Genomic DNA, 115,343 nt, shown 5'->3' with positions numbered 1-115,343 from the left:
GGTCTACATACCATCAATTAAACGATTCAGAGTATACGTATTCCAATGGTAAAAAAATACAAAATGCAACAAAGAGCTACAAAGGTGACGTTTCACTACGTGAAGCTTTGAAAAAGTCATTAAACATTCCAGCTTTAAAGACAGCACAAACAGTTGGTCTTAATAAGTCAAAAGAATTCGCTGAAGGTTTAGGCATGACCTTTAAAGAAGGAAAAGTCTACGAATCAACAGCAATCGGTAGTAACGAGGGGTCTCCATTGGAAGTAGCAGGTGCATATGCAACCTTCGGTAATAGTGGTAACTATAATAAACCACACTTCGTAAAAGAAGTAACCTTCCCGGACGGGAAAAAGAAAAGCTTTAAACCTAAGGAACAACGCGCAATGCAAGACTATACAGCTTACATGGTTACTGACGTTCTTCGTGACGTAGTAAAACCTGGTTCTGGTGGTACAGGTCCAACAGCATACGTTTCAGGTGTTGACGTAGCAGGTAAAACAGGAACACAAAACTTTGATGCATCAGTTCTTCAAAAATATGATATCCCAGCTGATGCAAACAGAGATAGCTGGTTTGCTGGATATACACCACAATACACAATGGCTGTTTGGACTGGTTACGAAAAAGATGGTCCAAAAAATTATGTTAGTGATCGCTCCACTAGAATTGCACAGCAAATGTTCCAAATAATGATGAGCAAATTCGCTACAGATAAATCACGCTTTGAACGTCCTTCTTCTGTACAAGAAATAAACGGAGAGTTATACGTTAAAGGTGCGAAAAAAGATGCAATTAAACAAATTAAAGTAGATGCCCCTAGTGGTCTGAATGTCACTTTTGATGGCGCTAGCACAGTTACACTAAACTGGTCTGGACCAGCAGAAGTTGACGCATATGCAGCCAGCTATAAAGCAACTGACGGTTCAAGTGGTAGCCTATCAATAAGTGGTACGACAGCTACTCTTGGTGGTATTAAACCAGGTGTTACTTACAGCTTCTCTGTAGTAGCGAAAAAAGGTACTGGAACAAGCCCAGCAATTGGTGCATCCTTCACTGTGCCTGGCGGAACTCCAGATGCGAAAAAAGCTGATGAAGAGGCTAAGAAAAAGGCCGATGAAGAAGCTAAGAAAAAAGCTGATGAGGAAGCCCAGAAAAAAGCTAATGAAGATAAAGTAAAACAAGACGAAGCTAAGAAAAAAGCTGATGAAGAGGCTAAGAAACAACAAGAACAGCAGCAACAAGAACAACAACGTAAACAGCAAGAAGAAGCTCAAAAGAAAGCTGATGAGGAAGCTAGAAGAAAAGCTGAAGACGAAGCTAAGAAAAAAGCTGAAGACGAAGCTAAGAAGAAAGCTGAAGAAGAGGCCAAGAAAAAAGCTGAAGACGAAGCTAAGAAACAACAAGAACAGCAACACCAAAATACCGGAGGAGATACACCTCAGGCAGACGGTGCTGTTGTTACAACAGAGTCCTAATAAACAAAAAAAGAAGTCCGTTTCTCTTAACGAGAAGCAGACTTCTTTTTTGTTATCATTTTCTTTACAAACAGCTTTTCTATTTCGATATATAACTGCGCTAATTGAATATAAGAATGATAATTACTCGGTTTCTTTATAATGAATGAATACCTTTCCATAAAATTAACAGGTTGCACTTTTAATTTATTCGTATTTATTTGCATTTCATTCAAACTATGAACAGGTTGCTCATTTAACCAATAGACAACCGATAACAAGTGAGCTGCAAAAAGAATCATTGGCCCCTCAGCCTCTTGCTTATCTCTATTTCGAAACAGTATAGCAATGTCTTCATGCTTATTTTTCCATACATTCAACACTGCTGGAATACTGTTTTCAATTTCCTTCCATGGCTCATACTGTCTTTCAATATCAAATATAAAGTAAGTATTTTGTATTATTTCTTCAAAAGACTCGTCTGTATGATACTCAATTGAATTTACGCTTTCTTTAAAAAATGGTAAGCAATGAAATTCTTTCGGTATTTCTATAACTCGCTCCATCCTTTATTTCACCTTCATTCGCTTCTTTCCTTCACGACATACTTCTAACAGCCTGCACTCCTCACATTGCGGTCGTTGTGCTTTACAGTGATAACGTCCAAAGAAAATCATACGATGATGCGTAACCCCCCACTCATCCATCGGTACTTTCTTCATTAACGTTTTTTCTACTTCTAACACAGAGTCTTTCCATCTACAAATCGCTAATCGTTTACTCACTCGCTCCACATGTGTATCAACAGCAATTGCCGGAATCCCAAACGCTACGGAAACTACAACATTCGCTGTTTTCCTTCCTACACCTGGTAATTTCGTAAGTTCATCTCGATCGCTCGGTACCTCCCCATTATAGTCATCTAATAACATTCGGCATAATTTTTGAATGTTTTTTGCTTTATTTCTATACAATCCGATAGAGCGTATATCTTGTTGTAATTCTTCTAGAGAAACACTTAAATAATCTTCTGGTGTTTTATATTTTTGAAATAAATTTCTTGTCACTTTATTTACAAGTACATCTGTACATTGTGCAGATAACGCCACCGCGATTACAAGTTCAAATGGATTGTCATGAACCAATTCACAATGTGCTTCTGGATACATATCCGCCATTGTGTCTAAACAATAACGGATTTGCGTTTTGTTAAGCATATTTCCCCTCCTATATTACTGCTCCAACCAATTATAAAAAGGCACTTTTCCAGTAAATTTCGTCTCTTGTTTTGTCATTTGTTGTGCTCTTTGTTGATTCGCTCTAAATTTTTGACCTTGATTTTGAGCCTGATCTACCGTTTTAATTCCATTCTTTTTCCACTCAAATAAAATACGATCAATATATCGGAAATTTAGTTTTCCACTCATTACAGCTTCTCTAAGAGCCGCTTGAATTAAATTTGGATGATGTTGATCTTGGTCCTCCCACATTCCTAACGTTTCACATTCGAACGGCGAAAGTGGTCTTCCAAATTCTTTTTCGAATACTGTATATAAATTTACTTGCAGCTGTTTTTTTTCTTTTTGCTCTTCCTCTATTGATTCATCCATTAAGAAATGTAATATTTTTTCCCATAACGGTTGTAAAGAATAACTTTCGCACATCATCGCTTCTGATCTTTGTCCACCTTCTAGTGATAAAAAACCTTTTTGAATCAACGCCTGAATTATTTCCATACATTTCATTTCTGTTATCGTCATCCGTTCAGAAATCTCTGAAGGAGTCGGAAACGAATTACCTGATTCTAAAAATGTATGTATATGAAGTACAACCATAAATTCCGTCTCATTTAAACCTAATTTTTTATAATGCATCATAAGCAATTTTGGAATTGCAATGCTTCCCTGCTCAAACCACTGTAACATCATTTTCTTTTTCATCACCAAACACCTCGCTCTCTAGTATAACACACCTTTAGCTATTTCTTTTTGCCACAATTCGTCAAAAAAACCTCCCCATTAATAGGGAGGTTTTGTATATTACATAAATGAAATATACAATTAAGCTTGCACTTTACTTTTCATAAATGTATGGATGCGTTCCAATGCTTTCTCTACTTGTTCAAGAGATGTCGCATATGATAAACGAACATTATTTGGAGCACCAAATCCTGTACCTGGTACAAGAGCCACTTTTTCCTCTTCTAATAGAGCTTTTGCCCAATCATCAACTGTTGCATATCCTGATAAAGCTACAGCTTCTTTTACGTTAGGGAATAAGTAAAATGCACCTTGCGGTTTAATACAAGTAAAGCCAGGGATTTGAATTAATTTATCATAAATGATGTTTAATCTCTCTTCAAAGGCTTGACGCATTGTTTCCACAGGTTCTTGTGAGCCTGCATATGCCGCAATTGCGCCGTATTGAGCGATTGAAGTAGGGTTTGACGTACTATGACTCGCTAAGTTCGTCATCGCTTTAATAAGCTGCTTATTTCCTGCAGCATATCCAATACGCCATCCTGTCATAGAATGAGATTTAGATACACCATTAATAATAAGTGTTTGTTCTTTTAATGCATTAGAAAGCTGGGCAATTGAAATATATTCTACGCCACCATAAATTAATTTTTCATAAATTTCATCAGAAACGATTAAAATATCATGTTCTAAACATACTTCTCCAAGCTGTTGTAATTCTTCTTTGCTATAAATCATTCCTGTTGGATTGCTCGGTGAATTAATAATAACTGCTTTCGTTTTCTCTGTAATTGCCTCACGCAGCTGCTTTGCTGTAATTTTGTACTCATTGTCTTCTAAACCTTCTACATAAACCGGCTTACCGCCAGCAAGCTTTACTTGCTCTGGATAGCTTACCCAGTAAGGAGTTGGGATGATAACTTCATCTCCCTCATCAAGTAATACTTGGAATAATGTATATAATGCATGCTTTGCGCCATTACATACAATAATTTCAGATGGATCATACGCAATACCTTGATCGCGAGTAAATTTCTTCACAATTTCTTGTTTTAACGATTGTAATCCACCTGTTGGTGTATACTTCGTATGCCCTTCTAACATCGCTTTATGTGCAGCATCCATAATATGCTCTGGTGTATTAAAGTCAGGTTCCCCTGCCCCTAATCCAATTACATCATGACCCTCTGCTTTTAATGCTTGTGCCTTTGCTGTAATCTCTAAAGTTGAAGACGGTGTTAAAGCAGCTACTCGCTTTGCTAATTTCATTTGTAGTTCCCCCTACATCTATTTTTCAATGCTATATCGTCTTAAAAATTTTCCATCTTTAAATTCAAGATAGTAATAACTATAACGATTGTCATCATCAATATATGTAACTTCCCATAGTGGTACATCATTTTCAAAGCCTAATTTCACTTTCATAATCTCTTTCGGCTTACTTTTTGATTCCTTACTTTCATTGCCGACTTGTTCTACTGTTCTTTGTATAGCCTCTTTTTCAGAAATACCTTCGCTCTTTTTCCTTACTACAGTATCCCCTTTTTTCTCAGGCACCCAAACGATAAGTTGTTCTCCCTTTTCATCTGTACCTTGCACGACTATATATGCAGATTTTCCGTTGTAATAATCAACAGATTTCACCTTTGTAAGCTTTGCTTTTTCTTTAGCAATTTCTACAAATTTCGACTCTTTTGGAATTTTCTTTCCCATCGCTTTATTATAAACATACGCCCCATATATTCCGCTAGCAACGATAACAATAATGATTGCAAAGATCCACTTTTTCATTGTATCGCTACGTTCTGTAAATCGTAAATACAGCTGTTTCTTTATCTTTTTCGTCTAATGCTAGTCCGAACATGAGGTCCTGCTCTTTTAACGTACGATTCAAACTATCAACAATTTTATACAAATCAGACGAATATTTAATACGCGTCGTTGATAGTACTTCGATTTTCTTCTCCATGAAAAAACTCCTCCGTTACACAAAAATTTCTAATTATAGAAGAACGCAATGCGGTTACAATAAGAGTACATTCTTTACAACCCCTGCTTCATCACCCATCTATTATAGCAGGACATGTACAGCAAAAAAAGGTTTCAAGTCGAAAACCAACACATTTTGTATACAAGAAGTAAGAAAAATAAAATTCCTCCTACCCACATTTTTTACGCCTGAAGTTTATAAGTACTTCAGGCGTATTTTTCTTCCATTTTTATTCATTTAATGGTTCTTCTAATTGTACTAATAATTCTTCTAATGGCCCTTCATAAAGAGGTACGTTAGGGATCGATTGTAGAAATCGTTTTCCATAGGAAGAACTCGTCAAACGACGATCTAACACTACTACCGTTCCTGTATCTGTATTCGTTCGAATTAAGCGGCCGAATCCTTGTTTGAAACGTAATATTGCTTGTGGCAACGCTAATTTAGCGAATACATCCTCACCTTGATTTTTTAGCCACTCACCTTTCGCTTCCATCATAGGTTGATGAGGAGGCGTAAATGGTAGACGGACAATAACAAGACAACTTAAGGCATCTCCTGGAATATCTATCCCTTCCCAGAAACTACTCGTCCCTAATAAAATTGATTTGTCGAACTCTTGAAACTTTCGAATTAAGCGGCTTCGACTTCTATTATTCACACTTTGTGTGAGTAATAAATAACCCTCTAATTCATCATTATTTTTTAAATTCGCATACGCTTCTTTTAACATTTCATACGAAGTGAATAAAACAAGCATTCTGCCTTTTGTGGCTTTCGCTATCTTTGCAATATGTTCCGATACAGATTCAATATATCGCTCATTACTTACTTGCTTAATAAAAGGTACATCCGTTGAAACCATTAATTTCATTTGTTCATCATAACGAAATGGCGACGGAACCTTTAAAGTATTTGGAGCGAAATCATGTAAACCAAGTTCCTCTTTTATATAATCAAACGTATCGTTAACTGTTAGTGTTGCGGATGTAAAAATAACACTCTTTTTTTCTGTTAAAAATTTATCAGCAAATCTTTCACCAATATGAACAGGCTGTGCATATAGAACTGTTGAATGAATCGTCCCTTTCGTTTCAGTCTCCATCCAAGTTACATACGAATTCTTTTCTAATACGAGTAACTGTAATGATTCTGCCATCTTTCTCAGCAACTCAATTAAATGCATAAATTCACCTGTTACAACATGCATCTCCCATTCTAACTTACTTTGCAATATATCCACTTGCTTCTCAAGAGCAGTTACTACCCTTCTTAATTCATATATAAAACGATTTGTTAATTCGACGATACTATCCCACAACTTACCTTTTTCTAGTTCTGCGTTATACCTATAGATGAGCGGCATATTATTTGTTCCTTGTTCTTGCTTTGTTTGTTTAAATATAAAATTACGTAACATTTGGAAGAGTTCATCCGCATCAAACTTAAGTTCCTTCAAACTATAACTTATCATACGGAAAGTTGAACGAGATGCTTGCTCTGATTTTTTCATCATTTTATATACTTTGGAGAGTACATCTTCTGTTTCTAGCGTCCCAAGACGAGATATAACCAATTGAAAATACATACAAGAGAACTGTTCACCCAATGTTCTACTCGCAGCTTCTTCAATATGGTGAGCTTCATCAAAAATAATATGTTCGCATGAAGCAAACAGCGGTTCTTCACTTGAAAAATCTTGAAATAATAACGCATGATTTGTAATAACGATATCTGCAAATAAAGCTTTATTCTTCGCTCGCTGGTAAAAACAACGACTAAACCAATTACTTTGCATACCGCCTGGACTATACGCATCACTACAAATACGATTCCAAAGTAACTTTCCGCCCTCAGGAATATTTAATTCGTCTCGATCACCCGTTTCAGTTTGCAATAGCCAAACTAAAATCTTGGCTTTCGTAAGTGCCATATCATAATTTTTTTCTTCCTCTTGTAAAGCATACTCAAATTTGTGTAAGCAAAGATAATGCTTTCTTCCTTTTAGAAGAGCTGCATCAAATGAAAATGGCATTATTTTTTGTAATAACGGAATTTCTTTTTCTAATATTTGTTGTTGGAGTTGTACCGTTTGTGTACTTATAATGACAGGTTCTTCTTTTCTCTTTGCAAAATAAAGACTAGGAAGCAAATACGCAAGAGTCTTTCCTGTTCCTGTACCGGCTTCAATTAGTGAAAAACGAGAATCTCTTAACGCCGTATATATCTCTTTCATCATCAGTTGTTGACTTTCTCTTCTTTCAAACTTTGGCATATGTGATTCCAATTTATCCATCGTTTTATTCAAGAAAGCATCAAACTTTGATGAACACGTTTCTCCAAGGTTTAAGGAATAGTTCCGCTTTTTCAGCGCAATATTTCGATGTATTTCATACTCCGCTATATCTTCTTTACCATGCATTACTTTCTTTAAAATATTTTCAGAAAGCACATCAGCTATATCACTTTGAAACACGTCGCTTAATTCATAAAGCGATTGCAACGTGACAAGTGGTAACTTTTCAATTTCATTTAAAAATTGTAAAAATAATTCCGCTGTTGCAAGAGCATCACTATCCGCACGATGTGGTTGATCATGTTCTAGTTCGTGCTTCTTAGCTAAATCACGTAATTTATAACTATCAGCTGTCGGTAAAAGAATTTGAGCCAATTCAACCGTGTCGATTTTAGGACAATGTATTTCTGTATATCCAGCCTGCCTTAATTCTTCATTTAAAAAATTCCAATCAAAGTGAACATTATGCGCAACGAAAGCCGCACCTTGTAATAGCTCAACAATCATCGGGGCTACATCTTGAAATAACGGGGCTTGTTTTACAAGACTTTCATCAATCCCTGTTAATTCTGTAATAAATGGTGGGATCTCTCTCTTTGGGTTAACAAAAGACGAAAAAATCTCCAATATCTCTCCATCTTCTACTACAACAGCTGCAATTTGGGTAATTTTATCCTTCCCATCTTTCCAGGAGTTCCCTGTCGTCTCTAAATCAACAACGACATAACGCTTACTCATATATGTAACACCTCAATTTCTTACCGTTCAAACAACAATAATTTATATAATGTTACTATACCACGTTTTATCTCATCTTAATGAAAAGATGCACAAAAAAGCTATCTCCGCAATGGAGATAGCTTTTCTACTTATAATATCGTACCCGCTTTTTCAGCACCTAACATTTCAATAATTTGATTATTGTCGTCTAGTACTGCAATTTTTGGTTCTTGTTTATGAACCTCTTCTTCCGTAACTAGCCCATAACAAATAATAATTACTTTGTCCCCTGGTTGTACAAGCCTTGCCGCAGCACCGTTTAAACAAACAACACCACTACCGCGTTCCCCTTTAATAACGTATGTCTCTAAGCGAGCACCATTATTATTATTTACAATTTGGACTTTTTCATTTTCTACAATATTTACTGCATCCATTAAATCTTCATCAATTGTAATACTACCTACATAATTTAAATTTGCCTCCGTTACAGTTGCACGATGTAACTTTGCTCTCATCATTGCGCGAAACATAGATGCTCCCCCTTATTTAACCGTTAATGTTATATTGTCAATTAATCTTACATTTTCAAATTTAACTGCAATAGCTAAAATGATTCGTCCTTCGACTTTCTCTACCATTGTTAATGACGGATATGCATATAAATCCGCATAATCTACAGTGCCTTTCGTATGCGTCTCAATATACTCTTTCACAAGATTTGTAATGATTTCCGGATTACGTTCACCTGCCTCAATTCTTTCTTTCGCTATACATAGACTGCGGTATAAATGAAGAGCCTCTTCACGTTCATCTTGTGATAGGTACACGTTACGAGAACTTTTCGCTAATCCATCTTCTTCCCTTACAATATCAACTGGTACGATTGTAACTGGAATATTGAAATCAGTTACAAATCCTTCAATTACTGCAACTTGTTGAGCATCTTTCATACCGAAATAAGCACGCGTTGGCAGCGTAATATTAAATAGTTTCATTAGTACAGTTGCAACACCAGCAAAATGACCAGGTCTTTGTTTACCGCATAATACGTCCGTGCGTTTCACAACTTCTACTGTTGTTGTTTGTTCTGATGGATACATTTCTTCTACACTCGGATAAAATAAATAATCTACACCGTTTTCTTTTGCTACATTTTCATCTCTATCAATATCACGAGGATATCGATCTAAATCTTCATTTGGGCCAAATTGCAGCGGGTTTACAAATACACTTAAAACTACAATTTCATTTTCTTCTCTTGCCTTACGTAATAAGGTAGCATGCCCTTCATGTAAATAACCCATCGTTGGAACAAAACCAATACTTTTTCCACTTGCATGCAGTTCGTTTGTAATTTGCTGCATCTCTTGCACTGTAGTTACGATTTTCATTATTGTTTTCCCCCGTATAACGCTAAGCGGTCTTCTTCTTTCATTGTGAACGAATGTTTTTCTTCAGGAAATTGCCTTGTCTTTACTTCAGTAACGTATTGTGAAATCCCGCGCACAATCTCCTCTTGAACAGAAGTATATTGCTTCACAAATTTTGGAACACGATTTACGCCATATGAGATAAGATCATGATAAACAAGCACTTGCCCATCTACTTTTTGTCCTGCACCAATCCCGATTGTTGGTATTGTTAGTTGTTCTGAAATAAGTTCTGCTAACTGCATTGGTACACATTCTAACACAAGCGCTATTGCACCAGCTTCTTCACATTTCTTTGCATCTTCTATTAATTTTTTTGCACTCTCCGCATCTTTTCCTTGCACTTTATATCCACCCAACACTCCTACAGATTGAGGTGTTAAACCTAAATGCGCTACAACAGGAATTCCTGCGTTCGTCAAATATTGAATCGTTGATATAACTTCTCCAGCACCTTCTACCTTCAATGCGTGCGCCCCGCTCTCTTGAACGATGCGGCGTGCATTCATCATCGTTTCTTGTAATGATACGTGATACGACATAAATGGCATATCAGTTACAATAAACGTCTCTTTCGCTCCGCGGCGTACAGCTTTCGTATGATGAATCATATCCTCTACTGTTACAGGTACTGTTGAATCGTATCCGAGTACAACCATTCCAAGAGAATCTCCAACTAAAATCATATCAACTTCAGCTTCTTCTGCTAATTTAGCAGATGGATAATCATACGCCGTTAGCATTGTAATCGGCTCACCTTGCTCTTTCATCTTCAAAAAATCTGTTTTTGTTTTCAAAAACTACTCCTCCTTTATGCAGGAGAGAGGAGATGGCCGAAATCATATAAAAAACCCCTCTGGCCATAAAAGGGCAGAAGGGTTGTGTGTTAGTCGGCATTATTCATCCCTCTGTCCCAGTCCGTTATTGGATCAAGGCAGAATCCAAGTTATTATTTTTCATATTACTTCGAATCATGGTGCAGTTCACTCTGATACTGCCCACATTCGAACTAATTATAGCAAACTACAAAAAGGAATTACTACATTTTTTTGAAAAAATAATTTTTTATTCTTATTACGGTATATGAAATTTAACAAGAGAGTATATATGCTATAAAGTGAAAATTTAATCAGCCCGACAAATAGCGGGATAAAGTTTTTATAGATAATTCAATCTTGAAAAGATACATGTTTTTTCAACGCATGTTAAAAAAATCTAAGTTAATTTCTTCTATAATCAATTGAACTGTATAGTATAACTCTTAAACTAATGATGCAGGTTAATTGAGGAAAAGTACTTAACAAAGGAGAATTGCAGATGTCTATGAACAGGTGGTTATTTCGATTCAGCAGTTTGCTTGTAATGATTGTATGGTGGATGTCTTTAGGATCCTTTCATGTATTTGCCTCAGTTAATGTCGTAACACAACCCACCGATTTAACGAACGTGATTGAGGTTGAACTAAATGATGATTACTTTAATCCAAATGTCATCACGATTCCGCTTGAAGGATCTACAACATTACTATTGAAAAATAAAGGTAAAAACGAGCACACCTTTACAGTGAAAAAACTAGGCATTGACGTCGTAGTCGAGTCAGGAAAAGAAAAGAATATTACCGTGAAACCTAAAAATACTGGTACATATGAATTAATATGTCGATACCATCTTCTTAAAGGAATGGAAGGCAAAGTAATCGTCAAATAACATGCCAGGCCAACTAGACGGAAGATATTTTGAAGTGAACTTTAAATATGAAAAGAATTTATTATCATGTTACAAATTCAACTCAAAAATATTGAAATAAAAAGAAGTTCCAAAAGAGGAACTTCTTTTACTTAATTTCGATATCTGCAGAATGAATATGATGTACTTTCCCCTCATGATCCTCCAGAAGTAATACACCATCCTCTGTGATTCCTTTCGCTAACCCCGTAATCGTCTCTCTCATCGTTCGAGCAGTAATTTCTTTCCCGATGCTCACAGCGTAACTTTCCCAAAGAATTTTAATGACAGAGAAACCATTTTGTAAATACTCTTCATATAATTTTTCTAGTTGTAAATAGATTTGTTGCATAAGTTCTGCACGAACAATCGGCTTACCTGATTCAATCGCTAATGAAGTAGCAATGTGCTGAATTTCTTCATCAAAATGTTCTTGCTTTTGATTCGCATTAATACCGATGCCCATAATGACAGCATTAATTTTATCAGGATCCGCTTGCATTTCTGTTAATATACCTACAGCCTTTTTACCTTGAATTAAAATATCATTTGGCCATTTTATTCCCACGCCTACACCTGTACATTTTTCAATTGCCTGTGCAACACTAACAGCCGCTAACAAAGTAAGTTGCGGTGCATGATGAACTGGAATCGATGGGCGTAAAATAATACTCATCCAAATTCCTGTTCCTTTTGGTGAATGCCATTTTCTGCTTAAACGACCTCTTCCCGCTGTTTGTTCTTCTGCTACAACGATAGTTCCTTCTTCTGCACCTTCATAAGCAAGTTTTGCTGCAATGTGCTGCGTTGATTCAACAGTTTCTTCAAAATACACTGTTCTACCAATTCGCTTCGTTTGTAGCCCTAACTGAATTTCATTAGCAGTCACTTTGTCTGGCTTACTTGCAATTCGGTAACCTAATCGGCGCACAGCTTCAAGTTCATATCCCTCACTCCGGAGATCTTCCATATGTTTCCACACAGCAGTTCTTGAACAACCAAGTTTATCACTAATCGTTTGGCCGGATACAAACTCGCCATCCGCTTCAGAAAAAACTTGTAATAACTGCTTTCTTATAGTAGATTGCATCCTTGCAGCCACTCCCTTATACGCTCTTTCTCATTAACTACGTTTCCTTTTACAATTGCTTCCTCGATTTTCTGAAGCATGTCAGCAACCCACGGACCAGGCTTTTTGTTTGCCCAGTTTAATAAATCATTACCAGTCACATTCATTTCTTGACGACCCTGGATTGGCAATGCATGAAACATTGATTGTACTCGTTTAACAGATGTAGGATTATAGCTTTCAATCATCGCTTCATATACTCTCTCTGCCATTTCAGCGATATAAATTCCCGTTTTATAAAGAAGGACTGTATCCCAATCCTTCTCCTTTCTAGTACGGATTGCCAATAAAACTGCAACAATATCTTTTATTTTTTTATTCGAAAACTTCCATTGACGTAAAAAGACAGATGGATGTTCTTCTCCGATACAATATAAGAAAAATGCCCACGCCTCAATATCCGTTTCGAAAGAATCCCATTTATACTGCGTAGCTTTTAACAGTCTCTCTTCTGACATTTGTAAATATGGCAAATGAGAAAATAGCTTCGTCTCTACTAATTCTTTGAGACCTTTCACACAATATGTACCAGTTAACAATTTCTCAAACTCTACTGTAATGCGCTCAATTGCTATATGTTCTAGCAAATGTCCATACGTTTCAATCGCTTGCTTCGTTTTCGTTTCTAATGAAAAACCTAACGCGCTTACAAACCGAATACCACGCATCATTCGCAGGGCATCTTCTTGAAAACGATCCGCAGCATTTCCAACTGTCACAATTTCTCTCTGTTGAATGGCTTCCTGTCCAGCAAATAAATCAACCATTTCGCCTTCTTCTGTCATAGCAATTGCATTCATCGTGAAATCACGACGTTTTAAATCCTCTTCTAATGAACGAACAAATTGAACACTACTAGGTCTTCGAAAATCTTCATATTCGCTTTCTGTTCGAAAAGTAGTTACCTCATAAGGCTCACCATTTTCTAAAACAATTACAGTTCCATGCTCAAGACCAACAGGAACATTTCTTGGGAATATAGCCATCACTTCTTCTGGTAAAGCAGATGTCGCAATATCAATATCTCCAATCGGCCTATCGATAATAAGATCTCGTACGCTCCCACCAACAAAGTAAGCCTCATGTCCTTGTTGTTTTAATGTCTCAATAATAGAACTAGCTTTTTTAAATCTTTCCATTTTTGTCATCCCTTAGTACGTCATAGTAAATCGTTTCATATTGTGAAACAATTTTTTCTGAGCGAAATTGCTCATAAACACTTTCTCTTGCTCGTTCTCCCATATTACGGTGAAGTTCCTCGTCCTTTAATAGCTGAGTAGCTTGATTTGCCACTCCTGTTGTATCGCCAACTTCACATAAATATCCTGTTTCCCCGTGTTGAATAACCTCTGGAATACCTCCAACCCGTGTTCCGATACAAGGTACACCACACGCCATTGCTTCTAATAAAACAAGACCAAAACTTTCCTTCTCTGATAGAAGCAACATTAAATCACTCATCGCAAGTAGTTCTGCAACATTATCTTGCTTCCCTAGGAATAAAACACGATCTTCAATATGTAAATTCTTCACTATCTGTAAAATCGTACAGAATTCTGGTCCGTCTCCAACAAGAAGCAACTTCGCATCTACTTCTTTAACAATTTTAGCAAATGCCTCAACAACATCCTGCACACGTTTCACTTTACGGAAATTCGAAATATGAATAAGTACTTTTTCACTCTCACTTATACCGTATTCTTTCTTTAATTGAGACATATTACGTTTGAAATATACACGTTCGTCTATAAAGTTATATACCGTTTGAATTTCTTTACTTGGTTTTACAAGCTCATGCGTTTCGTTAATTAATGAATGCGAGACAGCAGTAACAACATCCGATTGCTCAATACCAAAACGAATTAAATTATTTAACGAAGGGTCGGAACCTAACACAGTAATATCTGTTCCATGCAAGGTTGTAACAATTTTAATACGCTCTCCGATCATTTGTTTTGCTAAATATGCACAAATTGCATGTGGTATTGCGTAATGCACATGTAAAATGTCTAAGTTTTCTCTTTGTGCAACCTCTGCCATTTTACTTGCTAACGCTAAATCGTATGGTGGATATTGAAATACAGAGTACTGGCTTACCGTCACTTCATGAAAATATATGTTTGGATATACTTTATTTAACCGGAATGGTAAACCCGATGTAATAAAGTGAATTTCATGCCCGCGTTCCGCCAATTGCTTTCCTAATTCTGTTCCAACAACTCCAGAACCACCTACAGAAGGATAACATGTAATACCTATTTTTAATTTCATTTACATCCCCCTAATAAATCAGCATGTAATAAAACCGGTTTCTTACTCATAAATCCCTCGGCATACAAGACTCCAACTTCTTTTCCAAACATCTTCTCACGAGCAATCACAGTTTCAACGTATCCTTCTGTTAACGGTGTCTTAACACCATCACTTCCTGTTGAAAATTGACTTTCATATGCTTCTAATGCTTCCACCTTTATAGAGAGGTACTCACTTATATCTATACAAAAATTCGGTTTATGAAAACCATTAATCATATAATTATAAAAAGACTCCACACGATGTGGTGAAAGTTCCGGCATATATTTACGGATTCCTGCTGAAAAAATAGCCTCTTCCACAAGCTTTGCACAATTTGCATGATCTGGATGACGATCTTCATAGTATGGCGCAAAAACTAGTTTTGGTTTATATGTACGGATCACCTTGACAATTTCACGTATATACTCTTCTTTCATATACAAACCACGGTCTGGCATCGCTAAATTCAGCCTCGTTTTTACTCCCATTATACGAGCTGCGACCTCTGCTTCTTCTTTTCTCAACTCTATCGTTCCATTGGAAGAAAGATCAGCTTCTGTTAAATCACAAATACCTACTTCATACCCTTGCTTTGTATATTTAGCGATGGTACCAGCCATGCCGATTTCAACATCATCGGCATGAGCACCAAACGCTAATATATGTAATCCACTCATAATTGTTCCCCTCATTTTCTTAACTTACGATAATCTAAATCTCCTCGCTCTAATGCGTGCATCAACATTTCAGCACTTGCCATATTCGTTGCAAGTGGAATCGCATATACATCACATAAACGAAGCAATGCATTCACATCCGGTTCATGCGGCTGTGCTGTTAATGGATCGCGGAAGAAAATCACCATATCTAAATCGTTTTTTGCAATCATTGCACCAATTTCTTGATCTCCACCAAGAGGGCCAGATTGATATCTTGTTACAACTAATCCAGTCGCTTCCATAATACGAAGCCCTGTCGTTCCTGTTGCAAATAATTCATGTTGCTCAAAAATTGGTTTATATGCGTATGCAAACGAAACCATATCATTTTTCTTTTTGTCATGTGCGATTAAGGCAATTTTCATCCGTTGTCTCCCCTTTAGTCGATAATATTTTCTAAACCGTACACAAGATGATCAAGGTTCATTACTGTCTCAATTGATAGTTTTACACCTGACATAAATGATGCACGATTGAATGAATCATGACGAACTGTTAACATTTGTCCATCTCCACCAAACATTACTTCTTGGTGTGCAATAAGCCCTGGCAAACGTACACTATGAATGTGAATACCGTCTACATTTGCACCACGTGCACCTGCTAGTTGCTCTACTTCATTTGGATGACCTTGCTGCTTTGATTCACGATTTTGACGAATTAATTCTACCGTTTTTACAGCTGTACCAGATGGTGCGTCTAATTTTTGATCATGATGTAATTCAATTACCTCAACATCTTGGAAATATTTCGCTGCCATTTGTGAGAATTTCATCATAAGAACTGCACCAATTGCAAAGTTTGGAGCAATAATTGTTCCTACTGCTTTTTCTTTTGCATTCTCTGTTAAACGTGCCAATTCTTCTTCTGTAAATCCAGTTGTACCAATAACAGAACGAAGTCCACGCTCAACTGCAAGTGTAACGTGTTGTTTCCCAACTTCTGGTGTTGTTAAATCTAACAACACATCTGCTTCTACTTCATCTAAACAAGTATGTAAATCAGCGTAAATCGGTGCATGTAATGCTGGCATGCCAGGTAAATCAGAAATCTTCTCACCACCATGCTTATAATCCACTGCTGCTACTAAATTAAAATGTTCCGTTCTTTCCATAAGAAGGACTGCTTCATGTCCCATACGTCCTCTTGGTCCGGCGATAATTACTTTAATTTCTTTCATTATTCTTTCTCTCCCTCATCAATACGTGTCCAGCGATCTTTATCACGTGTATTAAATTTATTCATTACAATGTTATGTGCTGTCTCTAAATCAATATTTAAACTATTTGCCATACAAATCATAACAAATAATACATCTCCAAGCTCTTCTTCAATACTTCTTTCTTTTTCAGTTGTTTTCTTCGGTTTCTCACCATAATAATGATTTACCTCTCTCGCAAGCTCTCCCATTTCTTCCGTTAAACGAGCCATCATTGCAAGCGGACTGAAATAACCTTCTTTAAACTGACCAATATATGCATCTACTTCTTTCTGCATATCTTTCATCGTTTTTGCTTCCATACTATTCACCTCTAATCCTTCCTCTTTCATGTTAGCCAATTCATCGCGATTTGACAAATATTATTCCCCGCCAAACACCTATTTGCGACCCTTTTTTGGATAGACTATAATAAAGTGAAACTTTCTTTTGCGCTTTTTGCAAAAGATTAGCCCATACTAATCGAGTTCTTACTATTTTCACTAGCAACTAGAAATTACTTATTATTATGTTTTACCGTTTCAGCGGAGCAATGTAATCATTACATAATTAGGGGGATTTCTATATGACATCAAAATTGAAGATGCGAAATATTATTTTTATTTTAATCGGTTCCGCTATATTTTCTTTCGGTATTGTCAATATCAATATTGAAAACCACCTTGCAGAGGGTGGGTTTACTGGTATTACACTATTATTGTATTTTTTATTTAAGTTTGATCCTTCCTACTCAAACTTAATTTTAAATATCCCTATATTTTTTATTGGTTGGAGGTTACTTGGCAGAACGACATTTTTATATACATTAATCGGCACCTTTAGCGTATCTTTATTTCTATGGATTTTCCAGCGTTACGAAGTGCTCAACTTACATTTAAACTTGCAAAATGATATGACACTCGCAGCTTTATTCGCCGGGGCATTTATCGGTATCGGCCTTGGAATAATATTTAAATATGGCGGGACTACTGGCGGTGTAGATATTATCGCACGACTAGCTCACAAATATGTTGGCTGGAGTATGGGAAAAACGATGTTTATGTTTGATGCTGTCGTTATCGTAGTCTCTATTCTTACCTATTTATCATACCGCGAGGGCATGTATACGCTAGTTGCTGTTTTTATCGGTGCTAAAGTCATTGATTTTATGCAAGAAGGGGCTTATGCTGCAAAAGGAGCGACTATTATCTCAGAGAAAAACGATGAAATTGCTGCCAAAATTTTATCTGAAATGGAGCGCGGAGCAACCTTTTTAAAAGCCGTTGGATCGTATACAAAAGTGGAACGTAACGTATTGTATTGCGTTGTTGCTAAAAATGAAATCGTGAAATTAAAAAATATTATTACGTCTGTAGATCCTCATGCTTTTGTCGCTGTAAGTGATGTACATGATGTAGTTGGTGAAGGATTTACGTTAGATGAAAATAAAAACCCTTTACATAATTAAATGTAACTAGAAAAGCACCTTAGCTTTTCTAGTTTTTTATTACAAGTCTTTTAAGCTTCTCCAAATCCTCATAAATAAGCTCCAATAAACTCCGATTATAAAAAATAGAAGCTGGATGAAAAGTTGGAAAAACATGATATTCATTCTCTGACCATATAAACTCTGCACTTTGCATATCCTTTAATTTTTGAATGGGCTGTTTTAATAATTGCCCATGTACATCTGTGATTTTTTTATTTTTTCCTGTTAAACGTTGAAGACCGATATTTCCAAGCGTGACGATAAGCTTCGGATTTATTTTCTCTAATTCATAATCTAATAAAGGCGCATGGGCAACTATTTCTCCTTGATTTGGCGTTCTATTATACTTTTTTTGTATGATTTCACCATTTCGTTCTTTTTTCTCTCGCCATTTATAAGGTCTACTCCGAACAGCGCTCGTAATATATACTTCTTCCCTTGTAACGTGAATACGCTCTAAAAAAACCATTAATTGTTTTCCCGCCCTCCCGCTAAACGGAATCCCATTATGAATTTCTGTTTCACCAGGCGCTTCTCCTAACAACATAAATTTGGGATTTTCAGGGCCTTGTCCACTTAAAAAACCTTCTAGTTGATAAGGAGCACTACGCTCTTTCACTTGTTTTACTAAATGGTCTGGATATTTCATTTCCCCCCACCGCCTTTCCACATTACTTCTATTATTTCTATTTGCAATACATTATATAATTCAAGCCACACAACAAAAAAAGACTATCAAAATTGATAGTCTTTAGTCGTCGCTACGCTGCATACCAGTATACATTAATACGAGACGTAATAATTCAAATACCGCTACAGCTGCAGCTGCTACATATGTTAATGCTGCCGCATTTAATACTTTACGAGCTTGGCCATATTCATCTGTTGATACAATACCTAACGCTTCAATTTGTTGCATCGCACGCTTTGACGCATCAAACTCAACTGGTAATGTAACGAGCTGGAACACAACACCTGCTGCCATTAGAATGATACCTAATAACAACAAACCAGACATTTGTGCAAATATACCGATTAGGACGAAAACCCAAGACATATTCGAACCAAAGTTTGCAACTGGCACTAACGAATGACGAACACGCATAAATTTGTAATCTTTTGCATCTTGAATTGCGTGTCCTACTTCATGTGCTGCAACTGCCGTACCAGCAACTGAATGTCCATAATAGTTATCTGTTGATAATCGAACCGTCTTAGCGGTTGGATCATAATGGTCTGATAAATGACCTGGTGTTTCTTCTACAGCTACGTTGTATAATCCATTTTCATCTAAAATTTTTCGAGCCACTTCCGCTCCTGTCATACCTGATGTTGAATAAACTTGTGAATACTTGCTATAGGCACTACGTACTCTTGACTGTGCATACAACGGTATGATCATTATGATCGCGAAGTAAATTAAATAAAACATCATGAACCTCCATTGAAGTTTTAATTATAGTACTTCTCATTCTATTTTCTTCTGCCACTATTGTCAATAAATAAGCCTTACAATCCATATCTTTACTTATTACATTATCTATTTTTAGAATGTACATTACTTTTTCTTCTCTCTCTCTCTCCTTTATACTTTCTCCATCCAACATAAGTTAATGTGAATAAAATAAGTCCCCCAGTAATTGTCATAAACCAAATGAGAGAGGGTGCAATTTCATCCTTTTTTACTGTGTGAAATATCTTTTGCAAATCCCCTTTAATAATCCCTAATTGCATTTGGCCGCCTTTCGTTTTTAACATAACGTTACGAAATTCATCCAAATAAGATAAATGAGCATTTACACGCTGTACCTCGTTTTCTGGCAAAGCAATCATTAAGCTTGGATAAATAATATTGAATTCATTTAAAAATGTATTTAACGTTTGTTGAAACTGCCCAACATCTTCTTTTTCCATCGCTTTTTCCATTTGAGAAAAGGCATCCATTACTTTTCTTTCTCTTTCCATCCAAAGCGGTTGATATTTCGATACTTGCGCATCAACAGCAAGTTGTAATGCCAGCACATTATCCATTTTAACTTGCTTACCTAAACCTTCTTCAAAGAGCGATTGTTGCGCCTTGTCGTAAGCTAAAGAAATAACTCTAACTTGATCTGGTGTTACTTCCTGCTTCTTTTCATTCCCCTTGATTAAAAATTGCTCTGAGAAAAGTTGTAATACTTGTACTGCTTTTTCATCTTCATTACGCTTCACTAACTGTAACGAGTCATCTAACAACCCTGTTAGCTCATTCCACTCTTCAGCATATATACGTAATGGAAACATTATAATTAGAAATGCTATCAATCCAATTAATGTTCTCTTCATCCCGGTCCCCCCTATAACTACTAGTACAAAATATGTTAATTGGGACAAGAATAGAACAGAACTGAACCGAAAAATATATTATCGTTTTACAAAGAAAAAATTCTCTTTAAGCAGAGAATTTTTTCTTTGACATCCTTTTCTTTTTTACGAAATATCTATATAAACTATAACAAAGTATACTACCACCTAAAATGAATAATAAAATAGCACACGCAGCATGCATAAAGAACTCCTCTGGTAGCATTAATATAACTGGATCCGTTTCAATATCAAACATCCAATAATCATTACTGAATAAAAGCTTATGGAATAATACAAAGCTCTTTTCAAAATTAATAGCGATCGGTAACATAAGCGCTATCGGAAAAATGATTGTTAAAATCGATCCGTGCAGTAAAAACTTTTCATTTTTCTTTTTTAATAAATAAATTCCGCCTATCACTGCAATCATAATTGTCGCATACATCACATATTGAATCTTTACTAAAATATTTTTAACATCTACAAAATGAATACGGCCATTTGTAGACATATCTAATGTTGGCAAATGTAATGCTCCGTCATAAAACGGGGATAAATATGTAATAAGCACATCGTAATTTCTTTTAATTTCATCCTTCGTCATATCCGCTAAATCAGGAATATTTAAAAAATCAATTTCAAAATAATACAGCCATTTTCCATACACAACTGCCGTTGTTGCAAGTGCAAAAATAGAAAATGCTATGCTATATGAAACAATTAAAGTAATCAATCGATCCAATATTTTTGTACCACTCTTATTTTTCTCCATGTTCTCCCCCTAAATGTTCTAACCATCATAAAGAAAATTGTTTCCTGTGCTCACGTAAGCAACAATAATATGTAATACATAGTACAGCAACGCTTAACCAAAACGTAAAATAACCAATTTCCTCTACAAACAAATGCATAATTCCATATCGCGGCATTTGCCAAAATAAATAATCAATTGCATCGTTATGCAACGTCCACACACCCGCTACTATAAAATGCCATTTTTTTATACGGTAAAATGGAGCATATAAAACACCTTGCACCGCCATCGCAAAGTGCGAAAGCATTAACATGTAGCCCATAAGGCCAATAGGACCTTTTACGTAAATCATAATCGCATTTACAACAACAGCCCAAATACCATATTTTATTAAAGTAACAATCGCTAGCGCTTCTATTAATCCCCAGTTTCTCTTTGTCAAAAAAGCAATTAAAACAAAGACAAAAAAGAGACTCGCCATAGGACTATCTGGTACAAACGGCCAAAATATAGGTGACGTTTCTTTCAATTGATTTCCGTACCATATAAACCCGTAAATTGTACCTAATATGTTAACAACCAATAAAAATAATAATACCGAGCGTTGTCTTAACATTGCATACAAGTACACCAATCTGTATGTCCAACACCTTTCAAGCAAAGTAATTCATTCACTAAATCCTACTCTATTATAACAAACTTCATCCAACTAAATAGAAAAGCTGACTACAAATTTTGTAGTCAGCTTTTTATTATTTTTTATTATACTTTGCAACGAATTCCGAAAGCTTCTTCAGTTCCTCATCTGTACCTTTAAATACACCTTTAGGCATGGAACCTTTTCCATCTTTCGCAATTTTAGCAATTTCTTCTGGCTTTAAAGTTAAGTTTTGCAGTGCTGGTGCTGCCGCCCCGCCCTGTAAGTTGTCACCATGACATGTTAAACAAGTATTTTTTTGCATTAATTTATAGCCATCATCATTTTTATCAACTGGCGCTGTTTTTACAATTGCTCCTTGTTTCTTTGCAGCTTCCCAGTCGTGGTGTGCTACAGATTCCCAAGTTAAAAAGATAATCGATGCAATTGCTAAAAGCATAAATCCAGTTGCTACAGGACGCTTCAATGGACGTCTTTCTGGACCTCGATCAAGAAATGGAGCTAACAGTAATGCACCAAACGCAATCCCTGGCATAATAAACGCTCCAATTACAGTAAATGAACCGGAAGCATAAGAATACTTTAATAACTGATACAAGAATAAGAAATACCAATCTGGAAGTGGTATATATCCAGCATCTGTTGGATCCGCCATTCTCTCAAGTGGCGACGGATGCGCCACTGTTAAACATAAATAACCGATTAAAAAAACTGCACCAACCATCCATTCTTTTAACAAGAAGTTCGGCCAAAATGCTTCTGTTTTCCCTGGGTATTCAGAATAGTCTTTTGGAATATTTGGTTTCCGAGCTACTGGTACCCGAGAATCTCCTACAAACTTCATCCCTTTGCCGCGATGCATAATCTCCCTCCTTTAGTTCTTTCCCCTTTAATTTAGCAATCTCTTATAGTGGACCGGAAATACCTTGTTTGCGAATCATGATGAAGTGGAAGGCCATTAAACCTAGAAGTGCTGCTGGTAAGAAGAAGACGTGAATAGCAAAGAAGCGAGTTAATGTTTGAGCGCCAACAATTTCGGAATGACCAGCGAGTAATGTTTTAATATAAGGACCAATGAGCGGTGTTTGCTCTGCAATTTGAATCCCTACTTTTGTAGCAAATAAAGCTTTCATATCCCACGGTAATAAATATCCGGTAAAACCAAGACCTAACATAACAAAGAAAATAAGAACACCAACAATCCAATTTAACTCACGGGGCTTTTTATACGCACCTTGGAAGAAAACTCTGAGTGTATGTAAAAACATCATTACAATTACGAGACTAGCACCCCAGTGGTGCATACCACGAACAATTTGCCCATAAGCAACTTCATTTTGTAAATAGTAAACGGATTCCCAAGCATTTTTAATATCAGGCACATAATACATCGTCAAAAACATTCCAGATAAAATTTGAATTACAGTAACGAAAAAGGTAAGTCCTCCAAAGCAATAGACGAATGCAGAAAAGTGATGTGCCGGGTTTACATGTTCAGGTACTTCATGATCAGCGATATCACGCCATATTGGTGTAATATCTAATCTTTCATCTACCCAATCATAAATTTTATTTAACATCTACTTTGCACCCCCTCTTGGCTTTGCTTTTCCTAGATACAGCGTTCCATCTTTCACTTTAGACTCGTACACATCAAGCGGAGCAAGGGGTGGCGTACCCTTAATGTTCATCCCATCTTTTGTATAACGCCCCCCGTGACATGGGCAAAAGAATTGATTCGGATGTGCTTTGTCCGAATTCCAGTTAACTGTACATCCTAAATGTTTACATACTGGAGAGAACGCAACAATGTCTCCGCTTTCATCTTTATGAACCCAAGCCGATTTTGGTTCTTCAGACTTGTACCAACCATCAACCTGCTTCACTTTAAAATCGAAACGCTTCGGCTCTGTTGTAATATCCTTTACTTGCGCAACAGCAACCATATCTGTTCCGGCTTCTTTTCTTAACACCGGATCAAGCGCAAATCGCGTCATCGGCATTAAAATACCGGCAGCCATAAAGCCTCCTACCCCTGTGAGTGTGTAATTTAAAAATTGTCTTCTTGACACGCGATGTTCTTTCTCGCTCACGAAAATTTCCCCCCTCTATCAGAAATTGTCCCCTCGTGATAAATTATATAAAAAATAAAAACTAGGACACTATCATGATATAATACGCTCATGCACAGGTCAATATCATACTACTCATAATAATAAGAACTTTCTGTTTATTGCGAGTTTCCCCACTTCTCTTCCAACATCACCATTATATTTTTTATATGTGCATGAATAACTTCTCTCTTTGCTTGATCACTAAATTGTTCTAATGCTAATGAAGGAAACCAAAATAAATCTCCCTGTAACTCTTGTATATCCTCTTTCCATGAAAAATCACTTGTAACATAAGCAATATGCTTAAAACCTTCTCTTCGTAAATGATTTGTCCATTCTTGCAAACGACCTTTTTCATTCTTTTGACTTTCTACTAAATACGTAAAAGCAGGCAGTAAAAGCACTCTTCCTTTATACTCTCTTTCCAATTCCATACTCAACAATTCGATAAATTCACCTTGTTCTACAACCATTTTTATTTCTTTCGCTGCCGAAATTGATAAAAGCGGTATTACTCCTGTATCAACATACTCTCTTGCTTGCTCAAACTGTTCCACATCTTTTACAATCCATTTCAAATTTCTTCCCCCCTTCATTTACAAATGACAGAACTTTCACTTTATATATATTAAACCATACTAAAAGAGGTAAAAAAAGAAAAACTACCCAATATAGGTAGTTTTTCTTGATAAAAGTCTGAAATTTGTAAAAATATTAATCCAAATACATTCTATAAAGTTTTTAACTCTGCCGTTAATCTATGAAACGCTTCCTTATCTTGCTTATCTAACGCTTCATCAATTTGTTTCAAAAGGCGTTCTCTTCTAAACGAAAATACACTTTCTTCCAAAAACCTTTCTGCAAGTAAACGATCTTTTTCATTTACTTCAATATGCTTTGGTAGATATGGGTTTTCTTCTAATACAGCTACATAATTCGCATTTTGAAACGATGATTTAAAGTTGAGTTGAATATAAATATCCTCATCTCGATTTAAACGAATATCATGAAACGATTTTTCAGCATCTGTTGTCATAACATTTTGTTTAAAAAAGTGAAACGGTGTGTCTTTCACACAATTCGCTGACATCACTAAGCCACGCGGACAATATTTTGCATGCTCTACGAAGTGGACTTTATGCATCAATTGGTCGTGACTCATTAAATAATTCAGAATCCATACACATTCACGCTGTTTCAGTTGGTAATTATTCAAAAACCATTTTACAAAATCCTTCTTCTCGTTTACAGAAACAGGGGTATTCATAGCAATTAAGTCCCTCCTCTGTCTTTCTCTTTTCTTTTTAGATTCAAGAAGCGGCATTCAGTTTCCTTCCAACTTATGAAAAATCCTCTAAATTATATAACAACTCTTCAATATGAATTTGTGTCGGGTCTAGTTGTAATAACTGGGTAAATACTTCTTTCGCCTCTTTTCGCTTTCCTTCTTCCAATAAGAAATAACCGTATTCTTCTAAGAAGTCTGGATGATTCTTAAAAGAAGTATATGCACTTTCATAGTGTTTTAATGCATCCGAATACATTTCTAATTGTTTTTTTGCATACGCAAGGTCCCAAAGTAGTTGTGTATCTGGTTCTCCACTATCAATAGCACGCTCTACAATTGCAATTAAATCTTCGTACTTTTCTTGTTCTTTTAAGATATACGCATATTTTAATGTTGCGCCTAAATGCCCTGGATCTAACTCAAGTGCTTTTTGAAGAACTTCCTCTGCTTCTACTATTTTTCCTAATTTCGCCGCAATGTTCGCTAACTCTACATAAAACGGAACTGAAAGCTCATCTACTTTAATTCCTTCATGAAGCGTTTCATAGCTTTCTTGAAGCATTCCTTCTTTTTCATAGCTTTTCGCTAAATACATGTACAGTGATGCGTACTCAGGGTCTAATTCTTTTAGTTCTTGCCAAGCACCGATTGCTCTCTGATATTCTTCACCTTGGTATAATGTGAAGGCATATCCAAATAATGAGTGAATATCTTTTTGTTCCTCTAGGCCTGCTTCATAATAAGAAATCGCCTCTTCCCAGTTTCCAATCGCACTTAACGTTTCTGCAAGACGAAGTGCGATTACAACACCACCCATTACTTTATGTTCCGCTAATAGCGATTCATAATAAGTAATTGCCTTTTGTTCTTCACCTTTACTACTATATAATTCTGCTAACCCAAACGTAATAACAGGTTCATCAGGCATCATTTCTTTCGCCTTTAATAGTTTTTGCTCTGCTACATCATCAAAACCTTGCATTTGGAATAAATCTGCAACAAGTAATAAAGATTGAACATATAAATCGTCATTTTCTGGAATATCATGAAGTACTTCAATCGCTTCATCTTCTTTATCTAGATCAATATATAATTCTGCTAAAAATACAGTGAATTCACTTTCTTCCGGATACAGTAAACGTAAGTCTTCAGTAATCGCTAATGCCTCATCTGTAAATCCAAGTGTATGATAGTAACGAGCGATATCATACTTCTCTTCATCATTTGCAATTTTTAATTGTTCTTTTAATAATTGTAATCCTTTTTCCGCTTCACCATTTTCAATATATGAAACAACTTGTTCAAACTTTTGCATAAACGTCTCCTTTAATTCTAAAAAATATTCTCTTCTGTTCATTTACCCCGCTATTAACGGGCAGTAAGACCCCCACCTCAAAATTCAGCTAAGGCAAAGAAGTTAGTTTGGGGATCAACTGCCCGTAAAAGCCCGATTGGTTCAACTAATAATCAGCGGGGGATAAACATCCCCCCACTGATTAAAGTTTCACTTTATCATAAGCAACTCACTGTTAGAACGCAACCTTTAGAATGAGCATGCTTCTTCTTATACTTCTTCTTACAGAGTAGGTAATTGTTCAAAAGGTTCGGATATGACACCGATACCTTATCATCATCTTCTATTGTACCGCTTTCTTTTATGACCGTGCAAATAACTTCTCTCACTAATTATCAAGCCATACGAACCGTGATTTACAGAACAACTTAATTACCAGTCTTCAACCTTTATTTTTAATACGATAAAAAAGGCTCCTATAATAGGAGCCTTCACAATCTCTTAAGAATATGTTTCTTCTTTCTGTACTTGCTCATTTACAAGCTCTTTCAGCAACTCTATAATTTCATCATTTTCTTCTTTCAAACCGACAGTAATACGAATACCATCATCGATACCAAATGCAGCACCAGAACGAACGATATATCCTTTTTTCATTAATCGTTCGAAAGCTTCATTACCCGGTATACCAAGTTTTAAGAAAATGAAATTTGTTTGAGATGGATAATAGAATACGTTATATTCTTTACAAAATGCATAATACTGATTTAGACCTTCAGCATTCTTTTTCACACAATCTTGTAAAAAGGCTTGATCTTCTAATGCAGCGAGTGCTACAGATTGCGCTACAGTTGATGTATTGAATGGTAACCTTGCTACTTCTAGCTGTCCGATTAACTTCGCATCCCCAATCGCATATCCAATACGAAAAGCAGCTAAACCATATGCTTTTGAAAACGTGCGTAAAACCATAAGATTTTCATACTTTTCAAGAAGTGGTAATGTTTGCGGATAGTCTTCTGCTTCCGCGTATTCATAATATGCTTCGTCCATAATAACGAGAGCCGACTTAGGAACCGATTCTAAAAATGAAAGTAATTTTTGTTTCTCAACATATGTACCTGTCGGATTATTCGGATTACAAATCCATACAATTTTCGTTTTATCATCTACTTGCTCTAGCATTGCATCTAAATCGTGAATACCATCTTTAAGTGATACTTCACGAACTTCTGCTCCTTCAATAACAGCATGGTGATGATATTGTGAAAACGTAGGATTCGCCATTACAACGTTTGTTCCTTCATGTAGTAACGCTCGGCTAATCATTTGAATGACTTCATCTAATCCACTACCAAATAGTAGTTGTTCTGCTTTTACACCTAAATGTTCCGCTACTTTTGTCCGAAGTTCAAAGGCATATCCATCTGGATAAAGGGCATATTGGCTCGCTAAAGAAGTTAATGCTTCTGTCACACGCGCTGAGCAACCGAATGGATTTTCGTTCGATGCTAATTTCACAATTTTCGATAATCCATATTCCCTTTTTACTTCTTCAATGTTTTTCCCAGGTACATATGCTCTCAAAGTTAACAATTGCTCTTTCACTCTCATTTTTCTTCCCCCAGTCATTTCATTCAATTTGATTACAATACAGTTATAGCCCCTTACTGTAATCTTTTATCATAACCGTCACTATTACGAGAATACCTCTAAATGAGCACTTCACAACACTTCGCTATCATTTTAAACCATATCTTTTTGAAATGCCTCTAACGCAATATGAACAGTCTCATCTGAAATAGATACGACATTCACTACCCCATATTCCTGCATAAGCACCATATGAATTGCTCCTGCATTTGCTTTCTTATCTTGTTTCATCAATTGAACGAGGCGCTCTACATTCAAATCTCTTGGCATTTTTGGATAGCCGTATTTCAAGAACCACTGCTTCATATCTTCATAAGCAAGATTAACCTTGTACACTTGCTCACTTAAAAATATGGCGAATAACATTCCAACCGCTACGCCGTCACCGTGAGTAATATTTCCATACCCTAGCTCTTTTTCAAGAGCATGTCCTAACGTATGTCCAAAGTTCAAATGGGCACGTACACCCTTCTCTGTTTCATCTTGTGATACAACATTTGCCTTTACAGGAATCGCCTTCGTTAATATATGGATTAACTTCTCATCACGAAGATCCGCTAATGTTTGCACTTCTTCTTTTAACCAATGATATAGCTCCACATCACCAATAAGAGCATGCTTTATCACCTCTGCATAACCTGAACGCCACTCTTTTTTAGGAAGAGACTGTAAAAACGGTGTATGATATACAACTGCTTCTGGCTGATGGAATGCACCAATCATATTTTTACCTAACGGATGATTAATCGCTACTTTCCCACCTACTGCGCTATCGTGCGCTAATAAAGTCGTCGGAACCTGCACAAAGCGAATACCACGCATAAACGATGCAGCAACAAAACCAGCTAAATCTCCAATCATTCCGCCTCCCAGTGCAAGAATTAAAGAATTTCTATCTAATTTATTTTCAAGAGCTGACGTATGAGCCGCATAGAAATTTTCGAAAGACTTCTCTTTTTCGCCACTTGGTACAACAAACGAAAACACGTCCTGCTCCACTTGTAATGCATCGATAACTGTCTGTAAATGTAGTGATGCAACAGCTTCATCTGAAATGATCATTACGTTAGATACAGCTGGCTGCATATTTTGAACGATCATTGTTAAGTGTGACAACGCTTCTTTACCAACATGTACATCATATTCTTTTGATTTCGTTTGAATATGTATGTTTCCCATTAAAATCCCCTCGCATATTCATTATGTTTCTCAATATTTTCACGAATCAGTTCCATACGATCTAATCCGAATTGTTCTATTAAAGCTGTTGCTAATTCCCAAGCCACAACCGCTTCTGCAACGACACTAGCTGCTGGTACTGCACAACTATCTGAACGTTCAATGCTCGCTGTAAAAGGCTCTTTCGTATCAATATCTACACTTTGAAGAGGTTTATAAAGTGTAGGTATCGGTTTCATCACACCGCGCACAACAATTGGCATTCCAGTCGTCATACCACCTTCCAATCCACCTGCATTATTTGTTCTTTTTGTATATCCATGCTCCTCATTCCATAGAATTTCATCATGAACTTCACTTCCCGGTCTATGCGCTGCTTCAAAACCAATTCCAATCTCGACACCTTTAAAAGCATTAATACTCATAATTGCAGCTGCTAATTTCGCATCCAGTTTTCGATCATAATGCACGTAGCTACCTACTCCAATTGGCATTCCTTCCACAATTACTTCAACGATTCCACCAATTGAATCACCATTTGCTTTCGCATCATCAATCGCTTTCATCATTTGGTTACCAGCTTCGTCATCTAAGCAACGTACAGGAGATGCTTCTGTAATACTCTTTAATTCTTCAATTGAACTATACGTAACCTCCTTAGCTTGTACACCGCCAATTTCAATTACATGGCCCGCCACTTTAATACCAAGTTCTGCTAACACCTTTTTAGCAACCGCACCAGCAGCAACACGCACCGTCGTTTCGCGCGCTGACGAACGTTCCAGTACATTCCTCATATCTCTATGACCATATTTAATTGCACCATTTAAATCAGCATGCCCAGGCCTTGGTTTTGTCACTTTCCTTTTCATCTCTTTTTCTTCTTGTTTCGTTAAAGGTTCTGCACCCATAACTTTTATCCAATGGGCAAAATCACGATTTTCAACAACGAGTGCAATAGGGGAACCTAATGTTTCTCCATGTCTAACACCACTTAAAATTTGCACTTGATCCGTTTCAATTTGCATGCGTCTACCACGCCCATACCCCTTTTGCCTTCTAGCTAACTCTTCGTTTATATCATCCGCTACTAAAGACAATCCTGCTGGAACACCCTCTATAATTGTTGTAAGTTGCGGACCATGAGATTCACCAGCTGTAATATATCGCATACGTTATTCCTCTTTTCGTATATGTATTTATCTCACTATATTAACTTTTATCATTCTAAAAATATTAAAGAAATTATATCATATATCGACCATTTTCTTATTCTATATTTCCGATAGGCCTAATTTAAATATCAATATATCATAACAGCTCAAACTTCGTAACTAATTGAAAATAAAAAAAGTGCAAGAAGAATACCCCTATTCTTCTTGCACTTTTTACTATTATCACAGTGATTAAAGCGTTTACAAATTATTTCAAAATAATTAGTAAATCCATTCATTCATTAATTTTGAGTAGTCAACTAATTCTTCTTCTTTAAAGAAAATAGCAATCTCGCGCTCTGCGCTTTCTAAAGAATCAGAACCATGGATAATGTTTTTCGCAACAGTTACACCGAAATCTCCACGAATTGTTCCAGGAGCTGCTTCATGTGGTCTTGTTTTCCCCATCATGTTACGCGCTGTATCTACTACACCTTCACCTTGCCATACCATTGCGAACACAGGTCCAGATGTAATAAAGTCTACTAACTCACCAAAGAAAGGTTTTTCCTTATGCTCAGCGTAGTGTTGTCCAGCAATTTCCGGAGTGACTTGCATTAATTTTGCACCAACTAATTGAAAGCCTTTTTTCTCAAAACGAGCTACAATTTCCCCAATGAAGGCACGTTGTACACCGTCTGGTTTTACCATTAGAAATGTTTTTTCCATAAAAAATCTCTCCACTTCTGAATTATGTATGTAATTGTATATCCCCACACACATATTATCACCCTTATCACAATTGTGCAATAGTTTTGAAATAGAGAGATTATTTTATTTTTTAGAATAAACATTAAAATTTTCGTTTTCCAATATACTTTGCAACATTTTGTAATGCGTACTTTGCTTGTCCACGTGGGAGTGGTTTTATTATTTCTAAAGCTTTATGTAAATAACGTTCACTAAACGCAAATGCTTGATCAATTGCTGTACTATTTTTTACAGCATCAATAATTTCTTGCATTTCACTTGCTGTTGAATTTTCATGTACAGATGTGATTTTCTGACGAAGTACGGGATCTTCCATCGCATATAAAGCAGGAAGTGTAATATTCCCTTGTAGTAAATCTCCACCAGCAGGTTTTCCAAGTTTCTCTTCTGTAGAAACGAAGTCTAAAATGTCATCAATAATTTGATAAGACATTCCTACAAAATACCCATACCAAAATAGACGATTTACCGTATCACGATTAGCACCAGCAGCAATCGCTCCCAATTGACAACTCGCGGCAATTAATAATGCTGTTTTTCGCTTTATTCTTCTTAAATACGTTCTTAAATTTTGGTCATAATTGTATTTATCTTTAATTTGTTCAATTTCACCTTTACAGACTTCTAAAATAGTATGCGATAACGCTTGATGTGCCTCTGGAATTTCGATATTTGTTATACATTCAAGAGACTTAGCGAACAGATAGTCCCCTGTATACATCGCAATACGATCTCCCCATTTTGCATTCACAGTCGCACTGCCGCGTCGTAAAAATGCAGCATCAATAACATCATCGTGAACAAGAGAAGCCATATGAATAAGTTCTAACGCAACAGCAACATGCTTAATTGCATCTAACTTATAATCTCCAAATTTCCCTGCAAGCAACACAAATACAGGACGAATTCGCTTCCCACCAGCTTCAATAAGCTGTAATGCTGCCTCTTCTACTAATGGCTGTTCAGAAGCGACTGTCTTTTTTAATTCTTTTTCTATCACATTAATATCCGATCGTAAAAAAGAGTACATAAGTTGTAACTTCATATTGTTCACCTTAACCTAAAACTTCTTTTTTCTATTTTGATTCTGGTTTAATACCTAAATGCATCGCTGCTACCCCAAAAGTAAATGGTTTTACTTGCACACGTTCAAGTCCAGCTTGCTCAAACATTTGAGCCAGTTCTTTCATCCCTGGGAACGTACTAGCAGATTCTTGAAGCCATGAATATTCTTTATAACTTTTCGCAAACATCTTTCCAAATAACGGCATGATATATTTAAAGTATAAAATATACCCTTGTCGAAAACCAATCATTGTTGGTTGAGATGTTTCTAAACAGATTACTTTTCCACCTGGTTTTACTACACGTGTCATTTCTTTTAATACGTGCATATAATCCGGTACGTTACGTAAACCAAACCCAATCGTCACATAATCAAACGTATTATCTTCAAATGGAAGTTCCATTGCATTCCCATGTAGAAGTTCTACTTGTTTTAATTGTAACGCCTCTACCTTTTGCTTACCGACAGATAACATATTTTCACTGAAGTCTAAGCCAACAACCTTTCCTTGTTCACCTACCGCTCCAGCTAGCGCAATTGTCCAATCTGCGGTTCCACAGCATACATCAAGCGCTTGACTACCTGGTTGTACATCCATAATTCGCATCGTTTCTTTACGCCACGCTTTATGTCTTTGAAAACTAATTACAGAATTCATCACATCGTATTTATCAGAAATCTTTTCAAATACGTCATGTACTCTTTCTTCTTTTGATTGTTGCATGCTCGTACCTTCTTCCAATGTAAAATTGCTTATGTCTTCTATTTATCCCTTAACACAGAATTTATTTCATTAATGTCTATGTGATTTTCTAAAAATTGTTTTTCTTTCTTTCTCAATTCCATCATCCAACTATTAATCACTACTTCTGCTTTATCCCCTAAAGCATCTTGCATCGCTTGAAAAACAGGTGAATGTTGTTTATCAGCATACAATTGAATTTCTTTTTGAAGACGATTTCCACCTAATACGTATGTGATAAATGGCTTCCAATGTGATAAATGAAAATGATCACATGTTTTTTGAAGGAGCGCAGACTCAATCGTTACTACGCTTTTCATTATGTCATCCGTCGTTTCATGCGCTTTTTGGTATAACATAATTTTGTGTTCATTTATCTCTTTAATTCCTTCAGCAAGTGCACGAATTAAAACAATATCACGATTCATAGACAATAAATAATAATATAGTCCACTATAGTAATCGCCTGCAAGTACTGTTAATTGACGACATTTATGCGATTCAATCGCTTCCTCGCCTGCTTTATTTGATACCTTTTCATGCGTATCAAGCGCAATTTGCACAAGCATAATCGTTACTACGTAATGCTCAATTTGTTCTATATGTAAGTTTGCACTCTTTAAAGCACCATATAACAATGCTATCTTTTCTTCATCAATAAATGGTTCTTCAATATAGTTTATAAAATAAGGATGGCGTAATTTCTCCATCAATTTCTCTTTTATACCCGCATACCCTCCGTAGATGTCACACACAAAAAATCACCCTTGTTTTCTAATTCATAAAACTTATTATAACACATACACTCTATTTTCTATAACCAAAACTTGGCTACACCTACCATTCATGTAAGCAATTTTTCTAATCTCACTCTGTCTAGCTAAAACTATATCATTTATTTACTAAAAAAAAAAAGAAAAGCAGTTTCCCGCTTTTCTTTACTTCGTTTTAATAAACGATAAAATTTCACTGCGCGCTGCAGCATCATTTTCAAGCACACCACGCACTGCTGTCGTTACTGTTTTCGCACCTGGTTTTTTCACACCACGCATCGTCATACACATATGTTCTGCTTCTACTACTACCATTACACCATGAGGCTCTAATACTTCCATAATAGAGTTCGCTACTGTTGATGTAATACGTTCTTGCAGTTGTGGACGACGTGCAATTGTATCTACAGTACGAGCTAATTTACTTAACCCTGTCACCTTTCCACCTTGCGGAATATATGCAACGTGAGCAACTCCATAGAATGGAACTAAATGATGCTCACACATCGAATAAAATGGTATATCTTTTACTAGTACAAGCTCTTCGTGATCTTCTCCGAATACTTTATGCAAATGCTCTTTCGGATCTTCATGCATACCTGAGAACACTTCTGCGTACATTTTTGCAACACGTTTTGGTGTATCAAGTACTCCCTCACGATTTGGATCATCCCCAATCGCCTCTAAAATAAGGCGTACTGCATGTTCAATTTGTTCTAAATTAACTTTTGCCATCCGCTAGCCCTCCCGAAAACCTAAAAGTGATACGAACACATTCTAGCATATTTATGTTTTTAAAAGCAAAAAGAAGAGTTCCCAAAAAGGAAACTCTTCTTCCCTGTTAATATGTAAGGATTATTTAACCGCATCTTTTAACGCTTTACCAGGTTTGAATGCAGGTACTTTACTTGCAGCGATTTCAATCTCCTCACCTGTTTGTGGGTTACGACCTTTACGAGCCGCACGCTCACGAACTTCGAAGTTACCGAATCCGATCAGTTGTACTTTATCACCTTGTTTTAAAGCTTCTAAGATAGAATCAAAAACAGCGTCTACTGCTTTTGTTGCGTCCTTTTTAGAAAGGGAACTTGCTTCTGCAACAGCATTGATTAAATCTGTCTTGTTCATGCCATTCACCTCCTCCCAAAGATAAGACTGTATAATGATCATAAAATGAGTCTTACTTTCATTTGTAGGCAATTTTTACAAATTCTATACTACAAAGATGTAGATAAATCATTATCAACGCCTATATTATACGATTCTCCTTTATAATTCAATATTTTTAAGGAAATTGTTACTGTGAAAATGTGAAAATCTGATGAAACTTGACAATTTACAACAATGTATTAGATAATGACTGTTTATTTTTCTATTTTATAATCAAAAAAAAACAAAAAATCCCTCTACAATGAGAGGGATTTTTCTTATAGTATAATCGCAATTAATCCGCCAGATCCTTCATTAATAATTCTTTCTAGCGTTTCTTTTAATTTATATCTAGCGTTTTCTGGCATTAAGGATAATTTCGCTTGAATTCCTTCTCGAACAATTGAGCTAAGCGAACGTCCAAATATATCAGAATTCCAAATTGATAACGGGTCATCTTCAAAATCTTGCATTAAATAACGAACTAATTCTTCACTTTGCTTTTCAGTACCAATGATCGGTTCAAACGTTGACTCTACATCTACTTTAATCATATGAATGGATGGCGCTACCGCTTTTAACTTCACACCAAACCTTGAACCGTGACGAATAATTTCTGGCTCATCTAAGCTCATATCTGCTAGCGCAGGCGCTGCTACACCATATCCTGTTTGTTTAACCATACGCAGTGCGTCTGCGACTTGGTCGTATTCTGTTTTCGCATGAGATAAATCGAGCATAAGCTTCAATAAATGATCTTTCCCCCGAATTTCTACCCCTACTACTTCTTTTAAAATCTGATCATATAATTCATCTGGCGCATATAAATCAATCTCCGCCACACCTTGCCCCATATCAATGCCAGCTAAGCTCGCTCGATCAATAAATTCATATTGACTAAACTGCCAAACAACCCGATCCACATCACGAAGACGTTTTATATCCTTCACAGTTTCTTGAACTGCTTCTTGATAACTTTGACGCAACCAATGCCCTTCATTTAGCACCATTACCCAGCTCGGAAGGTTCACATTTACTTCTAATACAGGGAATTCAAATAGCGCTTCACGAAGTACATTATATACATCTGTTTCTCTTAAACTCTCCACACTCATTGCAATAACCGGGATATCATATTCTTCTGATAAACTTTGGCGTAATTGCTCTGTATCTGGATGATACGGCTGTACCGTATTAATTATCATAATGAAAGGTTTTCCTACTTCTTTCAATTCATTTACAACGCGTTCTTCTGCCTCTATATAATCTCTTCTTGGAATTTCACCAATTGTTCCATCTGTTGTAATTACAACACCAATTGTTGAATGTTCTTGAATTACTTTACGCGTGCCGATTTCTGCAGCTTCATGGAATGGAATAGGTTCTTCATACCAAGGGGTATTAATCATGCGCGGGCCATTCTCATCTTCATAGCCCTTCGCTCCTGGAACCGTATATCCAACACAATCTACTAATCGAATATTCACTTCAAGTCCTTCATCTACTTCGATAGAAACCGCTTGGTTTGGAACAAACTTCGGTTCCGTCGTCATAATTGTACGACCAGCAGCACTTTGAGGCAATTCATCCTGCGCTCTTTGACGGTCAGACTCATTCTCAATATTTGGAATAACTACAAGTTCCATAAATTTTTTAATGAATGTTGATTTCCCTGTTCGAACAGCTCCTACAACTCCAAAATAAATATCACCGCCTGTTCGTTCTGCAATATCTTTAAAAATATCTACCTTTTCCAAGTGATTCCCTCCCTCAAAATTTTTGGGAATAATTCCGCGTTTATAGTCAACTAATACCTTCTCTAACGTTGCCTATAATATCTGATATAATATAATGGTATTCTAGAAGTTCGGACAATATATCATATAATTTTGTCCAATTTCATATGACTATTAAAAAATATCTTTTGTTTGCATCGTAAGTTGTATAACATAAAAAACCTTTCTTCTAGAACTTATTCACTAAAAGAAAGGTTCATGACTTATGATTTTAAAAAAATTGGTTCTCCGTCCTTTACTGTGTACGGTAAAGAATAAGCTGGTACAAACGGGGAACCTTTCGAAAGTATATTTCGAATATCTTCTCCCTCCGTAAACTGCCCTTCATTTTTTTTCAAAGCGTCATATAAGTCGATTCTATAATCAACAAAAACTTCTCCTTTTTCATTAATTACAAAAGGAAGTCCTTTACCAGAATATGGACTTGTCACTTGTGGCACATCTTTATATCCTAGTTTTTTAAAATCCAATTCATATACACCATCTGAAATTACTTTTTTAAAAGGTGGATATTGATGTTCATCACGATACATCCTAAGCTTTAAAGATAGTTCCTGAATTTGTTCAGCCATCCTAACATCAATTAACTTTACTGTTGGATTTGTTTCAACGTCTATTAATACGTATTGATATACTCCTCCACTTTCATATGCATTCCCTGGTGCTTCTTGTATGTAACGCGGGGCAATCTGTTGAAAGTCGATTGGATACTTTTGATAAATAGGTGTACTCATATCCCTCGTCTTAATTGGCAATATCCCATCATTTTGCTCCTTAAATGTCACAACAGCTTTTTGAACAACCTGTAGCTGATCTTCATAAGGAACCGCATTTTGCTTCATATTTTCTTTCGGATACAGACACCCCGTTAAAAGGCTCATACAACAAAATATTAAAATAATATGGACTTTTTTCACTAGCATCACCTTTTCATACTAATATAACTTGCTCCGTATGTAGTATTTTCGAGACCATTCCATTTACTGCTGTACAGGTCCACTAAATACAACAAGAAAAATAACAATTCCTGACACAACCATAAGGGTGTACGCTACTAACGCTGTAATCCCTTTCAAAAATTTATTCTGTATTTTATGTCTACTTAATAAAATAAAACTTACTGCAAAAAACATAAATCCAATTGCCCCTAAAGCCAACCACATTTTCATAAGCCCTTCTGACATATACACACCCCTTTTTATTAATCTATTTTTATACTATTTTAACAAATTAAAATCTTTAAACAAATACAAAAAGAACATTTTACTACAAATTACGAATATGTAACTTTAATCAATAGGTTTTTCAGCATTTTCCACTAATCTAGATAAAAATAAAACCGAAGCGATTGTATCTCTCGCTTCGGTTGACCAAATATGCCCAAAAACAGCTCTATTCCCATTCTTTCATGGCTATCATATGCAATCTACAAACTCTTTGTTTCTCATAATTTATTTTTTAAACATTTTGCTTAACGAGCCAAAATCTGCTGGCATATTATTATTAATAATCGCTTTTACAATTTGATCCTCTTGCTCTTTCGGCACTTCACGTCCCGCCATAAGAGCCACTTGATGAATTAATTGACGAAGTACAGTTTCATCACGTAAATTCGCATTTTGCACGGATGACGCTAATTTAAAAATATCCTCTTTATTTACTTTCGCTTCCTTCTCAATATTATTAAAAATGTTATTATCCATTCTTTTCACCCTCTCCTCAAGTTACTCTTCATCCTATGCAAAAATAAAAAAATGGTGAAAAGACCCATAAAATAAAAAAGCGACAGAAGTACAAATGTACTTCTGTCGCTTTTCTTTACAGTAAGTCAGGTATAGCTTCCACTTCATGTTTTCGAACACGTCCCATCAATGAGCCTACCGCATCTTTTACGTTATTCCCATTGAACAGCACGTCATATAAAGCAGCTGTAATCGGCATTTCAACTTCCATTTTCTCTGCCAATTCATGAGCAGCTTTCGTTGTTCTTACACCTTCTACAACCATACCCATGCTTTCTAACACTTCTTCTAAAGAATGTCCTTTTCCAAGCATATTTCCAGCGCGCCAATTTCGGCTATGAACACTTGTACAAGTTACAATTAAGTCTCCCATACCGGTTAGACCAGCAAACGTTAACGGATTCCCGCCCATTTTTCTTCCTAAACGAGCAATCTCTGTTAAACCACGTGTCATCAATGCCGCTTTTGCATTATCACCTAATCCAAGACCATCAGTTATACCAGCAGCTAATGCGATAATATTTTTTAACGCACCACCAAGTTCAACTCCAACGATATCTGGATTTGTGTATACACGGAAATAACTATTCATAAATAAATCTTGTACTTCCTCAGCCGCTTCCATACGCTTTGCTGCAGACGTAACTGTTGTCGCTTGTCGTAAACCAACTTCTTCAGCATGACTCGGTCCAGACAATACAACAACATCTTTAATTAAGTTCTCTGGAATTTCTTCCTCGATCACTTCCGAAATACGTTTTGACGTACCAGGTTCAATCCCTTTACTCGCATGAATCCAAGTAATCGGTTCTGTAACAATTTCTTTCATCTCTTGTAATACATCTCTGTACGCTTTCGTCGGTACTACTAGCAGTACTGTATTTACATCTACTAATGCTTCTTCTAAAGAAGAGTAGGCTACGATTGTGCTTGGCAATGTAATGCCTGGGAGATATCGACTATTCTCATGTTTCGTATTCATTTCATCCATAAGTTCTGAGCGATTTCCCCAAATACGTACATCATGTCCATTGTCAGCTAATACCATCGCTAACGCTGTTCCCCAGCTACCTGCTCCTACTACTGTGATTTTTGTCATAAAATCACATCCTCTCCATTAGTCTCTTGCTCGAGCAATAATGTGAATCGGCGTTCCTACAAAACCGAACGCTTCACGTAAACGATTCTTTAAGAAGCGCTCATATGAAAAGTGCATTAATTCTGTATCGTTTACAAACACAACAAATGTCGGTGGTTTTACCGCAACCTGTGTCGCATAGAAGATTTTCAGACGGCTACCATTATGAGTCGGTGTTGGATTCATCGCTACCGCATCCATAATTACATCGTTTAATACGTTTGTTTGTACACGGATACTATGGCTTTCATTTACCTCATTGATAACCGGTAATAACGTTTGTGTACGTTTTTTCGTTTTTGCAGATAAGAATACAATCGGTGCATAATCCAAGAATTGGAAATGAGCACGAATATTTTCTTCAAATGCTTTCATTGTTTTTTCATCTTTTTTCACTGCATCCCATTTGTTTACAACGATAATAACAGCTCGTCCTGAATCATGAGCATATCCAGCGATTTTTTTATCTTGCTCAATAATTCCTTCTTCTCCGTCTAAAACAACTAAAACAACGTCAGAACGTTCAATCGCTCTAAGTGCACGAAGTACACTATACTTTTCTGTACTTTCATATACTTTTCCTTTTTTACGCATACCAGCTGTATCAATGATTACATAATCTTGATCATCTTTACTATATGGTGTATCGACAGCATCACGCGTCGTTCCTGCGATATTACTTACAATTACACGTTCTTGACCAAGAAGTGCATTTACAAGCGATGATTTCCCTACATTTGGACGTCCAATTAAAGAGAAACGGATTGTTTCATCGTCATACGCCTCTTCTTCAATCTTTGGAAAATGATTTGCAGCTTCATCTAACAAATCACCAAGTCCTAAACCGTGTGTACCTGAAATCGGGAATGGCTCGCCAAATCCTAATGAATAAAAATCATAAATATCACTACGCATTTCTGGATTATCAACCTTATTTACCGCAAGTACAATTGGTTTTTTAGAACGATACAAAATTTTAGCAACTTCTTCATCCGCTGCAGTTACACCATCGCGACCATTCGTCATAAAAATGATAACATCTGCTTCATCAATCGCAACTTCCGCCTGTTGACGAATTTGTGTCAAGAACGGCTCGTCTCCAATATCAATTCCACCTGTATCAATAATGTTAAACTCATGATTTAACCATTCTCCCGCACTATAAATACGGTCTCGAGTTATACCTGGGATATCTTCTACGATTGAAACTCTTTCTCCAACTATTCTATTGAAAATAGTAGATTTTCCTACGTTCGGGCGGCCTACTATTGCTATTACTGGTTTCGGCATATACTTTCATCCTTTCAACTTGCTTCTGTTTATTATGTAAAAAACCCTTCTTTGTGCAAGAAGGGATTTGCATTCCAGAATATTTCTCAACGTATCAAAACACCTCACATTATAACACACGTTCCTAATGTTTCACAATAATATATACATTCTCTTGTAAGCGATGCGCAATACCATCTAAAATTGCCTCTAAATTATTTGCAACAAATTCTAGTTCCTCCATCGACTCACAAACAAATAAAGGAGCACCACCTGCAAATTTTTCTGGCGCTGTTGTAATAACTGCCAGGATAACGCTTTCTAACATCATCTCTTATCTCCCCTTCCTTTCGGGGCTTCCGATGACATATGGACGGCACTTTCTAACGTTGGTACATTTCCTATAACACTTATCGCTTTCTCTGCATCTTGATCTTGCGGTAAGACAAAAATTCCAACCCTACCATCCTCTAAATCACGCTTTGCTAACGGTACAAGCGCTGGTGTACCAGAATCTCTATAAATCCCTAGCGCCACCGAAACATCGTGTAAAACAGCTTGCCGTTGCCCTAAATTTGAGATTGTCACCATCGCATCAATTGATTTCGGTTTTAAAATAAACCCCATGCCATATTTCATAATCTCTTCTTGCCTCGCCGGTAATCCAATATTCATAATATAAATATTATCAATATACAGTCCTGCCCCTTCAAAACGAAGGGGCACGTGCTCAATTTCAACAAGATCATGTAGCCTTTTTCCAGACATTAATTTTTTCGCAATAAAAAATGCGATTATAGCCATAATTACTCCCGCAATCCATGAACGGAACCCTATATACGCAAATGTCGTTGCAAACGACGTTAACATCGCCAAATAGTTGCGACTTTCAAAAACCAATGCAATTCCTTCAATATATGTATTTCCACGCGGTACGAGCTCATATCCATCTAATTGTTGAAGCGTGTTTCTTTCCATATTACGTACATCACGAAATTGTGTTGCCGCTAACGTAAGAAATGTAATGGCAGAAAAATCTTTTTTCAAAATAGACGGGATTGCAATCGCTCCTAAAGCAGCTGCAATTAACCCCATTGCAATATGAATAATTTTCCCATGCAGCCTCGTCGGATATTGCCGCGTATCCGTCCGAAGCATTAACACTCTTGTAACTGTCCCCGCTATTACGCCGCATAAAATGGCTGATGTATATTCAGTCATGCATTACCCTCGCCTTTCTTTTACGTGTTTTTCTCTTAAACTGTTCCATGTATACTGATGCTTTTGCAATCCAAAACAATACTGCCATGAATAATGTAGAAACGGCGACGATATCAAAAAATGCTAAACTACCGTAATCATATGGAAAATTCAATTTCCGAAAAATAAATGTCACTAGCAACTCTCCTTGTAACATCCCTACATATAGGGAACATAATCGTAATATGCGATCCCCATGCAATAACACCGATGCATACACAAGAGCACTACTTAGCAGAAACACTCTATCCACCACAATCCAAATCGGATCATATATTTCTAACAAATGAAAACTTGTATATAACATTGCAATAATAAGTGCCGAAAGTAAGCTATATAATTTTTTCCAAACAGAATATAGCGTAATTCCTATAAAAGAAATAATACAAAGTAGAAGAGCATTTACTGATACCACGAATGAGGCAATCGTTACATGTAACGGAGAGCAAATTATAAAAATCATTATACAAGCGCCTAACTTCCACCGAATAGGGTCCTTTTTCATAAAAAAGGTTACGATGATCCACCCTATCCAAGCTACAAAATAAAAAGTACTTCCATCCATCAACTTCACCTCCTATGTTTTCCATTATGGGAACTTTTTATGAAAGTTAATCCACTTTATTTACGCATAGTTTTTTCTTATAACAGCAACACTTTTAACAAGGAGGTGTTATTTATTATGGGTAAAGATCGCCAAGAACGAAAACTACGAGAATCACGCCGCGTTGAATCTGATCGTAATCAATCACTACAATATCCAGGTGCAACTGGACTTGATACACCAGAGCAGGCTCGAAAACAAAACCAGCACTAATTAATACAAAAAGACGGTTTCGATGTTGTACGAAACCGTCTTTTGCATAATCATTTTAATGATTTTTATTTATATTGAAATAATATTTTGTGTACTATATCCTCCTATCACTTCTTTTACCCCCACCTATTTCCCTTATAAAAGCAAGTCCTCTCAAAAATCCAGTAACTAATCATCTTCATTTTTTAACCTTTTTTCAATTACAATTTTTATAAAATACCAATTCCATTCTCCACTTTATATTACGAGAAAGAAAAGAAAACAAAAAATCAACCGAACGGTTGATTTTTTATCTCCTACTATAATGCGCAGTATCAATACCACGCTGCATTAACCAATGATATGTTTCACCTTTTACAACAAGAGGTACAGATTGCAACTCTTCTATCGTCTTCGCACCAAGAGCTGTCATAATAAATTTCAAATCTGTATGTAGAAGCTCAATTTCATCCACTAATTTCTCGATACCATCTTGCATTAAAATACGTAAAAAGTAACCAGCAAACGCTGTTGTATTCGCCCCTAATGCGATTGCTTTCGCTACGTCAAGCGCTGTCTGTATACCCCCTGATGCAATAAAAGAGAGGTTATTATTTGTAGAGGTTGCTTCAATAATCGAGGTTGCTGTTTGTATGCCCCAGTTATTAAAATAAGAAAGCATTCGCTGTCTTCTTTCATTTTCAACAGCAGCAAAATTCGTACCACCTTGCCCACCAATATCAATTGCCGTTACACCTACGTTCGCTAACTGTTGCATTGTTTCCTTACTCATCCCAAATCCAACTTCTTTTACAATGACAGGAACTTTACTATTTAAAACAATTTTCTCAATACGCTGAAGTACGCCAGTAAAATCACGGTCTCCTTCTGGCATCGTTAACTCTTGTATGACATTTAAATGAATTTGCAATGCATTCGCTTCAATCATATCAACGGCACGCTCTGCCTGCTCGATAGTTGCCTCACTACCTAAATTAGCAAAGAAAATACCATTTGGGTTTACCTTTCTGATCACCTTATAAGAAGCAGCCTCACTTTCATCTTTTAACGCCGCCATTTGCGAACCTACAGCCATAGCAAGGTTATGTTGTTTCGCTACATATGCTAATTGCTCATTGATATGTAACGTTTTCTCTCCTCCACCACCAGTCATCGCATTGATAAAAATCGGCGAACTTAGTGAAAGTTCGCCGATTTTTGTTTCACATGTTATTGTGTCATAATTTGAATTTGGCAAGCTTTGATGCACAAAATCAATATCATGAAAGCCATGCGTACGAGACTGACCAGTAGAAAGAGCGTATTCAATATGATCTAATTTACGTTTTGCCCTTACCACTTGTACCCCTCATTATTTCTTTAATTTTTTCAGTTGTTCACCAATAATATCACTTAATTGGAAAGTAGCAGAATCAGCATTTGGCTCATACTGACTATAATCTTCAATTACATTATTTTCCTCAAGCGCTTCTTTTATACTTAAAGAAATACGTTTCTCTGCTGCGTGAACTTCAAGTACTTTCACTTTTACTTCTTGTCCCATTTCCAATACTTCATTCGGATTTTTCACGTGACGATTTGCAATTTGAGATACGTGTACAAGTCCTTCAACGCCAGGTAAAATCTCAACGAATGCACCAAATGTAACAAGGCGTTTTACTACGCCCTCACGAATATCTCCAGCTTTTATTTCGCCAGCAACGTTTTCCCAAGGTCCTGGTTGAGCTGCTTTAATCGATAAAGAAATACGTTGTGTATCAGCATCAACAGATAACACCTTTACCTTAACCTTTTGACCTTGCTCTAAAACTTCAGAAGGTTGCTCTACACGTTCGTGTGAAATTTGTGAAATGTGAACTAAACCGTCCACGCCACCAACGTTAACGAAAGCACCAAAGTCAGTTAATCGTTGCACTGTTCCTTCAACAACGTCCCCTTCTTTTAATGAAGAAATTGCTTCTTTTTTCTTAGAATCTAGTTCTAATTCTACTACCGCTTTATGCGAAAGGATTACACGATTTTTTTCACGGTCTAATTCAACAATTTTCACCGCTAACGTTTTACCTTTATAGTCAGTAAAGTCTTCTACATAATGTACTTCTACAAGTGAAGCTGGGATAAAACCGCGAACCCCAAGATCCACAACTAATCCGCCATTCACAATATCTTTTACAGTAACATCAAACACATGACCAGAAGTAAATTTCTCTTGTAATTCTACCCATGCTTTTTCTGCATCAACAGCACGTTTAGACAAGACAAGATCATCTTCTTCTAATTTAATAATTTTCAACTCTAGTGTTTGATCTAATTCTACAACATCGCTTGCTTTTTCAATATGAACGTTAGCTAATTCACTAATTGGAATTACGCCATCTGTTTTGTATCCAACATTTACAAGCACTTGTTTCTCTTCAACTTTCGTTACAGAACCTGTAACAACGTCACCAACTTGTAATTCTTTTGAATCCATAACTTCTTCATTCATTTTCTCTACCATGGAAATACCTCCCTACAGAATTGACAAAGCATTTTTTATGTATATACGAAATGAAAACAAAGTTTTCATTTGCATGTTTAAGAATTTCTCATCACATACTTTTTTCAATACCATTCATAAGAAAATATATTAAACCTATATAAATAGTATACAGCAAAACCAGCTTGAAAAAAGTATGTTTTGAAATATAATAGCGAATATATTCTGACAGTTTTATTCCTCTTTAACTAACTTCTTACAAATCAGCTCATTTGTCAAGGAAAGAGACTCACAATTCACGTATCCTTTACATTTCTATTTAAACAAAAAAGAAAGGGGATCATCCCCTTTCTTTATTTCGCAAACACTCCTGAAACAATACTCATAATTTTTTGGACAACTTCTTCAATTGATAAAGAAGTCGTATCTAATTCCAATGCATCATCAGCCTTTTTTAGTGGAGAAACTTCGCGTTCTGAATCTAATTTATCACGCTGAGCAATTTCTTCTTTTAGCTGCTCTAAATTAGAATCGAAACCTTTATTTAAATTTTCTAAATGTCTTCTTTCCGCTCTTTCTTCAACAGAAGCAAGCATAAAGATTTTCACTTCAGCATCCGGTAATACATGTGTACCAATATCACGGCCGTCCATTACAACACCGCCTTTTTTCGCTAAATCTTGCTGACGGCGTACCATTTCTTCACGAACAAGGCGATGCTTTGCTACAATAGATACTCGATTCGTCACATCAGGTGTACGAATTACTTCAGAAACATCTTGTCCATTTAAAAATACAAGCTGTGTATTTTCTCCTTGCTGAAATTCAATATTTACATTCCTTACAACTTCCATTAACTGCTCTTCATTTTCAATATCTACTTTTTGTTCAAGGGCTGCATATGTAAGCGTACGGTACATTGCGCCTGTATCAATATAAACGTAAGAAAGTTCCTTCGCAACAACTTTTGCCACTGTACTTTTACCAGCAGCTGCTGGACCATCTATAGCAATTGAAATTCGTTTATCCATTGTAACACCTCATTTTTTCACTTATAAAACAAAACGAAAAGCAGGTGTTCACCCTGCTTCTTCTCATTTGCTTCACGTCATTAAATCCTCAATTATTGTAGCATAATCCTTCATAGAAGAAAATGAAAACTACCTATTCACCTGTAAGATTTCCGCTTTGTCTTTTACCATGACACCTTCATAATAAACAATTTTAGATAAATATTTCACTGATGACTTATGTATAAATAACAATTGCACAACAGAAAGACAAATAAATTGTATTATTAATATACGAATAAAAATTCTCTCCATCTTTTCCACCGTAATTGCTCCCTCCTATACTATATTTACACATCTCGTTTCGTAATTTTATACATCGTACATATAGCAGTTAATTTTATTGTCATTTGCGAGGCATACTTTTATACATTTCCATTGTCGAATTTACTAAAAACATGTTATGTTCTAAATGTATTTTTTACTTGAAAGGGGTATAAGAATTGAAAAGAATCCTAGTTTTACACACAGGTGGAACAATTGCAATGGAGGAGGATAAAGAAACTGGAGTCGTACAACCAGGTGAAAAAAATCCTCTTTTAAAATTCATTCCTGATTTAGAAGGCGATGTTGATTTAATCGTTGAAGATGTGTTCCATTTACCATCTCCCCATATGACACCGAGCGAAATGTTACAATTACAAGTCATCATTGATGAAAGAGTAAAACAAGACAACATTCATGGCGTAGTCATTACGCATGGTACTGATACATTAGAAGAAACAGCCTATTTCTTAGATTTAACAGTACAAGCAACTATTCCGATCGTTGTGACAGGTGCAATGCGCTCTAGCAATGAATTAGGTGCTGACGGCCTATATAACTTCTTATCAGCTGTAAAGGTTGCTAGTTGTGATGAAGCTGCAGAAAAAGGTGTTTTAGTCGTATTAAATGACGAAATTCATTGCGCTACAAATGTAACGAAAACACATACAAGTAATGTCGCAACATTCCAAAGCCCACAATACGGACCAATTGGAATGGTAACAAAACGCGGCGTTGTCTTCCATCACGCTTTAGTACATCATGAAACATATACGATAAACACAGTGTCTAAAAATGTAGTTGTTCTAAAAGCATATGCTGGCATGGATGATACATTATTAGCAGCAATCGAAAATCTTCCTGTAGACGGTATTGTTATCGAAGCGCTCGGACAAGGTAATCTACCTCCAAGAACACTTCCTAGTCTAGAACGATTATTAAATAAAGGTATTCCTGTCGTATTAGTTTCTCGCTGTTTCAACGGTATCGTTCAAGACGTATATTCGTATGAAGGTGGCGGTAAACACTTAAAAGATATGGGCGTTGTATTCACATACGGCTTAAATGCACAAAAAGCACGTATTAAATTACTTGTCGCATTAGAGAATACAAATTCTCATGAATCCATTCAAAATATGTTTATGCACGAATAGAAAGGAGTTGTCGAGATTTTCTCGACAACTCCTTTTTATTTTTCTCTTGATGCAATTGTTTGCGCAATCGCATCTCCATGAAATCTACCGTTCTCGATAAATATTTCATTTGCATTATTTCCAGCAGCAATGACACCTGCAATGAAAATATTTTCAGCATTCGTTTCCATTCTATCCTCTGTATAAATTGGACGTCCTGTTTCTTCATCAATCTGAACACCCATCTTCGTTAAGAAGCTATGATCAGGATGATAACCAGTCATCGCAAATACAAAATCGTTTTGGATTGTATAAACTTCACCATCAACTGTAAACGTTAATGTATGCTCAGTAATTTCTTTCACATAAGCCCCGAAATGCATTTGAATTGTACCGTTTCGTACTAACGCCTCAAATTCCGGCAAAATCCAAGGCTTTATGCTTGGCGAATACTCAATTCCACGATACAGTACCGTTACACGCGCACCAGCTTTAACAAGTTCTAATGCGGCATCTACACTCGAATTTTTCCCACCTATAACTACTACGTCTCGATCAAAATAAGGATGCCCCTCTTTAAAATAGTGAGCTACTTTCTTCAATCCCTCACCTGGAACATTCATATAATTTGGATTATCATAATATCCAGTTGCTACAACAATATATTTCGCTATATATGTTTCTTTACTTCCGTCACACTTTGTCGTCTCAACTTGAAAAACTCCTCCATCTTTTTGAACTTTCTCCACTCGCTCAAAAGCATTTACACGTACAGATTTACGTTTTACTACTTCACGATAATACGCAAGCGCTTGATTTCGAACTGGCTTACGATTTTCTGTAATAAAAGCTACATCACCAATTTCTAATTTTTCACTAGAAGAGAAAAATGTTTGATGAGTTGGATAATTATAAATGGCATTTACAATGTTTCCTTTTTCAATTACTAACGGATTTATCCCTACCTTTTGCAACGAAATCGCTGCCGCTAATCCGCACGGACCGCCTCCGATTATAATAACTGTTTCTTTCTGCATACTCGTTCACTCCTAGTCTTCTACCAATACACTATTTATAAAAACAAGAAAAAACCTACTTACAGCAGTAGGTACCTATCTTTATTGTATTCATTTTTCATATATTTGTCATCTAAACGAAACGTACATCCGATAGACATCTGCTAAAAACTGCTGAAATTTAATACCTTGTTTCCCTAATACATTCTCAGGATCAATCTTTCTAGCTGGATCAAGCGTTTTATGTGACACGATATCTTTTTTCGGATTTAAGCCAAAGTTTTGGCATAAATACGCATGATACCATGTAAAACGATTATATGCTTCCCAAAAGTTAACATCACCGCCATAACAAAGTTCCACTCCAATGGCCGCCTTATTCGCGTCATAGCCGTATAAGTCATTATCCGTCGGCACACCATATCGAACATGATACGCAACTTCATTTATAGGAATAATCTCCAATATTGTTTTATCATCTATAAATGTATGCGCCGAAGCTTTCGGTTGTAATTCATTAAAGTAATCTCGATTTCCTATCGCATTGCTTCCTGGATTCCCCGTATCATGGCTTACAATAAATCTCACTTTAGTCAGAGGAATCCCCGGCCGTGAACTTCCATATCCAATATAGTTGCGTTCTATAGGAAACATCGCCATTGCTACCAACTCCCGCTCTAGAAGATTACCTTACTTCCTTATATATGTATTCGGTAGCAACGTCCTTATCGCATATTTCTTACACGAAGAGAAAATCGAAAATATTTGAAGTGAACACCATAAACAACAAGATACTTACAGCCACTCCATAAAAACCGTAAAACCAAACACAATCTTCTTTCGTATCTAAACCGAAAAATTTATTTACCGATTGTAATAATGTGCCACGCTTGCTTTGTTTGTTTCGTAATACTTCCACTCGCTCTACAACATCTGCTGGCATCATAAATCTTTGGTCTACTGTCATTTTCATCATTTATCTCTCCTTAAAATCATTTCCGTTTTGTTTATCTAAGGAGAGTATAGCACGTTTGTTCGTATAGAACAAGCGTTCTTTTTTTATTTTTATTTTATTTTTCAGCAAGCCAAGTAAAAATTGAGATTACAACGGCAATAATCGGCCCTACTACAACCACACCAAATATCAAAAACAGTAGCCCTTCCCCGAACATTCTAACGGTACTTACTTTTCGAGCTTTCATCGTTCTTGCAAGTTCTCCCTCTAACCTCTTAACCTTTTCTTCTAATTGTTCTACTCGTTCCAGCATTTCATTCTCCATATATAACACCTCATTTAATACTTCAACAAAAAAACGTGATTCCCTCGAAAGGAAATCACGTTTTCTCAAGATATAATATTTTATACCCAACCTCTGAAGCGGCTTGCTTCAGCCATTTTACGAACACCAACCATGTACGCCGCTAAGCGCATGTTCACTTTACGAACTTGTGCTGTTTCATAAATAGAATCAAATGATCTTACCATTACTTTTTCTAAACGTTGTTCTACTTCTTCTTCAGTCCAGTAGTATCCTTGGTTATTTTGTACCCACTCAAAGTAAGATACTGTTACACCACCAGCACTTGCTAACACGTCTGGAACAAGTAAAATTCCGCGATCTGTTAAAATTTTAGTCGCTTCTAATGTTGTTGGACCATTTGCAGCTTCAACAACGATTTTCGCTTTAATATCATTAGCATTTTCTTCTGTAATTTGGTTCTCAATTGCAGCTGGAACTAAAATATCGCAATCAAGTTCTAACAATTCTTTATTTGAAATTGTATTGTTAAATAGCTTTGTTACTGTACCGAAGCTATCACGACGGTCTAATAAATAATCAATATCTAATCCGTTTGGATCATGTAACGCACCGTAAGCATCTGAGATTGCAATAACTTTCGCACCTGCATCATGCATAAATTTAGCTAAGAAGCTACCAGCATTACCGAACCCTTGGACAACAACGCGTGCACCCTTAATATCAATGCCACGTTTTTTCGCAGCTTCACGAATACAAATTGTTACACCTTTCGCTGTTGCTGTTTCACGGCCATGTGATCCACCTAATACAAGCGGTTTACCTGTAATAAATCCTGGTGAATTAAATTCATCAATACGGCTATACTCATCCATCATCCATGCCATAATTTGAGAGTTTGTGAATACATCTGGAGCTGGAATATCTTTCGTCGGACCTACGATTTGGCTAATTGCTCGTACATAACCGCGGCTTAATCTTTCTAACTCACGGAATGACATTTCACGTGGATCACAGATAATTCCACCCTTACCTCCACCATATGGTAAATCAACAATACCACATTTTAAACTCATCCAGATTGAAAGTGCTTTCACTTCATTTTCTGTTACATTCGGATGGAAGCGAATTCCACCTTTCGTTGGACCAACAGCATCATTATGTTGTGCACGATACCCTGTAAATATTTTAACAGTCCCGTCATCCATACGAACTGGTATTTTCACTGTCATCATACGAATTGGTTCTTTTAATAATTCATATACTTCGTTTGGATAACCCAATTTTTCTAACGCTTCACTAATAACAATTTGTGTTGAATTCAATAGTTCAAAATGTTGTTCCCTTTGTTGTTGTGTTTTTGTTTGAGTTCCCTTTTCGGCTACCATAGTAAGTAAACCCCCTGTAATTTCACTTGTTTAGTAAACCTTCATTGCCTAGTATACACCCTTAAATTTGGAATGCAATAGAAAACGCTAACAAATATATACAAACTATTTTCTGTTGCAAGCGTTTTCACTATTATTATAGTCCTTTTATTACTTTTAGAAAAGTAAAATACTTAAATATTTAAATATTTTTTATTTTACTCAAACATACTCCCATAAAACTGCATATTTTATTTTAAAAAAGTATGTTGGAGTATTTACAATCATCCCTTCCCTTATCCAAATAAAAACAAAACCTCAGCTATGTTGTATTAGCTGAGGTTTTGTTTTTTCACAAAGTAATTGTGTATTTGTTCTATCGCATTAAAATCCATTAATTCTTTACCGTACTCCATGATGCGATAAATAGTTGCGGTAGACGGATTACCGTATTCCGCTAAAATAGCTATAAAATCCGCCTTTAACAATTGAATTTGTTCCTCTTCTTCCATCCAAAGATAGAAGCGCTTATCCCACGTATATAGCTTTCCGCCAGTTACACCAAGGTTATATAAGCGATTCGACAGGTTAATTATGTCATCTAGCGTAGCAAACTCATATAATATATGCTCACTTTCATCTAGAGTCACTTGCATTTCAATAAACTCGTCACGAAACTCATCATCTGTATCCATTTCTTGATTTTCTTTCGTTACAATTACAACCATCCCTTGTGCTTGTAGAGAAAATACTTCAACTGCAATCGGACCATCTGCTTCAAATCCTAATTCCTTATTTGCTTCTTGCATCATATCACGAAATAATTGCTGTACTTTCGGCGCATTTCTCCATAAATCTTCTTTCGTTAATCCTCGTTCAGATAAATCATCAAATGTTAGAAAAATTTTTATCTTATTGTAATTTAATCGTTCCAGCCTCATCTCATACCCTCCCTACGTAACCAATGCATCTAATTTTTATTATATGAAATAGAAAATAGATGGTTCTTTTCGAACAACTATTCCGACATTTTTAACCATTCATCCCATTCTTCTTTTGTATCACCAATTAAGGTTGTTTCAATGTCCAACTGGTTTAGAACGCCTAGCTTTCCGATAAAGCCAACAGAAAGAGATTCCCTTTTTTCTTGTAATAAATTTATAAAGTTCATCGTCTTTTTCATTTCTTGTTCGTCAGCACAAGATACAAATACATATTTCGGCTGTATTTCTTCTACCGCTGACAACATACCATCTTCAGCTAAGCTTGTCCTAATATATATCGCCTCATATCCTTTTAAGCGTAAATACGTTGAAAAAATAAATCCTTGCAATGCATTCTTTTCTAACACAATAACTTTGTGTAAAGAGGAAAACATTGAGGCATTGTGATACACCATTCCTAGACGCGTTTGTAAAAATGATAGTGCATATTGGAATTGCGCCATTGAAATCTCATTATTATTTTTTGACATTAATAAATTGTCTGTCACTCGAAGAACGATACTGGCAACAACCTTCTCTGTTGAATATATACTAAAAGCTTCGTTTAATAATGCAGTAATTGTAATTTCATCAAATTTTAACAAAGCTTGTAGCAAATCGTCCACTAAAACAACTTCTTTATCGAAAGGTATCTCTTTTTGAACTGTACTCTGCAAACGATTCTCTTCTAATAACTGAACTGCTTGTCCAATCATCATACCGGAAGAAACTTTTTCCATTAACCATTTTAAAATTTGAATATGTTCTTCTGTATATAAACGATGCCCAGCTTGATTCCGCTTTGGGGCAATAATTTGATATCGTCTTTCCCATGCACGAAGCGTACTCGGCTGAACTCCAATTATATTCGAAACAGCTTTTATATTATATTTTCCACTAAGAGTTGGCATCATTTCCCTCCGCACAATGTAATGATATGTGTTTGAGCAGGTGCTCGGAAACGAAGTGGTATCAATGTTGTTCCGTACCCATTACTAACAAAGAGAATCGTATTCAAATGGTTATATACGCCACCTTTTAAATATTTTTTAGATGGGAATAATCGGATTTGTCCCCCATGCGTATGTCCACTTAATACAAGTGAAATCTGCTCATTTCCAGACATCTTTTTTATTATATCAGGGTTGTGACTAACTAAGATACGAAAACCTTCTTCTTTACAATCCGCCAATGCCAAATCTAGACGATCACGGTGCAATCCAACATCATCTATACCGAGCAAACAAATTCTCTCTCCTAATTCAGACTCAAATACCACTCTTGTATTATCTAAAACTTTTACGTTATTTTCTAATAATAACGCATCTAATTCATGATATTCTATCTCATAATCATTGTTTCCCCACACAAAATATACAGGAGCTATCTCTCTTAACTTTTGGATATTCGCAGAGATTTTTGATAAAGAGACACCTTTCTCTGCTAAATCTCCTCCGATAATTACTAGATCTACTTTTCCTTTTACTTGTTCAATTAACAAATTCGAAATAACTCTTCTATGAATATCAGAAATAAAAAACACATTTACTTTTTGAAAACTTTTCGGAAATTCTTTAAATACTAAAGTATGTTCCAACACCGTATTACGCGTCGCTTCTTTATACATCACAAGAAGTAATAAAATCCCCATGCCTATGAGAGTACTGAATAATATAATCCATATCATATTTTTTACTCCCCTCCTCATAAAGATAATCCTAGGCTTTTATAACAAATTGTGATCGCCTAATTCACTAGCTCTCTTGCTTTGTGGATTTATCTTTTATCGGAATTTTTAATTCTTGCCCTGCACTCACTTCATCTTCTTGCAAGTTATTATACTTTTTAATGACTTCAATCCCATTTTCATCCGAAAAATATTGCTTCGCTATACTTTCTAAAGTTTCTCCCTCTTTCACAGTATGCGTTATCGCTTTTTCAGACTGTTTCTGTGAATCAGATTTAGCTGAATCAAAGAAGATTACTTCAAACGCACTTTTCCCGGCATTATTACTATCGCCCTTCACCTGAATATATTTATCCGTATACCACAAAATACTAATTGGCAGCAGAATGAATAGAAATGTTAAAACCCGGACGAAAATGTGATTTATTTTAAACTTTTGTTTTTTCTCTTTATTTCTATGAATTTCACTACGCGGCGGTAAACTTTCTTTTTCTTCCACTCGCTCAACTTCTAATTCCTCTTCAAAATCAGGAATTCGTTTCCTCATGTTGTTCACCACCACCTTCCATTTATTTTCTTAATTGGAGTCCCATTATAAAATCAACAAGAAAGTGTGCAAAGATTGTTATAAACAAATTCCCTGTCCATTCAAATACATAACCAAAGACAAAACTAATGAAACAGACGAAACAAAACAAAAATGGCTTTGTTATATAACGAATATGTAACACTGCAAATACTAAACTCGCAATTACAATTCCAAAATGAGTCTGCACTACACCTCTAAATAAAAATTCTTCTGCAAAACCGATTACGAACGTAATAACGAGTAAATGTAGAACCGACATTCCTCGAAACATCTTATCGTTAATACCACCATCATCAAACCAAGACTCTGGAAACACTCGCATTGCAACATAATCTAATAACACAATACCAATCGCTAACAAACCACCTATAATAAGTATAGATACTGGTTCCCATTTCCATAAATTAAACACTTCTTTTACATCTTGAAATAATATATATGCTAGTAAACAGCCAATACCGATAATAATTAACTGTGTTATATATAGATTCAGCCTTATTTCCTGCGGACTCATATCTTCAACATTATGCCTTTGAATGTTCATCATTCCTCCATCTTTTCTAGGCCGAAAAGCTTTTGTAACTCTGTTTCCCAATTATAGTCGAAATCCGATTGTTGCGCTCGTCTTTTTTTATAATCTTCTTTTGTAATACCGCAATAATCGCAGCAATTATTTAACTCTTTCTCTTTCCTATAACCGAACTGTTGCAGCACATATTCACGTCTACATCCTTTAACTCGTATCCATGACTTCATATTTTCTAATTCACTATATTTATTACGCAACCTTATTTCTACTTCAGCTATTAATCGGTTCATAATTTCATCTGACAAACCCTCTAATAATAATCTTCGTTGTTGTATAATTCCAACCTGTTCGAGATGATAACGAACGAAACGCCAATATTGCTCATTAAATCTTGCTGCATTATAACAAATTTCTTCTACATCTTCTATTGGTAATTCTTTCGTTTGAAACATTCTTTCTTGTAGTAAAGAAAATAAAAATTGTATTTGCGACTTACTTGGCAATTCATCCTCAATGATTGAAAGTGGTAAATCATGATCCAACGGACTACACAATAAAATAGCTATACTCGGTTTGCCATCTCTTCCAGCTCTTCCGATTTCTTGTAAGTAAGAAGCTATATTAGTTGGATAATGAAAATGAATAATATATTGCGTATTCGCCTTATTTACCCCCATACCAAATGCACTTGTACATATTACAAGCTGCAATTGATCGTTCATAAACTGCTGTTGAATTAACATACGCTCTTCATGTTCCATACCACCATGATAAAAAGCTACACCAGTAACACCTTTCCCTCTCAAGTATTCCGTTAACCTTTCTGTCCACGCTCTACTTGAACAATATACAATCCCCGGCCCTTGTAAATACATCACCTGCTCCAAAAGCGCCTCTTTCTTTTCTTCTATCGTCTCTACAAATTGCACCTCCATTGCAATATTAGGACGGTCAATAGAGTATACATGTTCCGCGGCACCCTTTAAATTTAAACTGTCTGCGATATCTTGCAGTACCCCTTTTGTCGCTGTGGCTGTCAATGCTAACACTGTAGGAGAACCAATATTTTCAATAACTACATTTAGTTTCTTATAGTCCGGTCTAAAATCATAACCCCATTGAGAAATACAATGAGCCTCATCAACAACAAATAATGAAATATGAATTTTCTTCAATTCCCTAATTAATAACTCCGACTGTAACATCTCTGGTGAAACAAAAATAAATTTATATGAAGATAATTTTTTCATCGCTTCTCTTTTTTCATTTAATGTCCGAAAACTATTAAATGCTATCACTCGGTTTTTCACAACATACTTTAATTGTGTCACTTGATCTTCCATTAAAGATAATAACGGCGATACAACAAGCACTGTTCCTTCTCGCATAAGCCCCGGAAACTGATAGCACATAGACTTTCCTCTTCCAGTCGGAAGCATTGCTATCACATCTTTTCCTTCTAATAAATCTGTAATAACTCCTTTTTGACCTGGACGAAATTCAGAATATCCAAACCACTTATATAAATATTCTTCAAGTTTCATTTACACCCTCCATCCGCGCTAATACAAGACGAACTTCAAAATAAGAGATATCTTCTCCAATCGCTTGTTTCAAAACACGTAACTTCCGCGTTTGCAATGCTTCAATTACTTTTATTACTTTGTCTATCTTTTCTTTTTCCATAAACATTTCAATAGAAAAATCTTTTTCTCGCAAAGCAATTTCAACAAAATGATCTTCTATCGTTGCAACCTTCAAATTCCGAATCGTTGCTATTTCTTCTAAAGAACGCCCTTGTCTCCAAAAATTATATGTTTTTTTCGTGGATAAACTAAATAGTTCAGCTCTCTCATTTGGATAAGATATAATTTCAGCTAATAGCGGAAATTCATTTTCTTTATCACGAACTTCTTGTATAAAGAAATGCATTGTACCCCAAAATAAAAAATACACCCTGAACATATCTTGTTTCGTAATTTCTGCTAATTGTTGCAATGTACAACCAATCCGTTCATAACCCGTTAGTCGATATGTTACAATCGTCGCTTCTATCGCATTACTTTTTTCTAAAAGATTATGTACTTCCGTCCACAGTTTTCTCGCCAATTCACTTCTCTTATATGGCCTTCCTGTTAGAAAACGTTTCACCCACATCATTATTTCTGTATCTTGTTGAATCGGGATAAACTTAGTATTATTCTGTTGTAAATTTGATATAGTTTGAATAATCAATGACAATCTTTTCCAAAATGTTTCACCTAATTCTCCATAATGTAAACCATGCAAATGCGCTGGAAAAGCATAAACTTCCTCCCATTTATGTAACTGCGTTTTACCCTTAGGTGTTAACACATATGTATTTTCATGTATTTCTTGAATAAAATCTGCTTGCAACAACTTTACAACTTCACCATCATAGTCATTTCTATTTAATGATTTATATATTCCGAACAAAAAAGAAATTCTAAACATATTTCCATCTTGTAAAGTTTGCGAAGAACGTTTGCCCTTTAGTAAATAATAAATAGATGAAACGGTTCTTTCACCATTCAATTGTTTTAAACAATGCAACAAAGTATATTGTATTTGCATGACCGCTTCCACCTTCCAATCTTAACTTCATTCTTTTCAGTACAATTACACTATCTACTGTCGCTCATTAAACTTATCATAATAAGAACTATATACTTGTATATATTCTATTGTATCAAACGAAATCATATTTACGTATTTTGAAAATCTTATGACATAATTCAAAAATAAGTTGACACTCTAATTGATAAGCATTATCATTATAATTTTATGTTGAAAAGTTTTACAAACCGTTTTACAATAAGGTTATAATTTTTATGGCAAGCTTTTCACATACATATTATCAGGAGGGAAAAAAGATGGCAAAATATACAATCGTTGATAAAGATACTTGTATTGCATGTGGTGCTTGTGGCGCTGCTGCACCAGACATTTATGACTATGATGATGAAGGTATTGCATTTGTAACATTAGACGATAACCAAGGTATCGTTGAAATTCCAGATGTATTAATTGAAGATATGATGGATGCATTCGAAGGCTGTCCAACTGACTCAATTAAAGTTGCTGACGAATCATTCGACGGAGACGCTTTAAAATTTGAATAGTCTTTTATTAACTTCAAAAAATGCCCCTCATATTGATGAGGGGCATTTTTTGTATCTAAATTTTATTTTCCTTAATAAAAAACCATTAGTAGTTCCACACTACTAATGGTTTATATATATTATGCATTTTTCATTTTTGCAAACACCCATACTTTCAGGCGTGAGAATAATGCCACAAATACAATTGTTACAACAATTCCTTTAATTAAATTAAATGGTAAGATTGCCGTTACAACCGTTGTTCTTATAGCTTCGCTAGACATAGCTGGTGAATTTAAAAACCAAGTGTACGCCGGGAATATGATGATGTAGTTTAATACACTCATAATAAGTGCCATTGTAATTGTCCCTAGCATTAACCCTGTCGTTAAACTCTTCACAGTACGATACTTTCTAAATAAGAAAGCTGCTGGTCCAATAAATAAACATCCTGCAATAAAGTTTGCAATTTCTCCAACTGGTACTCCCGTTAAACTTCCTTGAATCCCGTAATGTAAAATGTTCTTTATTGCCTCTACAATCACTCCAGCTACTGGTCCAAAGATAATTGCTGCAATTAGAGCTGGTACATCACTAAAATCAATTTTCAAAAATGGCGGAAGCCCTGGGAACGGGAAATCTAACATCATTAGTAAATATGCAATACTACTTAGCATCGCTACACTCACCATCTGCACCACACTGTTTTTTTGTTTCATCTTTCTCTCTCCTTTTCCATCGATCTTCTCATGGAAAGTGGAAAGGTTCTGCTATGCCTATTTTTTCATAGAACGAAAAAACCCTTTGTGTTTTACACAAAGGGAGAATTTAAGGCACATCAAACAGACGTTCAAATCCATATCTTTTTTGAACGCTTGAACCTCCATCTTCTCCCATCCAGACTGTACTGTCGGCTTTGGAATCACACCAAATCCTGCCTTAACGGCTCGCGGGCTTAGAACAAAATCATAAATAGTTCATCACCGCCGGTCGGGATTTTCACCCTGCCCCGAAGATAGACCGATATTCTATTTTCCCCTTCATTATACAACAACCTCATAACATTGTGAACAAAAAAATTGTAACTTATTTAAAATTAGTTATTTATTTTTCGTAACAATAAATAAATTGCGAGATATTTTACAATACAATCCATATTTTTTATTATTCGGCATTTCTCTTTTGAATTACCTAGTCATATATAATTAAAAGTGATAAGATATTGAATTGTTAAGATAAGAACATTTTCTGAGTTATGGAGGAAATGTCATGAAAAAAGAAAAGAGACATTCTATTCGAGAAGCAATGAAAAAAAACTTAAGAAAAGAATACTTTTACTTAAAAAAAGAATTACTTTTCTACTGCCCAATTGATTTAGGCACATTCTCAAACGAGACATACTATGCTACTTTCGATGAAGATGGCATCAGTATTTATCAGTATGATAAAAAAACAGAAAGTAAATTAAAATTGTGTGAGCGTCATCCGTGGAAAAGTTGGAGTAAAGTGAAGATTGATCACTATTTGACAACTTCTCAATTTATTTTTCAGGGTGAGCGAAATTGGATCTTATCCCTTTTTCAAAAAGGAAAAGAAGCTCAAAGAATTATTGAAGAGCATACATCTTTACAAACAGAAGTTGTTTCCCGCTCTTTCTTAAAAAAACTTCCTGGTTTTCGTTCTAATACACCACTGAATAAATACATCGGTAGCATTTGTTACACTGCACTTATTGCATTTTTATTAAAATGGATGATTCCATTTCAAGCACCACAAATCGCCCTGTATTCTATTTCGATTGGTTGTATGCTTCTTGGCCTACTTTGTTTGACAATCGGTTTAATTGAACCGACTATCGTACTGTTTCGAACAAAAGAGAAAACAAGAACAAAAGTTTTTTACTTATATAGCTATTTAGCTATTTCTGGATTTATATGTGTCTTTATTTTTTGGTAAAAGAAGCCGTCCCAAAATAAATTTTGGGACGGTTTTCTTTTAGATATAAATACTCTAATTCACTCAATACTTCTAGCAGAAGCGCCCATATAATTTCATTTACATTGAACCTTATTTAAGAATATTCAAAGTTTAATTTTTGAGACGTTACCTTTACTTAACATATAATTGTTGATTAGGATAAATTAGCTCTTGCTGCAATCCATTTTTTTCTTTAATTTCCTTAAGTGTCATACTAAATTTCCGTGCAATACTAACTAAAGTATCCCCTTTTTGTACGACATATAATGATGAAGAAACAACTTCATTTCTTTGTTCACTTAAAACAAGCAATGGGTTCATCGCATTCTTTTTCGCCATCGTCCATCTTCCTTGATGAAGTTCTAGATGTAAGTGTGCACCTCGCGATTCTCCCGTGTTCCCTACTTCTCCAATTTTTTCACCTTTTGAAATATAATCTCCTTGACCCACATATCTCTTATTTAAATGTGCATATACAGCCTCATATTCTCCGTGTTTAATAAATACAACATTTCCATAACTACTTGAATAATAAGACTTCGTTACCTTACCATCTTGGATAGCTGCCACAGGCGTTCCAATCGGTGCAGCTACATCAATACCATAGTGTTTTCCATGCCTTGTCCCAAAATAATCACTTATCTGACCTTCAACAGGCCATGTCCATCGATTTTCTTCTGCATAAACATGTAATTGAGATACAAACAGTATACTCAATAACATGACTCCGCATTTTAAAACTTTCATATACATCCTCCGTTTTCTAATTACCACCATACCTTCTCTATTTTGGTATATTACAGAAAAAAGTATACAAAAAAAGAAAGTGAATTACTCCACTTCCTTCTCTTTCTTATCACGAAAAACTAATGCACTACGGTTATACTCCACATCTTTCACTTGTAATCGGGCATTTATTACTCTAGCTACTGCAAATAAATAGTCAGATAATCTATTTACATACTTTAGAACAACTTCATTTATTTCTCCTTCTTTTTGTAAGGACACGATACATCGTTCTGCTCGCCTTACAACTGTACGTGCAATATGAATAGCAGCTGCCGACTCGCTTCCACCTGGTAAAATAAAGCGCTCTAGCGGCGGTGCTTCTTCTATATACAAATCAATCTTTCTTTCTAAGCTTTCAACCATCTCAATTGTCACCTTATAAGGAATTTTTTGTTCCACTATTGCCAAGTCTCCTCCGCAATCAAATAGCTCATGTTGAATATTTTCAAGCTCATTGTAAATATCTCTATAAGTCCCGCCTTGAAGCTTAGTCATTGCATATCCGATATGAGAATTCGCCTCGTCTATTGTTCCATACGCTTCCACACGGATATCATCTTTATCAACCCTACCGCCTATTACACTTGTCGTTCCTTTATCTCCTGTTTTTGTATATAATTTCATTTCTTCACAGCACCTCTCTTGTTATTCTTTATTCGAGCAACATAGAAAAAAGTTCTACCATTCTTTATTTAATTGAGTTTACAAAAAAATAAAAAACAGCAGAACTTTATTCATTATCAACTTTAAAAACACATATCTAAATTATACGATTCGGTAAATATACAGAGAATGTAGTTCCTTCTCCAACAACACTTGAAACAGAAATTTTACCATCATGACCTTGAACAATATTTTTCGCAATCGCAAGCCCGAGTCCTGTTCCACCCTTTTTCCCACGTGTTCTTGCTTTATCAGCTTTATAGAAACGATCAAATAAAAATGGAATATCCTCTTCTGGAATGCCTGCACCCGAATCTTGTACTTCAAAAATGAGGCCATTATTTTTCGAATCAATTACAAGCGTTACATGTCCGCCTGCGTTTGTATGACGTATTGCGTTATCAATTAAATTCGTCAATACTTGCTCCATACGATCTGCATCAAACGGGTATTGTTCAATTGAATCTTTGAAATCAACCGTTAACGCGACCTCTTTATCCTTTGCAATCCCTTGGAATTTACGACCTATTTTTTCAACGAAAGGATGAATATCAACTTCACCTATATGTAACTCTACATTACCACTTTCCATGCGTGCTAAATCTAATAATTCATTTACAAGTTTACCTAAACGAACGGATTCATCATAAATGATTTGAACAAAATCATCAATTTCTTCTTTCGTTTGCACAATATCATCTAAAATCGCTTCACTATACCCTTGCAGCATTACCATTGGTGTACGAAGTTCATGCGATACATTCGCAATAAAGTCTTGACGCATCTTTTCAAGACGGCGTTCTTCCGTCATATCTCGCAGTACCGCTACAGCTCCACGAATTTTCGTTTGATTGTAAAGCGGCGTCATAAGAACTACATAGTTCCCTTTTTGTAAATTAATTTCAACAACTTGTTGTTGTTCACTTTCTACAACAAGATGGAATAGTTCCACAAGTTCAGAAGGTAGTTTTTTACTTAGCTCTATCTCTTTTTCTTCTTGCCAAACTTGTAAGAAATGTTCGGCCGGCGGATTAATTACAACGACTTCACCTTCTTGATTTAACGTAATAACCCCATCTGCCATACTACTTAAAATACTAGCTAACTGTTCTTTTTCTTGCTGCAGTGCATTCATATTAAACTTCAACTGTTTCCCCATTTGATTTAAGGCCGTTGCAAGCTCACCAATCTCGTCCTGAGACACCATAGGAGCTTTCGCATCAAACTTCCCACGCGCCACCTCAAAAGCAACTTCACGCATTTTACGGAGTGGTGCTGTAATTCGAGTAGACAAGAAGAATGCAAAGAACGTTGTTAATATAATCGCAATCCCTGCTGATAAGAATATAAAATCAGTCGTTCTCTCCATGCCTTGTATCGGTACTTGTAAAGATTCGTATACGAACACTGCACTTTGATTTTTTGACTGCACTGGTTTTCCGACAATCATAATATCATTTTCAGTGTTTTTATTCTTTCTACTATTAGAGGCTTTTCTAATGTTATTCTTAATTTCTTTTTTGTCTGTGAAAACAGCCGCTAATTCTTTATCTTCTTTCAAATCATCCATTGTAAGAGTGACTAACCCTTCTTGTTTCGGCGAAGATGATATTTCTTTACCATCTTCTACAATAATGATCCTTGAAAGTGAATCAGAGAATTTGTACGCGATATTCTCAATCGTTTTTACATCGGCACCTTCTTCAATTAACTCTGAAACACTTGTTGCAACTTTTTGAAGCCTATCTTCACTCATATCAACATAATATGTTCTAAAAAACTGTGAAAGTAAAATCGCAACAAATCCAAGCACAAACGAAACGAGAAGTAATATAGTCATCCATAACTTCCCTACTACACTTCTCCAAAGCATCAGTCGTTCACAACCTCAAATTTATAACCTACGCCCCAAACGGTAACAATCATCTTCGCAGCATCTGGTGATTTTTTACTTAACTTCTCACGTAAACGCTTTACATGCGTATCAACTGTACGTAAATCTCCGAAGAATTCATATTGCCATACTTCTTTTAACAATTGCTCACGATCGAATACTTTATCAGGAGCTTTCGCTAAAAATAATAGTAACTCATATTCTTTCGGCGTTAAGTTTACTTCATTACCATCTGCAGTAACACGGTGTGCATCGTTATCAATTGTTAAGTGCGGGAATACAGTAACATCTTTTGTCGTTGTATCTTGTGTAAAGAATGTTGTTGGTACAGCACGACGTAATACCGCTTTCACACGTAGCACGACCTCACGTGGACTAAATGGCTTTACAATATAATCATCTGTTCCAACTTCAAATCCTTGTACTCTATTTACTTCTTCACCTTTTGCTGTCAGCATAATAATTGGTGTCGCTTTCTTCTCACGAACCCCTTTACATACTTCAATGCCATCTTTACCAGGCATCATAAGATCTAATAAGATTAAATCGTAATCATTTTGCAACGCCATTTCTAAAGCTGTATCACCATTATCTGCTTCTTCAATTGTGTATTGTTCTCTTTCTAAGTACATTTTCAATAAACGACGAATACGATCCTCATCATCTACAATTAAAATTCTTGATTCATTTTCCATCTCTACCCGCTGCGTACTCTCACCTCAGCGGTTCACACCTACCCTTCTTTACTATTATGTTGCGCTATTCTCGTTTATTTAAGCAATCTTCTAAATGTTTCACTTCCCATATTATGCTTCACAAGAATAATAAATTTTGTTCAATTTTTTTCCAAAACTATGTATTTTTTTTGAACAGTATATAATGTCCTCGACATCATTTTACAAAATCAACCGCTACTTTGTCATGTTTTTCTCAAAAAAGAAGAAAAGTTGACAAAAATAAAATAGGAAAGTGACATGCACTCTCCTATTTTATTTCTCTATGCATATGAATGTAAACCGGCAATAATTAAGTTTACTACAATAAAGTTAAACATAATAATTGCAAAACCAATTACTGCAAGCCAAGCTGATTTCTCTCCATGCCACCCTTTAGATAATCGTAAATGTAGTACTGCAGCATAAAAGAGCCACGTTATAAGTGCCCAAACCTCTTTCGGATCCCAGCCCCAAAAACGCGTCCACGCTATTTGAGCCCAAATCATTGCAAAAATTAACGCTCCTAATGTGAAAACTGGGAATCCAATTGCAATAGATCGATATCCGATTTCATCTAGTAAATCACTATTCGTATTCTTTACTAACGGCTGAAGTGCCGCCGATACTCGCTTCCGTAAAACAAGCCTTAATACAATATAAAGTAATGTTCCAACTAACACTGACCAAATAACAGTATTTAATTTTTTCGCATTTACAATCGCTGGAACTTCAACTACCGGTTCTAATTTATTTTCTGTCTGTAACTTCCCTTCATGCGGTCCTACTAAAGCTGGAAGATTGTACTTCATTTCCAGTTGTTGTTCATTTTTATCAACCCATTGAAACTTCGCTTCATATTTCATACTAGAAAATACCGTTGTTACTCCAATAAATCCAACTGTACAAACAAGCGTAAACACTACCGTCTCTAGCCAAAATGTCCGTTTACTTCTCGTTGATTGATCTACATTTTTTAATAAATACATGACGCCCGTAATAAAACTAATCGCTAAAATTGCTTGTCCTGCTGCTGCAGTCGTCACGTGAATATGTAACCAATTACTTTTTAAAGATGGAATAAGCGGAGATATTTCCCTCGGAAACATACTTGCATAGGCAATTAATAAAAGCGCAACTGGTAATGCAAATAGTCCAATTATACTTACGCGGTACATAAAATACATTACAATAAATGCTCCTACAAGCATCATGCCGAAAAATGTACCGAATTCAAAAAAGTTACTAACTGGCGCATGCCCTGATGCAATCCACCTTGTAACAAAATATACTGTTTGTGCTATAAACCCTAAAATTGTAATTGTTATTCCTACATTTGCCCATTTATGACCCTTTTCTTTAATGGCTCCACCAAAAAATAGAGTCGCAATTAAATATAAAATAAATGCGGTAAAGAGAAAGTTACTAATTATTTGCACCATATCGTTTCCCCACCTTAACTAATTTTTTTATCGATTACTTTATCATTTGGCTGTGGAATTGCTGTACCTTCTATTACTCTTTCAATATCTTTCTTTAAACCGAACCAATTTTTATTCGTATGCCCTGCAATCCACCATTCATCATTAACACGTTGTATCCAAATACGGCGATGATTCCAATACATACCTTGAATGACACCAACCATAAATATAAATCCTCCAATACCGAGAATCCAAAGCGTTAAATCTTTTCTTACAGTAAGTGCTGTTGCATTTTGCATTTCAACACCCGCAAACGACATTTTATATTTGTTGTTTCCATCAGGTTCTATATTTTGCTGAATACCAACAAAACTCACTTCACCATCTGGTGTTTCAGGTGTAAACATTTTAAATACAAATGCAGGATTGTTCGGTAATTTCGTTTTTGTATTCGGTTTTCCATTCTCATCAAAATAAAAATCAGGAAAATAGCTTAATAGTTCTAGAGAATAACCATTTCCTAAATCATATTTTTCCTTAGGATTCGTTAAATCTACTTTAATCGGTCCCCATTTTTGATTATTTTCTTTATTTTGCAAGTTGAAGGACATACTTTTAAATTCACTTTCTTTATAATCCACTTGATACACTGCAAATTGATCAAATTTCAGTGGTTCATTTACTCGAATTTCCGCTTCTTTTACTTTTTCCAACTTTGGTTTTTGCCCTGCTATATTTTCGCCCACAGCTTTATATAATACAGCATTCGTTTGGAAGTTTTTCGCAATCATTTTATCGCCTACACGATCAATCGCTTCCTCAAAAACTTCCTTGTCCTTACTTTTATCATAAACTTCTTTTATAAATTTCTCGTTTTTTAAGTAGTATTGTCCATCCGTCCCTGGTATTTCTTTCGTTTCACCATCACGTAACCAAAGTGCTTCGTCTACGTACATACTCGGTAAAAAACGAAGCATCGCACCGAATAAAAAGATAATAAGACCGATATGATTTACATATGGACCCCAACGCGAGAAGCGTCCTTTTTCTGCTAAAACGTTTCCGTCTTCCACTTTCACGTTATAGTTTCTTTTCTTTAAATTCTTTTGCACTCTTTCCAGGTCACCATCTTGCGGTGTACCAGTCCCATATAATCTCTGTCTCTTTAAAAAACTAGGATGTCTTTTTACGCCTTGCTTTTTTAAAGCTTTATAAAGTGGAATAACGCGGTCTAAACTACATATCACAAGTGAAATACCGATAGAAGCAATCAAAATCATATACCACCATGAACCGTATAAATTATTAAATCCTAATTGATAGTATAATTGCCCTAAAAATCCGTATTCTTGCTTATAATATTCAGCTGGTGCAATCCCTGGAGTTATGTACATTTCTTGCGGAAAAATAGTTCCTATCGCTGATGCAGCTAAAGTTATTACGATTAGCCATACACCGACTTTTACAGAAGAGAAAAAGCTCCAAATTTTATCGACTATCGTTTTTGTTTGCGTGAGAGATCTCCGTGCACTCCCCTCATAGCGCATATCCAATAGTTTTGCATTTTCATTGCTTTCAAATGGTTTCCCGCAAGCTTCACAAAAAACGGTTCCTATCGGATTAACATGTCCACATTCACATTTAATTTCTTTCAACACTCTCACCGCCCCTGTATCTATATGTACTATTGTATATTCTAACCTCGAGTTACCGCAATACTCAGAATTTTTAAATCAGAGGCACTATAGACACGCACCTCTTATGTAAAGGCTTTCTTTATTACGGAGTAATTTTCTTTAAATACTCTTCTAACTGTTCTTTCGTTTGTTCACCTATAATTTGCTCCACTACTTTTCCATCTTTATCAATCAAAAAGCTTGTCGGTAATGGACCTACTCCATATGTTCCTATAATCTTTTGTCCTTTATCAATAGCAACTGGGAATTTCAAACCATATTGGTTCACAAAGTTCTTTACTGCAATATCCGTTTCATCTGCATCTAACGCTATGATTTCAACGCCTTTTTCTTTATACTTTGGATATAATTCATTCATATAAGGCATTTCTTTTTCACAAGGTTTACACCACGTACCCCAAAAGTTTAAAAATACACCTTTTCCCTTTAAATCTTTTAGTTCAATTTTCTTCCCTTCTAAATCTGTCACAACAAAGTTAGGTGCTTCTTTTCCGATTTGCATTTTCTCTTTATTAGCAAAGAATCCTTGATAAAGGGTAAATCCTACAGCACCACATAAAATGAGTAGAATAATAACGCGAAATAATAAGCGATTTTTCTTCATATTACCTCTCCTCTCCTCGGTAAATGTTATGTATTATCTTCTGTAAATGTTGTATTGAATAAATCACCAGCAGAGCACTCCACTGGTGAATTTTTAACTCTATAGCTTATCTTGGCTTTGTAGAAGCAAGCGCGCGTAATTGTTTCACCTCATGTGGTGTCAATTCTCTCGCATCACCAGGTCGCAGGCTTCCTACTTCTAAGAAAGCATAACGTTCACGTTTTAATTTCACTACTTTACAGTCTAACGCTTCAAACATACGACGTACTTGACGATTACGTCCTTCATGAATTGTTAATTGTACAATAGCCATCTCTTTACGCTTGTCCCAAGAAATAATTTTCACATGTGCTGGTGCTGTTTTACCATCTTCTAATGCAACACCGCGTTCTAACATGCGAATTTTCTCACCTGTTAATGGGCCTTTTATTTTTGCAACATACGTTTTTTCAACTTTATATTTAGGATGCATTAATATATTTGCGAAGTCCCCGTCGTTTGTCATTAATAATACTCCTGACGTATCATAATCTAGACGTCCGATTGGGAATAAACGTTGTGTAATTTCAGGGAAAAAGTCTGTTACAACACTTCTACCTTTATCATCTGATACACTTGAAATTACACCAGTTGGTTTATATAGTAAAAAATAAACAGGTTCTTCTTTTTCAAGAGGGATGTTATTTACTTCTACTTTATCTTGAGGAGTTACTTTTGTTCCTAACTCTTTCACTATTTTTCCGTTAACTTTCACTTTTCCTTGCTGAATTAATTCCTCAGCCTTTCTTCTCGATGCAATACCTGCTTGCGCAATCACTTTTTGTAATCGTTCCATTTCTTTTTTTCACCTCGAATTTATCTTACCTTACATTAGAAAGACTTGGCAACCGCATACGCTTTACGGTTATTCGCTCCATCTCCCTTAAACAACATAGCGATGATATTAAACATATAAAGGTCAAATCATGTTTTTATCCTTTATTATTGTCCATATTTTTCATATTTCTCACAATAAAAGTTCATCATTTTGTCAAAAATACTGCATAAAAAAACCACTATTAAGCTACACCTTAATAGTGGTCGTATACGTATTATACGCGAAATAGCATAAAAAATGAATAGCTTTACTGAAACAATAGGGAAACAAAGACAATCGAGCAAATAATTCCGATTAAATCTGCAAAAAGACCTACTTTTAATGCATCTCCCATTTTTCTAATACCAACAGCTCCGAAGTATACTGTTAAAATATAAAAAGTCGTATCTGTACTCCCTTGCATCGTAGAAGCTAATCTCCCAATGAATGAGTCTGGCCCATATGTAGCAATTAAATCAGTCGTAATACTTAGACCAGCAGAACCTGAAATAGGACGTATTAGTGCTAATGGAACGATTTCTGCTGGAACGTGAATTAAATCTAGCATTGGCTTCATTACTGATATCATTGCATCTAGCGCACCTGACGATCGGAATATAGAAATAGACACAAGCATTCCAACCATAAACGGTAAAATGGAAATTGCAATTTGAATCCCTTCTTTTCCTCCCTCAACGAACGATTCATACGTCGGCACTTTCTTTATCGTGCCATATAAAAGGATAAAACCAATTACACAAGGGATTACCCATAAGGAAATTGTATTTACAATACTCATTTTTTCCGCCCCTTTCTACTCCTTCTTCGGTAAAAATAGCGGTCAATCCAAATTGCTCCAATCATAGAAAGTACTTGTACAATAAATGTTACCCCAACAATTTCAGTAGGATTGGCTGATTCATATGTCATTCGAATTGAAATGACTGTCGTAGGAATTAATGTAATAGCTGATGTATTTAATGCTAGAAACGTCACCATAGAACGGCTCGCCGAATCCTTTCCTCCATTTAACTCTTTTAGTTGTTCCATCGCTTTAATACCAAGAGGGGTTGCTGCATTACCTAGACCAAAAAAGTTTGCCATCATATTTGATAGAATAAATCCCATGGACGGATGATCCTTTGGTATTTCTGGAAACAACCTTTTTACTATCGGCATAAAAAGTGAAACTAATTTTTTTAACAATCCGGCTTCCTCTGCAATTTTCATTAAACCAAGCCAAAATACTAAAACACTAATAAGTCCTATACAAATCGTTACTGCATCTTTTGCTCCGTCAAATACAGCCTTATTCACTTCTTCCATCGTTCCATTTATCATGGCGTATACAATCCCAATGACAGCCATCGCTACCCATACGAGATTAACCATTGTTCCCAACACCTATCATGTAAGAAAAAATTTCTTTCACATTATTCCAGTAAAGTCCCGTTGTAGCTACTAACTTCCGTTTACTATAAAATAAATTCCGTTCTCCAACTTTCTCATTGCCAACATAAACATCTGTCTTTCCAACCTTTACTCCATCCTCAAGCGTTATACTTTTATCCAGTTCAACTTTTAATAATACGTTCTTTCTTTCCTCTTCAGTTAACGGCACGGAAAAACTATTTTTCGTATAAACATGGTTGGCATACTTCTTTTCATTTATTTCAGCAATTGCTCCTTGTCCTAAAACTTTCGTTTGCTTGAAACGTTCAAATCCTTTATCAAATAGATTCATATGATCATCCCAATCACTAGAAGCACTCAAAGTTACGACAATTAAATCTAGTCCATCTTTTGATGCCGTTGTAACAAGCGTTCTTCCTGCTTTCTTCGTAAAGCCTGTTTTTCCTCCTGTTGCAAATTCATAATAAGACGTTACCAACTTATGTTTATTTTTCCACGGGTAATCCCAAGAATCGGATTTATACGTTTTTGTTCCAAAGATTTTTTTAAATGACTCGTTTCCCATTGCATACTTCGTTAATAACGCCATATCGTAAGCCGACGAATAATGTGATCCATCTCCATCTAAACCATGAGGGTTTGAGAAGTGAGTATCTTTCATTCCAATTTCTTTCGCCTTTTCATTCATTAAATATACGAATCCATCTATACTCCCACCCACACTTTCAGCAATTACTTGCGCTGCGTCATTACCAGATCTAAGCATGAGTCCGTATACTAAATCTTCTAACTTCACTTTTTGTCCAGGCTTTAAATAGATTGCTGATCCTTCCACCCTCACCGCTTCATTGCTAACTGACACCATTTCTTTCATCTTCCCTGATTCAGCAGCTAACAAGGCAGTCATAATTTTTGTTATACTAGCAATTTTTTGAGGTTCATGTTCTGCTTTTCCGTATAATACACGACCAGACTGTTGCTCCATTAATACAGCATTTCGAGCACTGACATTGCTGTTCATCTTTGCATATGTAGGAATCGGCATAACGCTTGCGTACATAATAAGAAGCGTAATGATTACACAAATTCGTCTCATATTTCCCCCCACGTCCTTTTGGCACTTTTTGTACAAGTGTATGCTTGGCCTTTTAAAATATGAACGAAATCTTCCTTCTGCTTCCATTAAAAAAGACGCAGAGAATTTGCGTCTAATATGGTGTCCATTCAATTTGTTTCGCAGTTTCAAACCTTTTTTCTACATCAGGCCAATTTACAACATTCCACCAGTTTTTAATATATTCATCTTTTCGATTTTGGTATTGTAAATAATACGCATGTTCCCAGACATCTAGTACAAGGAGTGGTATCGTATCCCATTGTGTAAATAATTGATGAAGTGTACTTTGCAAAATTTCTAACCTTCCAGACCGGGGCACCCAAACGAGAATTGCCCAGCCTGAACCTTCTACTTTAGAGGCCGCTTCTGTAAAATGTTTTTGGAAACGTAAAAAGCTCCCAAAATCTTGTTCGATTTGTTGTGAAAAAGCACCTCTTGGACTCCCACCACCGTCTTTTTTCATGTTATTCCAAAATATCGTGTGTAAGTAATGACCTGACCCATGAAAAGCCGCTTCTCTTTCCCAATGCTTAATTAAATCAAATTGATTTGTTTTTCTCGCTTCTTCCATCATCTTCTCTGCTTTATTTAATCCTTCCACGTAACTCCGATGATGTTTATCATGGTGTAACATCATAATTTCTTTAGAAATATAAGGTTCTAACGCATTATACGGATAAGGTAATGGCGGGAGTGTATGTCCTCCAATTGGAACAGCTCGTTCGCTATCCCCTCTTTCATATAATTCATATTCCTCTTCTTCTTGCATAAATACTTCCTGCAAGTGATGCTGAATATGTTCTACATCATCACTTATTTCATACATAAACTCTGCATCTGTTTCATACTCATGCTCTTTCATACGCTCTAACAACGCCTGAATTTTATAAGCAAGCATATGGACATCATACACTTCCATTGCGCGGCTATCTAATACGTGAAGAACACTTTCACACCAATTTTCTACTTCATGAAAGTAATCTGTAAATACACCTTGCTGATTCATGTTGCACCTCCCTAATGCTATCCACTTAACTATATTCAATGAAAATCCCTTATATAACTGTACAAAAGGAAAAGAAGCTAAGTCACCTTAGCTTCTTTTCCGCAATCAATATTTGTGTAACATCTTTGTCTGATAATCCGTCTCATAATATTCTAGTTCTTCACGCATCAATTGAAATTTACCTTCTAAACTCTTCATCACTTGCCCCAAAGATGCAGGTGGTGTTTGTTGAAAAACGATAGAATTTTTTCCTGTATATGCAGACCGACTATTTTCATACCAATAATCACTCTTTGGTGAAAAAAACTCTGCAATTACTTGATGGTAAATCTTATATAAAATTTTTTCAGCTGCTGTTTTTCGAAATGGCTGACTATTCAACAAAACAAAACATGCATCATGTCCTTCTTCGCAAAAAACGAGAAGTCGTCTCATTGATGCTAATAACCCTTTATAATATTGCTCATTCCCTGCTGGTGTTTCCTCTAATAAAGAAGGCAACGTATGATAATTTACATAATTGGTTATCAAATTAATAGCATCTTCTAAAAATATAGAAACTTGTTCTGTTTGATTTTCAACCATCAAATTAGACATTTTTTCTCTCTCCTTTGCCATTTCACGCTATTTCTACTCTTTTATTTTTATGTAATTCAGCCAATATTTCTTGTACTTTCGACACCGTTCCCTCATCAAAATATTGTTGAAATTCTTCCAGGTTATTTAAATACAAACGTTTTTGCGCACGAAGTTCCCTATCCTTCACTAAACAACATATCGCTACAATATCGCGCAAATATATGTTTTGTTCTTCTACTTTATACACTGGATTTCCTTCAAAAGGAGTAATTTCTTGTAAAACTTCTTCAAAATATCGAACGTATAAAACCGAAAAAGTTTTCTCTTTATCATTTAATATATATGTCACTTCAGATCTGTTAAAAAAATCTTCTGATGTATTAGGTTTCGCCTTTTCTAACTCATATCCTACATAACCTTTTATAATCATATACTCCCCTCCACCTTCTTTCATCTTATTCTAACTTAATTTTCTGATAAACAAAATATTCTTTTAAATATACCTATATAAAAAATAGCTCCCCTATACAGGAATTTACCTTTTTATTTTTCTTGAAGTTTGTCATAATAATATTATTGTCTCAGTTTTCTTATACAAGGAGAGTTGTATTTATGTCGTTTTCATGGAAACGTTTCTTACAAATCGGGAAAATTATCTTCCCATTTGTTGTATTAACAATTGTATTCTTTCAAGCAAAAAAAGAATTAGCGGGCATTTCTTTTTTAGAAGCGATTGATACAATTAAAAACATTCCAACTGGAGGAGTCTTTTTAGCAATTACACTTGGTGCATTCGCTGTATCAACAATGTTCTTTTATGACTATGTTATGCTTCGTTACTTAAAAGCTGATATCCCTGTCCAAAAGATTTTCCGTATCTCGTGGATTGCTAATACTTTAAATGGATTTATCGGGTTTGGTGGTCTAGTTGGAGCTGGCGTACGCACAATGCTTTATCGTCCATACATAAAAGAAAATGGAAAACTTATTAAAAGTATCGCTTGGATGACAACTGCCTTTATTAATGGATTAGCCATTCTTTCATTTCTTGGTCTTATCGGAATATTAGACACGAGATTTATTTTGCATGAAAAACCATGGCTATGGCCTGTTCTTATCTTCTTTGCTCTTTTCGTCCCTATATATATCGGATTTTCTAAATTAAAAAATAGAAAAGCGATGCAAACAGAGGGACAAGAAGAAGAGGAGAAAAACCCAACTGTTTTATACTCATTAGTTTCATTAGTCGAATGGGTATCTGCTGGTATTGTTATGTACGTCATATTACTATTATTTGGCATTGAAATCGAATTCCAAAAGTTTTTAGGCGTATATGTCATTGCTGCTTTAGCTGGTGTCGTTAGTCTTGTTCCTGGTGGTCTTGGATCATTTGATCTTGTCTTCTTAACTGGGCTTGGGCAATACGGCATCGATACAGGTGTTTTGCTTCCTGCTATGTTATTATATCGTCTCGTCTATTACATCTTACCATTCTGCCTTGGTCTCATTTTTGCAGCTTTTGAAATGACAGGAGTAGCCATTAAAAAGTTTGAAGATAAACCCTTTATTGCGCCTGCATTAGAGACAACTGGTGTTATATGGACTTTGCAGCGTGACTTTCTAGGAAAGTTAGGTTCTTGGGCATCTGCTGCTTTAACAGTATTTGCTGGCTTAATGGTTATTTTATCAACTATTCTACCGACAAGTATAAATCGGGCACACGCCTTACATATTCTAGCTCCAAAACATCTTATTCAATTTTCTTTTAGCTTATCGCTAACATTCGGTATTCTCCTCCTCATTCTTTCACGAGGGATATATTACGGAACAAAACGTTCTTATTATATGACGATTGTTTCTTTAATTGGAGCGGCTATTTTTAATACACTAAAAGGAATTGATGTTGAAGAAACTTTTATTTTATTAATCGTACTCGCTGTATTGTATATGCTTCGTAAAAGGTTTGTACGTGAGAAAATGGAAGTCTCACTTTCCGATATCGTAAAAGTTTTTATATTCCTACTTGTAACGTTATATTTATATAAAAACTTAGGTATTTTATTTGCAAGTGCAAAAGAAGCTTTCCAACCTGATTTTGTCGTTCGTAATATTACACAAGTGAAACGAAGTGCATTAGCAGCTGCCTTTTTTGTTCCTACTTTTTTACTAATTGGTTCACTCATTGCAAATCGTTATCGAAATGAATTTCCCGGGCAACCAGCTAATGATAAAAGATTACAAAACTTCTTAGATGAACATGGTGGAAATGTACTTAGTCATTTAGGTTTTTTAGGAGATAAACAGTTCTTTTTCAGTAGTGATGGAAAAGCACTCATTCTCTTCTCAATAACTGGAAAACGACTTATTGTACTAGGTGATCCAATCGGGGACCCTTCCTCCTATCGTACTGTATTGCAAGAGTTTTTAGCTGAGGCTGATCGATTTGGATACATTTGTGTATTCTACCAAATTGAAAGTAAATGGATGAGTTTATATCACGATTTTGGTTATAACTTCTTTAAGCTCGGTGAAGAAGCTGTTGTTGATTTAAATACATTTACAATAACAGGAAAGAAACGCGCTGGCATGCGAGCTACTTTCAACCGTTTTGAAAGAGAAGGCTATACATTCTCTATTCATGAGCCACCTTTCTCAGACGAATTATATGAAGAGTTAAGAAAAGTTTCAGATGCATGGCTTGGTGGAAAAAAAGAGAAAGGTTTTTCACTCGGATACTTCGATCATGAATATATTAGTCGCGCTCCCATTGCAACATTATCTGATGCGGATGGAAAAATTATTGCATTCACAACATTCATGCCCGTATATCAAAACGGATCATTATCTGTCGATTTAATGCGATATTATCCAGATGCGCCTAGCGGCATTATGGACGCAATTTTCATCCACTTATTCCAATGGGCAAAAGAAAATGAATACCACTCCTTTAATATTGGTATGGCACCACTTTCAAATGTTGGTTTATCCACACAGTCTTTCTGGTCTGAACGAGTGGCTGCTGCAATCTTTAATAACGTTCGTTATACGTATAGTTTCAGTGGATTACGACATTTTAAAGAAAAATATAAACCAGCATGGAGCGGTAAATATTTAGCATTTAGGAAGAATCATTCTTTACCAATTACAATGCTCTCTGTAACAAAATTAATAGGAAAAAGAAAAAACAGCTAAATTCTTAGCTGTTTTTTCTTTTTTGAACTTGTACAATAAATTCTTTTTCATATTTCTTACCATTTATATAGAAATTCCCCCACATTTTATACGTACCCTCGGCAGGAAATGTAATACGGTATTGTAATTGTTCATCCGTATCCACAGGCATAGCGTATAAAAAGTTCTCCTTCGTTTCATCCACGATATAGAGTGACTCTACTTCTCCTCTCTCTGAATGTAATTTCAATTTTTCACCCTTTTTCGCTTGAAACTGAAATGTTAACGTAACTGGTTCATTCGGATGTAATGCGCCAAATAAAAGAGAAACTTCATACTCCCCTATTTTTTTTGTAAGTACACTGTCGATTGGAAATTTCACTTTTTTCTTATTGTTCTCCTCTTTCGTTCTACCAAAATCTTTCCTAGCGAATGACTCTACGGACTTATTTTTATCTTCGTATAAAAATATCGTATATTCTTCATCTTTCGCTATTTTGGAAGATAACTTATATGACCCGTTCCCTGCAAATGTAGGTTTAATTTGTTGTATGTGTTTTAACTGTCCATCTACAATCACTGCCCGTATTTGATCATTTACACCACGAATTTCATTATTCTTTTTGTTTAACAACTGAAATACAATATCTACTTTCTCATTTCCCTTTCCATTTGACACATCCCACTTTACTTCCTGAACATCTCCTACAGTCTCTTCGTTTTCTTGATATTTTTTTATGTAAAATCCTCCTGCCACAATAAGTACTAACGCAATAAGCCCAATGACAAGATTTTTCAAAACATCACCTACCATTTTTATTGTCTCTGTTCACATAAAACTTCTTAAGCTATATATTCTAGATTATGATTTATGAAATCCTCCTATTTTGCACATATTACAAATAATAAAAAGATTTTAATTGAAAGGATTCGTAGTGTATAATGCAAATGATATTGATTTCTATCAATACATTATAAGGAGGACTTTTCATGAGTGTACATATCGAAGCAAAACAAGGCGAAATCGCTGAATCTATTCTATTACCAGGTGATCCATTACGTGCAAAATATATCGCTGAAACATTTCTAGAGGATGTTACTTGCTATAATAACGTACGTGGTATGTTAGGTTTTACTGGAACTTATAAAGGAAAACGTGTATCTGTTCAAGGTACAGGTATGGGTGTTCCTTCTATTTCTATTTATGTAAACGAATTAATCCAAAGCTACGGAGTTAAAAATTTAATTCGCGTTGGCACTTGCGGTGCAATTCAAAAAGATGTAAAAGTTCGTGATGTTATTATCGCAATGACGGCTTGTACTGATTCTAATATGAACCGTTTAACATTCCCAGGATTTGATTTCGCACCAGCTGCAAACTTTGATCTTTTAAAGAAAGCTTACGATGCTGGAACTGAAAAAGGATTACACGTTCGTGTCGGTAACGTCTTAACAGCAGATGTGTTTTATCGCGAAAGCATGGACATGGTTAAAAAACTTGGAGATTACGGTGTATTAGCAGTAGAAATGGAAACAACTGCTCTTTATACATTAGCAGCGAAATACGGCGTAAATGCATTATCTGTATTAACAGTTAGCGATCACATCTTCACTGGCGAAGAAACAACATCTGAAGAGCGTCAAACTACATTTAACGAAATGATTGAAATCGCTTTAGATGCAGCAATTCAACAATAATACACTAAAGAACTTGTCATACGTCTGGCGAGTTCTTTTTATGTGACTTTTTATAAATAACTATTTTATAAAGAGACAGATTTCTCCCCTCTACTTTATTGTAACGTTTGTTATAATAAAGTGAAACTTTAATCAGTGGTTTTTTTCCATCCCCCACTGATTATTAGTTGAACCAATCAGGCTTTTACGGACAGTTGATCTCCCACCTACTAACTCCCTTGTATTCGCCGAATTTTGAAGTGGAAGTCTTATTGCCCGAGCGGGATAAAGAAATCATTTACAGTATTTCTCATAAGAGGTGACGCAGTGAAAAACAGAAGTATCGTCTTTAAACTATTTTTATTAACATCAACTTTATTTACAATAATATTCCTACTTTTTTTCCTAGGACAATCTCTATTTTTAGAGAAATTTTATATTAATAAAAAAGTAAAAACAGTTCAAACTGCTTTTGAAAAATTCGTAGATAATTATGACAAAAGTGATAAAAGTTATGAGAAAGTTAGAAAACTAAAACAAGAATTTCATGATAAAACAAATGCCGATATGCAGTTTTTGGATTCTAACGGTATTATTAAAAGTGATAACAATTACTATATCGATGTATTTAATCCCAACAATAATAAACAGTATTCCATTCCACTCAATAACCTTTTAACACCAGAAGAATATAATAAATTCGAAAATTTAGGTTTAAAAAAAGATGTAATAATTAATGTTGATGGAGTCGTACAAGAGAATAATATTATTACACCACAAAAATTAGGAACGAATTATAATCAATGGCAAAACGAACATTTCTATTCGGATTTTCAGTCAATTAATGGTAATCCTTCTAAGAATAGACTTGCAAGCCGATACAAATCTACAACTCGTATCGTCTTTACAGGTGTTATAACTAAGTTACAGCTCCCATCAAAAGCTGAGGTTCGTCTTGCAAATGATATTGAAACATTACAAGCCGTTCAATATTTTGCAGATATTATTAGAGATGGCACTTCTAACTCGAACCAATTAAACACTTTCATATTAGATGGCGGCGAAAATATAAAAAATAGTATCTTTGTAAAGCCGATTATAGAAAACGGAAAGATTACAGAATATGCTTTTGCGATAGCGTCTTTACAACCCGTTAATGAAGCGATGCTAGTTTTAAAAGACTATTATGTTTATGCCTTAATCATCGTGTTTCTCGTTATTATTTTGTTATCCTTCTACTACTCAAAAATCATTGTTAAGCCATTAATTAAAATGAATCGTGTTACAAAAAAAATGGCTAATTTTGATTTCAGCGAGAAATTACCTGTTACAGCCGACGATGAAATTGGTGGGCTTTCCGGCAGTATCAATACATTATCTGTAAATTTAAAAGATCGAATCGATCGATTAAATGTTGCCAATACAAAGTTACAACAAGACATTGAACGTGAACGTCAATTAGAGAAAACAAGAAAAGAATTCATTTCTGGCGTATCACACGAATTAAAAACACCACTGAGTGTAATTAGAAGTTTTGCAGAAGGTATTAAAGATGGTGTTAGTAAGGATACTTCGTATTATACTGATGTTATTTTAGAAGAAACAGAAAATATGAACAGGCTGATTGTTGAAATGTTAGAATTAGCAAAGTTAGAATCTGGTACTTACAAACTAGATATGACGACGTTCTCAATTGGTGAATTAACGCAACAAGTCTATACAAAATTATTATTTAGCATGGAAGAAAAGCATCTACAAGTGAACGTCGATGCAGACCCTTCTATACTTGTTAAAGCAAATCGTAGCCGTATTGAGCAAGTAGTTGTGAACTTACTAAGTAATGCCATCCGCTATACGCCGGATGGAGAAAAAATACAAGTCTCCATTATAGAAGCAGAAGATACCGTAAAAATCGAAATCGAAAATACAGGAAACCCTATCCCTGAAGAAAGTCTTGAAAAAATTTGGGATCGCTTCTATCGCCTAGATGCATCACGTAGCCGTCACACCGGAGGTACCGGTCTCGGATTATCTATTGTAAAAAACATTTTAGACCTCCATCATGCCGAGTACGGTGTGTATAATACGACTAACAGTGTTGTATTCTATTTCAATTTACAAAAAGTAAAAGAAGTCAAATAATTTGTCTTAATTTCACTAGGAGTTCACATGAAATTCACACTCTCCCTTTATAGTAAGAAACAAGTTAATCCTTTCCTTTACACATATAAAAGAGGAGAGTGCGTGAAATGAAACAAGCAGGACAACCTATTCAAAATGAAAAACAATTAGAAACTATCAAAAATATACTTTTACAATCTTCGAAACGTGATGGCTTATTATTCGTATTAGCTGTAAATTCTGGCTTAAAAGTAAGTGAAATCTTACAATTAAAAGTTAGTGATGTAATCGATGAAAATGAAAATGTTCGCCATTCCATTTTATTTTACAATGAAAAAGTGAAGAAACATAAATGGTTTGCTGTAAATGAAGACTTACAGCACGCAATCGAAGACTACATGAAAGAACGTAAAACTTGGAAACGTAATGAACCATTGTTAAAATCTCAAAAAGGAACAAAATCTATTACGAGACAACATGCATGGTACATTTTAAACAAAGCTGCAAAAGAAGTTGGATTAGAAGGGATTAGCTCACATACACTTCGAAAAACTTGGGGTTATTGTGCATACAAATCAGGTGTTGATATTGCATTTTTACAACACTTCTTTGATCACAGTACTCCATCAAAAACTTTAAAGTATATCGGTATTGCTTAATAACTCTTATACATAAAAAAGGTTACCATTTGAAAATTTGGTAACCTTTTTTATATTTCATATTCTCTTTTCTTGTCTCTCCTATACTGTAGTGGTACTCTAATAATAAGGGGGAGAAATTATGAACACACTTACAATTGAATTACCAAAAGAAACGGCTGAAAAACTTGATTTATTAAAACAAGCTTACGAAAAGAAAACAGGTGCTTCTATCTCTGAGAGCACTCTCGTGCAAACACTTATCTCAAAAGAATTTATCCAGGCGATAACTCCTTTTGATTTACAACAATTCATCAACGGAAAAGAACAGCATTAATGCTGTTCTTTTTTTATCTCTATTTAAAATATACAAAGTTTTTTATATATTTTTAGAAAAACCATTGACAATGATAATGATAACCATTATCATTTATTATGAAGCCAACAATTGATGAATCAACCAAACGCTCAGTAACATTGTTACCCCTCTTTTTCATATAGAAAGGCACTGTACATTCCCCCTGTTTGTACAGTGCCTTTCTTGTTTATTATCATTCAAAAAAATTTAATTGCTCCGGCTTCGGCTCACCATATGTAATGTTCATCATTTTCATAAGCTGTTTCGCATTATCTGCTGCATCCCCACCTGAATTGTTGTTAAACAGTACGTATATATCCTTTGTTTTCTTTTTTAATTGCTCTAGTCGTTCCACCCATTCTTCCAGTTCTTTATTGTTGTAGCGATATAAACAACGAACCGCTCTCCAATTTTCCCCTTTATCAAGCCAACCATGAACATTTCGACCGTGAAAACGTATTAATGCCATGTTTGAATTCGTAACCTCTAATACGAGTGGCACAGAACCTATCCCAGCCTGTGGTTCATCACAAATTGTATGAACCCATTTCTCCTGTTCTAGAAACTGTAACGTCTTATCTCTCATTTCTGGATAAAACCATGTTTGATTTCGAAATTCTATTGCACATGGTAAACCTTCCATTTTTTCTTTCGTATATCGAAGAAAATCTACATTTTTCTTTTTGCAATCAAACCATGGTGGATATTGAAATAAAATTGTTTTTAATTTATTAGCTTCTATTAAAGGAAGAATGGACTGCTTATACACATCAAACATCTCATCAAACGTAGAAAAAGGAAATTCTCCTTTCATATGTCCTGTCATTCCTTGATACGCTTTTACGACAAAAGAAAAATCTTTCGGCGTTTCCATTGCCCATTTTATATAATTTCGTGCAGGTTGCATCGCGTAAAATGAACTATCCACTTCCACAATAGGAAAATACTCACTATATGTTCGTAATTTATTTCTATTTTCATAGGAATCTACGTATAAAGAATCATGATCTCCCCATCCTGTCACTCCAATGAACAGCACATATATTCCTCCCTTTTTAACTTTATCTTCTATTCACTCCCCAAACACTTTTGCTAATCAATTTCATTAAGTGGCCCTTTCTTTAAGAGTATCCTTATTAAAATATGATATACTATATGGAAGAATTTTTAAAATGAGGGGTTATTTATTTATGCTTCCAAACGATGCTACTGTATCTCATGAAAAACGAATTGAAGAACTAGAAAATAAAGTGCGTTTTTATGAAGAACTTGTAAATCAATTACCACATCATTTCACATACAAAAATCCACATATTGGTTTACAAATAAAGAAAACTAGAGCAACTCATTCCATTCAAGAAATACCAAAAGAGAATAAAGAGGCTCATTTTCAACTTACTTGTGATTCATTATTCTTATTTGAACAACTTGAAAAACACTTTGTACATATTTTTGATGCCTTTTCACATCATGTAACCTTTGTCGATAGTAAAGGGAATATTACTTTATGTAATCAAGTTGCCGCAGATGATTTCGGTGTAATACGAAATGATATTATCGGAAAACCGATTCAACAATTACTAAGCTTGCCGGAAGAAAAAATTAAAGCGATTGAAACATTAAGAACGGGAACAGAAATATATAATGAAGAAGTTTTAGACAAAAACTATGGCATTATAAACAACCGAATTATTCGCGATTATAACGGGGAGATTTTTAGGGTTATTAGTGTCTTTCATTATTTAAACACAGAGCGTGATGCAGAGAAGTTTTCGTTAGCAGGACGAATCGCAGCCGGAATTGCACACGAGGTACGAAACCCTCTTACGACAGTACGAGGATACTTACAATTTTTACAAGAAAGTGTTTCTCCATCAAATAAAGAGTTATTTAAAAGCTTACTTATCCCTGAATTAGATCGTGCAAATAGTATTATTACAAAATTTTTAGCCATTTCAAAAACACGTGAATTTACAAGAGAACCGTTTCCTATTAATACATTTTTATGCGACTATATTCAACAGTTACTAGCTAGTGAAGTCTTCTTGCATAACATTTCAATTGATTATAACTTTTCTAATGAATTAGATGATATTTTAGTCAATATTGATCGACATGAACTTGTTCAAGTATTTTTAAACCTATTTCAAAATGCCGTCGATGCTCAAGGCGAAAAGCCTCTTTCTATTCAAATCACTAGTTATCGCCTAGATAACTTCGTTCGGATTACTTTCACAGACAATGGAATTGGTATTCCTCTAGCTATTCAAGAATATATCTTTGATCCATTCTTCTCAACGAAGGATTCGGGGACAGGACTAGGCTTATCAGTAACAAAAAAAATCATCCAAAATCATAACGGTACGCTCAAAATGACTAGTGATCCAGACGGTACAACCTTCACTATTTCTATTCCGATTTTACCTAAAGTAAATCGTGAAGCAATTAACTTATAAAATGAGAATGCTGTTCTATTAACTCCCTTTAATTGTTAAGCACACTCTAACAATTAAAGGGAGTTTTTTAAAACATATAGATTTTTCTCTACTTCTTTATTGTTCGTGTTAGGTAGGTAAACTTCTTATTTTTTGAGAAATAGTAGTTTGTCCATCACGAATTTAATTTAAATTTCATTATAATATATAGTAACGACTATTATTCTATGAAAGAAAGGAATGCAAAGATAAACAACAAAAATAAAGGGAAAGTATTTTATGGTAATGATTGTTGCGAAGTAAGAGCTTGTAGTTATATCAACATCTCTAAGTCCGAACTTAAATAATTTGTTAGACTTCTTCAAGCTCTCGGCCAAGCTATTCAAGCTGTCTTAGTTCAATATGGATCTGGTTCCTAGGTGGAGGCGCTACTGGACCAGCGGGTACTCCGATTCGGGTAACTATAGCTGCAATAGGAAACTCCAATGCTCAAACAATATCAACTGGAATTAATATTCAATTAAATCAAGTTTTTGAAATAAATAATATTAACTTTAATGACACTACACATACTTTACAGGCGTATATGATATTAGTTTCTCGGCATCTACAACTTTCCCAGGCTCTTCACCGTTTGGATTCGGTATTTCATTCAATGGCCAACCACTTACTCGTAATTTTTCAACTAATGTTATCGGTAGTGCTGTTTCTTTCTCTACAATTGTTACTTTACAAGCTGGTACAACGATTTCTGTACAACCTACAGCAAATACTATTTCTATTCCTAACACGGGCGATACAACTGCGACACTATCTGTACTCCGAATTTACTAACCACAATTTCCTATAATATTTTGGGAGGACTAAACACATTTATAAGTAATAGGTGTGATTTTGATTGTCTATTAAATCTCTCTTTTAATAAAAAGGAGCACTTATTTGGGAGGATAAGTGCTCCTTCTTTACGTTTCTTTACCTCAAATTTACTCTATCTTAATCCTCATTTTGTATGATAAATAATGAAGTCAAAGATATGAAAGAGGGATGAAAAATGAGAGTTATGTCACCGATACGCATTTGGATTGCTCTTATGATATGCATTATTTTATGTGTAGGGTTTTTTTTAACTCTAAAATATTCTACTATTTCAAAAGCAGAGAGAAAAACAGTTCCATACACACTTTTGTATACGAAACAAAACAACATCCTTTATTCCAATTCCACAAATAATGAAAAAAAAGTTATAAAAGGAATGCTTATTACGAAAGCTTCTAGTTACGAAACTCTACTTCAAATTACTGAAACGATTAAAGATCAGTATACAAATAAAGGAATTGATGAAATCACGCTGACTATCCATAATGAAAATAATGGTAGTTATGAAGAAGAATTACCATACGAACCGATTAGTAAAGGAACAATAATCATCACATACGATTCTCAATCCTTTGGCAGTACCAACATTACTCTTAATGAATAGTAGCATTTACCCCACTAATTATGAGCTCACTTCATTTTTCACATGAGAAAGAGGCGAATAACGAAATTCGCCTCTTTCTTTTACCATAACGATGGAATCCACTCTTTTACTTTATTAAACCACTCTTGCTGTTCTTTTTTCCTTTTTTGTTCTTCTTCTTGCCTTTTCTTTTCTTCTTCTTTTCTTCGCTTTTCTTCTTCAATTGTTTGCAATTGTTTTTTATAGTCCGCCTCAGATATTAACGACAATTGGAACGCTTTTTGGGCTGGGTTTGCATTTGCTTTTTTCATGATATCCCGGAACATCGTCGTTGTAATTTGACTACCACCTGGAACATAATGCTCGCTATCTGTTTTGTCATATCCTACCCAAACTGCACCTACTAAATCTGGTGTGTATCCTACAAACCACGAGTCCTTTGCCCCTACGCTCGGGCCATTTACAAGTTGAGTAGTCCCTGTCTTCCCTGCTGTATCAACATTAGTAACTTTCGCTTTTCCACCTGTTCCCTTTTCTACAACACCTTTTAATAAATACGTCATCTTTTGAGCAATTTTCTCACTCGTCACTCGTGTCTCTTTCTTATACCATTTCCCTATTATTTCCCCTTCAGCATTTTGAACTTCTCTAATTGCATGAGCCTCTACTTGAACCCCATCATTAGCAAATGTACTATATGCTTGGGCCATTACAAATGGTGATGTCCCTACATGCATCCCACCTAAAGCAATTGGATACGTACGGTCTTCTGGTACTAACGGAATACCAAATCGCTCTAAAGATTTCAATCCTTTATCTAATCCTATTTGTTCTAATAGCCACACAGCGGAAACATTATACGACTTTGCTACCGCTTCATACATTGTCACATTACCATGAAAGGCCTGATCACTATTTTTCGGTTCATATTCTTTAATATGAAATGGTTCATCTTTTAATATATCGTATACTTCATACCCTTGTTCTAAAGCGGGTACATATACAGCTAGAGGCTTTAATGTTGAACCTGGCTGTCTTTTTAATTGCGTAGCATGATTAAATTGTAAAAACTGATATGGTCCTCTACCTCCAACTAAAGCTGGAACACCGCCTGTTTTTGGATTTATAAGGACTACACCCGTTTGCATAAGTTGATCTGAGCCACTATCTTTGAAATAACTATCATTATTCACAACATCTTCTACAGCTTGTTGTTTTTTCGGATCAAGCTCTGTATAAATACGATAACCACCTGCTAAAATTTCATTTTGTGTTAATTCATACTTATCCATCGCTTCTCTAACTATATAGTCTACACATTGGGAGTATTTACCTTTGTATTTATCATCAACCCCACGTTTTAATACAAGGCCTGACTCTTTTTCTTTATTGTATTGCTCTTCAGAAATATATCCTTGTTCCTTCATTAAACTTAATACGACATTACGTCGTTCAATTGATTTATTAAAGTTTTTATAAGGAGAATACGCAGACGGCGCTTTAATTAAACCTGCAATCGTTGCAGCTTCTGAAATTGATAAATCTTTTACCTCTTTATCAAAATAAGATTTAGCTGCCCTCTTTATTCCCCAAGCACCTTCCCCAAAATAAATTTGATTCATATACATTTCAATAATTTCATCTTTTGTATAAGTACGTTCTATTTTTTTGGTTAAAAAGTATTCCTTTATTTTACGAGAAAATGTACGATCTTGTGTCAGAAATACATTCTTTGCAAGCTGCTGTGTAATTGTACTTCCCCCTGCTACAACTTCTCCTGCTGTAATATTTTTAAAAACTGCACTTATAATTCCACTATAATAAATACCATGATGGTTAAAAAAACCCTTATCTTCTACTGCAACAATTGCCTGAACCATAATATCAGGAATATCTTTTCTTTTAACACCTTCTGTTTTCGAAGAAGCTAATTTAGTTGCGACCTCATTATTTGCATCATAAATTAAAGTCGGTTGTGGAACAGCTTGTTTTAATTCAGATATGTCTTGAATGGATATTATTATATTTATAGCAATAAATAGAGTAATGAGTACACTTCCCAATACAATTAATGAATTACGAAGTTTCTTCCTCTTATTGAACCACTCAAGCATTTTTTTAAAATGAGTGTTCTTCAATTTCATTCGTTCACTTCCTTCATTTATTTACACTCTTCTTTTTAAAAGGAAGAATATACCGCCTTTTAAATTTACTATAATAACGTAGTCATTCCTATAGTGTAAAGCTTTTCTTTTACATTCATACTTTTTGCAAGAAAAGGACATTCTACAAGTAAGATATTCACTATTGGATATTAATATTATTAATAGAACAACGAGAGTTATGTTAAGTTTTTGTAAACTTTTCGATAAAATGTTTTAAAAAACGACAGTTTTTTGTTAGAATTGATTAGCCAATATATTTTACATATATTACTTTTGTGGGGGTAACAATAATGGTCTTTAAATCAAAAAAAGATAAATTTTCTGAAATGTTAATGAATGTTTCCGAAAATTTAAAAGAAGGCGCGCAGTTTTTCGTAGAGTATAAAATTAAAAATGCTAGCGATTTAAAAGAGTTTTCTATGCGCATGAAAGAGTATGAGTCAAAAGGTGACTCATTTATTCACGAAATCATTATGGAGCTAAACAAAGCGTTTATTACTCCAATTGAACGTGAGGACATCCTACAACTTGCAATGAGTATGGATGATGTATTAGACGGATTAGATCACAGTGCTGGTCTGTTCGAAATGTATTCTATTACAGAAGCTGATGAATACATGATTAAATTCGTGGAAGCAATTAATCAATGTGCGATTGAGATTGCAAACTCTGTTGAACTACTGTCTAAAAAGAAGTTAGTCGACATTCGTACGAACGCGATTAAGATTAAGGATTACGAATCACAATGCGATGATATTCGTCGTCATGCGATTAAGCACTTATTCTCTCGTGAAAAAGATCCGATTAAGATTATTCAATTTAAAGAGATTTACGAAGAGCTTGAAGAAGTAGCTGATAGCTGTCAAAGCGTTGCAAACGTATTAGAAACAATTATTATGAAGAACGCGTAAGGAGTTTGATCATGGATACACTCTTGATACTGACCGTTTTAGTAGTCATTTGCGCTTTAGCTTTTGACTTTATCAATGGATTTCACGATACAGCAAACGCTATTGCAACGGCTGTTTCAACGAAAGCTCTAAAGCCTAGACATGCAATTATTATGGCAGCTATTATGAACTTTTTAGGTGCAATGACATTTACAGGTGTAGCAAAAACGATTACAAAAGATATCGTTGACCCATTTGCTTTACAAAATGGTTCTCTTGTAATTTTAGCTGCTTTGCTTGCGGCGATAGCATGGAACTTAATTACTTGGTACTACGGTATCCCAAGTAGTTCTTCGCATGCAATTATTGGCTCAATCGCAGGTGCAGCCATTGCTGCTGCTGGTATTAGCTCATTAAACCTTAAAGGATTCATTAAAATTCTTGAAGCTTTAATCATTTCACCAATTATCGCTTTCGTTATTGGTTATATCGTTTACAGTATTTTTAAAGTGGTCTTTAAAAACTTTAACTTAACGAAAACGAATAAAAACTTCCGTATATTCCAGATTTTCACTGCAGCATTACAAGCCTATACACACGGTACGAATGATGCACAAAAAGCAATGGGAATCATTACGATGGCTCTTATGGCTAATAACTATCATACTTCTAGCGATATCCCGTTCTGGGTACAATTATCTTGTGCTATCGCAATGGGACTTGGTACTTCTGTCGGTGGATGGAAAATTATTAAAACTGTCGGTGGACAAATTATGAAAATTCGTCCTGTAAATGGTGTAGCTGCCGATTTATCATCATCACTTGTTATTTTCGGTGCAACATTCATTCACTTACCGGTTAGTACGACGCACGTTATCTCTTCTTCTATTTTAGGGGTTGGTGCTTCTCACCGTGTGAAGGGGGTAAAATGGGGAACTGCAAAACGTATGTTAATTACATGGGTTATTACACTTCCTATTTCAGCTTCTTTAGCTGCTCTGTTTTACTACCTATTACATTTTGTTTTCTAATCAAAAGTCGTCTTCCTTATTTTTCTAGGAAGACGACTTTTTTGTGAACAAGCCTATTTCTCATTAAAAAGCGTGTATAATAATTGGTGGATAAGTTATTTAGAGGAGTTGGCAATTTTGGAATACATCATGTTACTTTTCATCGGACTAATCGCCGGGACAGTCGGCAGCCTAGTTGGGCTTGGAGGCGGAATTATTATTGTTCCGTTATTAATTGGATTACACAGTTTATCACCACAACTTGCAGTAGGGACTTCTATGGTAACAGTCGTTTTCACAGGACTATCTTCTACCCTTACTTACATGAAGCATAAGCGAGTGGATTATAAAAGTGGACTTATTTTATTTATCGGAAGCGGTCCTGGTGGTATTATCGGATCATGGGCAAATAAATTTTTAAACCAAGACACATTTTCTTTATACTTTGGGATTTTCCTTATATTCGTCTCAATTCTACTTATGCTTCGAGACAAATTAAAACCTCTTTCCCTCTCAAATACGTCTGTAATTAAGCGTTCTTTTACAGATAATGATGGAAATGCTGTACACTACCAATTCCCACCGTTTCTTGCTATCTTTATCGCCTTTATAGTTGGGTTTATATCTGGGTTATTTGGAATTGGTGGCGGTGCCTTACTTGTTCCAGCAATGATGCTTCTTTTTGCATTCCCAGCACATATTGCAGTAGCAACTTCAATGTTCATCGTATTTCTATCAGCAATTGTAAGTTCTGCAACTCACATCTCACTTGGAAATGTCAGCTGGATTTATGCATTAATCCTTATTCCTGGTGCATGGATCGGCGGAAAAATCGGGGCTTACATTAATACAAAACTGAGTGGTAACGCCGTAATTAATTTATTACGTATTACGTTAATTATTCTTGGAACTAGATTAATCATTATTTCCCTTTTATAACGTATTCTTTTTAGAATGCGTTTTTCTTATACACATGAATATAAAAATCCTCCGAGGAGAACAAATAAAATTAAACAAGCACTTAATAACATATAATTTGAAATATGTACTTTCTTCAAGTTGACCACTCCTATAACTGCGACTGTTATCTTTATGATAGCGAAAAAATAGTTCACTTGCAGTTACAGAGTGCTAACAATGCAAAATCAATTATTACAAATTTTATCCTTATATTTCATTTCTTTGTATATTCTATCGATTTAATAAAAAAAGATGTCATATTGACATCTTTTTTAGTGAAGAAGTGACCATCCCATAAAGTCTTCATGTACTTGGCACGCCCTCTTATCGTTTCGATCATATAATTCAGCATAACTATCTGTTTCTTCATCATAAGCCATCGTATAAATAATTTGGCCGTCTACTTCAACGGATAAAACGACTCCACCTTTCATCTCTTCTACATGAATGATAGCATTCGCCGGAATTCTCATATCCGTCATTCTTATCGCATCTAACAATATACTAAACCCCCTACAGCGTATTCATTGCTAGTACTATTACACACTAAATAGTATACTACTGTAATAGCATACATTTCGTCAATGAAATTGCTGTTGAAATAGCATATTGTCTATATACATATACGCTAAAATAGAAGAAATAGAAACATATTAATGGGGGGCTAACATTGATTCTACACAAAGGAGATGTACTATTCCGTCAAGGCGAGGACGGTCCTTTATACTTTATAAAAACAGGCTTATTAAAAGTAGTTCGGCTAGAAGAAGACGGAACACCATTTTTATTCAACATTATCGTTCCAGGTGAAACGATACCTCATCATTCTTTAATTTCACCGAAAGAATATCACGGTACAGCTATCGCTTTAATAAAGACAGAAGTGGAACCGATCACTAGTAGTGAATGGTACGAGAGACTTCAAGCAAATCCCGAATCGTATGCCAACATCGCTATGCAATTGCAATCTAAATTAAGAATGATGCAACAACGAATTGATCAATTGACAACTGTCTCTCCGAAAGAACGTCTTCATCGTTTACAAGAATGGTTCACATTATATTTAGGTGACATTCCTATATATGAAATATTAACACAAACTGAAATTGGTCAACTGATAGGCATACGCCGTGAAACAGTTAACCGTTTATTACGAGAACAAATAAAAAACGAGGTAAAATAAATACCTCGTTTTTTTGTTTATTCTCATCTGTCTTATTGTAAGCTTGTTGCTGGGCCGAAAAATTCATAATGAATATGCTCTTGTTTCACACCTAAATCAGTTAGTGCAGCATTTATATGCTTCATAAATGCTACTGGACCACAGAAATAAAATTCTGCTTCAGTTGTCTGAATAATAGTTTTTAACCATTCGCTTTCAACGAAACCTTCTTTATCAAAGTTCTTCATTTCTAAATCTTTTTCAGTCGGTGCAGAATAACAAGTATATGCTTTAACTTGTTCATATTCATTTTCTACTGCCTTAACGTGTTCTTTCATTGCATGTGTATTACTATTTATTGCTGCATGAATAAAATATACATTACGTTTTGAATCTTGTTCAATTAACGTATTTAACATACTCATCATCGGTGTAATCCCTACTCCACCACTAATTAGTACAACTGGTAATGTTGAATCCATATTTAACACGAAATCTCCCGCTGGTGCACTTATTGGTAAAACATCTCCTTCTTTTACATGTTCATGTAAGTAATTAGACACTTTACCGTCTGGTGTATCTACACCTTTTTCTTTCTTTACACTAATACGATAATATTCTTTCCCAGGTGCATCGGATAAACTGTATTGACGATTATGTGTATATGTCTCACCTTCAATATTGATTTGAACCGTTACATATTGACCTGGGATGAATGAAGAAACTTTCCCTCCATCTTCAGGTTTCAAATAAAATGACGTAATAACATCGCTTTCCTTCACTTTTTTAACAATCACAAAGTTACGGAAGTCTTTCCATCCACCTTCTTTATGTGCAGCTTCTTCATACATCTCTGCTTCAATGCTAATAAATGCATCAGCAATGACACCATATGCTTCTCCCCATGCATTTAAAACTTCATCAGGTGCACCTGCGACCTCTTTAATGGCACGTAGTAAACATGTACCTACAATCGGATAATGCTCAGCTTTAATACCTAAACTTCTATGCTTATGACCAATTTGTTTTACAACTGGAATAATTGCTTCTAAATTATCAATGTACGTTGCAGCTGCATAAACAGCATTCGCTAACGCTTGTTGTTGTCTTCCCTTTTTCTGATTCGTATGGTTGAAAATATTCAATAACTCCGGATGTTCTGAAAATAAAATTTCATAAAATCTCGTTGTAATTTCAACGCCTTTTTCTTGTAATAATGGTACTGTTGACTTTACGATTTCAATTGTTTTTGCACTTAACATTGTATCCCACTCCTCTATTTCCTTAACTGTTTTTAGTTTAACTGAATCTTATAATGCAGATTGTGATTTTAATCACTATTAACACGTTGTTTTTGTGAATAATATATGAACATTGTACTTACAAAAGAAAATAAGCTAACTAGAATTCTAGCTAGCTTATTATTTTGTTTGTATAGCTTGTTCAATTACTTTTATATCTTTCCCCTCGCCAAACTCTGTATACCCCCAGATATTCGTTTCCCCCCTATATTTATTTACGATAATATCCAAGTCATGATATACACGGTGGGCATACACTACATACTCAATATTTTGAAGTTCCACACCTTTTTTTACAATTTCATAGCTTCTATTTACATCGCGTTTTATTTTTTCATTCTTTATTTCCGTATGTATATTTTTTAAAGATGGTTCTTGTTGTTGAAACCATTGCTTAAATTGATTCCAATCCCCGTCTGTATAATTCTCTGCTTTACCGTAATTTAAGAAATTATTATAGCTTTCATGTGTCATTCGAATAAAATCTAGCACTTTTGTCTCTTCTTGCACATCTTCTACTTGAGCTATTGTATTTACCTCAGCAGGCTTATTCGCATAATGTAACAGCACTTTCATAAGACTATAACTCGCGATGATCATTACGATAATAATCCCGAATACACGTAGCAATTTCTTCATATACAGAACTCCTTCTCTACTAAAGATATTATAATGTATGGCTATACTTGTAACATTCTCTCGTAGAAATATACTTCCTGTATAAATTCTTCCTATCATTTCGACAATATTTTTCTATACATTTCTCGTTGGCAAATGTTCTTGTAAAACAATATATCCTTCATAAGCTGTGTAACCGAGTATAGCCATTAATCCGATATAACAAGCAAATACTGTCCATTTCGTTTTCGCATCCACTTTATAATAGTTTTCTTGTTGTTCTTTTTCTATTTTCCATTTATTTAATTTTCTTTCTGACGCTTCAAATGCTTCCCTTATGTGAATTGTATACTCATCTTTTTCATCTTCATATGGAACATAATCTAACGGTTCGAACTTCGGTAAAAGATACTCTAACACTTCCATTTTTTGAAGTTCACCTATTTGTAACTCTTTTTCCCGTTCTCTTTGTCTTAATGCATTCATCTCATGATGCATCATGTATATAGTCCGATGTACAGCACCCGTTTCTTTTAATTCCTCTTCAATCCTAGCAACATATTCTTTCATCCCATCAATTTTATGCCCTAATTCCTTAATCGGCTCATCTCTCTTTATCACTCTATATAATTCCATACAACCGATAATAACAATAAATCCTCCCAAAATACTTTTAAAGTAAATTGAATAGCCAAGTAATAAAATAAGGCCTGCTCCCCAAATTTTAGTGCTGACAACTGAAATAATTCGCCCACCATCTAGCGGCGAAACGGGAATTAAATTAAAGAAATTAATCATACTTCCAAGCAAAATAACAAGCGCCCAAAATGGTTCTTTCGTCATTATGTAAAGCGGTATCGCGGGTAAATATGACAGAAGCCCGAAAAGCGGACCCATATAGGCAATGTAAGCTTCATCTTTTGCATTTTTCGGCATCTCTTTCATTCCAATAAGAGCCCCCATAAATGGGATAAAGATTGCTGGCGATGTTGGAATCCCTTTTCTTTTCGCAGCCCATAAATGGCCCATTTCATGAACAAACAACAAATAAATGAGCGCCACCCCAAATTTCCAACCATATAGAACTGCGTATGCGCCAAGCGATAGAAACATACTAAATACCGTTGAAAACTTTGCTAATTTAAAAATTGCAAATACCCACTTTAACTTAGACAGTAAAAATAATCCTATGGCAACAATAATTCCCCATAATCCTTTTTTATTATTTTTCATCTCTCTCCTTTAACCCCCTGTAACGAGTCATACAAGCTCATCAAAAATTATTCTCCTCTTTATTATGACATATTTTTTTCTATTGTTAGAAATAATGTTTATTTAATCCATTTTTAGCCAAAAATATAAATAAAGGAGGTATATACGAATGAATTTACAATCTCTCATAATAAGTGTTTTATCATTTTTAGCTTCAACTCTTATTTTTTATACAGTGAGCTATGTATTATTATTAGATTGGTTGCCAAATCACTTACTTATCACTCTTATCATTCTTTCCGCTCTTATGATTTCATTTCTTATTACACGAAAATCAATGAATGAGCCATCTGCAAAAGCAAAATAATAGAGAGGGTGTTCTTCTCCCCTCTCTATTATCATTTCCTAGGAAAGGCTATATAGAATTTACAATTCAGTTACAGCCAATAAGGGCCTTACCCCAAAATTCAGTTGAAACAAAGAAGTTAAGTGAGAGTCAACGCCGAATTGGCAAAGACTATTAATCAATGAGAAATGAGCAGCCTCCGCCGATTAAATTCTCACTTTATCTTTGGAAATTCATTTTTTCACCATACTCTTTAACGATTTGAATTATATTTTGAAACACACCTATTTTTTCTTTTTCACTGTTTAATATTTTTAAATCATACTTTTCGTAATATGTTTCTAATGATTTTAATTGTGATTCTGAAGCGCCTTTTACCTGCACAGTAGCATGCAATTCATATTGCTTATACCCTTCCTTTACTTTTTCACCTAAAATCATTTCACTCTCTTTTGCTCCAATTAATTTTTGAACTTTTTCTGGGAAAGTGAGTTGCAAATAATATTCTTGTTCCTTCACTAACTTGTTGTATAGTGATTGTGAAATCGTATACCGTACCATATAATTCACGTTTTGATCGCCTGCTTTAATATGAAACGCGGTAATCTGCAAATCTTTTTTTGTTACCTCCGTTAAAGGACCTACCTGCACCTCTTCTTCTTTTTGTTCTGAAACATTTGGAAATATAGCCAAAAGCTTTTCCGTATCTTTTTCATTCAACATATACATAACTTTCTTATATTGCACCCATCCTCGTCTATCTTCTCCCCTTAACCATGCATAATAAGTTTCTTTTTTCCCCTCTCTACTAATTTGTATTTCATATTCAGGTTCACCGAAGCTTCCAGTTATTTCTTGTTTCTCAGCTTTATCCAAAATGTCTATTACTAACTTCGCTTCTGATTCCTGCAACTTTTTCTCTTTATGTTTTTTTTGTATAACGGTTACCCCTATTGTTTCTTTCACTTCATTCACCGTCTCTTCTACTTTTTTTGTTTCTTGTTTTTGCTCAGCTTGACCACAAGCTGCTAGTAACATAACAAATAACAACAATACATATTTCCCTTTCAAATTAATCCTCCTTTTACGATAAGAAATTCTTATAATCTTCATACATAAAACAAAAACGTGACATCCTATTAAATAAGTTATACTAATCATTGAAAGGAGGTCTTTATCATGTCCATTAATTTTCATGATGCAAATAATAAATACACATACGCAACAAGAAACGCTCATATTTCTTGGGCTGAAATGGTAAAAAACATTACAGACATACAAAACAAGCAAATAATTGATATTGGCTGCGGTGGCGGGATTTATACGAAAGAACTCGCTCTTATGGGAGCCAAAAATGTTGTGGGACTTGATTTTTCAAAAGAAATATTACAAGCTGCAAAAGAAAATTGCAACAATTTCCCAAATATTTCTTTCATCCACGGTGATGCACATAATATCCCATACCCTAACGAAACATTCGACATAGTTATTTCGCGCGCAGTTATTCATCATTTACAAGACATTCCTACATTTTTATGTGAAGCTTCTCGTATATTAAATAAAAACGGTGTACTTATTTTACAAGATCGAACGATTGAAGATTGTACAGTTCCAGGAAGTCCCGAACACATTCGTGGATATTTTTTCTCTATATTTCCAAAACTCATTGAAATAGAGTCAAAAAGACGTCCAAAAACCAACACGATACAGAAAGAATTACAAAAACATTCTCTTCACGTGCTTCCCACACAAACACAATGGGAAGTACGAAAAATACATGATTCTGTAGAAGCATTGCTACAAGATTTATCTCCTCGAACAGGTCGATCCATTCTATATGAGTTAACAGATGATGAACTTTCTCAACTTCTACAACATATACAGACCACATTACAAAACGTCTCTCCTATTATTGAAAGAGATCGATGGACAATTTGGAGCGCCATGAAGTTGTAAGGAAGGAAGCCTCACAAAATAATGTGAGGCTTCCTTTCTTTCATAATCTAATTTTGCAACACTCTTGATATCCTCCACTTCTGGCCTGTGCACTTCCACACTTCGGACATACTAAATATCTAGACTGATTTGTCAACAAACTACCTTTTTGAAAGAGTAAAACTTCTGCTTGTTTAAACGAACGCGAATAATATAACCACATAAAACCAATTATAGCAATAATGCCAAATAATACTCCCATCGCAAGCATTTCAGTCACCTCTTTTGGTTTGTTCTTTCCAGCAAGTGGATTGTTGTAATATTCTCTGTAAATTCAAATAATCCCTTCTTTACTCCTATAAATATCAACTTTCTCTATAAATTTTACAATTCTCCACAAATTTTTACTCCCATTTTACAATTCATTATTCCTTTTGCAACAACGAATATTACTTTCGATATTTCCGTATATAAATATATCTTTCAAAAAACATATTGACTTTCTAAAAAAAACATGCAACAATACTGTCAGAATACTTGAATAAAAATTCATTGACGAGAACGAGTACGTTATAGGACTGTTCCCCAGAGAGTTGGCGATTTGCTGAAAGCCAACGTTCAGTGCGTAACCGAAAATCATCTCCGAGAAGTAGAACCGAATGTTACAGTAAGTTCTTACCGGCCGTCCCCCGTTACAAGGAACACGTATCATGTTGTACGTTGCAAAGCCGTATACATATAGATTTATTTCTACATGTGTAAATTAGGGTGGTATCGCGGGTAAATATAACTCGTCCCTTTCTTTAGGGACGAGTTTTTTGTGTTCTTACAAATGAATTTAAAAAAGGAGGAAAAACAATGAACACTGTATCAAAAAAACATATTTTTTTCACGGGTCTTATGCTATTTTCTTTATTTTTTGGGGCAGGTAATTTAATTTTCCCTCCCATGCTTGGCCAAAACGCAGGTGAAAACTTTTGGCCCGCAATGATTGGATTTTTACTAACAGGAGTTGGCTTACCACTACTTACTGTTATCGCAATTTCTCTATCAGGAAATGGAATGCAGCAACTTGCAAGTCATGTTCATCCATTATTCGGAATTTTCTTTACGGTAGTTGTATACATTGCCATCGGTCCATCCATGGGCATCCCACGTGTTGCAAATGTTGCTTATGAAATGGGTGTTAGTTCTTTCTTACCAGAAACAATCCGCTCTAGCAGCCTAGTGCTATTTGTATATACAATCATATTCTTTACTATCGTATTTTGGCTGAGTTTAAATCCATCTAAACTTGTCGATCGTATTGGAAATATATTAACACCTATTTTATTACTCTCAATTTTCTTATTGTTTGTTAAAAGTGTCTTTACACCACTTGGACAATCAGGACCAGCTATGCAAGAGTATCAAACTTCTCCAATCTTCAAAGGCTTTATGGAAGGGTACTTAACAATGGACACCATTTCAGCACTTGCATTTGGAATTATCGTTGTAAATGCAATTCGCTCTAAAGGTGTGAATGATCGTAAGTCCATTGCCATCGCCACAGCAAAAGCAGGGCTTATTGCCGCTACAGGACTCGTACTTGTATATGGTGCACTCGGCTGGCTTGGGACAACTAGTGTCTCTCTCGGATATGCAAAAAATGGTGGACAGCTACTTACTGTTATCGTACAACAATTATTCGGCCCATACGGTTTGCTCCTATTATCTCTTATCGTTACACTCGCTTGTTTAACGACATGCGTTGGACTCGTATCTGCGTGCAGCCAATATTTTTCAACATTATTGACTACATTTTCATACAAAACGTTCGCGAGTATCATTTGCGCATTAGGATTATTAGTTGCCAACTTAGGTTTAACAAAAATTATCGCAATCTCTGTTCCAATTCTACTTGTTGTATATCCAATTGCGATTGTACTCGTACTACTATCGTTACTTCATAAATACTTCGGTGGATATCGCTCTGTTTATGTAGGTGCTTTAATCGGAGCAGCAGTTGTGAGCGTATTTGATGGATTAAAACAAGGCGGTATTCCAGTCTCGTTTATCACGTCCAACTTTGAATTTATTCCTTTATATAATGAAGGAATAGGCTGGCTATTACCAGTATTAGCCGGAGCACTTATCGGATTTACTATCGCTAAACTAAACGGTGCTAAAAAAGTTCCCTTAATAACCGACGCAAAAGCATCCTAAAAAAACTCCCGAAAGGGAGTTTTTTTACATTTGATAAGCAGTATGATTAAAACTACTTATTTTATACGCTTTCGTATAATATTCAATATTCGTATCAACTGTTTCTACCTTAACAACATCATAGCAGTCTTCTTGCTTTACTAAAAATAAATAGTATTCCTCTGTTGCCTCAATAATCGCAATTTTATCTGTTTCAACATTATATTGTTCACAAAGCGCTTGTAATGCGTTCACATAATCCCCTAATTTTTTAGACTTATCCATTCCGAATATAGTTTGAACTAACATATACATTCTCCCCTTTGTATGTACTGTTAACAACTTAATGATAACGCTTACATTTATTAGCGTCAATAAAAAGATTTGATGCAAACTAATAATCAATGGGGATAGTCCCCCACTGATTAAAGTTGCACTTTATCATTTCGTTAATTGATGTCTAAATGCATAAATAACCGCCTGTGTCCGGTCACTTACATTTAGTTTATTTAATATATTACTCACATGTGTCTTTACTGTTTTGAGGGCAATAAACAATTCATCTGCAATCTCTTGATTACTTTTCCCCTCTGCAATTAATAACAAAATTTCAGACTCTCTTTCTGTTAACTCCTCATGCAAAGGTTGCTCTTTCTTTTGACGCATACGGGACATCATTTTCCCGGTAACTTTCGGCTCTAATACCGTTTCTCCATCATAAGTAGCTCGTACAGCGTCCGCTATATCACTTGCTCTTGATGTTTTTAATAAATAACTAGTCGCCCCAGCCTCAATAACAGGATACAATTTTTCGTCATCTAAAAAGCTTGTTACAACTACAATTTTTGCTTCTGGCCATTCTTGAATAATAGCACGTGTTGCTTCGACACCATCCATCTCATCCATAACAAGGTCCATTAAAATAATATCCGGTCTTAATTGCAGTGCTAATTCTGATCCTTTTTTTCCATTTTCAGCTTCCCCGACCACTTCAATATCTGGTTGTGTAGATAAATATGCCGATACACCCATACGAACCATTTCATGATCATCGACAAGCAATACTTTTATCATACTTCTCCCCCTCTCTCAAGCATAATCGGTACTTTCACTTCTATTTGTGTACCTTTGGCCGGGAAACTCAGTACCTTGAGTGTCCCACCAATTTCATGAACACGCTCTTGCATCGATCTTAAGCCATAGGAACCGGCTTTATTAACGCCTACTTCAAACCCAACACCGTCATCAATGATTTTTAAAATCGCATATTGATCAATTTTTCGAAGGCGCACTTCTGTTTTCTTTGCCTTCGCGTGTCGCAACGTATTTGATAGCGCTTCTTGCACAATACGGAATAAATGATCTTCTACACCTTTTTTTAATTCTATTGGCTCAATAAGCCATTCAATTTTCATATGTTGTTTTCGCGATAATTCCGTTAATAATTCCTCTATACCTTCTGTCAGTTTCTTACCTTCCAATTGTACAGGACGTAAATGAAGGAGCAATGCTCTCATTTCTGATTGAGCATTTACAACCATATTTTCAACAAGTTGTAATTGTTTTTTTGTCACATCTGGAAATTCAGTTATTTGTTCATTAATCGCTGACATCATCATCGACATTGCGAAAAGCTGCTGACTTACTGAATCATGCAACTCCCTTGCTAAGCGATGCCTTTCTTGAGAAATCGCTTCTTGTCTCATCTCTTCATTCCAATGAGCTCGTTCATTCGTTACTTTTTGAAAGAGTCCAGCTTGCTCCTCTAATCGACGAGCCAGAACGATTACTTTTCGCTCCACTTCATGAAATTCATCATCCGCAGTAAACGAAACATCACTCGGAAAATTCCCTCGCTCTACTTCAAATAGAAAAGTATTTAATCCTTGTATACGCTGCTCTATATAGTAACCGATTGCATATCCTACAATTCCCCCGATAAGTAAACTTGTAGTCATAATAAACAAGCCAATTGGAACAGAAGCGATGGATTCCTTCCATAATAAATCATACACTTGTTGCTCGCTTTTCCAAACATATACAATTGTACAAATGAGTGCGATACTAACAGAGGACAACATAGAATAACGAATATACATCCACGAAATATTTTTTTGTTTCTTCATTATACTTTCCTCACTTCCGTGTCGCCTACGACAAGCGAAGAAATAATTTTAATACGACGAGGAGCCTCTTTATACTGCTCTGTTCTAAATGTAACATTGCGGTTAAACCCTGTCTCTTCATGACCTGGCAAGAGCACACGGCCGACAATAACAGAGTGATTTAAAGAAAGTTCAATATCATATGGCACATATAAACGAATATTACCAACGACACCTCGAATAACAATTACTGTTTCTCCTTCTGGAATCATAGCAGTTGTTAAATCTATTTCCACATCACAAGCACCATATTGAACATTAATATCCTCAAGTTCATAAATATGATCCATCATTCGTACATTGCCTACAAACATATTTTTCAAATATGGTTCTGTACGATATATTTGCTTCTCTTCGTCTATAATCCCTTTTTCTTTAATTTCAACCTTCATTGCTTTTTGCTGATGTCCTTGTTGAATCAATTGATAACCAATTAAAGCTAAACAAGCAAATACGACAAGAACAAATGCTGCTGATGAAAATAAGAAAAATAAAAATACGATACCACCAACAAATAAAAATACATTCCCCCGTACATAACGATTCTTTTTACGATAATGCCTTCCAAACATAAGCATAATAAATGCAAAAATGAGACCACCTGGTTCAAAATGTCCAAGTATCATATCAAGAAAAAGACCGAACCCAAATATGATGAGGAGCATCCCCATTAATTGTGTCTTTGAAAAATGTTTCTTCACTTCAGCTCCCCCCCTTCTTGTCACATATACATAGAAGAAAAGGCATTGCTTTCCAACACCTTTTCTCCTATCACTATATCATAAGCCTGTTTTATAATATACTACTATTATTTTGTTAACTCTTTCGTTAACGATACATCATTCTTTTCTTTCATTTCACGCTCAAGTTTTGCAATTTTCATATCAAATGTGTCACGCTCATGCCCTTCATTCATACGAGTTTCTAAGTCACGAATGTGATCTTCAATTTCTTCAAATCGTAAGAACGGATTATTTTCATCCATTTTATGCATCGCAGTATTCATCCGACGATTTGCATGTGCCATATTTTCACGTGCCATTAGTTCCATACGCTTTGCGTGCATTTCTTTTAATTTATTTTTCATTTCAGAAAGACGACGCTCTAACTCATCAATTTGCTCTACAACACCTGCATACATTTCTTCTAATCGAGTTACTTGCCCTTCATAATAAGCTACCTCTTCTAACGCACGTTCGTGCAATTGTAATTCGCCTGCTTCTTGAGCAACGATAGCTTGCTTTGATCTTTTATTAACGAAATAACGTGCTTGCTCAAGCTCACGAGCGAAGTTAGATTTTAATGTTTTATGACGCTCAATTAACTTCTCAATTTTTGTTATTTCACGCTCACTATCACGTAAATATTGGTTTAACATCGCAATTGGATTTTTTCTTTCCTTCTCATCTAACACGTTATGAAAATCAGCTAAAATTGCATCGCGTACACGTCCGAATAAAGATTGTTTCATTATAAATCTTCCTCTCTTCTACTTTAATTATAATTTGATTTATTGTTTTAGTTTTTCATTAATTTGTTCCACTCATCTTCAAAGTTGCTATATGGTGTAGAACTTTCTGGAGCAGATTCAACAACTACATCTTTTTCTTTTTTCCACTCACGGTATCCGTAGTATAAAACCACTAAAGCAGCGATACCGATTAATGCTGGTGAATGAGAAAGTGCAATGGATAAACCGATTAAACCAACAATACCCCAAGCTAACTTTCCAAAAAATGATTTAGCTCGCACAAATGATTTATAGCTCCAATATACAACTCCTGCTCCGATTGCGAATCCTACAATACCAGCAAGACTACCAAGAGCAATTAAAGCCAAAATACCGGCTGCGATAAACGCTAGAAATTGTTTCATCTTGTGCTTGCCTCCCTTCGATTTGATACTCTTATCTTAACTATTTTTTCATCTTTCCATAACGAGCTTAAGAACCGTTTTTAACTCAGACTTAAGACCGAGTCATATTCAGCCCTTTACGCAAAAAAACGTGCAGAGTCTATTCTCTGCACGTTTTTTAATTACTAACGTTCATATTAGATTAAGCTGTTTTATGATACTTTTTTTTCTCAGCTACTTTCGAAAACCTTGGAAACCCAATTAAAATAGAAACAATCCCACATACTCCAACTAAAATTGGATAAAATGCATATGGTAACAATTCAACCGGAGATAACGCTGCAAATCCTGCTGCCGTTAACATTTGGGCACCGTACGGGATCAACCCTTGCACACAACATGAGAAAAGATCTAATACACTCGCTGATTTACGAGGATCTATTTCATATTGATCCGCAATATTTTTTGCAAGCGGGCCTGTAAAAATAATCGAAATCGTATTATTTGCTGTACACATATTCGTCATACTCACTAAACCAGCAATACCAAATTCCGCTCCTTTTTTCGAACGAATATTACGTGTTAATACATTCATTAAATATTGAATACCACCATTATATTGGATTAATTCAACCATACCGCCAATTAATATAGCAAGTAATACTAACTCCATCATACCGCCCATTCCAGTCGTTACACTTTTAAAGAAACTTTCTAACGTGTAACTTCCATCTATAAGACCGATAACACCAGATAGTACAGTTCCACCAGTTAATACGATAAGTACATTCCAGCCAAGTAGAGCTGTAATAAGTACTCCTGCGTACGGTAAAATCTTTATCCAATCAAAGCTATGCGCTTTAACCTGCGTATCACTTCCTGAAGTAACTATTACTAATAGTACAATTGTAATAATAGCCGCTGGTAATACAATTAAAAAGTTCGTTTTAAACTTATCTTTCATTTCTGTTCCTTGTGAACGAACAGCTGCGATTGTTGTATCTGAAATAAATGATAAATTATCACCAAACATCGCTCCGCCAACAACAGTAGCCATCGTAAGCGCAATTGAGATATCAGTTTGACCACTAATACCTACAGCAATTGGTGCTAACGCTGCAATTGTTCCCATTGAAGTCCCCATAGCTAATGAAATAAATGCACCAATAACAAAGATTCCAGCTACGATAAATCCTGGCGGTAAAATAGTTAACGCTAAATTAACAGTTGAATCTACCCCGCCCATTCCTTTAGCAGTTTCAGAAAATGCACCAGCAAGCACAAAAATTAATACCATAATCATAATATCTGGATTTCCTGCACCTTTAGCGAACCGCTCTACTTTCACATTAAAACTTTCTTTACGATTCATCACTAAAGCAACTCCTACAGCAATTGAAATCGCTACTAGTATCGGCAATTTATAGAAATCACCTGTAATAATTCCAGAACCAATAAATAGCGCCAAAAATATCCCAAGTGGTAATAAAGCTAAACCATTTCCTTTCGTTTCTTTCAAAGTACCATCTCTCCCTAGTTTCAACCTTTTTCTAATGAATAACAAAAGACCTCTTCCGATGAGAAGAGGTCTTATACATCTATAAGAAACACTCTTCTCATCTTTCAAGCACACGCTTGCTGGATTTGGCACAGCACTCTGAAATCGAGTCCGCTGCCGAGGCATCGTAGGGCCAGTCCCTCCGCCTCTCTTTATAAGAAGGTTTCATATTTATTTTTTAATAATAATTTCTTCCCTAACTTTACTCGCTTACAAAACAAAAGTCAATTATTTTTTGTATAGATTTTTTTGGTAATTATACAAAAATTTGAATACAACAATCATTTTAACTTTTCGATTTCTTCTTCCAATATTGAAATCCAATAAAATTCACTATTTTTTATTGCTGCTAATATCCATTTCGTAGTGTACCAAGCTAACTCATACTCTTCCTTCGTGACATCGCCACTTTTATAAGCATCCTCTAGCTCTTCTTCATCTAATATATACACCTTACCGCTGGGTAATAATACTACATCTAAATATAAATCATCAAAATACGGTAAACCACGATCGTCTATTTCATATTCTTTCGTCACATCAATATAATATTGCACTAAATTGTGCCTATCATCTAACATAGCTGTAATCGCAAAGTTCTTTCCATTAATGAAATATTGAACCCACGTATACCCATCACTTGCAATACAAATTTCTTTACCATCATATTCTTTACAACTAGGCTCTCTCACTTTTTTTATATCCAGTATTCCGAGCATTCCCTCTTCCACTTGCTTAACCGTATAACTCTTTTCTATTAGTCTCTTCCACGAAGCACCGTCACCATATTTACGTTTCATTATGTCTGCTCCTCTTCTATATACAGAAAAGCTCCCACATATTATGTGAGAGCTTGTTCATATTATAATTAAGCAGCTTGACCCTTTTCAGAAATCTCTTTTAAATAAGCTTGTCCTTTTTCAGCGTCATATTGACCTTCCCACTTAGACATAACTACAGCTGCTAAAGAGTTTCCTACAACGTTAACTGCTGTACGAGCCATATCTAAAATACGGTCAATACCAGCAATGAACGCTAAACCTTCAGGTGGAATACCTACTGTACCAAGTGTCGCTAATAATACAACGAATGATACGCCCGGTACACCTGCGATACCTTTTGAGGTAACCATTAATACAAGTAATAATGTAATTTGTTGTGTAATAGATAAATCAATACCGTACATTTGCGCCAAGAAAATCGCCGCAATTGCTTGATATAAAGTTGATCCATCTAAGTTAAATGAATAACCTGTCGGAATAACGAAAGATGTAATTGCTTTCGGACAACCGAATTTCTCCATTTTCTCCATGATTTTCGGTAAAACTGTTTCTGAGCTTGCTGTAGAATACGCTAAGATCAGCTCGTCTTTTAAAATCTTAAAGAATTGGAAAATGTTAATTCCAAATATTTTCGCTGTAAGTCCTAAGACAACTACGACGAAGAAGATCATTGCTCCATATACGACAATTAGTAATTTCCCTAATGGAATTAATGAAGCAAGACCAAATGTAGAAACTGTAACACCAATTAGTGCAAACACACCAAATGGTGCAAATTTCATAACTTGGTTTGTTACATAAAACATTGCGTCAGCTACACCTTGGAAAAATTGAAGAACTGGTCTTCCTCTTTCACCAATTGCTGCTACACCTAAACCAAATAGTACAGAGAAGAATATAATAGCAAGCATATCTCCGTCAGCTAATGACTTCATAATGTTCGTTGGAACAATATTTACAAATGTATCTGCAAATGAATGACTTTGTACTTGCTCTGTTGTATGTGTATATTTTGAAATATCTGTCTTTGTTAACTGCTCCATATTCACGCCTTTTCCTGGTTGGAAAATATTCGCTATTAATAGACCAACAATAATTGCAATTGTTGTAATAATTTCAAAGTAAATAATTGTTTTTCCGCCTAGTCGACCTAGTTTTTTAACATCGCCAACACCAGCAACCCCAACAACAATACTTGCTACAACAATCGGTACAACGATCATTTTAATTAATCGGATGAAAATATCACCAATTGGTTGTAAATAACTCACTACAGCCGGATTGCCAAAGAAAATCGCCCCAACTGCAATACCAAGTGCAAGTCCTATTAATATTTGCCATGCAAGTCCTATTCTTTTCATATTTGTTGTAACCCCCTCTTCGATGTGTCACTCTATCTCTCATTCTATCTCTATAAAACTAAGAAATTAAGAGTATTACATATTATTCGACAATTCACTACATTTTGTCCCTGTTAAAAATCATAAATCAAAATTTAAAATCTGACAACAAAATAACTTTGCTCGAACACAAATAATTTTCTTGACAAAAAATAAACTCATGTCAGAAAACCTCACATGAGAACGATTCCTTACTAGTATTTCATTGGCTTTCTAAGTAATATTTCACCCCATAAAAACTCTTACTTCCCTCCTGCATTTTACAAATAAATCAAAAATTTACCTTTGTTACACATATAAATAAAATGTAAGTACTATGACAATTAAAGTTGAAAAATGATAAATTCCGACAAAACTTAGCAATTTTATAAAGTTTTCTTTACATTATGATTACAACGATAGACACCCTTCTTCTTATGATATATAACATTCATAGGGAAAGGAGTCAGACAACAATGAAAAAGAAATTTGCAGCGTTTAGTGTTTTAGCAGCAGGAACGATTTTTGCTTCCCCGTTACTTTCACCCGTATACGCTGAAACGAATCAAGATAAATTAACTAACATTCAATCTGAATTAGAAGGCAAACAAAGTGACTTACAAAATAAATCAGTCGAGAAAGAACAAATAGAAAAAGAAATTCAAGAATTACAGAAGAAAATCGATGAATTAACTACTTCTATTAATAAAAACGAGGCTGAATTAAACGATACAAAAAAAGAAATTAGCAAAACACAACAAGTAATTACTGACAAAAAGAAACATATAGAACAATTACAAACAAACATAGATACACGTCAGGAAGTTATTAAACAACGATTACAATCTATGCAAGAAAAACCGCGTACAAATATCATTACAGAAGTATTAACAAACTCTACAAACATTGCTGATCTTGTTGATAATATGTACTCCGTAAGTTTAATATTAAACAACGATACAGATATTGTAAAAAAACAAACATCTGATCAAAATGCTGTAACTACAGAAAAAGAAGCTGTTGAGAAAAAAGAACAACAACTGAAAGAATCTGAGCAAAAACTAGAACAAAAACAGCAAGAATTACAAAATAACCAACAACAGCAACAAACTCTTATTAACGATCTACATACGAAAGTAGCAAAAGTAGATTCAGAGATTGAAGGATTAGAAGAATCCAAAGGTATTTTAGAAAATCAACGTCAAGCTGTTCAAAAAGCAATTGAAGAAGAAAAACGTGCCGAAGAAGCTCGTAAAGCGGAAGAAGCTCGCCAGGCAGAAGAGGCTCGCAAACAACAAGCTACTAAATCTGCTCAAGCAACTCAAGCAGCTCCAACACCACATGATACAAATATCGGTGGCTTTATCAAACCAGCAGCTGGATCAAAAACATCCGGATTCGGTGTACGTTCTTTAGATAACCATAAAGGAATTGACATCGCTGCTTCGGGAACGGTTCCAATTATCGCTGCTGCAGATGGCGTTGTTATTCGCTCAGAATTATCATCTAGTTACGGAAACGTAGTGTACTTATCTCACCGTATAAACGGAAAAACATATACGACAGTATATGCTCATATGAATAGCCGTTCCGTATCGAATGGACAAACTGTAAAACAAGGCGATCAGCTTGGATTTATGGGGAATACGGGCCAATCATACGGACAACATTTACACTTCGAACTTCATCTTGGAGAATGGAATGTCGGCAAGACAAACGCAGTTGACCCATCTCCTTATATCGGATTATAAAAAACCTCGGTGCCTACCGAGGTTTTTTATTTACACTTCACACAATATAGGCATTCTACATAAACTATAACTAAATGCCTATAGTTTACGAGGTGATCCATATGAATACGCAATTACAACAAAAAATAGAAGAAGCTAGAACGACATATATCGGCCGGATATTTACATTTGGCGGCTCAGTTTTATTTTTAATCGGTTCATTCCTCGCAGTCACCACAGCCTATAAAGCGTATAATCGGCTATTACATTCATCAACATAAAAAAGACGGTAGATCCCCGTCTTTTTTATGCAAACATTTTAAATATACCTATCGCATTTAAAAATACAATTATTACAGTTACCGGAATGACATAACGAAGTAAGAAGAACCAAATGTTAAATAACGTTTTCCCTTTCGTTTCCGTCACTTCTAATTCTTTCATCAACAATTCTTTACTCATTTTATTTGGTACAAATAATGAAATAGCTAGTACTCCTAACGGCAGCAATACGTTACTTACTGAAAAGTCGACTAAATCAAAAAATGTTTTCCCGAATATTTTCACGTCACTCATTATTCCAAATGATAACGCTGATGGAATACCGACTGCAAAAATAAGAATACCAATTAATAATGATGCTGACGGACGCTTCTTCTCATTACCTTTCGCAACAGATGCTACTACAATTTCAAGCATTGAAATTGCTGATGTTAAAGTCGCAAAGAAGAATAAAATTAAAAACATAATAAAGAAAAATTGACCAAATGGTATTTTTGCAAATACTGCTGGAAGGACGATAAACAGTAATCCCGGTCCTTCAGTCGGTTTAACTCCTAATGCGAAAATCGCTGGGAAAATTGCTAATCCTGCAAGTACTGTAACAAAAACAGTTAAACTTACAATAGATGTTGCTGATTTCGCTAAATGTTCTTCTTTCTTTAAATACGAACTATACGTTACCATTACCGAGGCACCTACAGTTAGCGAGAAGAAAGATTGTCCCATCGCATATAAAATCGTATCTGCTGTAAGCTTTGAAAAATCTGGCTTTAAGAAGAACTCTACTCCAGCAAAAGCACCATCGAGTGTTAACGCACGAACAATAATCGCTATAAATAAAATAAATAATAGCGGCATCATGTACTTACTTGCCTTTTCTATACCTTTCTCTACACCTTTACTTACGACAAAAATTGTACAAAGCATAAAGATAAATTGTGCTCCAATCGCACTTAACGGATTTGAAATCGTTTCACCAAACAATTGTCCATAATCAGCTACTCCATTCCAGAAACTGCCTGTCACACTATAATATAAATAAAGTAAAATCCATCCACCTACAACACTATAAAAAGATAGTACACTAAAACAAGTAACAACTCCCATACGACCAATCCAAGGATATAATTTGCTATTTGGCACTAATACTTTATAAGCTGTAACCGCCTCTTTTTGCGTGCTACGTCCAATAACAAACTCCGCTATTAGAAGAGGCATACCTATAAATAAAGTTAATAGTAAAAATACAAGGAAGAATGCTCCTCCCCCGCCATTACCTGCAACATATGGAAATTTCCATATCGCACCAAGACCTACTGCGGCTCCGGCTGCTGCGAGTACAAAGCCTATTTTCGACGTCCATTGCTGTGTTTCTTTCATCATAAATTCTCCTTTTCTGAATATTTAAACTTTTGTTAATTATACACTTTCATTTCATACTCGCACACCTCCTTTAGAAAATAAAAAAGTCCTCTACACGCAAATATGCATGTAGAGGACGATATATGTAATGTAAATACCGTGGTACCACCTCAATTGGATTGATAAATCCCACTTGTTCAAGTACAGGAATAATTCCGATACTCTATCCTTTTAACGGCGGAACCCGGGTTGCCTACTACAATGTTCAACATACCTCTCGCAAGCCCATTCTGTATAATTTATCGTACCGGGCTCCCACCTAACCCCAGCTCTCTGAACGCATCAAATATACGTACTCTTCTTGCTCATCGATTTCATCTATTGAAGTTACTTGTGATTATAAATTATATTTTTATATTTGTAAAGCGCACTTTATCTTTTATTATTTTAAAACCTTTTCCTCTAATTCTCGCAAAAAACTTTCTCTTTTCCCCTCGTTTTGCATATATACTGATTTCAACACTTCCTGGAGCAATATATTTCGTTCCCTCTTTTCTAACTGTAAATCTTTTAACTTCACCCTTACTTCATATAAAAAATCTAAATACGATTCATATGTCTCATCATATTTATTTGCAATCTCATCTCGAATTTTTTTTGCGAGCTTCGGGCTCGCTCCCCCAGTAGAAACTGCTATATTAAGCAAACCACGATGAATCGCTGCCGGAAAATGAACATTACCACTTTCCGGATTTGTAATAACATTTACTAATTGATTCTCCGCGGCATCTTCAGCAACTTGTTCATTTAATATTGAATCACTACTCGCTGCAACAACTAAAAAAGCACTTTTAATATCACTTTTTTCATATTCTCTTTGATACCAACGAATTTTCTTTTCTTCCACAAGTTTTACTAAATTCGCATCTAATTCTGGACTGATTACAACTATATCTGCACCTTGTTTGAGTAAAGGAATAATTTTAAATCCTGCAACTTTTCCCCCACCAATAACAACAACACGTTTCTCATTAACTCGCACTGTAAGTGGATACATACTGATCCCCCTTCAATAACTCCGTCGTTTTCTGAATTAACATATCTTGAAATGCTTCATTCTTCCCTAAATATGGACTGATTTTTATCTCTTCCAATTCATATTGGCGCACTTCTTTCTCAATATGTTTCATAAGTAAACCTGTAAATAACAAGTAGGGCAGTACAACGATGTTCTTTTCTTTTCGTTCTACAACTTCCTTTAATTTCTTCTCAAATTTCGGCTCCGCAGCTGCTAAAAAACAAACTTCTACTTTAGCAATTTTTTCTTCTGCTTGAAATAAACTAGCGATCCGATTTATATCTTGTAAAGTTTCAGGATCGCTACTACCCCTTGCAACGAGTAAAAGTGTTACTTCATCTTTATATTCTTCAATACCACTTCCGTTATATACCGACTTTATAAGCGTCTCTGATACACCAAACGGATTACCATACGTCACCTTAATATTAGGGTATTGATTATTTAACTTTTCTAATTCAAAAGGAATATCATTCTTCACATGGCCTGCTGCTAATAAGAAAACAGGAATAGCAATAATCTCTGTCGCACCACGCTTCGCACATGTACGAAATCCTTCTTCAATAGAAGGATTCGCCAGCTCTAAAAAACAAACTTCTTGAATAGCCGCTTCTATACGGCTCATACATGTCGTAATAAATTGAATTGCCTCTTCTTTCGCTGCCCTCAAACGACTTCCATGACATATATATAAGACGGCTTTCATTTTACAACACTCCACTTACTTGATAAGCATTTTCCGTTTGCTTCTCAAACCAATGGATTTTTTCTCTAAAACGGACAACTTCTCCAATTACAATCATGCTCGGATTTTGAATTTGCTCTTTTTTCGCAACATCTATAATTGTCCCTAACGTTCCAACAACTGTGCGCTGCATAGACGTCGTCCCCTGCTCAATAATAGCAACTGGCGTACTTTTATCTTTTCCATGCTTCATCAGTTGTTCGCATATGTAGGGTAAATTACTAACCCCCATATATACAGCTAACGTCTCTACACCTTTCGCTAAATTTTCCCATTTCACTTCTTCTTTAGCACCTTCTTTCCTATGCCCAGTCACAATAGCAAAACTTGCACTTGCATCACGGTGCGTCACTGGAATACCAGCATAAGCAGGTACAGCTATTCCAGACGAAATGCCTGGGACGATTTCAAATGGTACACCTTGCTTTGCTAATGCTTCCGCTTCTTCTCCTCCTCTACCAAATACAAATGGATCACCGCCCTTAAGCCTCGTTACAACTTTTCCTTTTTTCGCATATTTAATAAGAAATGTGTTAATTGTCTCTTGCTTCATCGTGTGATAATTCGGGAGTTTCCCGCAATAAATTAAATCCGCTTCAGGCTTTGCATATGAAAGCAATTCTTTATTCACGAGACGGTCATATAAAATAACATCTGCCTTCTCAATACATTTCAATCCTTTAACAGTAATTAAATCCGGATCGCCAGGACCCGCTCCAACTATATACACCTTCCCCATCATCTCTCCTCATTTCTTCTATTAAAATGAAACTTCCATTCGTATATAAGAATGGAAGTTTTTATTTTTTCGTATTACTGATCTCTACTCATGAATAACAAATGCCGCACCTTTTCGAATCTTCTTTTTTTCAAATAAGGAGATTTCCTTTACTTCTGGCAACGGTAAAAAATGCTTTTCAAGCTCAATCTCCGCAAGCTTAAATGCCTGCTCTTCACTTTGAGCAACAACAACAATCGGAACGATATTATTCGCTAACACAGCTTCAAATCGATATAATTCCATATTGCCCCTCCTAAGACGCTATTACTTCTTCTAACACGTTATTTAAAGCTATTTGCAATGTATCTACACCGATACGTCCGACAAAATCATAAAATGTTTCGGCAGGTAACTTATTCTCTTTAAAATAACTTATAAATGATGCGAGTACATCCGGTAAATCCTCGCCATCTATTTTCCCTTTTAACTTTTGATTATAGGCACCGCCATCTAACAACGTTCCACCTACATATATTTCAAATGCTTCAACAATCCCTTTTTCCTTCGTTTTCATTTTTACCCCTTGTAATCCGATGTCAGCAATTTGACGTTGACCACATGAATTTGGGCATCCTACCATATGAATTCGAACTGGAACATCAAGTGCAATTTCTGTATCTAAGTATTCTGCAATTTTCCGTAATCTTTCTTTCGTTTCTACTAGAGCAAGATTGCAATATTCAATACCAGTACATGAAACCGCATGACCAATAAATGATTTCGGACTTGCAGATATCGCTTCAAACAACGGTTCACTTAATAAACCCGTTACATTTTCTGGTGGAACATTCGGAATGATGAAGTTTTGTGAGTTACACGTACGAATTTGTCCATTTCCATACTGCTTTGCAATTCTTGCAATCTCAAACATTTCTTTTGCATGTAAACGACCTACCGGCACATTAAAACCGACATATTTTAATCCATCTTGTTTTTGATCTTGAACACCATAAAAATAGCCTGCATTCCATCCTTTAAGTGCACTTTCTCCTTTACTTTGCAATGGTCCTGTATACTCTATTAGTTTCTCTTTAAATTTCTCTGCTCCCCAGTCTGCAACAAGAAATTTCAAACGAGCTAAATGACGTTTCTCGCGATATCCAAAATCACGGAATATAGTAGCAATCCCAATTGCTACCGCCTTCACTTCTTCTGGTAAAACGAACACATCTAATTCATCAGCTAAATATGGACGGGCTGATAATCCACCGCCTACTTTTATATGAAAACCAACTTTTTTCTCACCATCTATTTCTTTCGTAGCAGGTGTAAATGCAACACAGTTAATCTCTGCGTTTGCCGAGTTATAAACGTTAGAACTAATAGACATTTTAAATTTACGTGGTAAGTTAGAAAACTCTTCATTATGTTGGAAATAGTCATATACCTCCTTCACAATATGCGTTGTATCAAACAGTTCATTCGCATCAATTCCTGCAAGTGGATTACCTGTAATATTACGTGTTATATCACCACACGCCCCTGCTGAAGATAACCCAACTCTTGCTAATCTTTTAAAAATATCTGGCATTTGCTGAATTTCTAACCAGTGAAACTGAATCGCCTGTCTTGTCGTAATATCTATTACATCACGTCCATAATCCTCAGCGATAGAAGCAAGCACTTCCGCCTGCGCATTTGTAATAATCCCTGAAGGAATATTTACACGCATCATAAAATAGCCAGCTTCTTTCGGTCTTTGCAAATACAATCCTGCCCATTTAAATGCGTCCCACTCTTCTTTCGGAATAGATTCGAATCCATTTTCCGCATAGTAAGGAATATCATTAAAAATTTCCAAACCATCTTTTGCTAATTTATTTTTCTCAGTCTGATTTAATTTTTCATTATTAGCCCATACTTTTTCATAACTCATTTTTAAATCCCCCTATATAAAGTGAAACTTTAATCAACCCTCACCAATCGGGCATTTACAGCCTGCTCCAGCCGAATTTTGAGGTGGGCGTTTTACTTCCCAGCAAACAACGGGACAAAACTACGCTCTTGTAAGTACTTCACGATTTGTTCTGCACATTCTTCAATAGAATACTTGTGCGTTTCTACAATTAATTCCGCTCGATCTGGTTCCTCATACGGTGAATCAATACCTGTAAAATCTTTAATATCACCTTGTCTCGCTTTTTTGTATAACCCTTTTGGATCACGTTTTTCACACTCTTCAATTGGACATTTTACAAACACTTCTATAAACTCATCTGCCGCTAATAGATCCCTAACTTGTTTGCGATCTACTCGAAATGGTGAAATAAATGCTGTAAGGACAACTGTTCCTTGATCTACAAATAACTTTGCCACTTCGCCAATACGTCTTATATTTTCCATGCGATCACTTTCAGAAAATCCT

Annotated in this window: 126 protein-coding genes, 2 pseudogenes, 2 riboswitches and 2 other annotated features (2 of these 132 running past the window's edge); of the genes and pseudogenes, 25 read left to right on the top strand and 103 right to left on the bottom strand. The window is 35.4% G+C overall.

Features of this window, described 5'->3' with window-relative positions:
* Window positions 1-1,475 carry the 3' portion of a PBP1A family penicillin-binding protein gene (locus DOS87_RS07955; protein ID WP_208730234.1) on the top strand. It extends 1,225 nt beyond the left edge of the window, so the window shows 1,475 of its 2,700 coding nt (coding positions 1,226-2,700); the start codon falls outside the window, past its left edge; the stop codon is at window positions 1,473-1,475.
* A 26-nt stretch (window positions 1,476-1,501) separates the two neighbouring features.
* On the opposite strand, the gene DOS87_RS07950 is transcribed toward DOS87_RS07955, so the two are convergent.
* The 10 genes from DOS87_RS07950 to panB all read right to left on the bottom strand — a co-directional run bounded on the left by DOS87_RS07950 (window position 1,502) and on the right by panB (window position 10,669).
* Window positions 1,502-2,020: a YpoC family protein gene (locus tag DOS87_RS07950; RefSeq protein WP_000442661.1), complete on the bottom strand. Its 519-nt coding sequence runs from the start codon at window positions 2,018-2,020 to the stop codon at window positions 1,502-1,504.
* 3 nt (window positions 2,021-2,023) lie between these two features.
* A complete protein-coding gene (gene nth, locus DOS87_RS07945) occupies window positions 2,024-2,671 on the bottom strand; it encodes an endonuclease III (protein ID WP_000933035.1) in 648 nt (215 codons plus the stop codon).
* Between the two features lie 15 nt (window positions 2,672-2,686).
* On the bottom strand, window positions 2,687-3,394 hold the full coding sequence (dnaD, locus tag DOS87_RS07940; protein ID WP_000728537.1) for a DNA replication protein DnaD: 708 nt from the start codon (window positions 3,392-3,394) through the stop codon (window positions 2,687-2,689).
* A gap of 120 nt (window positions 3,395-3,514) precedes the next feature.
* Window positions 3,515-4,702, bottom strand: a complete 1,188-nt coding sequence (gene aspB / locus DOS87_RS07935; RefSeq protein ID WP_000761569.1) for an aspartate transaminase AspB — start codon at window positions 4,700-4,702, stop codon at window positions 3,515-3,517.
* A gap of 18 nt (window positions 4,703-4,720) precedes the next feature.
* Window positions 4,721-5,224: a cell wall elongation regulator TseB-like domain-containing protein gene (locus DOS87_RS07930; RefSeq protein WP_000758741.1), complete on the bottom strand. Its 504-nt coding sequence runs from the start codon at window positions 5,222-5,224 to the stop codon at window positions 4,721-4,723.
* Between the two features lie 7 nt (window positions 5,225-5,231).
* Complete coding sequence (locus tag DOS87_RS07925) at window positions 5,232-5,402, bottom strand: YpmA family protein (RefSeq protein ID WP_000412179.1); 171 nt, start codon at window positions 5,400-5,402, stop codon at window positions 5,232-5,234.
* Between the two features lie 250 nt (window positions 5,403-5,652).
* Window positions 5,653-8,457 carry an ATP-dependent DNA helicase DinG gene (gene dinG / locus DOS87_RS07920; protein ID WP_000044950.1) on the bottom strand — a complete coding sequence of 935 codons (2,805 nt, stop codon included), beginning with the start codon at window positions 8,455-8,457 and terminating at the stop codon, window positions 5,653-5,655.
* Between the two features lie 131 nt (window positions 8,458-8,588).
* Window positions 8,589-8,972: an aspartate 1-decarboxylase gene (gene panD, locus DOS87_RS07915; protein WP_098424905.1), complete on the bottom strand. Its 384-nt coding sequence runs from the start codon at window positions 8,970-8,972 to the stop codon at window positions 8,589-8,591.
* Window positions 8,973-8,984: 12 nt separating this feature from the next.
* Complete coding sequence (gene panC / locus DOS87_RS07910) at window positions 8,985-9,833, bottom strand: pantoate--beta-alanine ligase (protein WP_000707008.1); 849 nt, start codon at window positions 9,831-9,833, stop codon at window positions 8,985-8,987.
* The gene (gene panB, locus DOS87_RS07905; RefSeq protein ID WP_000851105.1) at window positions 9,833-10,669 is read right to left on the bottom strand and encodes a 3-methyl-2-oxobutanoate hydroxymethyltransferase; all 837 of its coding nucleotides are present in this window, start codon (window positions 10,667-10,669) and stop codon (window positions 9,833-9,835) included. Before panB ends, panC begins: the two co-directional genes overlap by 1 nt.
* Before the next feature lie 520 nt (window positions 10,670-11,189).
* Between panB and DOS87_RS07900 the strand changes: the two genes are divergently transcribed.
* A complete protein-coding gene (locus DOS87_RS07900; protein WP_000062380.1) occupies window positions 11,190-11,579 on the top strand; it encodes a cupredoxin domain-containing protein in 390 nt (129 codons plus the stop codon).
* Window positions 11,580-11,706: 127 nt separating this feature from the next.
* Here the strand turns inward: DOS87_RS07900 and DOS87_RS07895 are convergent, their stop codons facing one another.
* Genes DOS87_RS07895 through DOS87_RS07865 form a run of 7 tightly spaced genes read right to left on the bottom strand, consistent with a single transcriptional unit; the run spans window position 11,707 to window position 17,261 of the window.
* On the bottom strand, window positions 11,707-12,687 hold the full coding sequence (locus tag DOS87_RS07895; protein WP_001192058.1) for a biotin--[acetyl-CoA-carboxylase] ligase: 981 nt from the start codon (window positions 12,685-12,687) through the stop codon (window positions 11,707-11,709).
* On the bottom strand, window positions 12,672-13,865 hold the full coding sequence (locus DOS87_RS07890; RefSeq protein WP_000439312.1) for a CCA tRNA nucleotidyltransferase: 1,194 nt from the start codon (window positions 13,863-13,865) through the stop codon (window positions 12,672-12,674). The genes DOS87_RS07895 and DOS87_RS07890 overlap by 16 nt, the downstream gene beginning before the upstream one ends.
* Window positions 13,852-14,997, bottom strand: a complete 1,146-nt coding sequence (gene bshA / locus DOS87_RS07885) for an N-acetyl-alpha-D-glucosaminyl L-malate synthase BshA (RefSeq protein ID WP_000768317.1) — start codon at window positions 14,995-14,997, stop codon at window positions 13,852-13,854. Before bshA ends, DOS87_RS07890 begins: the two co-directional genes overlap by 14 nt.
* The gene (gene bshB1, locus DOS87_RS07880) at window positions 14,994-15,698 is read right to left on the bottom strand and encodes a bacillithiol biosynthesis deacetylase BshB1 (protein WP_000015660.1); all 705 of its coding nucleotides are present in this window, start codon (window positions 15,696-15,698) and stop codon (window positions 14,994-14,996) included. Before bshB1 ends, bshA begins: the two co-directional genes overlap by 4 nt.
* Window positions 15,699-15,709: 11 nt before the next feature.
* Window positions 15,710-16,105 carry a methylglyoxal synthase gene (gene mgsA / locus DOS87_RS07875; RefSeq protein WP_000684765.1) on the bottom strand — a complete coding sequence of 132 codons (396 nt, stop codon included), beginning with the start codon at window positions 16,103-16,105 and terminating at the stop codon, window positions 15,710-15,712.
* Between the two features lie 14 nt (window positions 16,106-16,119).
* On the bottom strand, window positions 16,120-16,920 hold the full coding sequence (dapB, locus tag DOS87_RS07870) for a dihydrodipicolinate reductase (RefSeq protein WP_000658810.1): 801 nt from the start codon (window positions 16,918-16,920) through the stop codon (window positions 16,120-16,122).
* Window positions 16,920-17,261: a nucleotide pyrophosphohydrolase gene (locus DOS87_RS07865; protein WP_002108639.1), complete on the bottom strand. Its 342-nt coding sequence runs from the start codon at window positions 17,259-17,261 to the stop codon at window positions 16,920-16,922. Before DOS87_RS07865 ends, dapB begins: the two co-directional genes overlap by 1 nt.
* 263 nt (window positions 17,262-17,524) lie before the next feature.
* On the opposite strand from DOS87_RS07865, the gene DOS87_RS07860 reads away from it, so the two are divergent.
* Window positions 17,525-18,406, top strand: coding sequence for a YitT family protein (locus DOS87_RS07860; RefSeq protein WP_000202121.1), 882 nt, complete (start codon window positions 17,525-17,527; stop codon window positions 18,404-18,406).
* Window positions 18,407-18,434: 28 nt separating this feature from the next.
* Here DOS87_RS07860 and DOS87_RS07855 read toward each other — a convergent pair whose 3' ends face one another.
* The 29 genes from DOS87_RS07855 to DOS87_RS07715 form a co-directional block, all read right to left on the bottom strand.
* Window positions 18,435-19,076: a uracil-DNA glycosylase gene (locus DOS87_RS07855; protein WP_000876860.1), complete on the bottom strand. Its 642-nt coding sequence runs from the start codon at window positions 19,074-19,076 to the stop codon at window positions 18,435-18,437.
* A 102-nt stretch (window positions 19,077-19,178) separates the two neighbouring features.
* Window positions 19,179-19,862: a zinc metallopeptidase gene (locus DOS87_RS07850; protein ID WP_003258828.1), complete on the bottom strand. Its 684-nt coding sequence runs from the start codon at window positions 19,860-19,862 to the stop codon at window positions 19,179-19,181.
* 101 nt (window positions 19,863-19,963) lie between these two features.
* Window positions 19,964-20,752: a sporulation protein YpjB gene (gene ypjB / locus DOS87_RS07845; protein WP_098424904.1), complete on the bottom strand. Its 789-nt coding sequence runs from the start codon at window positions 20,750-20,752 to the stop codon at window positions 19,964-19,966.
* Window positions 20,753-20,858: 106 nt separating this feature from the next.
* Window positions 20,859-21,545 carry a lipoprotein intramolecular transacylase Lit gene (locus DOS87_RS07840; protein WP_000414366.1) on the bottom strand — a complete coding sequence of 229 codons (687 nt, stop codon included), beginning with the start codon at window positions 21,543-21,545 and terminating at the stop codon, window positions 20,859-20,861.
* 25 nt (window positions 21,546-21,570) lie between these two features.
* A complete protein-coding gene (locus DOS87_RS07835; RefSeq protein WP_000262838.1) occupies window positions 21,571-22,161 on the bottom strand; it encodes a lipoprotein heptaprenylglyceryl N-acetyltransferase LhaT in 591 nt (196 codons plus the stop codon).
* 118 nt (window positions 22,162-22,279) lie between these two features.
* Complete coding sequence (gene qcrC / locus DOS87_RS07830; RefSeq protein ID WP_000554601.1) at window positions 22,280-23,047, bottom strand: menaquinol-cytochrome c reductase cytochrome b/c subunit; 768 nt, start codon at window positions 23,045-23,047, stop codon at window positions 22,280-22,282.
* 43 nt (window positions 23,048-23,090) lie between these two features.
* On the bottom strand, window positions 23,091-23,765 hold the full coding sequence (gene qcrB, locus DOS87_RS07825; protein WP_000932700.1) for a menaquinol-cytochrome c reductase cytochrome b subunit: 675 nt from the start codon (window positions 23,763-23,765) through the stop codon (window positions 23,091-23,093).
* Window positions 23,766-24,278, bottom strand: coding sequence for a menaquinol-cytochrome c reductase iron-sulfur subunit (qcrA, locus tag DOS87_RS07820; RefSeq protein ID WP_001290420.1), 513 nt, complete (start codon window positions 24,276-24,278; stop codon window positions 23,766-23,768).
* Window positions 24,279-24,415: 137 nt separating this feature from the next.
* Window positions 24,416-24,895, bottom strand: coding sequence for a YpiF family protein (locus DOS87_RS07815; protein WP_003258820.1), 480 nt, complete (start codon window positions 24,893-24,895; stop codon window positions 24,416-24,418).
* Window positions 24,896-25,029: 134 nt separating this feature from the next.
* On the bottom strand, window positions 25,030-25,566 hold the full coding sequence (locus DOS87_RS07810) for a ReoY family proteolytic degradation factor (RefSeq protein WP_001095925.1): 537 nt from the start codon (window positions 25,564-25,566) through the stop codon (window positions 25,030-25,032).
* Window positions 25,567-25,639: 73 nt separating this feature from the next.
* Complete coding sequence (locus tag DOS87_RS07805) at window positions 25,640-26,902, bottom strand: tetratricopeptide repeat protein (protein WP_001168695.1); 1,263 nt, start codon at window positions 26,900-26,902, stop codon at window positions 25,640-25,642.
* 480 nt (window positions 26,903-27,382) lie between these two features.
* A complete protein-coding gene (hisC, locus tag DOS87_RS07800; protein WP_001264022.1) occupies window positions 27,383-28,495 on the bottom strand; it encodes a histidinol-phosphate transaminase in 1,113 nt (370 codons plus the stop codon).
* A gap of 132 nt (window positions 28,496-28,627) precedes the next feature.
* On the bottom strand, window positions 28,628-29,713 hold the full coding sequence (aroB, locus tag DOS87_RS07795; protein ID WP_000526805.1) for a 3-dehydroquinate synthase: 1,086 nt from the start codon (window positions 29,711-29,713) through the stop codon (window positions 28,628-28,630).
* A complete protein-coding gene (aroC, locus tag DOS87_RS07790) occupies window positions 29,713-30,885 on the bottom strand; it encodes a chorismate synthase (RefSeq protein ID WP_001269378.1) in 1,173 nt (390 codons plus the stop codon). Before aroC ends, aroB begins: the two co-directional genes overlap by 1 nt.
* A gap of 264 nt (window positions 30,886-31,149) precedes the next feature.
* A complete protein-coding gene (gene ndk / locus DOS87_RS07785) occupies window positions 31,150-31,596 on the bottom strand; it encodes a nucleoside-diphosphate kinase (protein ID WP_000415883.1) in 447 nt (148 codons plus the stop codon).
* A 124-nt stretch (window positions 31,597-31,720) separates the two neighbouring features.
* Window positions 31,721-32,683: a heptaprenyl diphosphate synthase component II gene (hepT, locus tag DOS87_RS07780; RefSeq protein WP_000776078.1), complete on the bottom strand. Its 963-nt coding sequence runs from the start codon at window positions 32,681-32,683 to the stop codon at window positions 31,721-31,723.
* A gap of 31 nt (window positions 32,684-32,714) precedes the next feature.
* Complete coding sequence (gene menG, locus DOS87_RS07775) at window positions 32,715-33,428, bottom strand: 2-heptaprenyl-1,4-naphthoquinone methyltransferase (RefSeq protein WP_001187674.1); 714 nt, start codon at window positions 33,426-33,428, stop codon at window positions 32,715-32,717.
* A 38-nt stretch (window positions 33,429-33,466) separates the two neighbouring features.
* A complete protein-coding gene (locus DOS87_RS07770) occupies window positions 33,467-34,201 on the bottom strand; it encodes a heptaprenyl diphosphate synthase component 1 (protein WP_000332840.1) in 735 nt (244 codons plus the stop codon).
* Window positions 34,202-34,384: 183 nt separating this feature from the next.
* On the bottom strand, window positions 34,385-34,954 hold the full coding sequence (folE, locus tag DOS87_RS07765; protein WP_001151482.1) for a GTP cyclohydrolase I FolE: 570 nt from the start codon (window positions 34,952-34,954) through the stop codon (window positions 34,385-34,387).
* Window positions 34,955-35,074: 120 nt separating this feature from the next.
* The gene (locus DOS87_RS07760; RefSeq protein WP_001043860.1) at window positions 35,075-35,347 is read right to left on the bottom strand and encodes an HU family DNA-binding protein; all 273 of its coding nucleotides are present in this window, start codon (window positions 35,345-35,347) and stop codon (window positions 35,075-35,077) included.
* Between the two features lie 299 nt (window positions 35,348-35,646).
* A complete protein-coding gene (gene spoIVA / locus DOS87_RS07755) occupies window positions 35,647-37,125 on the bottom strand; it encodes a stage IV sporulation protein A (protein ID WP_000416521.1) in 1,479 nt (492 codons plus the stop codon).
* A 242-nt stretch (window positions 37,126-37,367) separates the two neighbouring features.
* A complete protein-coding gene (locus tag DOS87_RS07750) occupies window positions 37,368-38,081 on the bottom strand; it encodes a hypothetical protein (RefSeq protein WP_000755479.1) in 714 nt (237 codons plus the stop codon).
* Between the two features lie 63 nt (window positions 38,082-38,144).
* Window positions 38,145-38,348: a DUF2768 domain-containing protein gene (locus DOS87_RS07745; RefSeq protein WP_001289006.1), complete on the bottom strand. Its 204-nt coding sequence runs from the start codon at window positions 38,346-38,348 to the stop codon at window positions 38,145-38,147.
* 267 nt (window positions 38,349-38,615) lie between these two features.
* The gene (locus DOS87_RS07740) at window positions 38,616-38,867 is read right to left on the bottom strand and encodes a stage VI sporulation protein F (RefSeq protein ID WP_000369753.1); all 252 of its coding nucleotides are present in this window, start codon (window positions 38,865-38,867) and stop codon (window positions 38,616-38,618) included.
* A 115-nt stretch (window positions 38,868-38,982) separates the two neighbouring features.
* Complete coding sequence (locus DOS87_RS07735; protein ID WP_000161783.1) at window positions 38,983-40,005, bottom strand: NAD(P)H-dependent glycerol-3-phosphate dehydrogenase; 1,023 nt, start codon at window positions 40,003-40,005, stop codon at window positions 38,983-38,985.
* 18 nt (window positions 40,006-40,023) lie between these two features.
* Window positions 40,024-41,334, bottom strand: a complete 1,311-nt coding sequence (engA, locus tag DOS87_RS07730; protein WP_001125890.1) for a ribosome biogenesis GTPase Der — start codon at window positions 41,332-41,334, stop codon at window positions 40,024-40,026.
* 124 nt (window positions 41,335-41,458) lie between these two features.
* Window positions 41,459-41,644: a capping complex subunit for YIEGIA gene (locus DOS87_RS07725; RefSeq protein ID WP_000979048.1), complete on the bottom strand. Its 186-nt coding sequence runs from the start codon at window positions 41,642-41,644 to the stop codon at window positions 41,459-41,461.
* Window positions 41,641-42,534, bottom strand: coding sequence for a YIEGIA family protein (locus tag DOS87_RS07720; protein WP_000141605.1), 894 nt, complete (start codon window positions 42,532-42,534; stop codon window positions 41,641-41,643). Before DOS87_RS07720 ends, DOS87_RS07725 begins: the two co-directional genes overlap by 4 nt.
* Window positions 42,527-43,138 carry a YphA family membrane protein gene (locus DOS87_RS07715; protein WP_000349104.1) on the bottom strand — a complete coding sequence of 204 codons (612 nt, stop codon included), beginning with the start codon at window positions 43,136-43,138 and terminating at the stop codon, window positions 42,527-42,529. The genes DOS87_RS07720 and DOS87_RS07715 overlap by 8 nt, the downstream gene beginning before the upstream one ends.
* 117 nt (window positions 43,139-43,255) lie before the next feature.
* Between DOS87_RS07715 and DOS87_RS07710 the strand changes: the two genes are divergently transcribed.
* Window positions 43,256-43,390, top strand: a complete 135-nt coding sequence (locus DOS87_RS07710; protein WP_000513902.1) for a YpzI family protein — start codon at window positions 43,256-43,258, stop codon at window positions 43,388-43,390.
* A 289-nt stretch (window positions 43,391-43,679) separates the two neighbouring features.
* Here DOS87_RS07710 and DOS87_RS07705 read toward each other — a convergent pair whose 3' ends face one another.
* The 4 genes from DOS87_RS07705 to DOS87_RS07690 form a co-directional block, all read right to left on the bottom strand.
* A complete protein-coding gene (locus DOS87_RS07705) occupies window positions 43,680-44,729 on the bottom strand; it encodes a type 2 isopentenyl-diphosphate Delta-isomerase (protein WP_000251041.1) in 1,050 nt (349 codons plus the stop codon).
* Between the two features lie 12 nt (window positions 44,730-44,741).
* Window positions 44,742-45,890: a 30S ribosomal protein S1 gene (gene rpsA / locus DOS87_RS07700; protein ID WP_000229557.1), complete on the bottom strand. Its 1,149-nt coding sequence runs from the start codon at window positions 45,888-45,890 to the stop codon at window positions 44,742-44,744.
* A 332-nt stretch (window positions 45,891-46,222) separates the two neighbouring features.
* Entirely contained in the window at window positions 46,223-46,900 is a 678-nt protein-coding gene (gene cmk, locus DOS87_RS07695; RefSeq protein ID WP_000361254.1) for a (d)CMP kinase, read from the bottom strand.
* 129 nt (window positions 46,901-47,029) lie between these two features.
* Window positions 47,030-47,203, bottom strand: a complete 174-nt coding sequence (locus DOS87_RS07690; RefSeq protein WP_000413849.1) for a YpfB family protein — start codon at window positions 47,201-47,203, stop codon at window positions 47,030-47,032.
* A gap of 179 nt (window positions 47,204-47,382) precedes the next feature.
* On the opposite strand from DOS87_RS07690, the gene ansA reads away from it, so the two are divergent.
* Complete coding sequence (gene ansA / locus DOS87_RS07685) at window positions 47,383-48,357, top strand: asparaginase (protein WP_000822011.1); 975 nt, start codon at window positions 47,383-47,385, stop codon at window positions 48,355-48,357.
* 35 nt (window positions 48,358-48,392) lie between these two features.
* On the opposite strand, the gene DOS87_RS07680 is transcribed toward ansA, so the two are convergent.
* From DOS87_RS07680 to DOS87_RS07625, 12 genes are all read right to left on the bottom strand, one after another.
* Window positions 48,393-49,373, bottom strand: coding sequence for a YpdA family putative bacillithiol disulfide reductase (locus DOS87_RS07680; RefSeq protein ID WP_208730233.1), 981 nt, complete (start codon window positions 49,371-49,373; stop codon window positions 48,393-48,395).
* Between the two features lie 108 nt (window positions 49,374-49,481).
* Entirely contained in the window at window positions 49,482-50,012 is a 531-nt protein-coding gene (locus DOS87_RS07675; RefSeq protein ID WP_001240655.1) for a peptidoglycan recognition protein family protein, read from the bottom strand.
* Window positions 50,013-50,091: 79 nt separating this feature from the next.
* Window positions 50,092-50,328 carry a DUF3961 domain-containing protein gene (locus tag DOS87_RS07670; protein ID WP_002083150.1) on the bottom strand — a complete coding sequence of 79 codons (237 nt, stop codon included), beginning with the start codon at window positions 50,326-50,328 and terminating at the stop codon, window positions 50,092-50,094.
* Between the two features lie 94 nt (window positions 50,329-50,422).
* Window positions 50,423-50,632, bottom strand: coding sequence for a hypothetical protein (locus tag DOS87_RS07665; RefSeq protein ID WP_000426765.1), 210 nt, complete (start codon window positions 50,630-50,632; stop codon window positions 50,423-50,425).
* 80 nt (window positions 50,633-50,712) lie between these two features.
* Window positions 50,713-51,999 (bottom strand): NAD-specific glutamate dehydrogenase, encoded by a 1,287-nt coding sequence (gene gudB / locus DOS87_RS07660; RefSeq protein WP_000225173.1) that lies wholly within the window; start codon window positions 51,997-51,999, stop codon window positions 50,713-50,715.
* A 311-nt stretch (window positions 52,000-52,310) separates the two neighbouring features.
* Window positions 52,311-52,919: a genetic competence negative regulator gene (locus DOS87_RS07655; protein ID WP_001235399.1), complete on the bottom strand. Its 609-nt coding sequence runs from the start codon at window positions 52,917-52,919 to the stop codon at window positions 52,311-52,313.
* Between the two features lie 77 nt (window positions 52,920-52,996).
* Window positions 52,997-53,872 carry a MerR family transcriptional regulator gene (locus DOS87_RS07650; protein ID WP_001142721.1) on the bottom strand — a complete coding sequence of 292 codons (876 nt, stop codon included), beginning with the start codon at window positions 53,870-53,872 and terminating at the stop codon, window positions 52,997-52,999.
* Entirely contained in the window at window positions 53,872-54,648 is a 777-nt protein-coding gene (locus tag DOS87_RS07645) for a metallophosphoesterase (protein WP_000637802.1), read from the bottom strand. The genes DOS87_RS07650 and DOS87_RS07645 overlap by 1 nt, the downstream gene beginning before the upstream one ends.
* Before the next feature lie 67 nt (window positions 54,649-54,715).
* On the bottom strand, window positions 54,716-55,195 hold the full coding sequence (locus DOS87_RS07640) for a LysM peptidoglycan-binding domain-containing protein (RefSeq protein WP_001231548.1): 480 nt from the start codon (window positions 55,193-55,195) through the stop codon (window positions 54,716-54,718).
* A 22-nt stretch (window positions 55,196-55,217) separates the two neighbouring features.
* On the bottom strand, window positions 55,218-55,781 hold the full coding sequence (locus DOS87_RS07635; protein ID WP_001025781.1) for a CPBP family intramembrane glutamic endopeptidase: 564 nt from the start codon (window positions 55,779-55,781) through the stop codon (window positions 55,218-55,220).
* Window positions 55,781-57,310, bottom strand: a complete 1,530-nt coding sequence (gene recQ / locus DOS87_RS07630) for an ATP-dependent DNA helicase RecQ (RefSeq protein WP_000762978.1) — start codon at window positions 57,308-57,310, stop codon at window positions 55,781-55,783. The genes DOS87_RS07635 and recQ overlap by 1 nt, the downstream gene beginning before the upstream one ends.
* Window positions 57,300-58,361, bottom strand: a complete 1,062-nt coding sequence (locus DOS87_RS07625) for a YpbB family protein (protein WP_001167015.1) — start codon at window positions 58,359-58,361, stop codon at window positions 57,300-57,302. The genes recQ and DOS87_RS07625 overlap by 11 nt, the downstream gene beginning before the upstream one ends.
* A 299-nt stretch (window positions 58,362-58,660) precedes the next feature.
* Here DOS87_RS07625 and DOS87_RS07620 point away from each other — a divergent pair, with 299 nt between their 5' ends.
* Window positions 58,661-58,909, top strand: a complete 249-nt coding sequence (locus tag DOS87_RS07620) for a ferredoxin (protein WP_001151993.1) — start codon at window positions 58,661-58,663, stop codon at window positions 58,907-58,909.
* 119 nt (window positions 58,910-59,028) lie between these two features.
* Here the strand turns inward: DOS87_RS07620 and DOS87_RS07615 are convergent, their stop codons facing one another.
* Entirely contained in the window at window positions 59,029-59,607 is a 579-nt protein-coding gene (locus DOS87_RS07615; protein ID WP_000810856.1) for an ECF transporter S component, read from the bottom strand.
* A 162-nt stretch (window positions 59,608-59,769) separates the two neighbouring features.
* Window positions 59,770-59,909: riboswitch (FMN riboswitch) on the bottom strand.
* 248 nt (window positions 59,910-60,157) lie between these two features.
* On the opposite strand from DOS87_RS07615, the gene DOS87_RS07610 reads away from it, so the two are divergent.
* Entirely contained in the window at window positions 60,158-60,844 is a 687-nt protein-coding gene (locus DOS87_RS07610; RefSeq protein WP_000711799.1) for a hypothetical protein, read from the top strand.
* Window positions 60,845-60,997: 153 nt separating this feature from the next.
* Here DOS87_RS07610 and DOS87_RS07605 read toward each other — a convergent pair whose 3' ends face one another.
* The 14 genes from DOS87_RS07605 to DOS87_RS07540 form a co-directional block, all read right to left on the bottom strand.
* Window positions 60,998-61,612, bottom strand: coding sequence for a peptidoglycan DD-metalloendopeptidase family protein (locus DOS87_RS07605; RefSeq protein ID WP_000866113.1), 615 nt, complete (start codon window positions 61,610-61,612; stop codon window positions 60,998-61,000).
* 84 nt (window positions 61,613-61,696) lie between these two features.
* Window positions 61,697-62,278 (bottom strand): cob(I)yrinic acid a,c-diamide adenosyltransferase, encoded by a 582-nt coding sequence (locus DOS87_RS07600; protein ID WP_000781274.1) that lies wholly within the window; start codon window positions 62,276-62,278, stop codon window positions 61,697-61,699.
* Window positions 62,279-62,414: 136 nt separating this feature from the next.
* The gene (gene resE / locus DOS87_RS07595; RefSeq protein WP_000964692.1) at window positions 62,415-64,190 is read right to left on the bottom strand and encodes a sensor histidine kinase ResE; all 1,776 of its coding nucleotides are present in this window, start codon (window positions 64,188-64,190) and stop codon (window positions 62,415-62,417) included.
* Window positions 64,190-64,906: a DNA-binding response regulator ResD gene (resD, locus tag DOS87_RS07590; RefSeq protein WP_000426861.1), complete on the bottom strand. Its 717-nt coding sequence runs from the start codon at window positions 64,904-64,906 to the stop codon at window positions 64,190-64,192. Before resD ends, resE begins: the two co-directional genes overlap by 1 nt.
* Window positions 64,907-65,208: 302 nt before the next feature.
* Complete coding sequence (gene resC / locus DOS87_RS07585) at window positions 65,209-66,366, bottom strand: c-type cytochrome biogenesis protein CcsB (protein WP_208730232.1); 1,158 nt, start codon at window positions 66,364-66,366, stop codon at window positions 65,209-65,211.
* Window positions 66,367-66,380: 14 nt separating this feature from the next.
* Window positions 66,381-68,006, bottom strand: a complete 1,626-nt coding sequence (resB, locus tag DOS87_RS07580; RefSeq protein WP_000910521.1) for a cytochrome c biogenesis protein ResB — start codon at window positions 68,004-68,006, stop codon at window positions 66,381-66,383.
* Window positions 68,007-68,127: 121 nt separating this feature from the next.
* Window positions 68,128-68,649, bottom strand: coding sequence for a thiol-disulfide oxidoreductase ResA (gene resA / locus DOS87_RS07575; RefSeq protein ID WP_000742193.1), 522 nt, complete (start codon window positions 68,647-68,649; stop codon window positions 68,128-68,130).
* Window positions 68,650-68,755: 106 nt separating this feature from the next.
* Window positions 68,756-69,484, bottom strand: a complete 729-nt coding sequence (gene rluB, locus DOS87_RS07570) for a 23S rRNA pseudouridine(2605) synthase RluB (RefSeq protein ID WP_000440553.1) — start codon at window positions 69,482-69,484, stop codon at window positions 68,756-68,758.
* 289 nt (window positions 69,485-69,773) lie between these two features.
* Entirely contained in the window at window positions 69,774-70,304 is a 531-nt protein-coding gene (gene spmB, locus DOS87_RS07565) for a spore maturation protein SpmB (RefSeq protein WP_000029514.1), read from the bottom strand.
* A complete protein-coding gene (gene spmA, locus DOS87_RS07560; protein ID WP_208730231.1) occupies window positions 70,301-70,897 on the bottom strand; it encodes a nucleoside recognition domain-containing protein in 597 nt (198 codons plus the stop codon). Before spmA ends, spmB begins: the two co-directional genes overlap by 4 nt.
* Window positions 70,890-72,014: a D-alanyl-D-alanine carboxypeptidase family protein gene (locus DOS87_RS07555; protein ID WP_001252627.1), complete on the bottom strand. Its 1,125-nt coding sequence runs from the start codon at window positions 72,012-72,014 to the stop codon at window positions 70,890-70,892. Before DOS87_RS07555 ends, spmA begins: the two co-directional genes overlap by 8 nt.
* A gap of 112 nt (window positions 72,015-72,126) precedes the next feature.
* On the bottom strand, window positions 72,127-73,041 hold the full coding sequence (locus DOS87_RS07550) for a superoxide dismutase (RefSeq protein WP_001075736.1): 915 nt from the start codon (window positions 73,039-73,041) through the stop codon (window positions 72,127-72,129).
* Window positions 73,042-73,146: 105 nt separating this feature from the next.
* Window positions 73,147-73,638 carry a YpuI family protein gene (locus tag DOS87_RS07545; protein WP_000067555.1) on the bottom strand — a complete coding sequence of 164 codons (492 nt, stop codon included), beginning with the start codon at window positions 73,636-73,638 and terminating at the stop codon, window positions 73,147-73,149.
* 22 nt (window positions 73,639-73,660) lie between these two features.
* Window positions 73,661-74,050 (bottom strand): hypothetical protein, encoded by a 390-nt coding sequence (locus tag DOS87_RS07540; RefSeq protein ID WP_000584359.1) that lies wholly within the window; start codon window positions 74,048-74,050, stop codon window positions 73,661-73,663.
* Between the two features lie 182 nt (window positions 74,051-74,232).
* Here DOS87_RS07540 and mprF point away from each other — a divergent pair, with 182 nt between their 5' ends.
* Window positions 74,233-76,812 carry a bifunctional lysylphosphatidylglycerol flippase/synthetase MprF gene (gene mprF, locus DOS87_RS07535; RefSeq protein ID WP_098424900.1) on the top strand — a complete coding sequence of 860 codons (2,580 nt, stop codon included), beginning with the start codon at window positions 74,233-74,235 and terminating at the stop codon, window positions 76,810-76,812.
* 4 nt (window positions 76,813-76,816) lie between these two features.
* Here the strand turns inward: mprF and DOS87_RS07530 are convergent, their stop codons facing one another.
* Window positions 76,817-77,605 carry a hypothetical protein gene (locus DOS87_RS07530; protein ID WP_000232602.1) on the bottom strand — a complete coding sequence of 263 codons (789 nt, stop codon included), beginning with the start codon at window positions 77,603-77,605 and terminating at the stop codon, window positions 76,817-76,819.
* A 176-nt stretch (window positions 77,606-77,781) separates the two neighbouring features.
* Here DOS87_RS07530 and deoD point away from each other — a divergent pair, with 176 nt between their 5' ends.
* The 4 genes from deoD (at window position 77,782) to DOS87_RS07510 (ending at window position 81,564) form a co-directional block, all read left to right on the top strand.
* The gene (deoD, locus tag DOS87_RS07525) at window positions 77,782-78,489 is read left to right on the top strand and encodes a purine-nucleoside phosphorylase (protein WP_000110707.1); all 708 of its coding nucleotides are present in this window, start codon (window positions 77,782-77,784) and stop codon (window positions 78,487-78,489) included.
* Window positions 78,490-78,795: 306 nt separating this feature from the next.
* A complete protein-coding gene (locus DOS87_RS07520; RefSeq protein ID WP_000797506.1) occupies window positions 78,796-80,610 on the top strand; it encodes a sensor histidine kinase in 1,815 nt (604 codons plus the stop codon).
* Window positions 80,611-80,717: 107 nt separating this feature from the next.
* Window positions 80,718-81,248, top strand: coding sequence for a tyrosine-type recombinase/integrase (locus DOS87_RS07515; RefSeq protein ID WP_000806236.1), 531 nt, complete (start codon window positions 80,718-80,720; stop codon window positions 81,246-81,248).
* A 121-nt stretch (window positions 81,249-81,369) separates the two neighbouring features.
* The gene (locus tag DOS87_RS07510) at window positions 81,370-81,564 is read left to right on the top strand and encodes a DUF3924 domain-containing protein (RefSeq protein WP_001094856.1); all 195 of its coding nucleotides are present in this window, start codon (window positions 81,370-81,372) and stop codon (window positions 81,562-81,564) included.
* A 214-nt stretch (window positions 81,565-81,778) separates the two neighbouring features.
* Here DOS87_RS07510 and DOS87_RS07505 read toward each other — a convergent pair whose 3' ends face one another.
* A complete protein-coding gene (locus DOS87_RS07505) occupies window positions 81,779-82,624 on the bottom strand; it encodes a DUF72 domain-containing protein (protein WP_000897362.1) in 846 nt (281 codons plus the stop codon).
* Between the two features lie 151 nt (window positions 82,625-82,775).
* Here DOS87_RS07505 and DOS87_RS07500 point away from each other — a divergent pair, with 151 nt between their 5' ends.
* Window positions 82,776-84,041 carry an ATP-binding protein gene (locus DOS87_RS07500; RefSeq protein WP_000937233.1) on the top strand — a complete coding sequence of 422 codons (1,266 nt, stop codon included), beginning with the start codon at window positions 82,776-82,778 and terminating at the stop codon, window positions 84,039-84,041.
* A 206-nt stretch (window positions 84,042-84,247) separates the two neighbouring features.
* A pseudogene (locus DOS87_RS30490) lies at window positions 84,248-84,364 on the top strand (collagen-like repeat preface domain-containing protein); the annotation flags it as partial.
* Window positions 84,365-84,583: 219 nt separating this feature from the next.
* On the opposite strand, the gene DOS87_RS30065 reads toward DOS87_RS30490, so the two are convergent.
* Entirely contained in the window at window positions 84,584-84,676 is a 93-nt protein-coding gene (locus tag DOS87_RS30065; protein WP_229145116.1) for a hypothetical protein, read from the bottom strand.
* Here DOS87_RS30065 and DOS87_RS30060 point away from each other — a divergent pair.
* Both DOS87_RS30060 and DOS87_RS07490 read left to right on the top strand, forming a co-directional pair.
* Window positions 84,657-84,854: pseudogene (locus DOS87_RS30060) on the top strand (Gly-Xaa-Xaa repeat protein); the annotation flags it as partial. The gene DOS87_RS30065 and the pseudogene DOS87_RS30060 overlap by 20 nt on opposite strands.
* 217 nt (window positions 84,855-85,071) lie before the next feature.
* The gene (locus tag DOS87_RS07490; protein WP_001265587.1) at window positions 85,072-85,500 is read left to right on the top strand and encodes a hypothetical protein; all 429 of its coding nucleotides are present in this window, start codon (window positions 85,072-85,074) and stop codon (window positions 85,498-85,500) included.
* Window positions 85,501-85,580: 80 nt separating this feature from the next.
* Here DOS87_RS07490 and DOS87_RS07485 read toward each other — a convergent pair whose 3' ends face one another.
* Window positions 85,581-87,623 (bottom strand): transglycosylase domain-containing protein, encoded by a 2,043-nt coding sequence (locus tag DOS87_RS07485; protein ID WP_208730230.1) that lies wholly within the window; start codon window positions 87,621-87,623, stop codon window positions 85,581-85,583.
* 311 nt (window positions 87,624-87,934) lie between these two features.
* Between DOS87_RS07485 and DOS87_RS07480 the strand changes: the two genes are divergently transcribed.
* The 3 genes from DOS87_RS07480 to DOS87_RS07470 all read left to right on the top strand — a co-directional run bounded on the left by DOS87_RS07480 (window position 87,935) and on the right by DOS87_RS07470 (window position 90,483).
* On the top strand, window positions 87,935-88,555 hold the full coding sequence (locus tag DOS87_RS07480; protein ID WP_000231445.1) for a DUF47 domain-containing protein: 621 nt from the start codon (window positions 87,935-87,937) through the stop codon (window positions 88,553-88,555).
* Between the two features lie 11 nt (window positions 88,556-88,566).
* On the top strand, window positions 88,567-89,565 hold the full coding sequence (locus DOS87_RS07475) for an inorganic phosphate transporter (protein WP_000380276.1): 999 nt from the start codon (window positions 88,567-88,569) through the stop codon (window positions 89,563-89,565).
* 117 nt (window positions 89,566-89,682) lie between these two features.
* On the top strand, window positions 89,683-90,483 hold the full coding sequence (locus DOS87_RS07470) for a sulfite exporter TauE/SafE family protein (RefSeq protein ID WP_000455760.1): 801 nt from the start codon (window positions 89,683-89,685) through the stop codon (window positions 90,481-90,483).
* A gap of 293 nt (window positions 90,484-90,776) precedes the next feature.
* On the opposite strand, the gene DOS87_RS07465 is transcribed toward DOS87_RS07470, so the two are convergent.
* On the bottom strand, window positions 90,777-91,004 hold the full coding sequence (locus tag DOS87_RS07465) for a hypothetical protein (protein ID WP_000882911.1): 228 nt from the start codon (window positions 91,002-91,004) through the stop codon (window positions 90,777-90,779).
* A 170-nt stretch (window positions 91,005-91,174) separates the two neighbouring features.
* On the opposite strand from DOS87_RS07465, the gene DOS87_RS07460 reads away from it, so the two are divergent.
* Complete coding sequence (locus DOS87_RS07460; RefSeq protein ID WP_000600585.1) at window positions 91,175-91,687, top strand: Crp/Fnr family transcriptional regulator; 513 nt, start codon at window positions 91,175-91,177, stop codon at window positions 91,685-91,687.
* A 32-nt stretch (window positions 91,688-91,719) separates the two neighbouring features.
* Here the strand turns inward: DOS87_RS07460 and hmpA are convergent, their stop codons facing one another.
* From hmpA to DOS87_RS07445, 3 genes are all read right to left on the bottom strand, one after another.
* Entirely contained in the window at window positions 91,720-92,928 is a 1,209-nt protein-coding gene (gene hmpA / locus DOS87_RS07455; protein WP_000947318.1) for an NO-inducible flavohemoprotein, read from the bottom strand.
* Window positions 92,929-93,087: 159 nt separating this feature from the next.
* A complete protein-coding gene (locus DOS87_RS07450) occupies window positions 93,088-93,606 on the bottom strand; it encodes a hypothetical protein (protein ID WP_000735433.1) in 519 nt (172 codons plus the stop codon).
* 114 nt (window positions 93,607-93,720) lie between these two features.
* Entirely contained in the window at window positions 93,721-94,818 is a 1,098-nt protein-coding gene (locus DOS87_RS07445; protein ID WP_000794496.1) for a site-2 protease family protein, read from the bottom strand.
* A gap of 148 nt (window positions 94,819-94,966) precedes the next feature.
* Here DOS87_RS07445 and DOS87_RS07440 point away from each other — a divergent pair, with 148 nt between their 5' ends.
* Window positions 94,967-95,164: a hypothetical protein gene (locus DOS87_RS07440; protein WP_001053359.1), complete on the top strand. Its 198-nt coding sequence runs from the start codon at window positions 94,967-94,969 to the stop codon at window positions 95,162-95,164.
* Between the two features lie 198 nt (window positions 95,165-95,362).
* Here DOS87_RS07440 and DOS87_RS07435 read toward each other — a convergent pair whose 3' ends face one another.
* Window positions 95,363-96,214, bottom strand: coding sequence for a YhfM domain-containing protein (locus tag DOS87_RS07435; RefSeq protein ID WP_000677057.1), 852 nt, complete (start codon window positions 96,212-96,214; stop codon window positions 95,363-95,365).
* A gap of 108 nt (window positions 96,215-96,322) precedes the next feature.
* On the opposite strand from DOS87_RS07435, the gene DOS87_RS07430 reads away from it, so the two are divergent.
* Window positions 96,323-97,099, top strand: a complete 777-nt coding sequence (locus tag DOS87_RS07430; protein WP_000026263.1) for a class I SAM-dependent methyltransferase — start codon at window positions 96,323-96,325, stop codon at window positions 97,097-97,099.
* Between the two features lie 40 nt (window positions 97,100-97,139).
* On the opposite strand, the gene DOS87_RS07425 is transcribed toward DOS87_RS07430, so the two are convergent.
* Window positions 97,140-97,349, bottom strand: a complete 210-nt coding sequence (locus DOS87_RS07425) for a hypothetical protein (protein ID WP_000880630.1) — start codon at window positions 97,347-97,349, stop codon at window positions 97,140-97,142.
* 272 nt (window positions 97,350-97,621) lie between these two features.
* Window positions 97,622-97,880, top strand: a binding site (T-box leader).
* Between the two features lie 56 nt (window positions 97,881-97,936).
* Here DOS87_RS07425 and brnQ3 point away from each other — a divergent pair.
* On the top strand, window positions 97,937-99,283 hold the full coding sequence (gene brnQ3 / locus DOS87_RS07420) for a branched-chain amino acid transport system II carrier protein BrnQ3 (protein ID WP_098424898.1): 1,347 nt from the start codon (window positions 97,937-97,939) through the stop codon (window positions 99,281-99,283).
* Window positions 99,284-99,307: 24 nt separating this feature from the next.
* Here brnQ3 and DOS87_RS07415 read toward each other — a convergent pair whose 3' ends face one another.
* From DOS87_RS07415 to gltP, 9 genes are all read right to left on the bottom strand, one after another.
* The gene (locus tag DOS87_RS07415) at window positions 99,308-99,646 is read right to left on the bottom strand and encodes a DUF3922 domain-containing protein (protein WP_118961699.1); all 339 of its coding nucleotides are present in this window, start codon (window positions 99,644-99,646) and stop codon (window positions 99,308-99,310) included.
* 57 nt (window positions 99,647-99,703) lie between these two features.
* Window positions 99,704-100,336 carry a response regulator gene (locus DOS87_RS07410; RefSeq protein ID WP_000598702.1) on the bottom strand — a complete coding sequence of 211 codons (633 nt, stop codon included), beginning with the start codon at window positions 100,334-100,336 and terminating at the stop codon, window positions 99,704-99,706.
* Window positions 100,333-101,388: a sensor histidine kinase gene (locus DOS87_RS07405; RefSeq protein ID WP_000744327.1), complete on the bottom strand. Its 1,056-nt coding sequence runs from the start codon at window positions 101,386-101,388 to the stop codon at window positions 100,333-100,335. Before DOS87_RS07405 ends, DOS87_RS07410 begins: the two co-directional genes overlap by 4 nt.
* Window positions 101,388-102,128, bottom strand: a complete 741-nt coding sequence (liaF, locus tag DOS87_RS07400; protein ID WP_000716094.1) for a cell wall-active antibiotics response protein LiaF — start codon at window positions 102,126-102,128, stop codon at window positions 101,388-101,390. The genes DOS87_RS07405 and liaF overlap by 1 nt, the downstream gene beginning before the upstream one ends.
* A 107-nt stretch (window positions 102,129-102,235) precedes the next feature.
* Entirely contained in the window at window positions 102,236-102,898 is a 663-nt protein-coding gene (locus DOS87_RS07395) for a PspA/IM30 family protein (protein WP_000814131.1), read from the bottom strand.
* A gap of 47 nt (window positions 102,899-102,945) precedes the next feature.
* A complete protein-coding gene (locus tag DOS87_RS07390; protein WP_000808642.1) occupies window positions 102,946-103,302 on the bottom strand; it encodes a lmo0954 family membrane protein in 357 nt (118 codons plus the stop codon).
* A gap of 181 nt (window positions 103,303-103,483) precedes the next feature.
* A complete protein-coding gene (locus tag DOS87_RS07385) occupies window positions 103,484-104,800 on the bottom strand; it encodes a Na+/H+ antiporter NhaC family protein (protein ID WP_098424896.1) in 1,317 nt (438 codons plus the stop codon).
* 94 nt (window positions 104,801-104,894) lie between these two features.
* Window positions 104,895-105,000: riboswitch (SAM riboswitch) on the bottom strand.
* 120 nt (window positions 105,001-105,120) lie between these two features.
* Entirely contained in the window at window positions 105,121-105,639 is a 519-nt protein-coding gene (locus DOS87_RS07380) for a ribonuclease FAU-1 family protein (RefSeq protein ID WP_000824630.1), read from the bottom strand.
* A gap of 68 nt (window positions 105,640-105,707) precedes the next feature.
* Window positions 105,708-106,982 carry a glutamate/aspartate:proton symporter GltP gene (gene gltP, locus DOS87_RS07375; protein WP_000821134.1) on the bottom strand — a complete coding sequence of 425 codons (1,275 nt, stop codon included), beginning with the start codon at window positions 106,980-106,982 and terminating at the stop codon, window positions 105,708-105,710.
* A 494-nt stretch (window positions 106,983-107,476) separates the two neighbouring features.
* Here gltP and DOS87_RS07370 point away from each other — a divergent pair, with 494 nt between their 5' ends.
* The gene (locus DOS87_RS07370; protein WP_000726091.1) at window positions 107,477-108,751 is read left to right on the top strand and encodes a murein hydrolase activator EnvC family protein; all 1,275 of its coding nucleotides are present in this window, start codon (window positions 107,477-107,479) and stop codon (window positions 108,749-108,751) included.
* A 101-nt stretch (window positions 108,752-108,852) separates the two neighbouring features.
* Complete coding sequence (locus DOS87_RS07365; RefSeq protein ID WP_001096007.1) at window positions 108,853-109,011, top strand: hypothetical protein; 159 nt, start codon at window positions 108,853-108,855, stop codon at window positions 109,009-109,011.
* A 25-nt stretch (window positions 109,012-109,036) separates the two neighbouring features.
* On the opposite strand, the gene DOS87_RS07360 is transcribed toward DOS87_RS07365, so the two are convergent.
* The 7 genes from DOS87_RS07360 to cysC form a co-directional block, all read right to left on the bottom strand.
* Entirely contained in the window at window positions 109,037-110,392 is a 1,356-nt protein-coding gene (locus DOS87_RS07360) for a sodium-dependent transporter (RefSeq protein ID WP_000665434.1), read from the bottom strand.
* Window positions 110,393-110,503: 111 nt separating this feature from the next.
* Window positions 110,504-110,752 (bottom strand) — a binding site (T-box leader).
* A 64-nt stretch (window positions 110,753-110,816) separates the two neighbouring features.
* On the bottom strand, window positions 110,817-111,431 hold the full coding sequence (locus tag DOS87_RS07355) for an NAD(P)-binding protein (RefSeq protein ID WP_000283361.1): 615 nt from the start codon (window positions 111,429-111,431) through the stop codon (window positions 110,817-110,819).
* Window positions 111,406-112,158: a sirohydrochlorin chelatase gene (locus tag DOS87_RS07350; RefSeq protein ID WP_208730229.1), complete on the bottom strand. Its 753-nt coding sequence runs from the start codon at window positions 112,156-112,158 to the stop codon at window positions 111,406-111,408. Before DOS87_RS07350 ends, DOS87_RS07355 begins: the two co-directional genes overlap by 26 nt.
* A gap of 1 nt (window position 112,159) precedes the next feature.
* Window positions 112,160-112,936: a uroporphyrinogen-III C-methyltransferase gene (gene cobA, locus DOS87_RS07345; RefSeq protein WP_098424948.1), complete on the bottom strand. Its 777-nt coding sequence runs from the start codon at window positions 112,934-112,936 to the stop codon at window positions 112,160-112,162.
* Window positions 112,937-113,020: 84 nt separating this feature from the next.
* Window positions 113,021-113,221 (bottom strand): DUF3906 family protein, encoded by a 201-nt coding sequence (locus DOS87_RS07340; RefSeq protein ID WP_000424929.1) that lies wholly within the window; start codon window positions 113,219-113,221, stop codon window positions 113,021-113,023.
* 10 nt (window positions 113,222-113,231) lie between these two features.
* A complete protein-coding gene (locus DOS87_RS07335) occupies window positions 113,232-114,854 on the bottom strand; it encodes a nitrite/sulfite reductase (RefSeq protein WP_000119600.1) in 1,623 nt (540 codons plus the stop codon).
* Window positions 114,855-114,946: 92 nt separating this feature from the next.
* A protein-coding gene (gene cysC / locus DOS87_RS07330) for an adenylyl-sulfate kinase (RefSeq protein ID WP_000380490.1) crosses the window boundary here: on the bottom strand, window positions 114,947-115,343 show its 3' portion. Its footprint extends 215 nt past the window's final position; only the last 397 of its 612 coding nucleotides appear in the window; its start codon lies beyond the right edge, outside the window — the gene reads right to left on this strand; it ends in the stop codon at window positions 114,947-114,949.

This window comes from Bacillus sp. CR71 (genome assembly GCF_003429245.1).
GTDB lineage: Bacteria > Bacillota > Bacilli > Bacillales > Bacillaceae_G > Bacillus_A > Bacillus_A thuringiensis_S.
Note: the sequence above shows the minus strand (reverse complement) of the source record. Positions and strands in the feature narration are given on the sequence as shown.

Coding starts and splice junctions, on each gene's coding strand:
- DOS87_RS07855 (WP_000876860.1), bottom strand. CDS start 19,076: ATGAAATATCCAGACCATTTAGTAAAACAAGTGAAAGAGCGTAGTGCT.
- engA (WP_001125890.1), bottom strand. CDS start 41,334: ATGCCGAAACCAGTAATAGCAATAGTAGGCCGCCCGAACGTAGGAAAA.
- DOS87_RS07745 (WP_001289006.1), bottom strand. CDS start 38,348: ATGTCAGAAGGGCTTATGAAAATGTGGTTGGCTTTAGGGGCAATTGGA.
- DOS87_RS07530 (WP_000232602.1), bottom strand. CDS start 77,605: ATGGTAGGTGATGTTTTGAAAAATCTTGTCATTGGGCTTATTGCGTTA.
- aspB (WP_000761569.1), bottom strand. CDS start 4,702: ATGAAATTAGCAAAGCGAGTAGCTGCTTTAACACCGTCTTCAACTTTA.
- panC (WP_000707008.1), bottom strand. CDS start 9,833: ATGAAAATCGTAACTACAGTGCAAGAGATGCAGCAAATTACAAACGAA.
- DOS87_RS07600 (WP_000781274.1), bottom strand. CDS start 62,278: ATGAAATTATATACAAAAACAGGAGATAAAGGAACGACAAGTGTAATA.
- DOS87_RS07930 (WP_000758741.1), bottom strand. CDS start 5,224: ATGAAAAAGTGGATCTTTGCAATCATTATTGTTATCGTTGCTAGCGGA.
- DOS87_RS07390 (WP_000808642.1), bottom strand. CDS start 103,302: ATGAAACAATTTCTAGCGTTTATCGCAGCCGGTATTTTGGCTTTAATT.
- DOS87_RS07680 (WP_208730233.1), bottom strand. CDS start 49,373: ATGCAGAAAGAAACAGTTATTATAATCGGAGGCGGTCCGTGCGGATTA.
- DOS87_RS07395 (WP_000814131.1), bottom strand. CDS start 102,898: ATGAAACAATCTTTATTCGGACGTGTACGCGATGCAATTTTAGCTGAT.
- ypjB (WP_098424904.1), bottom strand. CDS start 20,752: ATGAAGAGAACATTAATTGGATTGATAGCATTTCTAATTATAATGTTT.
- resE (WP_000964692.1), bottom strand. CDS start 64,190: ATGCTTTGGAGAAGTGTAGTAGGGAAGTTATGGATGACTATATTACTT.
- DOS87_RS07710 (WP_000513902.1), top strand. CDS start 43,256: ATGGGTAAAGATCGCCAAGAACGAAAACTACGAGAATCACGCCGCGTT.
- DOS87_RS07405 (WP_000744327.1), bottom strand. CDS start 101,388: ATGAAGAAACAAAAAAATATTTCGTGGATGTATATTCGTTATTCTATG.
- DOS87_RS07355 (WP_000283361.1), bottom strand. CDS start 111,431: ATGTATCCACTTACAGTGCGAGTTAATGAGAAACGTGTTGTTGTTATT.
- cobA (WP_098424948.1), bottom strand. CDS start 112,936: ATGGGGAAGGTGTATATAGTTGGAGCGGGTCCTGGCGATCCGGATTTA.
- DOS87_RS07360 (WP_000665434.1), bottom strand. CDS start 110,392: ATGAAAGAAACACAGCAATGGACGTCGAAAATAGGCTTTGTACTCGCA.
- DOS87_RS07645 (WP_000637802.1), bottom strand. CDS start 54,648: ATGATATGGATTATATTATTCAGTACTCTCATAGGCATGGGGATTTTA.
- brnQ3 (WP_098424898.1), top strand. CDS start 97,937: ATGAACACTGTATCAAAAAAACATATTTTTTTCACGGGTCTTATGCTA.
- DOS87_RS07925 (WP_000412179.1), bottom strand. CDS start 5,402: ATGGAGAAGAAAATCGAAGTACTATCAACGACGCGTATTAAATATTCG.
- DOS87_RS07555 (WP_001252627.1), bottom strand. CDS start 72,014: ATGAGACGAATTTGTGTAATCATTACGCTTCTTATTATGTACGCAAGC.
- aroC (WP_001269378.1), bottom strand. CDS start 30,885: ATGCGATATATTACAGCTGGTGAATCTCATGGTCCGCAACTTACAACA.
- gltP (WP_000821134.1), bottom strand. CDS start 106,982: ATGAAAAGAATAGGACTTGCATGGCAAATATTAATAGGACTTGCACTT.
- ndk (WP_000415883.1), bottom strand. CDS start 31,596: ATGGAAAAAACATTTCTAATGGTAAAACCAGACGGTGTACAACGTGCC.
- spmB (WP_000029514.1), bottom strand. CDS start 70,304: ATGAGTATTGTAAATACAATTTCCTTATGGGTAATCCCTTGTGTAATT.
- DOS87_RS07735 (WP_000161783.1), bottom strand. CDS start 40,005: ATGACAAAAATCACAGTAGTAGGAGCAGGTAGCTGGGGAACAGCGTTA.
- DOS87_RS07860 (WP_000202121.1), top strand. CDS start 17,525: ATGACATCAAAATTGAAGATGCGAAATATTATTTTTATTTTAATCGGT.
- DOS87_RS07445 (WP_000794496.1), bottom strand. CDS start 94,818: ATGAAAAATAATAAAAAAGGATTATGGGGAATTATTGTTGCCATAGGA.
- folE (WP_001151482.1), bottom strand. CDS start 34,954: ATGGCAAAAGTTAATTTAGAACAAATTGAACATGCAGTACGCCTTATT.
- DOS87_RS07615 (WP_000810856.1), bottom strand. CDS start 59,607: ATGAAACAAAAAAACAGTGTGGTGCAGATGGTGAGTGTAGCGATGCTA.
- bshB1 (WP_000015660.1), bottom strand. CDS start 15,698: ATGAGTGGATTACATATATTAGCGTTTGGTGCTCATGCCGATGATGTT.
- DOS87_RS07670 (WP_002083150.1), bottom strand. CDS start 50,328: ATGATGAAAATGACAGTAGACCAAAGATTTATGATGCCAGCAGATGTT.
- DOS87_RS07805 (WP_001168695.1), bottom strand. CDS start 26,902: ATGCAAAAGTTTGAACAAGTTGTTTCATATATTGAAAATGGTGAAGCG.
- DOS87_RS07950 (WP_000442661.1), bottom strand. CDS start 2,020: ATGGAGCGAGTTATAGAAATACCGAAAGAATTTCATTGCTTACCATTT.
- DOS87_RS07335 (WP_000119600.1), bottom strand. CDS start 114,854: ATGAGTTATGAAAAAGTATGGGCTAATAATGAAAAATTAAATCAGACT.
- aroB (WP_000526805.1), bottom strand. CDS start 29,713: ATGGGAAACATACATATTCAAACGAAATCAAAAGAATATGATGTACAT.
- DOS87_RS07625 (WP_001167015.1), bottom strand. CDS start 58,361: ATGCAAATACAATATACTTTGTTGCATTGTTTAAAACAATTGAATGGT.
- bshA (WP_000768317.1), bottom strand. CDS start 14,997: ATGAAATTAAAAATAGGTATTACATGTTATCCTTCTGTAGGTGGTTCT.
- DOS87_RS07890 (WP_000439312.1), bottom strand. CDS start 13,865: ATGGAAAGATTTAAAAAAGCTAGTTCTATTATTGAGACATTAAAACAA.
- mprF (WP_098424900.1), top strand. CDS start 74,233: ATGTCGTTTTCATGGAAACGTTTCTTACAAATCGGGAAAATTATCTTC.
- DOS87_RS07410 (WP_000598702.1), bottom strand. CDS start 100,336: ATGATAAAAGTATTGCTTGTCGATGATCATGAAATGGTTCGTATGGGT.
- DOS87_RS07545 (WP_000067555.1), bottom strand. CDS start 73,638: ATGTCTAATTTGATGGTTGAAAATCAAACAGAACAAGTTTCTATATTT.
- qcrC (WP_000554601.1), bottom strand. CDS start 23,047: ATGCATCGCGGCAAAGGGATGAAGTTTGTAGGAGATTCTCGGGTACCA.
- DOS87_RS07450 (WP_000735433.1), bottom strand. CDS start 93,606: ATGAAGAAATTGCTACGTGTATTCGGGATTATTATCGTAATGATCATC.
- resD (WP_000426861.1), bottom strand. CDS start 64,906: ATGGAAAATGAATCAAGAATTTTAATTGTAGATGATGAGGATCGTATT.
- DOS87_RS07350 (WP_208730229.1), bottom strand. CDS start 112,158: ATGAAAGCCGTCTTATATATATGTCATGGAAGTCGTTTGAGGGCAGCG.
- DOS87_RS07655 (WP_001235399.1), bottom strand. CDS start 52,919: ATGAGGCTGGAACGATTAAATTACAATAAGATAAAAATTTTTCTAACA.
- dapB (WP_000658810.1), bottom strand. CDS start 16,920: ATGAAAGAAATTAAAGTAATTATCGCCGGACCAAGAGGACGTATGGGA.
- hepT (WP_000776078.1), bottom strand. CDS start 32,683: ATGAAGTTACAACTTATGTACTCTTTTTTACGATCGGATATTAATGTG.
- DOS87_RS07815 (WP_003258820.1), bottom strand. CDS start 24,895: ATGAAGGGGGGAAGAAATTTGAAATGGATTGTAAAAGATGTGGAACAG.
- dinG (WP_000044950.1), bottom strand. CDS start 8,457: ATGAGTAAGCGTTATGTCGTTGTTGATTTAGAGACGACAGGGAACTCC.
- spmA (WP_208730231.1), bottom strand. CDS start 70,897: ATGGTTAATCTCGTATGGGTAGCGATGGCTGTCATTGGGATTGTATAC.
- resA (WP_000742193.1), bottom strand. CDS start 68,649: ATGAAGAAAAATCGCTTATTATTTCGCGTTATTATTCTACTCATTTTA.
- dnaD (WP_000728537.1), bottom strand. CDS start 3,394: ATGAAAAAGAAAATGATGTTACAGTGGTTTGAGCAGGGAAGCATTGCA.
- DOS87_RS07635 (WP_001025781.1), bottom strand. CDS start 55,781: ATGAACATTCAAAGGCATAATGTTGAAGATATGAGTCCGCAGGAAATA.
- gudB (WP_000225173.1), bottom strand. CDS start 51,999: ATGGTAGCCGAAAAGGGAACTCAAACAAAAACACAACAACAAAGGGAA.
- recQ (WP_000762978.1), bottom strand. CDS start 57,310: ATGAAACTTGAAGAATATTTATATAAGTGGTTTGGATATTCTGAATTT.
- hmpA (WP_000947318.1), bottom strand. CDS start 92,928: ATGTTAAGTGCAAAAACAATTGAAATCGTAAAGTCAACAGTACCATTA.
- resC (WP_208730232.1), bottom strand. CDS start 66,366: ATGGTGCAAATAATTAGTAACTTTCTCTTTACCGCATTTATTTTATAT.
- DOS87_RS07740 (WP_000369753.1), bottom strand. CDS start 38,867: ATGGATAATAACATTTTTAATAATATTGAGAAGGAAGCGAAAGTAAAT.
- mgsA (WP_000684765.1), bottom strand. CDS start 16,105: ATGAAAATTGCCTTAATCGCACATGACAAAAAGAAAAATGATATGGTT.
- rluB (WP_000440553.1), bottom strand. CDS start 69,484: ATGGAACGATTACAAAAAGTGATTGCGCAAGCAGGTATTGCATCGAGA.
- DOS87_RS07850 (WP_003258828.1), bottom strand. CDS start 19,862: ATGATGTTTTATTTAATTTACTTCGCGATCATAATGATCATACCGTTG.
- DOS87_RS07380 (WP_000824630.1), bottom strand. CDS start 105,639: ATGAAACGTAAATATGGTGACGGTGCTTCGTGGAAGAGACTAATAGAA.
- DOS87_RS07605 (WP_000866113.1), bottom strand. CDS start 61,612: ATGAAAGTTTTAAAATGCGGAGTCATGTTATTGAGTATACTGTTTGTA.
- cmk (WP_000361254.1), bottom strand. CDS start 46,900: ATGGATAAACGAATTTCAATTGCTATAGATGGTCCAGCAGCTGCTGGT.
- DOS87_RS07760 (WP_001043860.1), bottom strand. CDS start 35,347: ATGAACAAGACAGATTTAATCAATGCTGTTGCAGAAGCAAGTTCCCTT.
- qcrB (WP_000932700.1), bottom strand. CDS start 23,765: ATGTTAAATAAAATTTATGATTGGGTAGATGAAAGATTAGATATTACA.
- DOS87_RS07500 (WP_000937233.1), top strand. CDS start 82,776: ATGCTTCCAAACGATGCTACTGTATCTCATGAAAAACGAATTGAAGAA.
- DOS87_RS07665 (WP_000426765.1), bottom strand. CDS start 50,632: ATGGAGAATGAAATGCTGGAACGAGTAGAACAATTAGAAGAAAAGGTT.
- nth (WP_000933035.1), bottom strand. CDS start 2,671: ATGCTTAACAAAACGCAAATCCGTTATTGTTTAGACACAATGGCGGAT.
- DOS87_RS07480 (WP_000231445.1), top strand. CDS start 87,935: ATGGTCTTTAAATCAAAAAAAGATAAATTTTCTGAAATGTTAATGAAT.
- DOS87_RS07365 (WP_001096007.1), top strand. CDS start 108,853: ATGAATACGCAATTACAACAAAAAATAGAAGAAGCTAGAACGACATAT.
- DOS87_RS07900 (WP_000062380.1), top strand. CDS start 11,190: ATGTCTATGAACAGGTGGTTATTTCGATTCAGCAGTTTGCTTGTAATG.
- DOS87_RS07865 (WP_002108639.1), bottom strand. CDS start 17,261: ATGGAAGCAAAAACGATGAAAGATATGCAGAAAGAAGTAGATGCATAT.
- DOS87_RS07895 (WP_001192058.1), bottom strand. CDS start 12,687: ATGCAATCTACTATAAGAAAGCAGTTATTACAAGTTTTTTCTGAAGCG.
- DOS87_RS07515 (WP_000806236.1), top strand. CDS start 80,718: ATGAAACAAGCAGGACAACCTATTCAAAATGAAAAACAATTAGAAACT.
- menG (WP_001187674.1), bottom strand. CDS start 33,428: ATGCAACAATCAAAAGAAGAAAGAGTACATGACGTATTTGAAAAGATT.
- DOS87_RS07640 (WP_001231548.1), bottom strand. CDS start 55,195: ATGAGGAAACGAATTCCTGATTTTGAAGAGGAATTAGAAGTTGAGCGA.
- DOS87_RS07340 (WP_000424929.1), bottom strand. CDS start 113,221: ATGGAATTATATCGATTTGAAGCTGTGTTAGCGAATAATATCGTTCCG.
- DOS87_RS07485 (WP_208730230.1), bottom strand. CDS start 87,623: ATGAAATTGAAGAACACTCATTTTAAAAAAATGCTTGAGTGGTTCAAT.
- hisC (WP_001264022.1), bottom strand. CDS start 28,495: ATGAGAGTGAAAGAGCAATTGTTAACTTTGAGAGCATATGTACCTGGG.
- deoD (WP_000110707.1), top strand. CDS start 77,782: ATGAGTGTACATATCGAAGCAAAACAAGGCGAAATCGCTGAATCTATT.
- panD (WP_098424905.1), bottom strand. CDS start 8,972: ATGTTTCGCGCAATGATGAGAGCAAAGTTACATCGTGCAACTGTAACG.
- DOS87_RS07725 (WP_000979048.1), bottom strand. CDS start 41,644: ATGATGTTAGAAAGCGTTATCCTGGCAGTTATTACAACAGCGCCAGAA.
- DOS87_RS07440 (WP_001053359.1), top strand. CDS start 94,967: ATGAATTTACAATCTCTCATAATAAGTGTTTTATCATTTTTAGCTTCA.
- DOS87_RS07650 (WP_001142721.1), bottom strand. CDS start 53,872: ATGCCAACTCTTAGTGGAAAATATAATATAAAAGCTGTTTCGAATATA.
- DOS87_RS07475 (WP_000380276.1), top strand. CDS start 88,567: ATGGATACACTCTTGATACTGACCGTTTTAGTAGTCATTTGCGCTTTA.
- rpsA (WP_000229557.1), bottom strand. CDS start 45,890: ATGGTAGAGAAAATGAATGAAGAAGTTATGGATTCAAAAGAATTACAA.
- DOS87_RS07840 (WP_000414366.1), bottom strand. CDS start 21,545: ATGGAGAAAAATAAGAGTGGTACAAAAATATTGGATCGATTGATTACT.
- DOS87_RS07430 (WP_000026263.1), top strand. CDS start 96,323: ATGTCCATTAATTTTCATGATGCAAATAATAAATACACATACGCAACA.
- DOS87_RS07720 (WP_000141605.1), bottom strand. CDS start 42,534: ATGACTGAATATACATCAGCCATTTTATGCGGCGTAATAGCGGGGACA.
- DOS87_RS07675 (WP_001240655.1), bottom strand. CDS start 50,012: ATGGCGATGTTTCCTATAGAACGCAACTATATTGGATATGGAAGTTCA.
- DOS87_RS07620 (WP_001151993.1), top strand. CDS start 58,661: ATGGCAAAATATACAATCGTTGATAAAGATACTTGTATTGCATGTGGT.
- DOS87_RS07540 (WP_000584359.1), bottom strand. CDS start 74,050: ATGATTATAAAAGGTTATGTAGGATATGAGTTAGAAAAGGCGAAACCT.
- DOS87_RS07550 (WP_001075736.1), bottom strand. CDS start 73,041: ATGAATCAGCAAGGTGTATTTACAGATTACTTTCATGAAGTAGAAAAT.
- DOS87_RS07810 (WP_001095925.1), bottom strand. CDS start 25,566: ATGAATACCCCTGTTTCTGTAAACGAGAAGAAGGATTTTGTAAAATGG.
- DOS87_RS07510 (WP_001094856.1), top strand. CDS start 81,370: ATGAACACACTTACAATTGAATTACCAAAAGAAACGGCTGAAAAACTT.
- DOS87_RS07715 (WP_000349104.1), bottom strand. CDS start 43,138: ATGGATGGAAGTACTTTTTATTTTGTAGCTTGGATAGGGTGGATCATC.
- DOS87_RS07490 (WP_001265587.1), top strand. CDS start 85,072: ATGAGAGTTATGTCACCGATACGCATTTGGATTGCTCTTATGATATGC.
- DOS87_RS07425 (WP_000880630.1), bottom strand. CDS start 97,349: ATGCTTGCGATGGGAGTATTATTTGGCATTATTGCTATAATTGGTTTT.
- DOS87_RS07370 (WP_000726091.1), top strand. CDS start 107,477: ATGAAAAAGAAATTTGCAGCGTTTAGTGTTTTAGCAGCAGGAACGATT.
- DOS87_RS07610 (WP_000711799.1), top strand. CDS start 60,158: ATGAAAAAAGAAAAGAGACATTCTATTCGAGAAGCAATGAAAAAAAAC.